Raw genomic sequence first — 115,343 nt, 5'->3', positions numbered from 1 at the left:
ATTGCCAAGGGGACGTTAATTGGAATTTATTTTTACGTGGTTTTTTTTGTGCCTGTAACCAAGCTAACCTAGCTTCAATATCATCATAACTAATTAATGTAGTTGTTTTAGTGTGATGATCAATAATGAGTGCCCATAAATAGATCCCGATGGCCATATCAGGAAATTGTAATTCTGTTTTGGCGAGGTTAGGGAGTTTTTCAATGCGACGACCTAAATCGTAGCTCCAAAGGCCCAATGCACCACCATTAAAGGGTAAATCTATGCATTCATTATTGTTCGACCTGTATTTATTGAGCAATTGTTTTAGCAAATCAAAGGGGTCTGAACCCGAAGTCGTTGAAGGTTGACCTTGCTCTGTGATGGTTGTTTCGCTGTGGTAGGTAGTCAGTGTCGCAATAGGGTCAGCGACAATAATATCAAATCGATTATGTGAATGTTTTGCATTTCCTGAATGTAATAACATTGCCCATGGCAGATGTGCAATAGGCGCAAAATAGTCGATTGCCGCAGTTGGGCGATAAGGTAACTGTTTTTTATTGATAGTCATGTCGATAAATATAATGTTCCGCAACAAGTGGATTTGAACAGGTTAACATATATTCTTATCTTAATAATCGAAGAGATGTTAAAATCTTAATTATTGATTTTAGTATTTTACTTATGAGGTTTAAACCATGCTTTCTGGAATACCAGCACTTAATCATGAAGAGCAACAAGAAGCGGTTGAAAGAATTCATCAGTTGATGGCGCAAGGGATGAGTAGTGGAGAGGCCATTGCAATAGTGGCTCAAGAAATTAGGGAAAGCCACCAAGGTAAAGAGCAAATTCACGTATTATTCGATGATGAAAATTAATAATTAGTAAACATACTATTAACATTTATGCGCAGACCTGATAGATTAATATTAGTTAAGTCATTTTATTCATTGATACTAGTTAGAAAATGACCAGTAAGTAACTGGTAAATTTAACATATTCTAATAGGTTTAAATGGGCAGCTAAACTAATCAAAAATCTTTACCTTATATGGGTATCGGAGGGTGCTATGGAAGCAAATCATAAAATTGCTGTTGTTCTGGGGACATGTGCATTGGTTTTTAGTTCGTTTGCTTTAAGCGCAAACGATGAAGAAGGTAAAGCGGAACCCTTTGTCAGTTGTGGTACATTAACTGAACCACAGATTGCGGCTCAGGTTAAAAGTGATTTTATGCATAATCGGTTACCGCGTTGGGCAGAAGAGAAGGCCACGTTAGGTAAAAAGGCAGTTGCATGGGTCAATGATAGTGAAGTGACTAAAACTGAAACAGGCTATACTGTTCCATTGGTGGTGAGAGGGGCAAAATCTGACCTACGTTATTCTGTTTCGGTCGATTGCCAAAATAATACGGTTACCTATAACGCAACTAAATAGGCAGTTAATATTAGTTAACAAAGAAAAGACCCATTTTCTTTCGTATTAATGTAACTAAAGGGGAGCCGAAAAAGGCTCCCTTTTTTAGTGTATGGATAATAAATTTACTTCGTGACCAAATAAAAATATTGGGTAGTAAACCGAGTAATCAATTTAGCGATTTCTGGGTTCATAAGGCATACGCGCAAAATTTTGTGAAAGTTGGCGGTAATAAACCAACCTTTCTCTGAAATACTCCCTTAGGTGCTCGGGCTGTTCCCGTTCGACGGCTTCGGCGATGACGGCGACGTTATAGCGTTCTTTGAATGCAACACCGGAGGCTAAAAGGTCAACGTTGATCTTATCCATTTCATCTTTAGGTAATAAAGCAAGGTTGTAGTTCATTTTGGTTCTCAAAAGTTAATTCTCACTGATTTATTATAATGGGTTAATGAGAAAAAATCTCAATAGAATATTAAAAAATGATGTCGAAAAAATAAAGACGAATGATTGTTATCGTGATAATTAAAATATAAACCAAGAAAAGATAATGAGATTGATTATTATTGTTTTTAACAAAAGTTATTAATAATCAGTAAATTGGATTTTTTTGTTTTAAGATTGTTTTAGGGTTTTAATTATTGTAATACTGTGCATAATATAAGAATGAACGATTAACTGATAAGGCATAAATATGTTAACTACAGACATGGTCAATAAACTAAATGAGCAATTAAATCTTGAATTTTATTCTGCTAATCTTTATTTGCAAATGAGTGCTTGGTGTAGCGATAAAGGCTACGAAGGTGCAGCTGCATTTCTAAAGTCGCACTCACAAGAAGAAATGGAGCACATGCAGCGTTTATTTGATTACCTTAGCGATACAGGTGCATTACCTTTATTAGGGCAAATTGCAGCGCCTCCTGTTGCTTTCAAATCGATTGCAGATGTTTTCACCCAAACATATGAGCACGAACAATTAATCACACGCGAAATTAACAAACTGGCTCATTTAGCCATGACAACCCAAGACTATTCAACATTTAACTTCTTACAATGGTATGTTGCTGAGCAACACGAAGAAGAAAAACTATTTAAATCAGTATTGGATAAACTTGATATGGTTGGTGAATCTGGCAAGGCGTTATTCTTGTTAGATAAAGACTTAAAAAGCTTATCTGCAGCAACACATATCTAATTTGAAGCACTATCGGTATTTATTAAGTTAATATATCTATTTGAAGTATAAAGACCTTGTCAGGCTTGTGGCTATGAAAGTTTATTTCAATGACCACAAGCCTTTTTCTTTTCATTTTGTGTGAAAACTCACAGGATAGAGGGTCAAAACCTATTTTTAAGCGGTAAAACTGGTTTTTTTCCGTATAATGATTGGTAATAATTCTAAATTCACCTGCAAATTAAGGGGTTACTATGCCAATCTACCATATTAAATCTTCATGGCGTAAACTTAGCGCTATTGCCGTTTTGTTTTTAGGTATGTCCTTCCAACAAGCTTTTGCTCATGCTCATCTTAAAGACCAACTACCAGCTGAAGGTGCCGCGGTAGAGCAAGCACCTGAATCAATTACATTAAGCTTTTCTGAGGGGATTGAAGTTAATTTCACTAAAGTCAATATTGTTGGCCCTGAAAAAAATATTGTCAAAACAGGCAAGGCAGCATTAGACCCAAGTAATGACACTAAAGTTATTGTTCCTGTTGAGGATAAACTCGTTGCCGGTAAGTATGATGTTAATTGGAGTGTGGTCTCTGTGGATGGGCACAAAACAAAAGGGACTTATAGCTTTACAGTGAAATGATATGTCACTAGAAGCTTTTTATACGTTAATTCGTTTTATCCATTTTATCGCTGCAATATTGATGTGTGGTATGTCAATATTTGCAGTGCTTCTCAGTCGTGGGAAGTTTCGCTATTTATTAGTCCGTTACCTTAATAAAGGTATCTTCTTTTGCGCTATTATCACTTCATTAACAACCTTTGGTTGGTTGCTTGCTCAAGCTGGTTTGATGGGGGATGGTTGGGAAGATAGTATCGATTGGGCTATATGGCAGGGGGTGCTTGGCACGTCATTTGGTCAAATATGGCGCTGGCAACTGCTGTTTGCTGTTATCCTCTTGCTGGTTTTATGTATAAAATCCATAAAGCTACGTCTAAACCTAGTATTACTTCTTTCTATTGTCCTGCTTGGTCTCCATGCATTTATTGGGCATGCAGCCATGACCGATGGCGTTATTGGGGCTTTTCATCGTATTAATCAGTTCATTCATCTCATTAGTGCAGCCTATTGGTTTGGTGGTTTATGGCCATTCTTAATTTGTATTCAGTTTTTACGTCATAAACAAGAGCTGGTGCAGGGGATGGATAAACAAATAATCAGTACTATGCGGTTGTTTTCAAAAATTGGGCATGTTGCAGTTGTGCTTGTCATCTTAACCGGGGTTATTAGTGCAATAACGATTTTGCCAGAATGGCCTTTGGCATTTTCGGGCTCTGAGTACCAATCATTGCTTTGGTTTAAAATTATTTTAGTTCTAGGAATGGTAATGTTAGCTTTGATTAATCGCTACTATATCGTTCCAGGCCTAAAACACAGAGGGCGTTTGAACTATTTGATCATTAATAGTTGGGTTGAATTGTTATTGGGTACTATGGCAATTCTAGCCGTTGCTATTTTTGCTACTTATCAACCGATATAGCCAAATGTTCGTATTTATTTGATAATACAGTGAAGATATTTTTAATATTTAACAAGGTCATTTTAATGAAATATAAACTCATTATTTGCTCATTATTACTTGTTGGAACAATGAGTGCAGCATACTCCGCACCATTGGCAACAGTCAGTAAAAAACAATTTGGTCAGGACTGGCCGTTTATTCGTGAGGAGGTGATGCTTGAGTGCCGTAACAATGGTGCATTGGTCGTCATTAACCCTGCAACATTGATGCAATATCCATTAAATGAGATAGCGACGGAATTAATGGAGAAAAAAGAGATTAAGGCTCAGCCGATTGATGTTTTATTAGCACCTATTGAAACAACTAAAAGTGTTAAAGAAAGAATACAGCCATTAAAAGAGGCCGCTGAAAAATTATGCCCCAGTAAGTAAGGTTACTGGAAATAGGGTTGGTTACGCAGAGGGAATGGTGTTTTCTATTATTTTATTTATATAAATCAGTGTGATATACAATTGAAAGGTTTTGTTGATTACTGGTATAGGTATAACCTATTGAACAAATAGTTCAATATTAGAAAATCAAACAATAAATTGTGTTAATAATATGTGAAATAATTGATAATAAATGTGGTAAGAACGTGAGTTGAAAGCTAGTATTAGGGTGTACTTTGTTACGTCTCAATGGCAATTTTAGCGCACGGCTCTGCCAGAGCCATTTCCCAAGGCCCGGTAATCGGAATCTACCAGGCCTCTTTTTTTGCCTATCGGTTTGTTTGTTAACACACTAGTAATCACCTTTCTATTTGTTCTTACCCATTTATATACCCGAGCTAATAGGCTGTATAACATGATTAACCTACTATGCTAATTTCATGACCCAATGATGATTTTCTTTATCATAGTGATGGCGATAGAGTAAAACAGGTTTTTCATCTAAGGTGGCAGGGATGCTGGTATGTTCGTCCCAACCATCTAATTGCATACAGAAATCGGTATCAGAATCACAAGGGATACTTACCGTATCACTTTTATGTGAAGCCATAACCGCATCATTAATTTCATAGGAAGATATTTTCAATTTCACAAAACACATAATAGCACCTCATTTATCGACGTTATCTATATATACTAAGCTCAACAGAATTAATCATAGTATAAATGGAATTGATTTCCAAAATAAATTTTCACCGATAAACAAGAGAGGGTGCATTATGTTACTTATATGCACCCTTGTAGTGTTTATTTTTTAGGTATTGATGTACCCCAGTTTAAGTAATCACTAGGGGCTTCTAATTTTAGAATGAAATGCTGTTCCGGCTTAGCTTTCGGCGCTAAAGGCACTGTTGGCGGGGTGGCGAGAGTGATACCACCTCGGACAAACTGCTTGAATGTACCGCTTTTCATAACTCCACCAGCCAAACCAAAGGAGAAATTAAAGCCGGATGATTGCCAAAATTCAGTGTTATCACGTACTAAATATTGATATTCCTTGCCAATACGTGTGGCAACATAAACGCGGTCGGAAAGCTCTCCCAAATATAAGCCTGTCACCACACCGACTTCCAGCCCTCTAAATAAAATCGGCGTACCCACCTGAACAGAACCAACATCAGTGGCATCAAGGTAAATGGTTAAACCATCTAAATAACGAGAGTCAGTTATATTGGCAGCTTGTAGTTCAAATTGATAACGGTTTTTATTACTACGTCCAGGCTCTGCACTAATATAAGGTTGTAATATACTGTCAAGGTTATTTAAGCCCGCGGGTGATAACTCAGGGGTTACAACAGCAAAGCGGCTCCCTAGTTTTGTGAATGTGCTGACATACTCTGGATAGAGAATAGCCCTCGCTTGTACCTCTCTTTTATCAGAGGACAGTTTTAATGACTCTATCTGACCAATGTTTATGCCTAAATAACGGATAGGCATGCCTTCAGAAAGTTTGGAGGCATCAAATGTTGTTAAGGTAACTACACTACCAATAGCCTTAGCAGATGTTTCATTAGGGTAAAGCATGTGTTGGCGTGCAGTATTCGCTGTGCCATTACCTATGTTGTCAAAGCTTATTGCTCCACTGATCGCACGGCTCAATGGGGCAGCTTGGACTGTTAAACCATTACTATTTAACTGAACTTTTGCTCCACCTTCAGCCCAAAAAACACTGTTATCAGTCAGTAAATGCCGATATTCACTTGAAATATATACATCAATGGAAAAACCGGATGTAGTGGGTTTAATGGTGGTAATTTTGCCTACTGCAAATTGACGATAAAGTACAACCGACCCGGCTTGTATATCTGGTAATGTCGCTGTATTAAGAGTAATTGTAGTTGGTGGAGATTCCCCTAAAATACCGGCTTTCGCATTGTCATCACTGCGGTATAAAGGGAATTTCTCTGGTAATTTCCCTTGGCTTTGCCCCGCAATTAAGTGTATGCCGCCATCTAACCATTCTTGCGGTGTCGCGCCTTGGAACTGTAGTCCACCAAGCCCCAATTGGACATCAACACGGCTATTGGCGACAAATTTACTGTCTTCACGAATGAGGTGCTTAAACTCATCATATATGGCTATTTTAAAATTGACATTATCGGCGGATAGGTGACGTTGTAACACCTCACCGATTTGAATACCTTTATAAACAACAGGTTGTCCTTTGCTTACGCCATAGGTGTCATTGGCCCATAAGGCAAGAGTTAAAGGGGATTTACCTTCTTGTTCAGCAGCTTTGACAACGGCACGGCTAGATTGTAACACAAAACGTTGGCCTTCTTCCGCTTGGGGGCTGCCTTGCGGTGAGTCAAAAGTAATAGCGCCATTTATGACAGCAGAAAGGCTTTCCATTTTGATATTAGCACCGGATTTAAGGTCAAAACTACCTTGTAAGCCAGATACATTCCAAAATTGGCTGTCTTTACGAACGAGTTTGGCATAGTGTTTTTTGACCACCGCAGATATAGATACCCCTTGGTTATCCGGTAAAATGGTATAATCCGAGATATAACCCACGGGGACTTTTCGGTAATAAATGGGTGAGTTTTCGTTTAATGAACCTAAATCAGGTGCGGTTAAGTGGATTAGAAGTTCACCTTCGTCAATATTTAGTTGTGGTGGCGTGTCTTGTGCCACAAACGAGAATTGCTCTGTCCCAGTGCTTGGCAGCATTCCAATATAGTTACCGCCAACCAATGCATCAAGGCCGGAAACGCCCGCCAATGAGGCTTTAGGTGTAACTAACCAAAATTTTGTGCCTGAAGTTAACGCAGAGCGCATGTCTTTGTTAACACTGGCAGTAACAATAATGGATTTCATATTTTTGCTAATAGCAATTGATTGAACTAATCCAACCTCAACGCCTTGGTAGCGAATAGGTGTTCGATTTGCGACGACACCTGGGGCAGAAGAGAACTCAATCGTAATATCAGTTCCACGCTCAACCCAATGTTGGAAAAGAAGCCAACCAGCTATAAAAATCGCTACCAGCGGTAATAACCAGAAAGGGGAGATACGCCCTCGTTTGCGTAGTGTGGCTTCTGTAGCTTCTTCAGAAGGCTCATTTTGCAGGTTTTGATTTTCCATATGAATCCCATATTAAGCGGCTATCTAACCATTCAACAGCCATGATTGTTAGAATAACTGCTGTACCAAAGTAAAATGCGGCAGGGCCCATAGTAAAAGACATTAATTGATCACGGTTAACTAATGTCATCATTAAGGCAATGACGAATAAATCTAACATTGACCAGCGGCCTATCCATGAAACAAATTTTAGTAGTTTCATACGAAGAACAGGGTCGGTATTGCTTTTTAACTGTATAGAAAATAGTAATAATATCATGATGATAATCTTGATGAAGGGCACTAATATGCTGGCAATGAAGACAATAATGGCAATAGGCCAGTTACCCGAGTCAATTAAGGCTACAACACCAGAATAAATTGTGTCCTCCAAACGCTGCCCATTCAGATAAAAAACTGAAATGGGTAGCAGGTTAGCGGGAAACAATAACACCATGGCGGCAATTAGCGCAGCCCATGTTTTTTGTAAACTATAGGGGTTGCGAGATTGTAATGGCCGATGACAGCGCTGACACTTCCCTTGGGCGTTAGAAGGCCCTGTAAAGTGGCAAGCGGTGCAGGCCAACGCATGTGGTTGTTCCCCTTGGTCATCAATAGGGTAAAACCGACGCCATAGTTCGTCTAAATTCATGTGGATGAGGATCAATAAACTTAAAATAGCCATCGTGATAAAAGCAACTAAACCATTACCTATAAACACGCTGGCGTAATCTTGCATTTTAATTGCCGCTATACCGAGAGCGATTAAGTAAACATCTAACATAACCCATTCTTTGATGTGTTTCAGAACCAGTAAAATAGGGCGAAGGTTTAAATTTATTCGCTGACCAATAAGTAACATTAAAATTAATATTGGCAATAATAGTGGAGCAGCTATCGCACAAAAAGCCACAATACTTGCTGTGAGCGGGTCACCTTGATGATTAATTAAGCGAACACCTTCTATTACATTGGCATTAATTTGACTTCCCAGCAGATGAATAGAAATTAGTGGTTGTAAAAAAGCGATCGGTGCTAGCATCAATAATGTGATAGACAATATGGATAACCGCTTGATTGACCATGACCGGCCATCATTGAGTTGACTAGAACAACGAGGGCAAATAACGACTTGTCGTAAGCTAAATCGCGGAGCGAGGATTTTTTGGTTGCAATGGCTACAACGCTGTAAAATCAAGTCAGTGTGGTTAATGTTGTTCATATTTACTCATTTTAGGGTTTCACTTAGATGTAATCTAGTGTAAAAAAATTTACCTCAAAGTGACAAATTGGTAACCTTAGAGTTACTCTTACAGATGTTTCATTAATCACTTGATTATTACTAAAAATAATTATGGATAAAAAGAAGTATTATCTTGAACTTTCAGATAATCTCTCTGCATTATTAGCAGGAGAATATGATTTAATTGCCACCTTAGCAAATACTTGTGCATTACTGTATGAGCGCTTAGAGGGAGTTAATTGGGCTGGATTTTACCTGAGTAATGGGCAAGAATTAGTATTAGGTCCGTTTCAAGGTAAAGTTGCATGTGTTCGAATACCCTTTGGTAAAGGGGTCTGTGGTACGGCTTTTAGTCACAACCAAATTCAGCGTATAGAAGATGTTCATGCATTCCCAGGTCATATCGCTTGTGATGCGGCAAGTAACGCTGAAATTGTGTTTCCTTTGGTGGTAAATGGGCAAATTATTGGGGTTTTAGATATCGACAGCCCAAATATTAGCCAATTCGACCAAGAGGATGAAAAAGGCTTAAAGCACCTTGTAAACCAGTTGTGTCAACATCTGGCAATGTGTTCTATGCCAAAATATTACTAAATATTGGTCAGTTAAATTAATAGTAACGTGGCAATTGTCAGCAACACGATTATAATGTCGGCTTGTTCATGCCCGTGAGGTTGGCAAAATCGTTGTTATCAGGAAATTTCATGGAAAATCAACCTAAGTTGAATAGTAGTAAAGAAGTTATCGCATTTCTAGCAGAGCGTTTTCCTCGCTGTTTTATCGCTGAAGGCGAAGCACGTCCGTTAAAAGTCGGAATTTTTCAAGATATCGTAGGGTGTTTAACTGAAGAAGACGGTATTAGCAAAACGCAATTACGTTCTGCGTTGCGTATGTATACCTCTAGCTGGCGTTATCTCTACGGTGTTAAAGAAGGCGCAAAACGCGTTGACCTAAATGGTGAAGACTGTGGTGAATTAGACGCAGAGCATATTGCTCATGCGCGTCAACAATTAGCTGAAGCTAAAGCTCGTGTTCAAGCGCAACGTGCTGAACAAAAAGCGCAAAAGCGCCCAGCAGCGAAAAAGCCGAGTGAAAAAAACACCCGTAGTCAAGATACCACTAAAGAGAAAGCGCCTCGCCGTCGCCCATCAGACAATAAAGAACGCTCGCAAACTACATCAGCTAAACCCCCCCGTCGTAATAACCCAGCCCCAGAACAGAATCTGAAATCAGTCACTGATATCAACACACTTCAAATTGGTCAATCATTGAAAGTGAAAGTGGGTACTAGTGTGATGGACGCCTCTGTGCTGGAAATTGCAAAAGACGGTGTTAGGGTTCAATTGCCAACTGGACTGGCAATGATTGTACGCGCGGAACATTTAAAGTTCTGATACGGAGGTCAATCAGGTCATGAACAAACTTCTTAAAATTGCACTTGTTGTCAGTTTGGCTACTTTCGGTAGTGCAATTGCTAATACTCAAGCAGTGGCTCCGGTCACTGCGGCTCAGTTACCTGTCTTAAAACAGAGCGCTCAGCACGGCACTGTGAGTGAAAGGGTCACATCAAGGTTCACTCGTTCACATTATCGTCAATTTGATTTAGACAAAGCGTTTTCTGGGAAAATATTTGACCGCTATCTCAATATGTTAGATTTCGGTCACAATGTTTTACTTCAATCCGACGTTGATCAGTATACCAAAGATAAAGGTAAAGTAGGTCAATGGCTTGAGGACGGCAAATTAGATACGTTTTATGACCTGTATAACCTATCGCAGGAACGGCGTTTTGAGCGTTTTAAATATGCATTAGCTCGCTTAGAACAACCTATTGATTTGAATGCGACGGATTCTATTGAAGTTGACCGCTCTAAGTCCCCTTGGCCTAAAGATAAACAAGAACTTGATCGTCTCTGGGACCAAAAAGTACGTTATGACTGGTTGAATTTAAAGCTTTCAGGTAAAGACGATAAAGAAATCAAAGAAAAACTGACCAAGCGATATAACTTTGCTTTGAGACGTCTAACGCAAGCACAAAGTGAAGACGTTTTCCAACTGATTATTAATTCATTTGCACGCGAAATTGATCCACATACGAGTTATCTTTCACCTCGTAATACTGAACAATTCAATTCTGAAATGAGTTTGTCATTGGAAGGAATTGGCGCGGTTTTACAGCAAGATGATGAAAATACGGTGATTAACTCCCTCGTGGCGGGTGGGCCTGCGGCGAAGAGCAAAGAGTTAAAAGTCGGTGATAAAATCATTGGTGTAGGGCAAACGGGCAAACCGATTGTGGATGTAGTTGGTTGGCGCCTTGATGACGTGGTTGCGTTAATTAAAGGGCCAAAAGGAAGTAAAGTTCGGTTAGAAGTTATTTCTGATACCAAAGGGGCGAAGCCTCATATCATCACCATCGTTCGGGAGCAAATCCGCCTTGAAGACCGTGCTGTAAAACTGACTATCAAACAGCAAGGCAAAGATAAAGTTGCTGTGTTAGATATTCCTGGTTTCTATGTTGGTTTAACTAATGATGTAAAAACACAACTGCAAAATATCGCGAAAGATAATGTTTCTGCGTTGGTCATTGATTTACGCGGAAATGGTGGTGGGGCATTAACTGAAGCTGTTGCTTTATCTGGTTTATTTATTCCAAAAGGCCCAGTGGTTCAAATTCGTGATAACAATGGTCAAGTTCGTCAAGATGTCGATGATGACGACGTTATTTACTATAAAGGCCCACTGGTTGTTTTAGTTGATCGTTTTAGTGCATCTGCATCTGAAATTTTTGCAGCAGCGATGCAGGATTATGGGCGTGCATTAATCGTGGGCGAACCAACTTTTGGTAAAGGCACGGTACAACAACATCGTAGTTTAAGTCGTGTGTACGACCAAATGTTAAAGCCAGAATGGCCTTCATTGGGTTCAGTACAATATACCATCCAGAAGTTTTACCGTGTTAATGGTGGGAGTACACAGCGTAAGGGTGTGACACCTGATGTCGTGATGCCAACAGGTCAAGACCCTGCTGAAACAGGTGAAAGTTTTGAAGACAATGCATTGCCATGGGATAGCATTCCTCCAGCAAACTATGCACGTGTCGGTGATATTTCATCAGACTTATCGCCAATCAAAACTCAGCATCTAGCGCGGATTAGCCAAGACCCTGAATTCAATTATATCGATGAAGATATTGCGCGCTATAAAGCGCATAAAGAGAGTAAGAATCTAATTTCGCTTAATTATGCTGAGCGTCAAAAAGAAGATAATGAAATCGAAGCAACTAAACTTAAACGTATAAATGAACGAAATGTACGTGAAGGTAAGCCATTACTAAAATCAATTGATGACTTACCAAAGGATTATGAAGGCCCTGATCCGTACTTAGATGAAACGGTTAAAATGGCGATTGACTTGGCAAGTCAAAATACCAAGATGCTATCAGGTAATAATCAATAACTAAGTAAAGTTAAAGCTCATTTTAAATAACAGACCCCATACTTATCTATGATTTGTATGGGGTTTTCTTTTATTTAAAGTCATCGATGATGACTTAATGTCTGAGAAAGAGTTAAAACAGATATTAGATAGTTTTTATCGTCTAAAATAATCGTGTCATTCTAGATTTCTTTACCTTTAATTAATTTATTCTAAACTTTTGATAAGGGTTCTTAATCAAAGAGGCAATACCATGGGTAAATTAGTTATAGGTTTAATCGCAGTTAGTATCATGATGGCTTCATCAATAAACACAGCGACAGCAAGAAACTACCCTTGTTCAGGGAGCAAAGGTGGGGTCGATCGCTGTGAAAGCGGTAAGTTCATTTGTAATGATGGCTCCACTAGCCGCTCAGAACAAGTGTGCACCACATCATTGAAAAATGATATTAACAGTAAAGCGGGTATTGCAGGAGCAACCATTGGCTCTGGTGTTGCCAAGCAATCAAGTAAGCCCTCTATTTCTGATCCAGTAAAGGCAACGGGAGATAGAGCAAATAAAACGGTAAATGAAAAGGTGGCTAAAAAGAGTGATAAGGCATCAGATCCAGCAAAAGCGATAAAAGAAAAAGCAACTAAAGCCACCAATAAAGATTCGGCAAAAGCGATAAAAGAAAAAGCAACTAAAGCCACCGATAAAGATTCGGCAAAAGCGGTAAAAGAAAAAGCAACTAAAGCCACCAATAAAGATTCGGCAAAAGCGATAAAAGAAAAAGCAACTAAAGCCACCGATAAAGATTCGGCAAAAGCAGCAAAAGAAAAAGCAACCAAAGCAGCAGATAAAACCTCAAGCAAAACAGTAAAAGAAAAAGTAATCAAAGCAGCAGATAAACAATCAGCGAAAACAACGAAAGAAAAATCAAATTAAACTGAAAGTGTTTGCAACTAACTGTATAATAATGGGTTAGTTAAAAAACAAAGCCATCTTAAGGTGGCTTTGTTTTTCTGAAATAGGCTAATAAAGACTGATATTTATCGATTTAGCGAATAAAGTTGCTGGAAATATAATTAAATGCACGAATAAATTTCCATACGTATAATAACCAGCATTATCATTTTAATATTGGAACAATTTAATGTGAGCTGGTTATAAATTGAGCCTTTAAAAACAATTGGTTAAATTTAATCATTCTTTATTGTGATTGAATAGAGAAAATAGTAACCCGTTTTAGTGGTTTCAATGTAAAGTTATGTTGTTTTTTAATATTTTGATGTTAATTGACTTGAAATAGTGTGAAAAAACCTTATTTATAAAGTAAATTCTACGTGATATTAGTTTTTACCAAGGAATACAAAAAAATGATGAGAATTGCTTTATTCTTACTCACAAACTTAGCCGTTATGTTTGTGTTTGGAATAATCTTAAGCTTAACCGGTATTAGAGGTAGTAGTGTCCAAGGCTTGATGATCATGGCGGGGTTATTTGGTTTTGGTGGTGCATTTATCTCACTGCTGATGTCTAAATGGATGGCTTTGAAATCAGTTGGTGGTGAGGTGATTGAAACTCCTCGCAACCAAACAGAGCAATGGTTAATGTCAACGGTAGAGCGCCAAGCACAACAAGTTGGTATCCAAATGCCACAGGTGGCTATTTACCATGCGCCCGATATCAATGCTTTCGCTACGGGAGCCCGTCGTGATGCTTCGTTAGTCGCAGTAAGTACTGGTTTATTAGAAAATATGAGCCGTGACGAAGCGGAAGCGGTTATTGCTCACGAAATTAGCCATATTGCGAACGGTGACATGGTAACAATGACCTTATTACAAGGGGTTGTGAATACTTTTGTTATCTTTATTTCACGTATTATCGCACAACTCGCGGCAGGCTTTATGTCAAACAGCGATAATGAAAGTGAAAGTAGTAACGGTAACCCTATGGTGTATTTCGCCGTTTCCATGGTGTTGGAAATTGTTTTTGGTATTTTAGCCAGCATTATCACTATGTGGTTCTCTCGTTATCGTGAATTCCATGCAGATGCCGGGTCGGCAAAACTAGTCGGGCGCGAAAAAATGATCGCCGCATTACAACGACTGAAAACGAGTTATGAGCCGCAAGAAGAAGGGCGCTTAATGGCATTTTGTATCAATGGCCGAGGAAAAGCATTTAGTGAATTGTTTTTATCTCACCCACCATTAGATAAACGAATCGAAGCGCTGCGTTCAGGTGAGTATTTAAAATAGTCTAACTTAACTGTTTAGTCGAAATCTAAAAACTAAGCCCAGTAATCATTTTATTACTGGGCTTTTTTTATGGACAAAAGTCCTCTCACTTGTACCAAGAAAGCTGTTAATCAGTAAGAAATTTTAAGCTTAAGATTTATTCACAATTTAACTGTATCGGTAATTAAAACATATTAATCACAAGTGAGCTTTCTCACAATCTTGCATCGTAAGTGGTAATTTTTTAAATTTTTGTTCGCTTTTATTTCATTTTTAATCTTTATTAAATTGATGGTGATTTGTTTAATAAATGTTAATTAAAAAATAAGAGTGATTAACTTGGGGGTAAGATGGAGCTAATAACTACGTGGTTAAGTGAACTCAACGGGATAGTATGGGGCGTACCTATGCTAGTTGGGATTTTAGGCGTTGGTATATACATGCAAATTAGGCTCGCGTTCTTGCCAATAAGGAAAATAGGAACAGGTTTTAGATTATTATTTCAAAAAAACGAGTCACGCGGTGAAGGGCAAATATCGCCATTTAATGCTTTGATGACAGCATTGTCTGCAACAATTGGGACTGGGAATATTGCAGGGGTGGCAACTGCTGTTGTGATGGGAGGACCTGGAGCACTCTTTTGGATGTGGATGACAGCGTTGGTTGGAATGGCAACTAAATACTCTGAAGCTGTACTTGCAGTTCGTTTTCGTGAAGTGGATAAATATGGGCAATATATTGGTGGCCCAATGTATTACATCAAAAATGGATTGGGGCCTAAATGGATTTGGTTAGGTACTCTATTTGCTTTTTTTGGTGCATGTGCAAGTTTTGGCATCGGTAATACTGTACAAGCTAACTCAGTGGCGGATGTACTAGAAAGTAACTTTGGAGTGCATAAGTGGTTAACAGCAGGGGTATTGGTTTTACTTGTTGGTGCAGTGTTGATTGGTGGATTACGCCGTATCTCTGATGTCGCTGGTAAGTTAGTACCATTTATGACTGTCGCTTATTTTGGTGCAGGGTTAATTGTACTTGGTATTTATTTTACGCAAATCCCTGCTGCAATTTCCTTAGTAGTGACGTCTGCGTTTAACCCTGTGGCGGCACAAGGTGGCTTTGCCGGTGCTGCTGTTTGGGCTGCGATTCGCTTTGGGGTTGCGAGAGGGGTTTTTTCCAATGAAGCAGGCTTAGGAAGTGCTCCTATTGCCCATGCTGCGGCGAAAACACAGAACCCTATTCGCCAAGGGCTAATTGCAATGCTTGGTACGTTTATTGATACTATTATTGTGTGTTCAGTCACTGGTTTGACGATCATTATCACTGGAGGGTGGTTGACTAGCCAGACAGGCGCAACGCTGACCGCTTTTTCATTTCAATCAGCAATACCGGGTGGGAATTATATTGTCGCTATTGCGTTAGCTGTTTTTGCATTTACCACCATTTTGGGGTGGAGTTTTTATGGTGAAAAATGTGTGCAGTATCTATTTGGATTAAGGGCTATCAAACCGTTTAGAGTGCTTTGGTTAATCGCTTTACCAATCGGTGCAACCCAATCACTTGATTTTGTCTGGTTATTGGCTGATACGCTAAATGCGATGATGGCAATCCCTAACTTAATTGCATTGTTGTTATTGAGCCCTGTAGTGTATCGATTAACTCGAGACCATATAAAAGATGTTAATGCGGATAGTATTGATATGGCTAAACAGTTATACGATAACAAATCATAAATACCCCCTGTAAAAAGCTTCACTTCGGTGAAGCTTCTTCATTAAATTAGTGTGTATCCTTACCCCTTTTTGGTTAATCATCTCTAAGTGCTTTCAATGGGTTTTATGTAAACCAAACTACGCAATAGGTTTAAATGCGCTATGCTAAGAATAGTTAATCAATTTTCACTTATGAAATATTATCTATTAACTTTTGACTTATTCACAAGGAGACCAAATGGATATTCTGGAAAAAACGTTGGTGTTTGGTAATGATTTTATGACAACGACAAATCCCGCACGACTAGTTGCATTTAAATTTGAAATCTACCGTTCTGAACAAGGTTTTTATCATAGGATCTATAAAGAGGTTGGGATGTCAGGAGCCAATCTTGGTCAATTGTTCAAAGTATGGGCCTTCGAAGAACAAAAATGTTGGGAAAAACAAACTTCAACTACAACACTCGATGAGTACGTGCAGTACTGCCAAGATATTTATAAGCGGAATAATGTTTAATTAATAAACTGTGTTGGTAGATAAAAAAAGCCCCCTTCATAGGGTCTGAAGGGGGAGCTAAATGAATAAAGAATGGTTTAATTCGAGAACTAAGATAGTTGATTTAAAAATTCAAAACTTAGTTATTTGTGCAGTTTAAACCACTCAATAGAATATATATCCTTAAAATAGCATTTATCGCTAAATAATCTATTGGCGATAGGCCGTTTTTATTTGTTCTAACGTGTTTTTATAGGTTTCTGCTTGTTTTTCATCTTCTATGAGTGCGATTTCACGTTGCATTTTGATTAAAATTTTACCTGCATCAGCTTGACCAATAGCTTTAAGCATATGAGTGAGTAAATTTTTTAAACAAGTTATCTCATCAGCTAAAGTATTCACGTCAGGATCAGTAGGGAAATGGTTTTTCATTAACAAGGTCCTTTAAAAATAAAAAATAATCGTGAGATTGTAGCATAAAAAGGAATGATATGTGCTTTCAGATAAATGAGCGTAATAGTTATTTGCTAAACAAGGGGAACCTAGATACGTTAAGGGGGATATAACAGGGAAACCTTCCTGTTTTTGTGCTTGCTGGCGGAAGCCTGACCTTTAAGCCCCACTGAAAGTTGTGATATAATTCACAAAAATGGGTTTTAGCTTAAATAAGAGCTGAATGGTTAATCAAACCCATATCGAATACTAATATCCTTTCGCGGCAACTTTCACAAGCTGTTAATCAGTTAGTGCATTTTACTTGTGGGAAATGAAGGCTAAGATGAATATGACTCAGGTTTCTAGAAGAACAGCGTGGATCCGCGTAGTCGCTCTTGCGGTTGCAGCGTTTGTTTTTAATACAACAGAATTTGTCCCAGTTGCACTACTTAGTGATATTGCACAAAGTTTTGACATGTCAGTCGCTCATACAGGGTTAATGATTACGATTTATGCTTGGGTCGTAGCATTGATGTCGTTACCCTTAATGTTATTAACCAGTAAAATTGAGCGTCGTAAATTATTAGCTTTTTTATTTGTCATTTTTATTGTTAGCCATATTATTTCAGGGTTTGCATGGAGCTTTGAAATACTAATTGGTGGGCGAATTGGCGTTGCTTTATCGCATGCGGTATTTTGGTCGATAACGGCTTCTTTAGCTATTCGTGTTGCACCTGCAGGCAAGAAGGCGCAAGCGTTGGGCTTATTAGCAACAGGTACCGCATTAGCAACTGTTTTAGGGCTACCAATTGGGCGTGTAATAGGGCAATTTTTAGGGTGGAGGGTCACCTTTTTATGTATTGGTGTTATTGCCTTATTTACCATGATAGTGTTAATACGTTTCCTACCCCGTTTACCGAGTGAACACTCCGGTTCGTTAAAAAGTGTCCCCGTCTTATTTAAACGTCCCGCACTGGTGGGGATGTTTGCGTTAACTGTTCTAGCTGTGACTGCTCATTTTACTGCTTACAGTTACATTGAACCTTTTGTCCGTGAAATCGCATTGCAAAGCCAAAATTTTGCGACATTATTGTTACTGATTTTTGGTGGGGCTGGCATTATCGGGAGTGTTATATTTAGTCGTTATAGTAGCAAGTTTTCGTTGTTTTTCTTACCAACAGCAATTGCCCTAATGACGGTGTGTTTATTATTGCTAATGCCTTTAGGCTCAGATGTCTGGTCGTTGATTATGCTATCCGTTTTCTGGGGTATCGCCATGATGTGTATCGGCTTAGGTCTACAGGTTAAAGTGATTGATTTATCTCCTGATGCAACTGACTTGGCAATGTCAATTTTCTCAGGGATTTTTAATATAGGTATTGGTGGCGGTGCGCTACTGGGGAACCTAGTTATTGTTCATATGGGGATGACTAATATTGGTTATATTGGCGGGTGTATTGGTATAATTACATTGATTTTGTGTATTTACTTATTTAAACGCTATAGTCAATCGCTGGAAGATAAAACTGCAGTTTCAACAAGCCATTAGTCAGTTTTGTAAGAAAATTTATAAAAATAACGCTCTGTCTTTCGTAAAGAAAGATGGGGCTTTTTATTGTTCATTATTTGTATAAATAAAAGGTATAGGGTAAATTTTACCGTTAATAATTTTAATAATAAGGAAAATGTATGAAAGGGCTGAGCTTTTTATTTATTTCTATTATCGCTGAGGTTATTGCTACGACAACGCTTAAGGCTTCAGATGGTTTTAGTCGTTTTTGGCCTTCTTTAGTGGTGGTGATTGGTTATGCGGTGTCTTTTTGGGGACTTTCGCAAGTAGTCAAAGTAATGCCATTAGGGATAGCTTATGCGATCTGGTCAGGGTTAGGGATTGTGTTAGTTTCTATTGCTGCAATTTATATTTACAACCAAAAGCTCGATTTACCTGCAATTATTGGTATGCTGTTTATTATAGTTGGTGTTTTAATCATCAATCTACTCTCAAAGAGTGGTACGCATTAATAAGTGCTACAAAATCATTATGTAGAGCGAGTGTTAGCGGAGAAAGAAATGAGACTTAGAATCAATTTGCGGTTACAAACGATAATGTCAATGGTTGCTGCTGGGGCATTCGTTTTCACTTTATCCGCCTGTAGCAGTTCTGGTGGAAATAAAACCGACCAAGCAGATACCGTAGCTGCAAATTATGCTCAACAAATTGTTAATTTGGGCCCAGGGGTACAAGAAGCTTGTGTTTCGGCTGGCGGTTTACCTGCACTTACTCTAGAGTTAAATGGAACTCAAACTGCGGTTTGTCAATTCGCCAATGGTAAACGTTGCGCTGCTGATATTATTCAATCCGGTGCTTGCATATAACTCATCTTTTTATGAAATGTATTAACCTCTTATTAATCGTTAATATGAGGTTGATTACTTATTAAATATTAAACATTAAATTCATAAAATAATTTTAATAATTATTTATTAGGTTTTATTTTTATTTTAAAACATTCATTTGTCCATCATCTAATTGCGAGCATCTATTTAAGTCCTTAATTTAATTATTGATATTTAATTTTTTAATTACTAGTATTAAATTGTAAAAGCAATTTAGATAATTATAAAAACACAGATAAATACATGTTCTATTTATTAAAGAGTAATGACAAATGAAAAAGAAAATTGAAGAATACACTGGACCTGCCGCCGGTTGGGGGGCAGTTAAAGCTGTTGCAGAAGCATTGCGTGAACAAATGAAAGTGGGTCATGATATTATTGCAATGTTTGATATGAATAAGGTTGACGGCTTTGACTGTCCGGGGTGTGCGTGGCCAGATCCAGTACATACCGCTTCTTTCGATATCTGCGAAAATGGAGCCAAAGCCATTGCTTGGGAGGCCACATCAAAACGTACTACCCCCCATTTTTTTGAAAAACATACAGTAACTGAATTACTTGATTGGGATGATTTTCATTTAGAGAATGAAGGACGTTTAACGCACCCAATGAAATATAATTCATTAACAGATAAATATGAACCGGTCGAATGGGATGATGCATTTCAACAAATAGGAGAGCGTCTGCGGAGTTATTCTGATCCAAATACTGTTGAATTTTATACGTCAGGTAGAACTTCGAATGAAGCGGCATTTTTATATCAATTACTGGCCCGAGAATACGGAACAAATAATTTTCCTGACTGTTCAAATATGTGTCATGAGCCCACAAGTGTTGGGCTAGCTGCTTCGATAGGGGTTGGTAAAGCAACGGTATTATTAGAGGATTTTGATAAAGCGGATTTAATTATTTGTATCGGCCATAACCCTGGGACTAACCATCCACGAATGCTTAGTTCGTTACGTGAAGTTTCTAAACGGGGAGCTAAAATTATAGCGATTAATCCGTTAAGAGAACGTGGTCTTGAACGTTTTACATATCCGCAAGACGTAATAGAAATGCTGACATTAGAATCAACCCCACTTGCTGGTCATTATTATAAAGTGCGGATTGGGGGAGATACAGCTTTAATCAAAGGGGTCATGAAGCGGCTGATTGAGCGACATCAGGCGGCCATTGACTCAGGCGAAAAAGCGCTCCTAGATACCGAGTTTATATCAGCCCATACCGATGGGTATGAAACATTAAAAAATGATTTACTGACGACCAGTTGGGACGATATTTTAAGGGTATCAGGCTTATCGCATGAGTCTATTGATGAAATCGCAGACCTTTATATTGAAGCGAAAAGCACCATAATTTGCTATGGCATGGGGATAACTCAGCATCAGCATGGAACTAAAAACGTACAGCAATTAGTCAACTTATTGTTGCTGAAAGGTAATATTGGGCGAGAAGGCGCAGGGATTTGCCCACTAAGGGGGCACTCTAACGTACAGGGCGACCGTACGGTCGGGATCACAGAAAAACCATCTAAAAGTTTTCTTGATAAAATTGAACAGCGTTTTGGTTTTCGTCCTCCGAGTGAGTTCGGTCATGCTGCAGTTGCCAGTATGCAAGCGATTTATAATGGGAGTGCAAACGCATTAATCTGTATGGGGGGCAACTTGGCGGTTGCCATGCCTGATAAAGATGCCTGCTTTGAAGGCATGAAAAAGCTTGATTTGGCTGTGCATACTGCGACTAAACTTAACCGTTCTCATCTATTAACAGCCAAAAATACATTCATACTACCAGTGCTGGGGCGAAGTGAAATCGACAGGCAAAGTAGTGGAGTGCAATGCGTGACAGTGGAAGACTCAATGTCAATGGTACATGCCTCAAAGGGGTTATTAAAACCTTGTAGCCCTTATTTGAAATCTGAATGTGCCATTGTTGCAGGGCTTGCCAAAGCGACAATACCGAATAGTAAAGTTGAATGGGATGCTTTCATTGGTAATTACGACCTGATCCGTGATGCAATGGAAGCAGTATTACCCGGTTTTGATAACTTTAACGCCCGCATCAAAATACCGGGAGGCTTTCACCTTACAAATGCGGCTTCTGAGCGGCGTTGGTTAACTAAATCAGGTAAAGCTAATTTCATTCCAACTGTTGGGGTGATTGAAGACCCTAATTCAGCGGTAAATAGTGAGCTAGTTCTTGCGACATTGCGCAGCCATGACCAGTATAATACGACCATATACGGGTTAAATGACCGCTATCGTGGGGTATTTGGGCAAAGGGATGTCGTTTTTATTAGCGGTGCTGAGGCGCAAAAACAGAAATTAAAAGCGGGGGATAAAGTTAACTTAATTGCGTTAGATAGCAACCAAAAACCGACTAAGCGCCGTTTAGATAATTTAACGGTGGTTATTTATGATATGGCTGACCGTTGCGTTGCGACTTATTTCCCTGAAGCCAATAATTTAATTTCATTGGATAGTTATGACCCGGAATGTGGGATACCTGCCTATAAAAATATCCCAATCAAATTAGAACACGTAATACAGTAATTATGTGTATTTATATTTATCAATCAGATTAAATGTAAGATATCCCCCCAGTTTGAAATTAAAGCTAGGGGGATACAATAAGAAGGTTTAAATCATTTTTTAGCAGGGAAGAATTGGCTAATGGCAACAATAATGGCGATAACAAAATAAACAGCAAAAATACCAATCAACCATTGAGGCATATCAAGCCCTAAAAATGCCCACTGCCTAACCGCGCAGTCACCCGTCGCTTCAAATACTGCTGGAACCCAAGTTTGCAATGGTAGCCAATCAGGGAAGTTCACAAAGAAATCACAAGATGCGAATGGAGAAGGATAGAGCTGGAGCATGGTATGTTCCCAAGAAAGCTCTAAGCCACGCCAAGCAGAATAAACCCAAATAATGATAGCAACCCAACGAATGATAATATTACGTGGTGCAATTGCGCCTATTAAGCCGGCAGCCATAACACCAAGTAATGCAACGCGTTCATAGATACACATTACACAGGGTTGTAGTTTCATCACATGTTGAAAATATAGAGCAGCACACTCGAGCATGAAGGCAGTAAAGGCCATCAATAGCCATGCACCTCTTCCTTGTGAGCAGTAGTTAAAAAATCTGAACATACTTAATATCCTAATTGAGTGATGCGCACATTTTGCCCTTATCAGACGGATAAAAAAAGCACTTAAAGTGAAATAATGCAATTTTAGATAGGGGGTTACGCAAAATTACAAATGAGCCGTATTTGCATACGGCTCATAGTTTATCAGTATAGTTATTGTGCAAATGTAATCAAACCAATACTTTCCATCCAATAGGTTATTGGTACTAGCCATAACTCAACGCCTAATAAGCCGACAATTGTCATGACAATGGTATAAGGCAAAGCCATCCATACCATCCGGCCATATGATAAACGGATCAAAGGTGATAGCGCTGAAGTCAGCAAAAATAAGAAAGCAGCTTGACCATTAGGGGTGGCAACAGAAGGTAAGTTTGTCCCTGTATTAATTGCAACCGCTAGAAATTGGTATTGTTCCATTGATACTAAGCCGTCATTTGCTGCTTTTAGGGCTTCGGTAATATACACAGTCCCAACAAATACGTTGTCTGAAACGGCAGATAATAGGCCATTGAACAGATAGAACAATGACAACTGCGACGATTCAGATGACTGTAATACAAATTGAATAAACGGAGTAAATAGCTGTTGGTCAATGATAACCGCTACAATACTAAAAAACACCGTAAGTAATGCGGTAAATGGTAGCGCCTCCTCGAAAGCTTTACCTAGAGCGTGTTCTTCTGTGATGCCGCAAAAAGCGGTTGCCATCACAATGACCGATAACCCAATTAAGCCAACTTCTGCTAAATGGAAGGCAAGAGCCACAATTAACCAGATACCGATTAAACCTTGAACAATCAGTTGTGCCAGCTCTTTTTTGGTGCGTTTTTCAGTTAGTTTTTTATCGTGCTCGGTTAATATTTGGCGCACGGAAGCAGGGAGTTCAGCTCCATAACCAAATAACTTAAACTTCTCGACAAGAAAGCACACTAATAACCCACAAATAAAGACAGGAATAGTGACGGGCGCCATACGGATATAAAAAGTGATAAAGTCCCAGTTAACATGTTTAGCGATGATCAGATTTTGTGGTTCCCCCACCATTGTCATCACCCCACCAAGGGCAGTACCAATACCCGCATGCATCATTATGCTGCGCAAAAAAGAACGGAACTGTTCAAGTGTTTGTTTTTTTTCTGTGCTATCAATAAAACCATCATTTTGTAAGTCGGTATCGCTGTGTTGGTTAGAAGCATATTGATGGTAAATAGAATAAAAACCAATTGAGACGCTAATGACTACGGCTATAACCGTTAAGGCATCTAAAAATGCAGATAAAAATGCACTCGCCATACAAAATGCAAGGGAAAGGATGCGTTTAGAACGCACGTTTATCAACAGTTTGGTAAAAACGAACAAAAGCAATTGCTTCATGAAGTAGATACCGGCGACCATAAAGATCAACAGTAAAATAACCTCAAGGTTATTGCTTATTTCATGTGAAATTTGTTTTGGTGTCGTCATACCGATGATCACGGCTTCGATTGCTAATAACCCCCCAGGTTGCAATGGATAACACTTAAGTGCCATTGCTAAGGTGAATATAAATTCAATTACCAATAACCAGCCTGCCACAAAAGGGCTGATAAAATAGAAAACAACAGGGTTTATTATTAGAAATATGATAATTGCTAATTTGTACCAATCTGGTGAATTTCCAAGAAAATTTTTCAAAAAAGCACTTTTTAAACTAAAATCCATTATGGTTCGTTATCCTCTTTATACGGATGTCGTGTAACGTTCTATTACATACTACTCTGATCTTTTATCGATTATAAGCCCATTTGCTAATTGATAATGTATGAATTATATGGGAATTCTATGATTCGTCTCACTCTTTATTTTGAGTCTAACTATATCAGGAGACGACAATCTGGTATGATTTCCCCAATATCCGTCTAAATGTTTGGAATAATAAAAATATGGTTATTAAAGCTCAAAGTCCGGCAGGTTTCGCGGAAGAGTACATTATTGAGAGCATATGGAACAACCGTTTTCCACCAGGTTCAATACTACCCGCTGAGCGTGAACTCTCCGAGTTAATCGGTGTAACACGCACAACTCTTCGCGAGGTGTTGCAACGTCTAGCGCGTGACGGTTGGTTAACTATTCAACATGGTAAACCAACAAAAGTGAATAATTATTGGGAAACATCAGGCCTCAATATTTTGGAAACACTGGCCAGATTGGATCACGATAGAGTGCCTCAGCTAATTGATAATTTATTAGCTGTGCGGACTAATATTGCTGCAATTTTTATTCGTACTGCATTTCGTAATAACCCTGAAAAGTCGTTAGAAGTGTTAGCTGGCCGAGAAAAAGTTGATGATAATTCAGATGCATTTAGTGATTTGGATTATAACGTCTTCCGTGGGCTTGCATTCGCATCAGGTAACCCTATCTACGGTTTGATTATTAATGGCTTAAGAGGGCTATATACGCGTGTTGGGCGTTATTATTTCTCTAATCCTGAAGCAAGACGCCTTGCATTAAGTTTTTACCAACAATTGAGTAATCTTTGCCGTGAGCAAGCATACGATCGCATTATGGATTGTGTCCGAAATTACGGGAAGGAAAGTGGCTTAATTTGGCATAGTATGCAGGGTAATATGCCTTCAGATTTAGCACACACTCGCTAAATTAGGTAATCGATAAGGCATAAAAGCCAGCCCGCATCTTATGTCGGCTGGCTTTTTTACAAGTGAATGATTGACTAGATTAGTAAATACAATATGTATTAACTAGAGTTTGCTAGGACATGTACAGTAGCGAGGGATAGCAATATCTTCGGAATAATCTACATCTTTATTTTCTAACCGAGTAATTATTTTGTTTAATTGCTCACTTTCGCTTAAAACCAAATGTTCACCCTTAGTTACACAATTGAATTGAACTGTAGTTTTAACATAAGAAACTGCCGTTGCTGGGGGGGTACATATAGGAAGGGGCCTTATAGAAAAGCATATATTTTTCCCTTTATCTTTTATCAAATTTCTTTTCATGGTGGGTTCGCAATACTCTTCTGCAATACTTGGGGCTATAGATAGAAAAATTACATTCAGGGCGCAAATAATAGGGATGATCTTTTTAGTCATATACTTTCCTTTAACATTTTTAATCGTTTTTTTCATAATGGATTATTATTTGGATAAATAAACTAGAAAAGAATATATTTTTAGTATAAAAATTTAAGTCACGTAATTTGTAAACCCACCCATAAAAGACAGTATTCATTAAATTAAAGTATAAAATATCGAACTTGGTTTCTTGAGATTAATTATTTTTATTTAAAATCAATTTGATATGTTCTTTTTTGTTTTTTGGCTCTAATTTCACTAGAACAATTAACTTTTTTGTAAATAAAAATCATCAAGTGTTGGTTTTATTATCTATTTTGTTAAAAGTGTTAATTCACCACATTGGCAAATAATTTCTAGAATATTATCCTAAATAATAATTGAATACTTTGCATCTGGGGTGCTTATGAAAGTTCTAGTGTTAGGGGCAGGAGTGATTGGTGTTACAACAGCATGGTATTTAGCTCAAGAAGGCCATGAAGTACTGGTTGTTGATAGGCAGCATGATGTAGCAGAAGAAACCAGCGCAGCTAATGCAGGGCAAATATCCCCTGGTTACGCAACGCCATGGGGGGCACCAGGCATACCACTAAAAGCAGTGAAGTGGATGTTTGAAAAACATGCTCCATTAGCTATTCGGCCTGATGGTACGTTATTTCAGTTGCGCTGGATGTGGCAGATGCTGAAAAACTGTGATATTCAACATTATGCGATGAATAAAAGCCGCATGGTAAGGATTGCGGAGTATAGCCGCGACTGTATTCGGCAACTTAGGGCTGATACGGGGATTGGCTATGAAGCCCGTCAAGGGGGCACATTACAGCTGTTCCGCACAGCTAAACAGTTTGATAATGCTGCTAATGATATTGCAGTGTTACAACAGGAAGGCGTGCCTTATGAGCTTTTAACATCCGACCAACTCATTAAAGCTGAACCTGCATTAGAATTTGTTAAACATAAGCTAACTGGTGGGTTGAGGTTGCCGAATGATGAAACCGGTGATTGCCAGCAATTTACTAAAAAACTCGCTAAAATGGCACAACTAGCTGGGGTTAAATTCCAATTTGGTCAACAGGTTGAACAAATTTTAACGGATGGTAAACGTATTAGTGGTATCCGTATTGATGGCCAAATCGTGCAAGCGGATCAGTATGTTGTTGCTATGGGGTCTTATTCAACATCAATACTACAGGGTCTTGTGCAAATTCCGGTTTATCCATTAAAAGGGTATTCATTAACAATGCCGATTATTGATGAGCAGCGTTCACCCGCTTCTACCATACTTGATGAAACTTATAAAATCGCGGTAACGCGTTTTGATGATCGCATTCGTGTCGGTGGAATGGCCGAAGTTGTCGGTTTTAATCTTGATGTCCTTAAAAAACGCTGCGAAACCTTAAAAATGGTGGTACAAGATTTATATCAAGGTGGTGGTGATATCGAAAAGGCTCAGTTTTGGACTGGGCTTCGACCTATGACGCCAGATGGCACACCAATAGTCGGGCCAACGGCATACAATAATCTATATCTAAACACGGGGCATGGCACTTTAGGTTGGACAATGGCATGTGGTTCTGGAAAACTGCTGGCGGATTTAATTTCAGGTAACACGCCTGATATTGCTTCGGATGATTTGTCTGTATTTAGGTATCTTGATGGTTTTAATACCAAGCTTGTAAGCAGCGGTCATTTGACGCCAGTGCGTTAAATGGGAGTACATGAAGTTGCAATTACAGTCTATCGCTGATTAAAAAATAATGTATTTAAGGAATTAAGATGCCACGCCCAATTAGTGCGGTTATTCATCTACAAAATTTGCAACATAACTTATCTATAGTACGGCAGCACACAGAAAAGTGTAAAATTTGGTCAGTCATGAAGGCGGACGGTTATGGTCATGGTATAAAGCATATTTGGCCAGCATTAAAAGAAACCGATGGTTTTGCTGTGTTAGATCTTCATGAGGCAATTTTATTGCGTGATGAGGGGTGGAAAGGGCCAATTTTGTTATTAGAGGGCTTTTTTCAACCACAAGACTTACAGCTGATTGACCAATACAATTTGACGACCAGTGTCCATAGTGACTGGCAATTAGCGGCTATTGAAAATGCACAGTTTTCTGCGCCAATTTCAGTATATATCAAGTTGAATAGTGGTATGAACCGGCTAGGTTTTTCTCATACTGACTATGAAACTGTAGTCGAACGGTTAGCAGCTATCCCCCATGTAAAAAGCTTAACCTTAATGAGTCATTTCGCAAATTCAGATACAAAAACAGGTGTAACAGTACCTTTTCAACTTATTCAACAGTTTCAACATTTATCATTAGAAACCTGCATTGCTAACTCAGGGGCTGCATTATGGCACCAATACACGCAGTATGATTGGATCCGAACGGGTATTTTATTGTATGGCGCTTCACCTAGTGGCAAATCGGCAGATATTATAGGGTTAGGCCTGAAAGCTGCGATGAGTTTACAATCAGAAGTGATTGCAATCCATGAAATTGAAGCCGGGCAGTCGATTGGTTATGGAAGCAGGTTTACCTCGACTAAACCAATGCGTATTGCAACCGTTGCATGTGGTTATGCCGATGGCTATCCCCGCCATGCGCCTAATGGAACGCCAGTATGGTGCCAAGGAATGCGTTGTGCACTGCTTGGGGCTGTTTCTATGGACATGCTAACAATTGACGTGAGTGATTGCCGCAATTTGCAATTAGGGGATAAGGTTGAACTGTGGGGGCAAAATTTACCTGTTGATGATGTTGCTCATGCAGCGGGGACTATTGGGTATGAATTACTGTGTGCATTAGCAAAAAGAGTTCCTGTATCTTACCAAAACAGCGTAGAATGAATGTTAACCAATTTTGCCGTTTAATTCACATATTTAGCTTTAAATGTGATTTAGGTTATGAGTATTGGGAATAGTTTCGGATTGATATAATATATCAGTGATCCATTTCTCATTTTTTTAGGTTTTTATATGTCTAAAACGATTAAGTTAACCACACTTGCAGTTGCATTGAGTGTGTTATCAAGTACTGTACTTGCCGGTACATGGTCAGTAGGTGCTTCAGTATTGGCGCAATCGACACCTTATAAAGGGATTAAATCCCGTGATTATCTAACTCCAGTTCCTATCGTGAATTATGATAGTGAAAATTTTTACTTTCATACATTAGCTGCAGGTTACTATTTGTGGAATGATCAGCAAGACCAATTATCATTGGATGCATATTATTACCCACAATTTTTCAAGCCTAAAGAAAATGATAACGATGCCATGCGTGAGCTAAACCGCCGTCGTGATACTGTCATGGCGGGTTTAACCTATCGACATAAAGCGGATTGGGGGACATTAAGGTTTAATGGCTCCGGTGATATCTTAGGGATCAGTAATGGCTTACGCGCTGAAGCAGCTTATTTATATGGCTTTGAAGGTGACAAATGGTCTCTGACTCCAGGTGTAGGTATTAAGTGGGATAGTAAAAATCAAACACGTTATGAGTATGGGGTTTCTTCCAAAGAGTCTCGTAATAGTGGGCTAAAACGTTATAAACCAAGTGACAGCTGGTCACCGTACTTAGAGTTGTCAGGTAATTACCGTTTTGATGAAAATTGGACGGCTTTCGCTATGGGACGTGTAGACTTCATGTCGAGTGAAGTTAAAGACAGCCCAATGGTAAATAAAGATGTTTCTGCGATCTTATGGACAGGGGTAACTTATACTTTCTAATTTTACCTTATAAGATTGCTATGAATAAAAAATACCCTCTGAAAGGTAATTTCTATCAGGGGGTATTTTTTTGAAATTAGATTATTAATCTTGTGGTTTATTCTCACGAGTAATCATCACAAGGGATAAACGGGCAGGGTGTTGTGCATCACTTTTCATTGGCACATTGATACAGGCAGTTTCAACGCATACCATTTGTTTATACCCATTATTTGGCATGTCTTGCATGCTACATGATAATTCAGCCCAAGGATTCCAGCAGACAACATCACTGTTATGATAATGGTGAATCTCAATAGTACGAGCCCAGCCGTCATCACGTAATAAACTGTATTCTTCGGGTTCAGAGTAAATGCGGTCAATATGCTTATTGAATTTAAGCGCTTCATTTTCATATACTTCTTTATCCGCGACTTTATCAAAATAGTGACCACCTAACCCATAGACGGTAGCCTTTTGAATATCGCTAATATTGAAGTAGGTGTGAAGTGCCGCTGTAGTTTCGAAGTCCCCATAACTTTCTAATTCGAGCTCACAGGTTTCACCAAGCTTCATTCTCAGGATTAAGGTAAATTCATGAGGCCATAATTTACGGGTATAATCGGTATCTGTGAGTGTAAAGGTTAAAATTACACCATCTTCATGTTCATTATGTGCGGTGAACTGCCAAGGTAAGAGACGAGCAAAGCCGTGGCTAGGTAGGGAAACCGGACCAAACCATGGCCAACAAATGGGGATACCACCACGGATCGCGACACCTTCTTTGAAGGCACTTTCGGAACTTAACCAAAGGCATGGTTTTTGCCCAGCAGGTTGCCAATCAATGAGCTGAGCACCTTGTAAACTGACAGCGCCACAAACTTTAGGATGTGAAACGACAATTAGGGGGAGATCGCCAAGTTGGCGTTGTGTGATATAAGCAGACAGCTGCTTAATAACAGGTAGAGCAAAAATTTTGTCGTGCATGGTATTAGACCTGTGTTAGTGGAACAGAGTTAATACTCGCCATACTTCAAACTGCGGTATTGTTGACTACGCTCATTCACATCTAGTCATAAACGTGTGTATGCGCTTAGCGACTTATTTGTTGTTTTGCTGCAATTTAGATTATTTAGAGTATCTATTCGCATACTTCAAGCGTAGTGAATAACATTCATTTTAAAACAAGTCATATTGATAGCGTATCGAATAATGGTATTAACGATAAGCGAAGAAGGCAAAATTATGAAGCGTTAATTTTATATTCAATACAGATACAAAAGAGCCGCCATATTGGCGGCTCAATCAGACTTGTTGCTTAACAGTGCTTATTTAGAGATATGAGCAATTAAGTCTAATACTTTGTTAGAGTAACCAGTTTCGTTGTCATACCAAGAAACTAACTTAACAAAGTTATCATTCAGAGCGATACCTGCTTTAGCATCGAATACTGAAGTCAGTTTTTCACCGTTGAAGTCAGTTGATACAACATCGTCTTCAGTATAACCCAGAACGCCTTTTAACTCACCTGCTGCTGCTTCTTTGATAGCATCACAGATTTGAGTATAAGTTGCTGGTTTTTCTAAGCGTACAGTTAAATCAACAACAGATACGTTAGGAGTAGGGACACGGAAAGACATACCAGTCAGTTTGCCATTCAGTTCAGGGATAACTTTACCTACTGCTTTAGCAGCACCAGTTGAAGATGGGATGATGTTTTGAGCAGCACCACGACCACCACGCCAGTCTTTATGTGAAGGGCCATCAACGGTTTTTTGAGTTGCAGTTGTTGCGTGAACAGTTGTCATTAGACCTTCAACGATACCAAATTTATCGTTGATAACTTTAGCCAGTGGAGCCAAGCAGTTAGTTGTACAAGAAGCGTTAGAAACGATTTCTTGACCTGCGTATGCTTTGTGGTTAACGCCCATAACAAACATTGGGGTGTCATCTTTAGAAGGACCAGTTAGAACAACTTTTTTAGCGCCTGCTTGGATGTGTTTACGCGCTGTTTCGTCAGTCAGGAAGATACCTGTTGCTTCAGCGACTACATCAACACCGACTTCGTTCCATTTCAGATTTGCAGGATCTTTTTCTGCAGTCACACGGATTTTTTTGCCGTTTACAACTAGGTGACCATCTTTAACTTCAACAGTACCGTTGAAACGACCATGAGTTGAGTCGTATTTCAGCATGTAAGCCATGTATTCTGCATCAAGCAAGTCGTTGATAGCAACGATTTCAATGTCAGAACGCTCTTGTGCAGCACGGAAAACGATACGGCCAATACGACCAAAACCATTAATACCTACTTTGATAGTCATAGTATTTCCACCAGCTATTTATTCGTGAATTAAGTTGTAGTTAAAGTTACCAAAACCTTGCCAGCCGTCAAGCGGAATCGTGTCAATTATTGAAAAAAATCAATTCTGATACCACTAACTGCTTATTTGTCAGCCACTTTAGTGACAAATACAGCCGCACGTATTATCGGGATTGTGCAGCATAATGAAACCATCTATCAGTGATATATGTGATAGGGTTCACAAATCAAAACGGAAAGTAAGATGCTTCTTAGTTTAGAATAGTTTTACAGAAAATGTTGTTAATTTTTTGTTGATTGAAATTGATGTATGATAGTAATTAAACTCTCTATTTATTTAAATACATGGGTAAATTATGTCAAGTAAAGAAAGACAAGGCATTGATATTTCAGAGCTAAATGAAATGCAGCGTTATGTCACGCAACAGGCGGGCACCGAGCCCCCATTTAGTGGGCAATTATTGCATAACCGTAAAGATGGTGTGTATGAATGTCTGTGCTGTGGTTCACCTTTATTTATGTCTGAGACTAAATTTGACGCGGGCTGCGGGTGGCCAAGTTTCTACCAACCCATCAATGATGACGCCATTAAATACATTGAGGATTTTTCTCACGGGATGCACCGTATTGAGGTACGTTGTCAGAACTGTAATGCGCATTTGGGGCATGTATTTCCTGATGGTCCAGAGCCGACGGGCCAACGATATTGTATTAATTCAGCATCATTAAGCTTTTTGGATGATGAGGGAGGCGAAAAGGTACGTGGTTAGTGAGCTGAAGCAAGCTGAAGTTGAAAAAAATACCATAGCAATAACGATTCAGCTATATGGGCAAAAATAATAATAACCAAATACGAATACATTATCTTTTTAAGGAGCATTACGGTGAGTGTTGAAGTAAACCCAGAACAACTTGAGCAACTACTAGCGGCGATGACCCCAGAGATTTATGAGCGTCTAGTGACAGCGGTTGAGTTAGGTAAATGGCCTGATGGCGTTGCATTGACTCGCGAGCAAAAAGAGCACAGTTTGCAAATGGTATTGTTGTGGCAATCACGGAACAACCATAACCCAGAGCATATGACTGTTGGGACTGATGGTGAAATTACGATGAAAAGCAAACAAGAACTGAAAGCCTTATTCCAAGGTGAAATGTTAGCAACATTGAAGCCACAAAATAATGATGAATAGGGTAGGTAAGAATTAGTCATCGAAAGAATAATAAAAATACCATTGCGCGAGTGACAGGGTCACAACAAGTTTTCTCAGCATTATCATTGTGATAAGTATTTGAGAAAACTTGTATATACACAAATATTGTCTTAATTTAGGTCGGCAAGGGTGATTAACTTCGCACCTTCCTTTTCCATACTTTGCAGTGCTTTTAAGCTATCATCAGCGGCTAAATTAACGCCTCGGCACCCATCGGTGAGGACATCAACCGTATAGCCTAATTTTAATGCATCTAATACTGTGAACTTCACACAATAGTCAGTGGCAATCCCCATGACTATTAGATGGGAAATATTCTGAGCCTGTAGCCACCCATGTAACTGGGTTTGGCTGACTCTATCGTTATCAAAAAAAGCACTGTAACTATCGACTTGCGGGTTTTCACCTTTGGTAAACACCTGTTCAATGGCTTGCTGGTTCAATCGTGGGTGAAAATTAGCGCCAAGCTCACCTTGCACACAATGTACTGGCCACCAAACTTGGTCAAGGCCATTGAGTTTGCCTATCTTACCGACTTTTGTGCCTGAATTAACAGCAAAGCTCAAGTGTGTGGCGGGGTGCCAATCTTGGCTGGCAATAATGGTGATGCGTTGTTGTGTACAGTGTGCAATGGCTTTATTAGCGACCTCAATGACATGTTCGCTTTCATTAACGGCTAATGCCCCGCCAGTACAAAAATCATTTTGTAAATCGACTAACAATAAAGCTGTTTTCATTGTGCCCCCAGTATTTAGTCATCAGCGTAACTCAGTTCACCGCGTAAGTTATTTTGCATTAATTCACGAATTAATGCAGGTGTGTAATTTTGGCTGAGTAAGTAATGCAATTTACTTAATGCTGCCTCAAATGTCATATCATAACCACTGATCACCCCGGCGTCTGCTAGTGCGTGACCTGTCGCATACCCTTCCATATTGACTCGGCCAGAAATACATTGTGTCAGGTTGACCACAATAATCCCTCTATTAGTTGCTTCGCGTAGTATTCGCAAGAGTTCGGGCTGTTGAGGGGCATTACCCACGCCATAAGAACGTAAAATAAGTGCTTTGACGGGTTGTTGAAGAATATTACGCACAATCTCAATGGATAAGCCAGGATAGAGAGTAACAACACCAATAGGTTGAGGGGTAATCCGGTGAGCTTTAAATTCGCCTATGCCAATGGGAGCTGGACATGTATTAAATGAGCGAATATTTATCCCTGCCTCCATTAAAGGGGAACAGTTTGGGGAACTAAAGGCATCAAAACCATCCGCATGTGCTTTGACGGTACGATTACCACGATACAACTTATTATTAAAAAATAACCCAACTTCATTTATTGGATAATTTGCGGCGAGATATAGGGCGTTTAATAAGTTAGTTTGCCCATCTGAACGCAGTGCCTCTAAGGGTATTTGTGACCCTGTCACTATCACCGGTTTTTTCAAGTTTTCAAACATAAATGATAATGCAGAAGCCGTAAATGCCATGGTATCCGTACCATGCAAAATCACAAAGCCATCATATAGGGGGTAATTCTCGGAAATATCATCGGCGATAAGTTGCCAGTCCTCTGGTGTAATATCCGAGGAGTCTATCAGAGGTTGATGTTCGCGAATGGTAAATTCAGGCATCTCAAGGCGGTGAAACTCGGGCATTTGTGCCAATTGCGCTTGTAGGTGACCAGAAACAGGAATATAGCCTTGTGGCGAATGGCGCATGCCGATGGTTCCACCTGTGTAGACGACATAAATTGATTTTTTTTGCATCTTATTACCTAAATTATCACTGCGCAGTGAAGAAAAATGATTATTAGGATTTTGACGTATTTATTGGTGTATTACTATCGTTAAGTTGCTAATTGCTAGGTTTAAATTAGGTAGTTAACTAGATTGTGAGATAAATCCCCTTCAAACAAGTTGAAGGGGAAAAGGGGCGATTAGTTGATTTCAGCACAGTTAAGGCAAAATGCATAGCGATTTTGCGGGTCATTCATTTTTAGGAAAAATTGTGCTTGCTGGCGAATATCCGTCGCGACTGCGGGAGGTAGGAATACTTGTAGTACATCCGGCATTGCGGCTTGAACATTGGTGGTTAATTCAAGTAGCAGTTGATCCATAAAAGTCAGCTCAGGTTTCATCCAATCTAGCTTAACATCAGTGAGTTTAGCTAGTTCTGCGGCTTTATCAACGGCATTATCAAAATCACCGAGTTGGTCAACTAGGCCATTTTTGAGCGCATCCTGACCTATCCATACACGGCCTTGAGCAATCTTGTCTATTTCAGCAGGGGTTTTGTGACGTGATTTAGCGACCAAACCGATAAATGTATCATAACCATTTTCAATAGTAATTTGCATCATATCGGCAAATTGTGGGCTAATCCCTTTGGTTAGTGAAATATCTGCAAGGGGAGATGTGGATACCCCATCGGTATAGACGCCAATAGAATCTAATGATTTTTCAAACGTATTGATAACACCGAAAATACCAATTGAACCCGTTAAAGTACTAGGGCTCGCAATAATATAATCAGCAGGCGTCGATACCCAATAGCCCCCAGATGCGGCCATGCCCCCCATTGAGACTACAACAGGTTTCCCTGCCGCATGAGCAGAAGCGAGTTCGCTACGGATCAGGTCAGATGCACTTACACTACCACCAGGACTATTAACGCGTAATACAATGGCTTTAATATTATCATCTAGACGAGCATCACGAATTTGAGCTGCAATGGTGTCTCCACCTGCAATACCCGCAGTTTGAGGGCCGTCCATAATCGCACCTTGAACAACGATTACAGCAATATTCCCCCCTTGGCTTGCAGTTGTATCGGCTATTTTCGCTGAGTAATCGTAAATACTGATATTATTAAACTGCTTATCTTCTTTATTCCAACCGAAATGCTTAGAGAGTAAATCTTCAACTTGTTCATTTGTATATAGTTTATCCACTAACCGTTGTTTTAACGCATACTGAGCGTTATCGCCCTTAACAGCACGTAATTGCGATAATATCGCATCTGCACCCGGGAAAATTTGAGCACTGGTCATTTTGCGATTTGTGGCAAGTTCAGATAAATAGTTGTTCCATAAGGCATCTAACCACTGTTGATTGGCTAAGCGTGCCTCTGGTGACATATCGTCACGCATGAGTGGCTCAACAGCAGATTTGTAAGTCCCCACACGGAATATATGACTACTAACCTTAAGCCTTTCTAACAGCGACTTATAGTACATGCTGTTAGTCGCAAAGCCATAAAGCCCTACAGTGCCTTGTGGTGTTAAATAAATATCATCAGCAAAACTTGCAAGATAGTATTGTGACTGGTTATAACTGTTGCCAACAGCATAGACAGATTTCCCAGCAGCTTTGAACTCGTTAATGGCTTTACCGATGTAAGCCAAAGAAGGCTGGTCAGCCCCCGTTAAGTTATCTAAACGTAATACCATCCCTGTAATGCGGTCATCGCTAGCTGCGGTACGAATGGTATCGACAATATCAAACAAGGAGTTTTCTTGCATACGGCTATTTGAGGTGCCTAATAACTCACGACTCATACGACCGAATGGATCAGGAGCGGAGACTTGGTCAACAATCACACCCTGTAAATCGACATACAATGCCCCGAAATAGTTTTTCTCGGGTTGAGAATCTGATTGATAAAGGGCAATTGAGCCAATCACAACAAAAAACAACACTAGGAAAATAGCATTGAAAACAAATTCTCGGATAAAATTTAACGCTCGCCAGCTAATTTTAAAAATGGTAGCGATGATGTCCCATAATTGACGCATTTTCTCTCCTATCCTGCCTATTTTGCTCCCCAAGGTGACATTAATTCACTGACTGCCAGTTTGGAGGACAAACTATTTGGATACTATTAAAAATTGTATTTAGTATAAATAAGGTGTAAGCCCTTTGTTAGATGAACGAAAAGCTATGGTCTTAAAGCCAACCCTCAACCCGATCATCATTTCTCACTTTCAGTCGGTTAGTATTAATTAATACAATTACTTGGCACTGAAAGCGGTTTTTATGCATAACAAAATTGTGTTACACAAGGTACAATATCTCAATTATATTTTTCACCAGTGACAAATGATACAATTCAATGAATTTATAACGTAATTTACTCAATAATTAATGGTTATATAGTGTAGGCGATTTTCTCTTAGGCTTAAACTAAATATAGTATTGGTATAATTATCTAATTGAATGATTATCATATCAGTTTACTCTTAATCGGAGACAACCATGGATGCTTTAACCCTTTTGTTGAACCGCCGTTCAGCTTCTAGACTCAAAACGCCAGCCCCACAAGGTGAACAGCTTGATAATATACTTGCAGCAGGGATGAGAGCACCTGATCACGGCGCATTGAAACCATGGCATTTTGTGATCATGAAAGATGATGGCATTAAACGCTTCAGTGAACTGCTTGAGAAAGCGGCAATTGAAGGGCAGTTAGGCGAGGATGTTGAAGAAAAAGCTCGCAATGCACCTTTTAGAGCGCCATTAATTATTACTGTGATTGCAAAGCTAAAACAGCATCCTAAAATTCCTGAGTGGGAACAATTGGTTGCAGCAAGTTGCACAGTACAAGCTATGCAAATGGCTGCAGTTGCACAGGGTTTTGGTGGAATTTGGCGTTCTGGTTCATGGACTGAAGATGCGGTCGTTCGTGCAGGTTTAGGTTGTGGCGAAAACGACCGAATTGTTGGTTTTCTTTATTTGGGGACACCTGAACTTAAAGCACCTGCAAAAGTACAAGCCCCTGATATGACAGGATTTGTAACTTATTTTTAAAGAGAACAATAATGACTGAGAAAATTAGACTAACACAATATAGCCATGGTGCAGGTTGCGGCTGCAAAATCGCACCAAAGGTTTTAGAACAAATTTTACATACAGAACAAGCTAAATTTCACGACCCCCATTTGTTAGTTGGTAATGAAACTAAAGATGACGCTGCTGTTTATGATTTAGGCAATGGCATTGGCATCATTAGTACCACTGACTTTTTTATGCCAATTGTTGATTCCCCGTTTGAATTTGGCCGTATTGCGGCGACTAATGCGATAAGTGATATTTTCGCTATGGGTGGTAAACCGATTATGGCGATTGCAATCTTAGGTTGGCCAATCGCTAAATTACCACCGGAAGTTGCACGTGAAGTTATCGAGGGGGGACGTGCCGCTTGTGCGGATGCTGGGATATCCCTAGCTGGAGGGCATTCAATTGATGCACCTGAACCTATCTTTGGTCTAGCAGTTACTGGCGTCGTTAATACCGAGTACGTGAAGAAAAATAGCGCAGCAATAGCAGGCTGTGAGCTATTTTTAACGAAACCTTTGGGGATTGGCGTATTAACTACTGCGGAGAAAAAAGGGGTTCTTGCTGAGGAGCACCAACATTTGGCAGCTGAAACTATGTGCCAGATGAATAAACTGGGTGCTGAGATTGCTCCACTTGATGGAGTAACCGCGATGACTGATGTGACGGGTTTTGGCTTGTTGGGGCATTTAAGTGAAATCTGTGAAGGTTCTGGTGTCCGCGCTGAGATTGCTTTTAGCAAAGTACCTAAATTAACGGATGTTGAGAAATATATCGAGGCAGGTTGTGTTCCTGGTGGGACATCACGGAATTTTGATAGTTATGGGCATCTTATTGGCCCAATGAGTGATATGCAACGTAACTTACTGTGTGATCCTCAAACATCTGGCGGTTTACTTATTGCCGTCAAACCTTCAGAAGTCTCTAAAATTAAAGAGATTGCACAGCAACAAGGTGTTTTGTTACAGTCTATCGGGAAATTATTACCCCATCAGGACAATGTTCCTTTAGTTGAAGTGATAGATTAATTCATGCGTTTGTTTATTGCGGAAAAACCGAGCCTTGCAAGGGCTATTGCTGATGTACTGCCGAAACCACATAAGCGTGGTGATGGTTTTATTCAATGTGGTGATGGTCAAACTGTTACTTGGTGCATAGGGCACCTTTTGGAGCAGGCAGAACCCGATGCCTATGAACCTAGGTATGCGCGTTGGAATTTGCAAGATTTGCCGATTATCCCCGATAAGTGGCAATTAAAGCCGCGCTCCGCGGTAACCAAACAATTAAAAACGATTGAAGCACTGCTTAAACAAGCAACTGTCGTTGTCCATGCAGGAGACCCCGATAGAGAAGGACAGTTGCTGGTTGATGAGGTACTCGACTTTTTAAAGCTTGATTCAGAAAAACGCAAAAGCGTAAAACGTTGCTTGATTAATGACCTTAATCCACAGGCTGTTGAGCGGGCCATTGACCGCTTAAGAGAAAATCGTGAGTTTATTCCTCTGTGTGTGTCAGCATTGGCACGAGCACGAGCTGATTGGCTCTACGGCATCAATATGACTCGAGCGTATACCTTATTGGGGCAACGGGGGGGCTATCAAGGTGTTCTCTCTGTTGGTCGGGTGCAAACACCAGTTTTAGGGCTGGTGGTCAGGCGCGATGAAGAAATAGAAAACTTTGTTCCGAAAGACTACTTTGAAGTTAAAGCACACATTGTGACTCCGCAAGATGAGCGTTTTGTTGCTGTATGGCAACCTAGTGAGTCGTGTGTCGATTTTCAGGATGAAGAAGGGCGCTTATTTCATCGGCCTTTAGCGGAGCATGTCGTTTCGCGTATTGAAGGTAAGCCGGCGATAGTCACGCAGTACCAAGATAAACGTGAAACTGAGATTGCTCCTTTACCTTTCTCTTTGTCAGCTCTGCAAATTGAAGCAGCCAAAAAATATGCACTCAGTGCACAGGAAGTCTTGGATATTTGCCAACGTTTATATGAAACGCATAAATTAATTACCTACCCGCGTTCAGATAGTCGTTATCTACCTGATGAACATTTCGCTGGTCGCCATAGTGTATTAAATGCAATAGCAGTGCATCAGCCGTTACTCACTGAATTTGAACTCCCAGAGTTAGATAAAAAAAACCGTTGTTGGGATGATAAAAAAGTCGATGCTCACCATGCGATTATTCCTACAGCAAAAGCCACTGCGGTAAAACTTACAGAGAATGAAAGTAATATTTATCAACTGATTGCGCGGCAGTATATTATTCAATTTATGGCTGATGCGGTTTATCGTAAATGTACAATTGATTTAGAAATTGAAAAGGGTAAGTTTATCGCTAAAGCGCGTTTTTTAGCTGAAGCAGGCTGGCGAGTTGTCTTAGGAAATAAAGAGCGGGACGCTGAAAATGATGGTATGCCTTTACCCATCGTGAGTAAAAATGACGAACTTCTGTGTGAAAAAGGGGAGGTTGTCGAAAGGCAAACACAACCACCAAGGCCTTTTACTGATGCTACTTTATTGTCTGCTATGACAGGAATTGCTCGTTTTGTACAAGATAAAGCATTAAAAAAAGTATTGCGAGAAACTGATGGCCTTGGTACTGAAGCGACGCGTGCTGGAATTATCGACCTATTATTTAAACGGCAATTTTTATATAAAAAAGGGCGTTATATTCATTCATCGCCTGCTGGGAGAGCATTAATTCATGTGTTGCCAGATATGGCGACTTTACCGGATATGACCGCACATTGGGAGTCTGTTCTGACTCAAATCAGTGAAAAACAATCACGTTATGATGATTTCATGCAGCCACTAAGCCAAACGCTGGTGCAATTAATTCATCATGCTCGCCAATTTACGAATTTGCGTACATTTAGAGAGTTACCTCCACCGCCTTCAAAAAGCGGGAAGAAAGCAACGAAAACAAGCAAGAAAACTAAAAAGAAAGTCGAGTAACTAATACAGTAAAAGGTGCTATATAGCACCTTTTACTTGCCGTGTACGGTGTTAAATAATTATTTGGTTAAGTTAAACTCAGACCATACAGGGGCGTGATCTGACGGTTTTTCCATTCCACGAATGTCATAATCAATCCCTGTTGCAATACAACGCTCAGCTAACTTGTTAGAGGCGAGTAATAAGTCTATCCGCAAGCCACGGTTATCATCGAAACCTTTTGAGCGGTAATCAAACCAGGAGTAGCAGTCATTGACATCCGGGTTCTTCGCGCGGTAAGTATCGACTAACCCCCAGCCCAGTAGGTTATCTAGCCATTCACGTTCTTCTGGTAAAAATGAACACTTACCTGTTTTTAACCAGCGCTTGCGATTAACATCTCCAATACCAATATCTAAATCGGTTGGACTGATGTTCATATCCCCCATAATTAATAATTGGGAGTCAGCTGTTTGTGTCGACGTTACATAGTGCTGTAAGTCTTGATAGAATTTTTCTTTGGCTGGGAATTTCGTTGGGTGGTCACGGCTCTCCCCTTGAGGGAAATAACCGTTAATTACCGTTAATGGCCCTCGCTCTGTGTGAATATCAGCCATAATAATACGGCGTTGGGCATCTTCATCATCAGTTGGAAAACCTTTTCGTACATCGATAGGTTCATTTTTAGTGAGTAGCGCAACACCGTAATGTGCTTTTTGACCGTGATAAAAAACATGATAGCCCAGTTGGCTCACTTCCTCATAAGGGAACATATCATCATGGACCTTGGTTTCTTGTAAACCAATGACTTCTGGTTGATGTTTTTCTATAATAGCGGCAAGTTGGTGAGGGCGAGCTCGCAGGCCATTAATGTTGAATGATATGAATTTCATGGTTTTTTTATCACCTATGCTTTAATGATTATTGCCTCAGATTCTAACAGATGATGACCACACTGTATAACCCTACATAGCGTACTTTAATTCAAAAATAAATTATGTAGACTACTGTAATAATAGCAGTAGGTAATACATTTGACTGATACTGTATATTATATAAATTAATATCAACGATTTTAATTATCTATTATTGTTAATTGGGTGAATTATGACTAATTTATTTTTTATTGAAAATTAAGGTATGTTAAATAATATCTTAATTAAGTATATTTAATTTCATTTAAAGTCAGTTGGTTATTTGTATTTTAATGTGATTTAATAGTCTAGCCATAAAAAATAATTAAGCTAAACAGTATAATATATTGCTTTGCTATGTTGGAAATTATAAAAATACCTTTATGAAATATTGTTACTCATTCAATAAAAAAATTAAGATTGTCTTTTTATTTGGTGAGTTGAATTATGGGCTAATCAACATTTTTTTACTTATATAATTACTCTTGTTGATTAACATTTTAATAATAGAATGGGGTCATAGATATGTTCTTTTCAAGAAAATTAGAGGCGTTTATGGCGGTTGTGGAAAATGGCTCGTTAAGCAAGGCTGCTAGGGTGATGAACCGTACGACACCTCCCATAGCGAAGTCAATCAAGGATTTCGAAACCAGTTTAGGTAAACGGCTTTTTAAGAGAGAAAAATTTGGAATGACATTAACTAAGGATGGCCAGGAACTTTATAATGATCTTAGGGATCTTTATTTACAGGAGAAAGAAATTACTAAAAAACATTTTTCAGGCTACATTGTTAATGAGGCTAATATTTATTATGACTGGGGAAAAGAAGGGCACTTAATCAATTTATATCAAGCAGTTCACCTCAATAATGTACAAGTTAATATATTGAGGTTTAATTATGATGAAGTGGATGAGATTGTTGATTATGATGGTAATACACTTATTCTCAGTTCTGAGGAAGTTGTTAGTGAGCGTTTCTCATTACAAAAAAAAATAGAGAACTCACCATTGGGTATATATTGTCGTAAAGAACTATATGAAAAATACCATTATAACCTTATTGAGCTATTACAAAAAAACACTTGGTTATGTGACCCTGCATTTTATAAAAGTTCGCTAATGAGTGGGTTATTAAAAAAAATTGAGACCACCGATAACAAGATTAGCGTAAGACAAATGGACAATATCGGTTGTTGTCAAAGTTTTATTCAAGATGGTGACTTTATTGGCATTACTGACCATTATCCTGAAGAAGAGTTAATTGATAAGTCATTGATATACGTATCAATAAATAATTTTCTAGGGCAAAGTGAATGTTATGTCTATAAGTCAAAATCACATTCTAGTGTGTTAAATCGCTTTATGGGCGTTGTTGATAAACTGGGAGGTGAGTATAACTGAATGGTGGTGGGAGAAGGATTCGAACCTTCGAAGTCTGTGACGGCAGATTTACAGTCTGCTCCCTTTGGCCGCTTGGGTATCCCACCTAATTTTGTATTGCTGTAATCGTTCACAGCGGGCGGCATCATATCAAATGACGCGCCGCTGTAAAGCATTAATTTACAATAAAATACTCGTTTGCTGTTTTTTTGTTCTTAACGCTTGTAATATCAACAATTTATTGTTGTTTAAGCCAGTTTTTGACTTATAAAATAATCGTTCGGTTACCATATACAAATACACGCTGAGCTAATACCCAATATAATGCATGGCTAAGTACATTTTTTTCAACATCTCGGCCAGCACGCATCATGTCATCAGCAGTGAATGTATGGTCTATATTAATCACGTTTTGTGTAATGATTGGTCCCTCATCAAGGTTATCATTTACAAAATGCGCTGTTGCCCCAATAATTTTTACCCCGCGCTCATAGGCTTGGTGGTAAGGTCTAGCACCAATAAACGCAGGTAAGAATGAGTGGTGAATATTGATAATTTGGTTTGGATAATGCTGAACAAATTCTGGTGTTAAAACACGCATATATTTGGCCAGAACCACATAATCAGGCTGATACTGGTCAATTTGAGCTGTCATTTTTTCATCATGTTGTTCACGGGTTAAACCTTCGTGACTAATATGGTGGAATGGAATGCCAAATTGCTCGACCAAGTTCTTCAAGGTGTCATGGTTACCTATAACAGCGGCAATCTCAACATCTAAGCCATCATAAGCACTCTTCATGAGTAAATCACCAAGGCAATGAGCTTCTTTGGTGACCATGATAACAATGCGACGACGCCCAGCTGCGTTTAATTCGCGTTTAGAACCCACAGGCAATGCATCGTCAAGGTCTGCTAATAGAGTTTCATCGTTAAAAATCCCTTCCAGTTCGGTCCTCATAAAGAAACGGCCTGTGCGGTGATCGACAAACTCATTATTCTGTACAATGTTGAGCTGGTGTTTATAGCAAATATTGGTGATTTTCGCGATAAGTCCTTTCGCGTCAGGGCAAATTGTCCTGAGAATTTTCTTTTGTACATTTTTGTGTTGCATGAAACTGTCTAATCCTTAACTAGCAAAGCTTATATAATAAAGCTAATGACAAACTGAGTGTTAAATTTGCGTTGATACAAGTAAATAAACGAGCGATAGCTAACTTGGATTACAGCACTTTTTATATTTTTTGCTAGAACCACAAGGGCATAAGTCATTACGACCCACTTTTGGTGTTATGCCATCTATATAATACCAACGCGAATTTATCCGAATAAAACGGGAACGTTCATGAATAAGTTGTTTATGATCAGCTTTTTCATCAATAAAGCAAGCCGAAAATTCGACATAGCCTTCATCAGGATTTTTAGCATAAGAAGAACTAATAACACAAAGTCCTAGCCATTGTGTCTGTATAAAACTATTGATTAGCTCTTTACGGTATTCTTCGGCATGGCAATCGGGGTGCCATGTCTCAATAAGGTAATCAACATTGTGATGTACATAGGCGCTGTAACGTGAGCGCATGAGTTGCTCAGGTGTCTGGGGAATTGACAAGCCTCGCAAAAAAGGTGAGCAACAATGTTCAAATTGTGCTTCATTACCGCAGCAACATCTATCTTTTGCTTGTGATGGCATAACACTCTCGATAAAAATAAGTATAAGATTGAAAAATCACTATACTTAAATTGTGGGTGAAAAATAATTTTATAGTATGAATAATAGTATTGTTAATTAAACCAGGTCATTGCAGTAGGTATCTTATGAAAAATAGAAAAATACTGATAGTAGAAGACGAAATCACCTTCTGTACAATCTTAAAAAACTACCTTGAGACATTAGGGATAGAGATCTATACCGCAAAAAATGGTCAATTAGCAATAGAAATGATCACAATAAGCCATATAGAACCTGATATCATTCTTTGTGATTTAAATATGCCAGTTATGGATGGCGAAGCATTTATGCGGGAGTTAGTTGCTAGAAATATTAACATTCCGGTGATAGTCATTACAGCAACCACTGATTTTACGCAATTAGACAGAATGTTCCGTTTAGGGGCGACAGATGCGTTATTAAAACCGATAAAAAATTTAGATGAAGTTAAAGTTACCATCCTTTCAGCGTTGTATCCTGAGCAAGACGACTTATCAGAACAAATAGGCGATAATATTTCTGCATTGATGGAAAACAATCCGCAAGACATGCTTACCGTCTTGAAGCAATTGCAGCCGCCAGTACACCAAATAATTAATGGTTATAGAATTAATTATCGCCAACTTAATGAAGCTAATCGGTTTGGTCTGTTGTTAGACTTAGCCGCTATTTCAGATAGCCAAATTGGTTTTTACTGTATAGATACGGAGCGGTCTCATCAAGAAGGCGTCATGGCTGCTTTTTTAATCCGGGTTGTATTTAATGATTTATTGAAAAGCGCCGTTAGCTATCCAGATAAAAAACTACCAAATATTGATAGGATTATTAATCAGATAAATCATTTATTGGAAGATTCCGGTTTTAATGGGCAATTTCCTTTACTGTTGGGGTATTTTAACACGCAAAATAATTCGATCATTATGGCTAGTGCTGGGTTAGAAGCCGATATAACGACAGAAAACTCTCATTTTAAATTGGCAAGAAACCTGCCTCTTGGGACACTCAAGTTTTATCAATCGAATCATTTGGAGATAAAAGGGGCTGTCTGGCAGTGTTTAATACGCAATAATAGCCAAAAAATAAAACTAATGTTTAATCCTGAAAATTAATTCATTCTTAAAAAGTGTTGATAACGCGTTTTAAATAGCCGCATTCGGACTCGTCACTATTTATTTGGGATAATTTCCTGATATACTTCCGCGCACTTGAAATGCATCGCTAACATATTTGAACTATGGGGCTAAGATGCGTAGATATTATCTGGAGTTATGACAAATGACACAACGCAAGGTGCGTAAAGCTGTAATACCTGTTGCGGGCTTAGGGACGCGGATGCTACCGGCAACAAAAGCTATTCCAAAAGAGATGCTACCGATTGTTGATAAGCCGCTCATTCAATATGTAGTCAATGAGTGTATTGCTGCTGGGATCAATGAGATAGTTTTGGTTACCCATTCATCAAAAAACTCAATTGAGAACCACTTTGATACTAGCTTCGAGTTAGAGGCCATATTGGAAGCGCGTGTTAAGCGCCAGTTATTGGATGAGGTGCAATCTATTTGCCCAAGTCATGTTACTATCATGCAAACACGTCAAGGGATTGCGAAAGGGTTAGGGCATGCTATTTTATGTGCAAAACCATTAGTGGGTGAAGAGCCATTTGCTGTCATTTTACCTGATGTGATTTTAGACCGTTATAGCACGGATTTAACAAAATTTAATCTACGTGAAATGCTAGAACAGTACGAATCTACGGGGGCGAGCCAAATTCTGGTTGAACCTGTGCCCGAGCAAGAAGTTTCCAATTACGGTATTGTTGATTGTAATGGCGCAGTTCTGCAACCGGGGGACAGCAAAAAAATTATTCGCATGGTAGAAAAACCAAGTCGTGAAGAAGCCCCCTCCAATTTGTCTATTGTTGGTCGTTACGTTTTATCTGAAAAAATATGGGACGCATTAGCAAAAACAGTCCCAGGTGCTGGTGATGAAATACAGCTAACTGATGCAATCGCATTAATGATGGAAAATAATGAACCTGTAGAGGCTTACCACTTATGTGGTAAAAGTCATGACTGTGGAAATAAACTAGGTTACATGAAAGCATTTGTTGAATATGGAATGCAACATGACACTTTAGGAGATGACTTTACCCAGTGGTTGACAGAATTGTCGGCTTCATTGAACGCGCCGAAATAGAAAACTTATTTCAGTAAATTAATTCAAGGCTAACTAGACAAGTTAGCCTTTTTTATAGATAGAGATGAACTATTAACTATAAAGACTAAGTATTAAGGAGTAGAAGCGACTTTTCTACTCGTTGTTAATTTTACCTCCATGCAGTGCGATAAAAATAGCACTCAGTCACATTAAACAATTGCTTTTGAATTTAATAATGTCTAATTAAAATTACAAATCTTTACCTTGGCGTTTTTATTTAATTGTAAATATTTGATGATTAGTGCAATACCTATTAGAGGCTATAAATTAAGCAAGAATTGCAGGGGGAGCTAGTGGTTATAATGGTTAAGAGACTTTGTAGCTAGAGACTAATATAAAATAATATATAAAGGTACAAACAAAAACACCCTTTTAAAAAGGGTGTTTGGAATAAAAGATTAGGCGATTAGATCAAGAAATCATCTAATGATTTGCCTTGTTCTTCAATGGCAACTTTGATTACAGCTGGAGTACGGCCTTGGCCTGTCCACGTTTTAGTTTCACCATTTTCATCAACATATTTATATTTAGCTGGACGAGCTGCACGTTTAGCACGAGTGCTTGTGCCTTTACCTGAATCCATTGTTTGCAGAAGGTCATTTAAATCTACGCCTTGCTCAAGAATCATTTCACGAACTTTTTCCAGTTTACGGTTACGTTCTTCTAATTCTGCACGAGCTTGGTTTTCTTCATCACGACGTTCTTCAACAACGACGGTTAATTTTTCCAGCATTTCTTCTAACGATTCTAAAGTTACTTCGCGAGCTTGAGCACGAAGAGTACGGATGTTATTTAACGCTTTTAATGATTCGCTCATTTTCCTGGTCTCAAATTATTTGTTGGCATGTGTACAGTAATAATAGAATGCTATTTTAAATTCTGCAATAGCTAAATTACTTCTTTAGTTTAAAAGTTATCTTTTACGAATGCAATTTTTTTACAAAAGAAAAATAAAACTTTCGTAGATATATATACCGCTATTATCAATAACTGAACTAATGAAAAAAATAGCAATAAGAAAAAAACTTTGTGATTTAATATTTCGCAGTGCTTGTCGAAAGTCGCATTCTACTTTTACTCAGAATGAATTGAAGGGGGATACTAACTTAAATTTTCTTTTTTTGATGATGAATTTTAGCTTAACATGCTTTAGCTGATACGGTTTATAGTTAATATCAAATTGGTTTTTATTGTATATAAGGTAAGCTTTATTAGCGATAAGAAGCAAAATAATTGTAAAAAGGGTTAAATTTTCAATAAGTAAAGTGAGATAGTGTCATTTTGTTAATCTAACGATATGTTTTATGGTAAAATTATTGCGTATATTAATTGTGAGGAAACAGCCAGATGGCTCAGCTTTATTTTTATTATTCAGCAATGAATGCAGGCAAATCAACGTCGTTATTGCAATCATCGTATAACTATAATGAAAGAGGGATGCGTACCGTTATTTTCACAGCAGAGATAGATAATCGCTTTGCTCAGGGGAAAGTATCCTCGCGTATTGGTTTATTTGCTGAAGCGTTGGTTTATTCAACAACGACGGATATGGCAGAGGTTATTAAGCGCGAAAATCAGTTACAGAAAGTGCATTGTGTCCTTATTGATGAATGTCAGTTTTTAACAAAAAAACAAGTTGAAGAATTATGTGACATCGTTGATAACGAGGATATCCCTGTTTTGTGCTATGGACTTCGCACTGATTTTGCTGGGCAACTATTTGCAGGCAGTCAATATTTACTCGCATGGGCAGATAAATTGGTTGAGCTAAAAACCGTATGCTACTGTGGGCGTAAGGCTAATAAGGTATTACGTATAGGAAGTGATGGTATTGCTGTATATGAGGGTGCTCAGGTCGATATAGGCGGTAATGAAAAGTATATATCTGTTTGTCGTAAACACTATTCAGAAGCAATAAAACAAGCGCAAATGATGAATGAAGGGATAATTCCTAAAAAACCAATTCATTTTAGGTAGTTTTATATAGTTACGTGTATGGAAATAAAATAATTATTATAATCTCGTTATGCGAGTAGAAGGTGATATAAAACTAGCTATTAGGAAAAATCATATATATCAACGTTAATATTTAGTACGCCGCAACTCATTTTAAGTCCTCAAAAAAGGCACTGTTTCTATAACAGTGCCTTTGCTAATTTAATAATCTATAAATAAATTATTTTTTAGTGGTTTTCTTTTCAGCTGTTTTTTTCTGAGGAACTTTCTTTTCTATATGTTCGGTAACAGGTGCTGTTGAATGCTCAACAAAATCACGACCATAATAGGAATCCAATAATAATTGTTTAATTTCAGAGATTAATGGATACCTTGGGTTAGCACCAGTACATTGGTCATCAAATGCATCTTCAGACAGTTTATCTACGCGAGCTAAGAAGTCTGCTTCAGGTACCCCTGTCTCACGAATAGATTTTGGAATGCCTAAATCTGCTTTTATTTCATCAAGCCATGCTAATAATTTTTCAATTTTAGCGCCTGTACGATCCCCTGAATCAGTTAAACCGAGATGATCAGCAATTTCAGCATACTGTCGACGTGCGTGAGGACGGTCATATTGGCTAAAGGCTGTTTGCTTAGTTGGATTGTCATTCGCATTGAAACGGATGACATTACAAATCAATAGGGCATTGGCGAGGCCATGTGGAATATGGAACTCTGAACCTAGTTTATGTGCCATTGAGTGACATACCCCTAAGAACGCATTCGCAAATGCAATACCTGCAAGGGTAGCCCCATTATGTACACGCTCCCTAGCGACAGGGTTTTTAGCACCTTCGTGATAGCTGGCAGGTAAATAATCTTTTAATAAACTTAATGCTTTAAGCGCTTGGCCATCGGTAAATTCGTTAGCTAGCACTGAAACATAAGCTTCTAATGCATGGGTCACTGCATCTAGACCGCCAAAGGCAGTTAAAGATTTAGGCATATTCATGACTAAGTTTGCATCAACGATAGCCATGTTCGGGGTGAGTGCGTAATCCGCTAATGGATATTTTTGACCTGTTTTATCATCAGTCACAACCGCAAACGGCGTAACTTCAGAGCCAGTACCCGAAGTAGTTGTAATCGCAACTAGTTTCGCTTTAACGCCCATTTTAGGGAAGCGGTGAATACGTTTGCGAATATCCATAAAGCGTAGCGCGAGCTCTTCAAAGTGTGTTTCAGGATGTTCGTACATGACCCACATAATTTTCGCTGCATCCATCGGTGAACCACCACCTAATGCAATAATAACATCAGGGTTGAATGCTTGCATTTGGGCAGCGCCTTTACGTACAACTGTTAATGTTGGGTCTGCTTCAACTTCAAAGAATACGTCTGTTTCAATGTGGTGTTTTTTGAGTACATTGACTACTTCATCAACATAACCATTATTGAATAAATAACCATCAGTGACGATAAAGGCACGTTTCGCACCGTCAGTTGCAATCTCTTCAAGGGCGATAGGTAGGCAACCACGACGGAAGTAGATTGAATTTGGTAGTTTATGCCATAACATGTTTTCAGCTCTCTTCGCCACAGTTTTAGTGTTGATCAAGTGTTTTGGCCCGACGTTTTCGGAAATAGAGTTACCCCCCCAAGAGCCACAACCCAATGTGAGAGAAGGAGCTAGTTTGAAGTTGTATAAGTCACCAATACCACCTTGCGAGGCCGGCGTATTAATTAAAATACGTGCTGTTTTCATTTTTTGGCCGAAGTAGTTCACTCGTTCATGTTGATTGTCTTGGTCGGTGTATAAGCAAGAAGTATGGCCAATCCCTCCCATTTCGACTAATTGTTCAGCTTTGGAGACGGCATCTTCAAAGTTTTTACCACGATACATGGCTAAGAGCGGGGACAGTTTTTCATGGGCAAAGGGTTCTGAATCATCAATAACTTTAACTTCACCTATCAAGATTTTAGTCGTGATAGGGACAGTGATGCCCGCCATTTCGGCAATTTTAACAGCAGGTTGGCCCACAATGGCAGCATTTAAATTACCATTTTTCAAAATGATTTCTTGAACCGCTTTAAGTTCTTTACCTTGCAGTAAATAGCCGCCATGGCTGGAAAAACGCTCACGAACTTGGTTGTAGATCTCATCCACAACAACAACGGATTGTTCTGAGGCGCAAATAACGCCGTTATCGAAGGTTTTTGACATGAGAATCGATGCAACAGCACGTTTGATATCTGCTGTTTCATCAATCACAACAGGGGTATTACCCGCACCGACACCAATCGCTGGCTTACCAGAGCTATAGGCTGCTTTAACCATACCTGGTCCACCTGTCGCTAAAATCAGGTTAATATCAGCGTGGTGCATCAATGCATTGGATAATTCAACGGAAGGGGAATCAATCCAGCCAATAATATCTTTTGGTGCACCTGCAGCAATAGCGGCATTAAGTACTATTTCAGCTGCACGATTGGTTGCATTTTTCGCACGTGGATGTGGAGAGAAGATAATGGCATTACGTGTTTTTAGACTAATTAATGATTTAAAAATTGCAGTTGAGGTTGGGTTAGTGGTTGGCACAATGCCACAAATAATACCGATAGGCTCTGCAATCGTTATTGTTCCAAATGTTGGGTCTTCAGATAAAGTCCCACAGGTCTTTTCGTCTTTATAGGCATTATAGATATACTCAGAAGCAAAATGATTTTTTATCACTTTATCTTCAATAATACCCATTCCAGATTCTTCAACAGCGAGTTTTGCTAGGGGGATACGTGCATCAGCGGCAGCGAGAGCAGCAGCACGAAATATTTCGTCAACTTTTTCTTGTGAGAAAGTCGCGAATTCGCGTTGAGCTTTTTTGACACGAGCAACGAGTTCATTGAGTTCGGTAACGTTAGTTACAGACATATAGATTACTCCTGATAAATGTTAAACTTTTTAAGCCAATGAGCAATGTATCGACAAACTGGGCGAAAAAGACTGCCTAAAAGTGAAAGTATAGATAATTCTAATAATAACGCTGCTCATCATCGCCTATTGGCTTAAAAATCTTATTAATCCTGTCTATCAGTTAAGAATAGATTAACAAAATAGGAATTAAATAAAGTGATCTAAATCACGAAAATGCCAAGCTGACACCTTTCAGCAGGCTTGTATTCATATACGTTATGTAAGTGTTATTGTTCTATGACTTAATTTAATATGACTAATACATTTGTGGGGAAAAATTCATTCATTACTCACTAAAATAACAAGGAAATTTAGTTTGTTATAGAAAAAATTATTTCGCGCAAGGAAATTAGCACCAGAGGTGATAAAATTAGAAAAGGTATCAATGCATCTCTTAAGAGAACTGTTTAAGGAAATGGCTGAGTGAGCATCGCATTACTCGATTTATCTGGTTACATTAAATTTTTTATTGGTCTTTTTGCACTTGTAAACCCAGTAGGCATTCTACCTGTGTTTATTAGTATGACTAACTATCAAAGTAATGCAGGGAGAAATAAAACTAATACTGTAGCGAATACTTCAGTCGCTATTATTTTATGTACTTCACTACTCATAGGTGACTCAATACTTCAGTTGTTTGGTATCTCCATCGATTCATTTCGCATCGCAGGGGGGATATTAATTGTGACAATCGCAATGTCGATGATTAGTGGAAAAATTGGTGAAGATAAACAGAATAAGCAAGAAAAAACAGAAACTGCAGTAAGAGATAGTATTGGTGTTGTCCCGTTAGCACTACCACTAATGGCCGGTCCGGGGGCAATTAGTTCTTGTATTGTGTGGTCATCTCGTTGGCATGGTTGGCAAAACTTTTTGGGTTTAGCGCTGACCAGCATTCTCTTTGCATTTTGTTGTTGGTTGCTATTTCGTTCAGCATCTTTACTTGTTCGTTACCTTGGCCAAACTGGGATTAACGTTGTAACTCGTATTATGGGGCTGTTGCTTATGTCGTTAGGGATTGAGTTTATCGTGACAGGGGTTAAGGCGTTATTTCCTGGGTTGTTATAATTTTTATTCTTTTGCCTATCTAGCTATCTTTGTTGGTTGCAGTGGTTTGTTGCAGCCAACATTCCCTCGAATTGTATTTTCTACTTCTGAATACTAACCATTCATATACAGACTACTTTTATTACCCTCAGATGTCCTCAAAATTAGAGTAATTAACAATTACGGATAACAAATATGTTAACTGTAATTATATGTCGCATTTTTTGCTAAAGCAGGGATAAAAAGTAAGAAATTGTGAGCTACGTAAATTTATTCACTATTCTAATTAGTGTTTGTTAATGATATGTTTGGAACCACAAAAAAGGCGATACTGCTTTTTGGGTGCGGTAATTTTTTTATCATAATGTTATTAAAGTATATTTTTTACTTTTGCATGATTATTTGAATATTCATATAAAGTTTTTATGCGCAAAAATGTTAAAAACTTGTTATTGATATTTATTGGGGAGAGCGCTATTTACTTTAATAAACAGCAAACTTGATAGTTATAACAATCAACTAATTTTGTAGAGAAGGCTGCTAATGCAGTGATAGCGCCATCAATTAATCATGAGGGATATGATGATCAAATCAAAAATGGGTTTTGGTGCACTCTCGATATTATTTATTACGCTTCAGGCTAATGCGACAGATACGGCAATTAAGTCACCGCAGGTGATCACGATAAACAATGGCTCAGAAGTCACATCACTTGACCCTCATAAAGTGGAAGGGGTACCAGAAAGCAATATTATTTTAAACTTACTTGAAGGGTTAGTGTACAGCGATATCGACGGAAAAGTAGCGCCTGGGGTCGCGGAAAGTTGGACAAATGACAATTATATAACGTGGGTTTTCACTTTACGGCAAGGGGCTAAATGGAGTGATGGTACGCCAGTTACTGCTGAAGATTTCGTTTATAGCTGGCAGCGGTTATCGGACCCAAGTACAGGGTCTCCTTATTCGAGTTATTTACAAAATGCGTATATTTTAAATGCCGATGCTATTTTAGCCGGTAAATTACCTCCGACGGCGTTGGGTGTTAAAGCGCTTGATCCTCAGCATTTACAAGTAACACTTAGCCATCCAGTTCCCTATTTTGTCGATATGCTTTCTCATACATCATTGAAACCTGTTAATAAGAAGGCAATAGAGCAGCACGGTGAAAAATGGACTCAACCACAAAATTTTGTAGGCAATGGGGCTTATTTACTTGATAAGTGGGTCGTTAATGAACGTATTGTAGTAAAACGTAACCCATATTATTGGAACAATGACAGTAGCCGTATAGATCAAGCTACATTTTTAGCGATTACCTCAGAGGTCAGTGATATTAACCGTTACCGTAGTGGTGAGATAGATATCAGCAATTCTGCAATCCCGCCTGTTCTGTATAAAAAAATGCAGCAAGAAAAGCCGGATGAACTGTATGTTCGCCCTTATTTATGTACATTCTATTATGAAATAAATAACCAGAAACCGCCATTCAATGACCCACGAGTACGTGAGGCAATTAAGCTAGGGTTAGATCGAGAGACAATAACCAATAAAGTTATGGCGCAAGGGCAAGTCGCAGCTTATGGGTTTACACCAACTTTTATCAATAATGGGAATTTTACGTTACCTGAATGGGCCGATTTAACCCAAGAACAGCGTTATAAGAAGGCCAAAGAGTTACTTTTAGAAGCCGGTTATAATAAAGCAAACCCGTTAAAATTTTCATTACTCTATAACACTTCTGATCAGAATAAACAGCAAGCTATCGTCGCAGCCTCTATGTGGAAAAAAAATATAGGGGCGCAGGTGACTTTACAAAACCAAGAATGGAAGACGTCATTACAAAGCCGTCATGAAGGCCATTATGACGTCGCTAGAGCGACTTGGTGTGCAGATTATAATGAGCCTACTGCTTTTCTAAACATGATGTTGTCACAAAATAGTAATAATACTGCATTTTATAGTAATCCTGCTTTTGATGCGTTACTTGCACAGGCTTTAACTGCTCCTGATGACCAATCTCGTCATGCTATATATCAGCAAGCTGAAGCCTTGTTGGACAAGGACTCGGCCATAGTTCCTGTTTATTATCGCGTTAGTGCGCGCATGATAAAACCTACGATTAATGGATTTAAAGGCAAAGACCCTCTTGATTATACGGATATTAAACGGTTATATATAAATGAACCTAATTAATAATATCTAAATAATTATAAAAAGTGTTCACTATTCTAGGTTTTAGTGAATATGAACAACACACAATCATAATAAATATGAACGGGAGTAACCGATAAGATGAGTAAATTAATCAATAAATCGATTATTGCACTTAGCGTGACCGCAGGGCTGGCTGTGGGGTCAATAGCGACGAGTTTTGCGGCAGTTGTTCCTGCGGGTGTGGAACTTGCAGAGAAGCAGGTGATGGTGCGTAATAATGGGTCGGAACCTCAATCGTTAGACCCGCATAAAATTGAAGGGGTACCTGAGTCAGCATTAGCGCGGGACCTTTTTGAGGGGATCACAATTGTCGGCCCTGACGGTGAGATTTTACCTGGCTCAGCAGTTAGCTGGGAAAATAAAGATTTTAAAGAGTGGACGTTTAAAATACGTGATGATGCAAAATGGTCCAATGGTGACCCTGTCACAGCAGAGGATTTTGTCTATAGTTGGCAACGTTTAGCAGACCCTGATACGGCATCACCTTACGCAAGTTACTTACAGTATGCACATATTCAAAATGTTGACGATATTATTGCAGGTAAGAAAAAGCCTCAAGAGCTTGGTGTTAAGGCTCTTGATGATAAGACATTAGTTATTTCACTTAGCGAAGCCGTACCTTATATTCCTAAGTTATTAGCTCACTCATCTATGTCGCCAGTGAATAAAAAAACCATCGAACAGCATGGCGCAAAATGGACTCAGCCACAAAATTTCGTGGGTAATGGCGCGTATAAATTAAAAGGTTGGACGGTGAATGAACGTATTGTGTTAGAGCGTAGCCCTAGTTATTGGGATAATGCGAATACTGTGATTGACCAAGTGACTTTCTTACCGATTTCTTCCGAAGTGACTGATGTTAACCGCTATCGTAGTGGTGAAATCGATATGACTTATAGTAATTTACCGATTGAGCAGTTTAAAAGCTTACAACAAAATATGCCAAATGAGTTAAAAGTGAGCCCATATCTGTGTACTTACTATTATGAAATCAATAATGAGAAACCACCGTTTAATGATCCGAAAGTCCGCGAAGCTCTAAAATTATCCATGGATAGAGATATCATTACTTATAAAGTGAAGGCGCAAGGAGATATCCCAGCGTATGGCTTTACTCCTCCATTTACCAGCGGAATGAAAGCTGAAAAGCCTGACTGGTATGCGAATATGACCCAAGAGCAACGCAATGAAAAAGCCAAACAGTTACTTGAAGAGGCCGGCTACAATAAAGGGAACCCATTAAAATTCAATTTACTGTACAACACTTCAGATTTACATAAACGTATCGCAATAGCCGCTTCTTCTATGTGGAAAAAGAATATAGGCGCGGAAGTTAAATTAGAAAACCAAGAATGGAAAACTTTTTTAGATAGCCGACATCAAGGTAATTATGATGTTGCTCGTGCTGGTTGGTGTGCTGATTATAATGAACCGTCATCTTTCCTCAATATGTTACTTTCCTACAGCAGTAATAATACCGTTCACTATAAAAATACAGATTTTGATGCCGTAATGAAAAAAACATTGCAAGTCAAAACAGATGAAGAGCGGGCGGCGCTCTATCAGCAGGCTGAAGAATTACTCGATAAAGACTCAGGTGTTGTTCCTCTTTACTACTACGTTAATACGCGTTTGGTAAAACCTTATGTTGGTGGTTACAGTGGCAAAGACCCGTTAGATAACCTGCATACTAAAGACTTATATATTATCAAACACTAATAAACTTGTTCTGGCTCCATTTAGTGTGGAGCCAGATATTAGCCTAATAGGCAATAGATGTAGGAAAGAGCAATGTTTAAATTCATTTTGCGTCGGTTGCTAGAAGCGATCCCGACGTTACTGATCCTTATTACAATCTCATTTTTTATGATGCGCTTGGCGCCAGGAAGCCCTTTTACAGGGGAACGTAAACTCCCGCCTGAAGTTATGGCCAACATTGAAGCGAAATATCATCTCAATGACCCAATGTATAAACAGTATTTCAATTATTTGATTCAGTTATCCAAAGGGGATTTTGGCCCATCATTTAAATACAAAGATTATAGTGTTAATGACCTCGTCGCTAAGGCTTTCCCAGTGTCAGCAAAGTTAGGTGCAACGGCATTTATTATTGCGGTTCTTTTTGGTGTTTCAGCCGGGGTTATTGCGGCGCTAAACCAAAATACTAAATGGGATTTTACAGTCATGGGGTTTGCCATGACGGGGGTTGTCATCCCCAGCTTTGTTGTAGCACCACTATTGGTGCTGATTTTTGCCATTCATTTGAAATGGCTCCCTGGTGGTGGCTGGGATGGCGGTAACCTTAAACACATGGTTTTACCCATGGTTGCATTGTCATTAGCTTATATTGCTAGTATTTCCCGTATAACTCGCGGGTCGATGATCGAGATTATGCACTCAAATTTTATTCGTACTGCACGCGCGAAAGGGTTACCCCTAAGAACTATTATTCTACGTCACGCATTGAAACCGGCTTTGCTTCCTGTGCTTTCTTATATGGGGCCTGCATTCGTTGGGATCATTACGGGGTCAATGGTCATTGAGACAATTTTTGGCTTACCGGGCATTGGCCAGCTTTTTGTTAATGGGGCACTTAACCGTGACTATTCATTAGTACTAAGTTTAACAATTTTAGTGGGTGTATTAACCATTGCATTTAATGCAATTGTTGATGTGTTGTATGCCGTTATTGACCCTAAAATTCGTTACTAAGCCGGAGAAACGCTATGATATCGAATCAGCAAAATAGTGAAGCTCTGGAGCATTTTTCGGAGCAGTTAGATATTGAAGGGCGCAGTTTATGGCAGGATGCAAGGCGTCGCTTTATCCATAATCGAGCCGCAATCGTCAGTTTGTTTGTGTTATTTTTAATCACAATGTTTGTGATTTTTGCCCCTATGCTATCCCCATTTTTATATGATGATACCGATTGGGAAATGATGTCCATGCCACCAGATATGGCGACGGGGCACTATTTTGGCACTGATGCATCAGGTCGAGATTTACTCGTCAGAGTTGCGATTGGTGGGCGAATTTCCTTAATGGTTGGGGTTGCAGCTGCGTTAGTTGCAGTTATTGTTGGTACTTTGTATGGTTCATTGGCAGGTTATATTGGCGGGAAGGTTGATTCCCTGATGATGCGCTTGCTAGAAATTTTAAACTCATTTCCGTTTATGTTTTTCGTCATTTTATTAGTGACCTTATTTGGTGCAAATATTTTATTGATATTTGTGGCGATTGGTATGGTCTCATGGCTCGATATGGCACGTATTGTGCGTGGGCAAACACTGGGATTAAAACGTAAAGAGTTTATCGAGGCAGCCCTTGTTTGTGGTGTCAGTACGCGGCAGATTATTTTACGCCATATTGTCCCTAATGTTTTGGGGGTTGTTGTGGTATATGCCTCATTATTAGTACCAAGTATGATTTTATTTGAATCTTTCTTAAGCTTTTTGGGGTTAGGAACGCAAGAACCACTAAGTAGTTGGGGGGCTTTGCTCAGTGATGGGGCTAATTCAATGGAGGTTACTCCATGGTTATTGCTGATCCCAGCGGGTTTCTTGGTCATTACACTATTTTGTTTTAACTTTATCGGGGATGGGCTGCGCGATGCTCTTGACCCGAAAGATCGCTAGAGGGAAACACATGTCAAATAATGCAATAAAAACCCCTCTGTTATCAGTAAAAGATCTCAGCGTTAATTTTGCCACTCAAGATGGCAGTGTAACGGCGGTTAATAAATTAAATTTTGAGTTAAGTGCAGGGGAAACACTCGGCATTGTCGGTGAATCGGGTTCTGGTAAATCACAAACTGCTTTTGCATTAATGGGTCTATTAGCTAAAAATGGCCGGATCAATGGGTCAGCGGTATTTAATGGACGTGAAATACTGAATTTAAGGGAGAAAGAATTAAACCGGATGCGGGCCGAAGAAATTTCAATGATATTTCAAGACCCAATGACATCGCTCAATCCTTATTTAAAAATTGGCACTCAATTATCTGAAGTTTTAATGCTTCACAAGGGTATGAGTAAAAATGAGGCTTTTGAAGAGTCTGTTAGGATGCTTGATGCAGTTAAAATGCCTGAAGCGCGTAAACGGATGAATATGTATCCTCATGAATTTTCAGGGGGAATGCGCCAGCGAGTGATGATTGCTATGGCATTATTATGTCAGCCTAAGTTGTTAATAGCAGATGAGCCTACAACGGCGCTTGATGTTACTGTGCAAGCACAAATCATGACGTTGCTTAATGAATTAAAACAAGAATTTGATACTGCGATTATTCTGATCACGCATGACCTTGGGGTAGTAGCTGGCGTTTGCGATAAAGTTCTTGTGATGTATGCTGGGCGAACGATGGAATATGGTACCGCTCGAGATATATTTTATCATCCTTCTCATCCGTATTCTCTTGGTTTATTAGCTGCGGTTCCCCGTCTTGACGGTGATGATGAGAGCCTAGCAACAATACCGGGTAATCCACCAAACTTATTAAGGTTACCCAAGGGTTGCCCATTTTCACCGCGTTGCCAATATGCCACACAGCAGTGTGTGGATAATGAACCCGTATTAACAACCTTTGAACAAACACGTTTACGCGCCTGCTTTAAGCCTATGGAGGAACTTGTATGAGCACTCATGAGAATAGGCCGGTTTTATTAGAGGTGAACGACTTAAAAGTCCATTTTGAGATTAGGGATAAAAAACAATGGTTTTGGCAACCTAATAAAAGCTTAAAGGCCGTTGATGGGGTAACATTGCGGCTGTATGAAGGCGAAACCTTAGGTGTTGTGGGTGAGTCGGGATGTGGTAAATCGACATTTGCTCGGGCATTGATTGGCTTAGTCAAAGCCACAGATGGCACGGTGAGTTGGTTAGGGCAAAACTTATTAGGTAAAAGCGATAAAGAATGGCGGCGTGTACGTAGTGATATCCAAATGATTTTTCAAGATCCATTAGCGTCGTTAAACCCGCGTATGACGATTGGGGATATTATTGCTGAGCCGTTGAAAACGTATCATCCTAAAATGTCACAGCTTGAAGTCACCGAAAAAGTGAAAAAAATGATGATGCGTGTAGGGCTGTTGCCAAATTTGATTAACCGCTATCCTCATGAATTTTCAGGTGGGCAATGTCAACGAATAGGTATTGCTAGGGCACTGATCTTAGAGCCTAAATTAGTGATTTGTGATGAACCCGTATCTGCATTGGATGTTTCCATTCAAGCACAAGTGGTTAATTTGTTGCAAGAATTACAACGGGAAATGAAGTTATCATTAATATTCATTGCTCACGATTTAGCTGTCGTTAAGCATATTTCTGACCGTGTATTGGTTATGTATCTGGGGCATGCGGTAGAGCTTGGTACATATGATGAGGTGTATAATAACCCCTTGCATCCTTATACTCGGGCTCTCATGTCTGCGGTGCCAGTTCCTGACCCCGATAAAGAAAAAAACAAAGAAATTGAGCTACTTGAAGGGGAGTTGCCATCCCCCATAAACCCACCTTCCGGGTGTGTGTTTAGAACCCGTTGCCCATTAGCAGATGAAGAGTGCGCAAAAACACGACCCTTGCTAGAAGGGAGCTTTAAACATGCGGTATCTTGTTTGAAAATTGACCCGCTTTAAGGGATAACATTAATTTTGTTGTAAATAAAACAGAGCGTTTTGCTCTGTTTTATTTGTTAGCCATAGCGGTTATTACGCTATTTTTTCCATAAAATGTGATGAAATGGTTTAGAAGGGTGACGGCTAATTAAAATACGGGCAAAAATATCATTCAGTTCTGCATCAGGGGTTTCAGCCAGCCCAATAACCACTTCACTTAATGCATTTAAATCAACTTGTTCCGTGATGATATTTTGCCAATTATCACTCAAAGGGGCTATTTCTGCCGCCCCTAGTTCTTCAAACTGTAACGCAAAAATGAGTTGATCTGCGGGTTCTAAATGGGTCATTGCACCTTCAAGAAACAGGTCATAAGCAATTTCAATGATGTCATCCTCATCAATTAACCGGGTAAATTGTTTTTCTGTCATGACCTTTCCTAATTAATTCAATTTATAACAATGGACTAAAGAAGTAACAAATACGTTCAACGACACGATTCCAGAAAGGGCGCTGTTCCCATTCTTCAATTTCTAACCGTGTTGAACGAGCGATGTAATCATACTGTACTAGTGTCAGATCGCTACCAAAACTTTTATCATCAATGACCACGGTAATTTCGAAGTTTAACCATAAACTACGCATATCTAAGTTAACCGAACCAACTAGACTGAGCTCCCCATCCACAAGGACGCTTTTAGTGTGCAGCAAACCATCTTCAAACTGGTAAATTTTAACACCTGCTTCTAATAATTCACTATAAAATGAACGGCTTGCCCAGCGTACAAGAAAAGAATCATTTTGACGCGGCATAATGATACTAACATCTACACCGCGCATTGCTGCAGTGCAAATCGCGTGGAGTAAATCATCACTTGGCACAAAATAAGGGGTCGTCATGATCAGTTGTTTCCGAGCGGAAAACATTGCTGTCATTAAGGACTGTTGGATCAGTTCATCGGGGAAACCAGGGCCTGATGCGATAATTTGGGTGGTATGACCGTTTGCTTGCTCAAATGGCATTATATTGCTGTCTGGTGGCGGTGGGAGAACACGTTGGCCTGTTTCCATTTCCCAGTCAAAGGCATAGACAATGCCGAGGGTTGTACTGACAGGACCTTCCATGCGAACGAGAATATCAACCCACTCACCGACGCCCGAATCTTGTTTAAAATAACGAGGATCAACCATATTCATACTTCCAGTATATGAAATATAGTTATCAATAACGATTATTTTACGATGCTGACGTAAGTCCATGCGGCGTAAGAAAAAACGCATTAAATTGACTTTAAGAGATTCAACAAACTCAATGCCAGCAGCTCGCATTTTTGCTGGGTAGTCGCTCCGGAAAAAATGCCAACTTCCTGCTGAGTCGACCATAATACGGCATTTAACGCCACGCTTTGCCGCATTCAATAAAGCTTCGGTAACACCATCGACTAAGCCACCCGGCTGCCAAATATAAAACACCATTTCGATAGAGTGCTGGGCGTTGTTGATATCATTGACAATCGCTTTCAGTGAATCTTCGCATGTAGTTAATAACTGGATTCGGTTGCCTTTAACACCAGCAACTCCTTGACGTTTTTCCACTAATTGAAAAAGTGGCTCAGCGACACGGCTATTTTCGGTTGCAAAGATGTGTTTTGAACTGCGTAAATTTTCCAGCCATGTAGCAACAGAAGGCCACATATGATGCGCTTTATCAACACGGCGTTTTCCGAGGTGGAGTTCACCAAAAGCCACATAAGCAATGATACCGACTAAAGGGAGAATATAGATAATCAGAAGCCATGTCATGGCAGAGGTGACAGGCCTTCTTTTGACTAAAATGCGGACAGTGACTGCTGCAATGATTAGCCAATAAAGGAAAAATAAAAGCCAACTCATAAGTGTATAGACGGTTGCCATAGTGGATCACATGCCTCACTGATAAGGGAATCGGGTTAAAGAAAGACGACCTAGTTAAAAAAACCGTTAGTAAAATATCAACTTAATAGAATTTAGCAAAATTTTGCAGTAAAAGCTTTGTGAAATAGGCAAAATCATTAGGAAATAATGATTGCATATATTGATAATATCAATGAGATATTAAATTGTAAGAGAAACTGTCTCAAAAAGTTCCCCTTGGTTCTTTTTTACAAAAGAATATAATATTTTTTTGACGTTATTTTTTGATGATAAAAGGACAAAATAAAATGAGACGTAGTAGGCATGAAGTGGGGCGCTGGCGGATGTTAAGGCAGACCCTTCGTCGCCGTAGACGCTGGCTGGAAGGGCATTCTAGGCGGAATATGCACATTTATACAATGCGCAAAATCGATGTGTACCGTCGTCGCCATTCGCTACTTTTTACTCAATGGATTGAATAAGGTTATTAAAGCGCACATTCACATTTTTCACTTTGTATGACAAAGCTTATTGAATATGATTGCTATTTGCATTTAAACTATTGGGCATATTATTATAGTTAGACTGGTGTAGGTAGAAATTGCATATGCGTTGGATCCGTTGGACTTTAATTATCGTCATTTCATTATCTATTCATGCAGGCCTTGCGATGGCATGGATTTTTAATCAACCTAATTTGGCCAGAGATCCTGAACCAATGACGATAGCAATGATTAGTTTTGCTGCCCCTGAACCTGCATCTGAGCCTGCTCAACCTGTTGAGACGCCAGTAGAGCCAGAGCCGGTTGTTGAACCAGAACCTGTTGTTGAGCCCGAACCGGAGCCTGTTGTTGAGCCAGTCATTGCATTACCAAAGAAAAAACCTGAGGTGAAAAAGAAACCTAAACCTAAACCTAAACAGGAAGAAAAGAAAAAAATTAAAGAAGAGGTCAAGCCAGTAGAAAAACAACTGGCGATGAGCAACTTAAAGTCCGATGCAGATGCGCCTAAAACTAATAATAATGCGGTTACTACAGCAAAAAATGCAGGAACAAGCAGCAAAACCTCGAATAAAAGTGGGCCAAAAGCATTACATAAACAGCCACCAATGTATCCGGACCGCGCCCGTCGTTTAGGTAAAGAAGGGTATGTTAAAGTACGTTATGATATCGACGACTCAGGCCGGGTTACCAATATTGAGTTTGTTGAAGTTTCACCGAAAGGTTTATTTGAACGCGAAGTTAAACGTGCCATGAACCGCTGGGCTTATGAAAAACAACCTGCTAAAGGGTATGTAACGGAGATTTACTTCAAATTGGATGGAACTGTGAGCCAAGTTTAGGCACTCGTTTTTCATAAAAAAAGCACCTTATGCCATTACTGCGCAAGGTGCTTTTTTATAAATAATATCAATTAATCAAACTGTTGTTCTGAACTTGCTAACTGAAAATGTTGTTTTTCTATGGGGAGTGCCCTAGTTGTATTGTCGTCATTGACAGCAACATAGGTGAATACCGCATCAGTGGCTTGATATCGTTGACCAACAGGTGCTGTAGCCACTTTTTTTACCCACACTTCGATATTAATAGTGATTGAGCTTTTGCCTGTTTTTAAGCAACGGGCGTAACAGCAAACGACATCCCCTACCGCAACAGGCTTTTGGAATTTAATACCATTTACAGCGACGGTGACCACACGGCCAAGTGCAATTTCTTTAGCTAAAATAGCACCACCAATATCCATTTGCGACATTAACCAGCCACCAAAAATATCACCATTTGCGTTAGTGTCTGCGGGCATGGCTAACGTTCGTAAAACCAATTCACCGTTTGGTAATTGCATATTTGACTCTTATTAAAAAGGATAAACATATTGATTTGGCATTTATAGCAAATTACATATGTAGTCGTAAACAATAACCATTAAGTTATCCATTGTTTACGCACCTATAATTGATTTAATGTAAAAATAAGAGGGGAAACCCGCCATGTTGCTTCTAAATTCACCAAAAAGATATAGTTATGCAAAGAATAAACAAGAAGTGTGTTTTACGTTTAGTCAACTGATTAGATTGTTTATACTATAATAAATTAATATTGGTAACTCACTGTGGGAGATAACATGAGACTGTTATTAGCAATATTATTACCTTGGTTACAGTTTTTCACGATAGGCCGTCCTTTTGCTGGCATTATTTGCTTGGTTCTTCAAATAACACTTATTGGCTGGCTACCGGCTGCAATTTGGTCAGTATATGCGTTATCGCAATACAATACAGATAAAAAAATTGAAAAAGCATTTGGTGAGAAGCGATATTAATATTTAACGAGTAAAAAAAACCTGCGAAATAATATTTGCAGGTTTTTTTTGTGTTTTATCACCAGTATTACTCTTCGTGTTTTTCTATCGGCTCTTTAGTCATATTTTTAAAAATATAGACAACGCTCAGTACAGTAAATATCAACGTACCAGCAGTAAGACCAAACACTTTAAAGTTTACCCAAATATCTTGTGCCATCCAAAATGCAACATAGATATTGAGAAGAGCACAGAAAATAAAGAAAATAGCCCAAGCGCTATTTAGTTTAGTCCAATAGCTGTCAGCAAGTTTAATTTCTTGATTACTACCTAACATTCTTTGAATTAATGGTTTTTCAGTAAACCATTGGCTAAACAATAATGCCCCTGCAAAGGCTGCATAAATGATGGTGACTTTCCACTTAATAAAGGCATCACTATGAAATATAAGGGTTAAAGCTGCAAACCCCATTACGATTGCACAGGTGATTTTCGCCACCTTTTCAACTTTTTTATAAATAAGGTATGTCGCTAACAAAGCAAGAGGTGTTGCTACCATTAGTGCGCCACTTGCGTAGAAAATGTCATATCTTTTATAGACGATGAAAAATATGATTAAAGGGATAAAATCAATAAGTTGTTTCATAACAGTGAATAAAGCGCCTCAACGTAAAGATAATGGAGTAGTTTAACTGATTTTGACCATAATTGTTAAAAGTTTGCACCTTTTTACCAATAAATACGCTTTGTTACCAAAGATATTTGCACTATTTTACTATTATTTGACTTACTTCTAGATAAACTTTATTAGTTCAGCTATATATAGTGTTAAAGCTAATTTAACTTACTAATTTATAGGTATTTTTCATCAATGATAAAGGCGAAGCTGTTTGCTTGGATGCCAGGGTTAGAAACGCTGTTTAATTACCAACTTTCAGATCTTGGCCCTGATGTAAAAGCAGGCTTGTCTGTTGCTGCTGTTGCTTTGCCTGTCGCAATTGCTTATGCCGAATTAATGGGGATGAATGCAATCGTTGGGCTTTACTCCTGTATTTTACCCATGTTTTTTTATGCATTATTTGGGACATCCAAACAATTGATTATCGGCCCCGATGCAGCAACCTGTGCGGTGATTGCAGCAGCAGTTGCACCGCTTGCGATGGGGGATGATGATGTCCGTTGGCAATTGGTCATGGTAATGAGCTTCATGACAGGGATTTGGTGTTTGATTGCAGCTAAATTTCGCTTGGGAACATTCGCTGACTTTTTGTCTCGCCCCATATTGCAAGGGTTATTAAATGGGGTTGCATTAACTATTATCGTTAGTCAAATTAGTAAGGTTTTTGGTATCAGTACATTACCAGCCGGTTTTATTGAACGTTTAGTCGCTTTACCTTTAGCATTAAAAGAGACACATATTCCGACATTATTAGTTGCGGTGACGACGTTAGCGATTACGCTTGCGATTAAGCGTGTTCGCAGTAAATGGCCTTCTTTACTCATTGCAATGATTTTAGCCACCGCGGCTAGTGTTGCATTTAATCTTGAGCAATATGGCGTGAGTACTGTTGGTGATTTAGGTGATGGGCTTCCGTATGTTCCGCTGCCTGATTTCCCTCCGGGGCTAATTCGTGATTTGGTTATCCCATCTTTAAACTTAGCGGTGATTAGCTTTGTGAGTTTTATGATGACTGCCCGCAGTTTTGCCAGTAAAAATGGCTACACGGTTGATGCAGACCAAGAACTTAGGGCATTAGGCGTAGCGAATATTGCATCCGCTTTGGCGCAAGGCTTTGCGGTAAGCGCAGCAAGCAGCCGTACTGCAGTGAATGATATGATGGGGGGGAAAACTCAGTTAGTCTCTATTGTCGCGGCTTTAACTATTTTAGCTGTCTTACTTTTTTCAATAAACTTATTAGAATATATTCCGATGCCTGCATTGGGTATGGTACTGATTATTTCGACATTTTCCTTATTGAGCTTCCGTAGTATTTTTTCGATGCGTAAACGCAATCGACAGGCATTTTTCTTATGCGTGTTTACGCTATGCGCTGTACTTGTTGTCGGGTTAATTAGTGGTGTGGGGTTGGCGGTATTATTGGGGTTGTTGCAGTTTATTCGGATAATATTTAGGCCTACAGACCAGTTATTAGGTGTCGATGAACAAGGAATGCTGCATTCTATGGCGCCTGAGAATGGTATTCAACAAATTGATGGGGTTTTAATTTATCGGTTTAATTCACCATTAACTTATTTTAACGTGAATTATTTTAAAGAACGATTAAACAAGCATATAGATAATCAATTAAAAAGGCCTGCTTGGGTAATTGTGGATGCGGCAGTTAGCTTCACGCATAATGATGTGAGCGTATTTTCAGCGCTAAATGATATTGTTACCTCATTGAAAGCCAAAGGGGTAACTCTTGTACTTGCAGGTCGTAGGACTTCGGTAAAACGGTGGTTGGAACAAAATAAAATCAGTCGCTCTGATGATGATTTATTGGTTGTGCCTGATATTTATTTTGCTATTCGACTTATTCAGAGTAAACAGCAAGTACAAATAAAAACAGTTGAAGATAGAAAGTCTGAAGCAGACAGAAAATCGTTAGAGACATTCGATGGTGAAAAAACTGAACCACTGAATTCAAAAATTGACCTAGAGCCAGAACAGCCCAAAGAAGTATGATTAATGTGTTGGTAGGGTGTTTTTAGGAATAAAATACTTGATGGGCCTTATTCGGTGTTTAATAACGCGAAGATAAATGGGGGATTAGCTCCCCCATTTACCCTTTAGATCAATTCTTAGCGACTAACATGTATAGGCGATAAAAATAAATTAAAGCAAAGGCTGCAACGAAATTATTAAGTAAGAAGGAAACCCCGTTAACAGCAATATGATTCATATTTAAGCTACCCAAGAGAACGCTAACCAGCATTTGTGCAGCCATCCAAATTAATACCATTGGCAATGCAATGCGCCAGTTTGCATAAGCCATTTTCCAACTTTTACCCATAGCACTAAACGGGTTTGTACGCTCACTCATTAAGATAGCAGGGGCTAAAGAGAAGCCAATAGCTAATACAATTCCAGGTAGCACCATGATGGTGATACCTAATTGGATAAGTAAAGAGCAAACAACTAATAGAAGAAACATTGATGGTGCTTTGTTTAAAGATGCGGTGAGCGCCTGAATACCCGATAGGTGTTCACCACGAGACAGACCAGCAATATAAGATAGAGTGCCGCAAATAAGGACTAAACTGCCCAGAGTAACCGAGAGAATTAACCCAAAAGAAACGCGTAAGATACTACTTTTATCTTCTTCTGAAAGGCCTAGTATCCAGTCTTGTAAGCCGGAGTTACCAGACTCAATCATTTTAGTCTGTGCTTGCGCTAGCACGCCTATCATTTGCTCGCTAGGGATCATCATTGCGTAAATCGCAAGGCTTACTACGGTTGCTGACAACACAATAGTAAACAGGCCACTCAATTGGTTTTTAAAAAAATTGACGCTATCACTGATGAGTGAGTTGGCCGAAATGGACATTTAACTGCTCCTATCTACAAACGGGTCAAGAGTTTCAGCCAATTGTAACCGAGTATCAGGGCTAGAGGTAGAGAAAGATAAGAAAATTCGGAATGTTAACAACTCTAATCAGTAAGATATTTGGAGCAATATAAGTAAGTTAATGCGCGAAATCTAAAGATAATTACTTATGTTGTATATTTAATGCACGTTTAAAATGCAGGATTAATATAAATAAATTATAATCAATTTTATATTTTATTGGTTATTTCCTAAAAATTGATTTAAATCAAAATTAAAAAAAATGTAAATGAAATAATAAACTCATATTTATCGGGTTGCCTATAAATAAGCAAAAGATGTGATCTTGATTTGAACATCAATTTAAATAATACGGTATATTTTCCTAAAATAAAAACACAGGAATGGGATTGATAATGAAAAAACTCACTGCGCTTGTATTAGCAGCTGCAACTTTAGCTCCAGCAGTTTCTATTGCACATGAAGCTGGCGATTTTCTTTTCCGCGCTGGTACTGCAACAGTCAGACCAAATGTTGGAGGAGATGATGTAAAAATTAATGGTCTAGGTAACCTAGGTACATTTGGTGCTAATAATAATACTCAATTAGGTTTAACTTTTGGGTATATGATCACCGATAATATTGGTGTGGAATTATTAGCTGCAACTCCATTTGAACATAAAGTAGGAACCGGCCCAACGGGTAATATTGCAACAGTAAAACATTTACCACCAACTTTAATGGCTCAATATTATTTTGGTAGTAAAGAAGATAAATTACGTCCTTATTTAGGTGCAGGTGTTAACTATACCTTTTTCTTTGATGAGAAATTCAATTCTACCGGAAAAAATGCAGGTTTATCTGATCTAGACATGTCAAGCTCTTGGGGCTTTGCAGCACAAGCTGGTATGGATTATATGCTGACTGACAACTGGATGTTAAACGCATCACTGTGGTGGATGAATATTGAATCAGACGTGAAATTTAAAGCGGGTGGTGAGAAGTATAAAGTTGACACTCGTTTAGACCCATTTGTATTTATGTTCGGAGCAGGTTATCGCTTCTAAGTTTTTGATAGGATGCAATGCAGGGTAGTACCTGAATTCTAATGGATTAGATTGCAGTAGGAAATCCGAGAATATTTATATTCTCGGATTTTTTGTTTTTAATGACGTCTTATATTTAATAAAATTACATGAAAGCAAAAATAAACAATAATTAACACGTAGATGAAGGAGGCTAAGTTATAATCAGTATAATATTTTTAGTGATAGCAAAGGGGGACTTTTTCAATATGTGATTATTTTGGTGCTGTTGAATTTTTTAAAATACAAGATGAAAACGAATAAATTAAATAGTAGGGCATAAAATAAAAAAGGCTGAAAGTAGTGATTTACAGTCAACCTTAAATATTAAATTAATTTTACCAGAACCATTGAACATTTAAACCAGCATTGACACTATTGGTTTCATATTCATCAGGTTTATACAGTGGGACGCCTAAAAATAGGTCATAACTGAATATCTTGATATTTCCTCTAACCCCTAAAGCCGTCCCTAATAGTTGGTCATCAGAGTATAAGCCTAAAGGATAAACACCGCCCAATATACGGCCATAATCAATCGCATAATAAGGGTAGAAAGAAAAACCAGGTACGTAGAAATTAAACTCATTACGCAAATAGAAGCCTTTATCACCAATTAATGAGAATTCTTCATCAAACCCACGTACAGTCCAGCGGTTACCTAATGAAAACTGGTCTTGAATAGTTAGGCGATCCGGTGAATATTGTACAAATAATTGCGGGTTATAGCTCATAATGAAATCATCAAAAACAATAGGGATCATACCTGAAATATCAGCGGATAAGACACGTCCCATTGTACTTACATCACCATAACGCATATCCCAGCTTTCTTCCGCACCAAACCAAGGAACATTGCGTTGATAATATATTGAAGCATCAACAGTCGCATTATCAATATTTTGTCTATGGTTAACACCGAGTTTAATACTAGTTAGATCCCGTTGTTGTGAGAGTAGGCTAACATCTTCTAATTTATATTTAGACTTACGCTTTATAAGCTGAAGTGATGCGGTATCTTTAAAAGTTTGCCCCCTAAGAAATACATTACTTGCTGTAGCATTAAAGTATTTGCTATCACCATAATATTTATAGCTGGCCATAGTATCATTAATTGTCTGTTTATACTCACTTTTACTTGCATAAAGTGAGTATAGCCAATAATTGTAAGGGACAGCATAATAGATAGCCGCGTTACTTGTGCTATTGCGAGCTTGGTTTTTTAGGTTTTTACCCGCGCTGACATAGAGGGTATCGTTTAAACTGGTTAAGTTATTGCCATATACCGTTACACCAACCTGATCTTTACCAGTTTGGCGGCTTCCTGAGTTATTATAATAACCACCGACATTGATGTGGGGCGATTTTTCTCGTTGGATAACAATATCCGTTGTGGAAAACTCTTTGCCTGGTCTTAGTTCAATATTAGCTTTGGCGCCAGGGATCCGCTCAAGGTTTTCTAGTCCTTGTTCTATATCGCGAATATTGAGAAGGTCACCTTCTTTTGCGGGCATAATCGCACCTAAGGTAATATAGCTATCACTGTCTTTCGCCAGTTGTACGTTTGAGACTTTACCCGGAATTATTTGTAAGGTTAAAGTCCCATTACTAATATTTTGTTCAGGAATAGTCACACGGGTAGTGACATAACCTGATCTTATAATCTTATCTTGTAAGCCTTTAGCTAAGGTTTCGACGCCATTGATACCTAGACAAATTCCTACCACTTGATTAGCATAAGTTTCTAAAGGTCGCATGGAAGGGAGTTTAGGTTCAGAAAGCAAAATGACCTGCTTCATGTCAAAGCAATCTTTTTCATCGTCAAAAACTAGAATATTATTATCTCGTTCTCTTGTTTTGCTTAATGCGTCTTTTGTTTCTAGTTGAACTTGTTGTTGCCGAGACCTATCTTGGCTATTTTGATTATTGATTTGTTGGTCTAACACCTGAGAGGCATTTCCTGATGCGTATAAAGGAAAAGACAACAAGGTTGCCGATAAAAAAAGAAATCGAAAATTCATGAGCACCACATTTTTTAAATTGAAACAATAAAATTGTTCTTATGATTAAATATTGTTAATTAGAAAGGTATGAAAAGTATTTCATTATTTCATATCGGAGTAATCTTGTGTTTTTTTATTTTTAATATTATTTCCATATATATATCCCTATAATAAATTTATTGTTGAGTATTAATCGAATTTACGTATGGTTTCATTTGCTATAAATTATGCGATAAAATTTTAATAATTAATAATTAATTATACTAACTGAGAACGGAGGAAATAAAAAAGTAGTTAGTTCCGATATTTCACTCAATATGCAATAAATCTATTGTGAAACTCATTAATTTTAAATGAATCAATCGGTTGCATTTACACTAAATCAGCTTAAATAAGTTTTTTTACTTAATGTAAGAGAGGGGGGGATTTAGTTGGAATAATATTAATTATCAGATTGCCTTAAGATTATTGTGTTGGTATAAGAAATAATGACTAGATGGTCAACTAGGTATTTTTAATTTAAACCACACTCTAATTTGGAGTTAATATTAGGGGGGCTTATGCCCCCCTTGTTAATTTAATTAATAATAGTTATAAGTGTTTAAAACAACCATTGAACCTAAGATTGTTCCATTAGAGCTATTACTAATAACTGGACTAGTGATAGTCGTTGTACCCAATGAAGTTAAACGACCACCGGAGTAATTATCAACACGAGAAAATGCATCAATAGTAAGGTCTTTACCCGCTTGAACTAGACCTGAATTAGAATTGTCTAATTTATTCACGTCTAATTTAATAGTATTTGCACCTTGAATTGTACCATAACGGTTATCAAGATCGTTTCTTAAGGTAATATTAACATCACCACCATTTGATAGAGCATCTTTATTGTGAGCTATGATAATACCGCTATAGTTATTTGCGCTATTAGCTTTGATAGTGACAGAGCCATCTTTAGCATAGATTCCGCCAGAATGTCCTGCTACTCCAAACTTGCTTGCATAACTATTAAATCCGGTAGATCTAGAGTTATTTAAGCTAGTAGTATTAATAACAACATTAGAGTCCGCAGCAATTAATCCTTCATTATTTGATAAGTTTGTAGTTTTAATATCTAAATTATTTCCTTTAATATATCCATTTTGGTTATTTAGGGTATAAGCATTAAATTTAGATTTTCCAGCACTAGCAGATAGAGAACCTTTGTTATTAATGATATTAGCATCAATATTTAAAGCTCTACCACTCGAAATTGCAGCATAGCTATCATTTGTCAAAGTGTCAGAAAGGTTAATATTAGTTAGACCATTCGTTGATTTGATCAGAGAATTGTAATTTTGCAGCGAAGCTGCATCAAGGGTAACTTTTCTTTTAGCAATGATCTGGCTATCACTAGAATTATAGATAGAATCGCGAGCATTAATGGTGACATCGCGACCAGATACAGTAGAGTTATTATTATAGAGTTTCGAGGTGTTTATTGTTAAATCATTACCTGCTCTAATTCCACGCTCATCAACATTTATGACGTTGTTGCGTAGATTATAGATATTATCTATTGTACCAGAAGCCTTAATATTAAGATCGCCGTTATTCGTTCTAATTGAACCATTACTATTATTGATATTACCTGATGTTACAATACTCATTGCTTGTCGTGCGTTGATAATACCACTTCTATTATCTACTCTTGAAGCAGTTAATTTAATGTTTCCTGTATTTGATTTGATTTGACCATTAACATTATTCAGATCTGAATTATTAGTAATAATGTCAATATCCCCATTAGCAAGGATAGTCGATGAGTTAGACAAACCATTTGCTTTAATATTAATACCACCAGATGAATTCATTCTAGAACTTTGGTTGTATACTAAACCAGTAGAATCAATATTAACTCCGCCAGCGCCTGCAACTAAACTACCTTTATTAGAAACACCTGTACCACTTTCAGTTGAAACTAAGGTAATTTTATTTGCGTACATACCACCCATAGCGGCAATATCAACACCTACGCTAGTTGGGTAACCAACACCTTGTACTTTAGTGACTTGTTTGCCACTCGCATCTACAAAGTTATTACCAGCAACAACATTAACTTCTTCAGCGTGGATATCTCCACGGATTACTGCTGAACGGGCAATAATGTCAGTTGGTGAATCAGATTGTAGACGGCTATTAATAATGATTTGGCCTTTTTCTACGTTATAACCGAGGAGATCACCACCTGCAACGATTGGCTTACCTGTTGTTAAAGTCACACGGTCAGTATTAATAAAGCCGCAATTATCACATGTGATACCTGATGCATTAGCAACGATGACTTGTGCTTTATTAGTTCCAGCCACTTCAATTACACCGCCAAGTACACTGGCTTTATTTGAATTGACTTCATTTAAGATAACTTTAGCAGGTCCATTACCATTATTTAAGTTTAGGTTACCATTGATTTGACCACCTAGAGTGGTATTTGTATTGGCAGCACTGTTATTTAGAATTACACCTTTTTGGTCAACATCGAATTGACTATAAATGTTATGGGAAACGCCCTTATCACTTGCTCCTTTAATATGAACAATTGTTGGGCCGTTAACTTGGTTTAATACACCTGCGCCATTAGTATTTACAACAGCAGCTTGAGCAACGGAAATAGAGCCTAAAATAACAGATACACTTAAAAAGAGTGGTTTGATTTTTAGTATCGGTTGTCCGATTGATTTATCAGAATGTTTTTTCATAAAATATTCCTAAATATAGACTATAGATAAAATAAAATAGCTAAAATTATTGCTATTAAAGCGTGAAAATTATGCGTTATATTGGTTTTTATTAAAATTTAATTGTGCTTAAGTCTAATTGTTCAGGAGGTGGGAGATTTAAATGCCATAATGAAAGAAAGTGTAGTCTTTTATAATAAATAAAACATAATAACAAATAAAAACAACAAATAACGTTTACTCTGCTACAGATTATTAAGTGAATATACTAAAGTGGTAATACCTAGCTTTAAATTTCCGTAACTAATTGATTGGTGAAAGTTATTTATGCGTATTAAAACGAGGTTAATATTTAATCTAATCATTCCTAATTTTAAAGAAATATATTTTTAATTAGAGTAGGGGGGATTTATAAATAGTAGATATGTATTATAAGTATCATTAAAGTTAATTTTCATTTTTAAATAAGAGACCGTTATTTTTAATAACGGTCTCTTAAAAGATAGTTAAAGTTATTTCTGTGTTGCCGATTTCATTTTAAATACAAATTCTGTTAATGTTTTTAGCAGAACATCAGGTGTATTTAGGTTATTTTCAATGATTTTTACTATAGCTGAGCCAGAAATAGCGCCGGCCGCACCATTTTTAATCGCTTCTCTAACTTGTTCCGGTTCTGAAATACCGAAGCCTTGTAATGCAGGCGCTGCTTGATACTGATTTAACTTATCAATCAAGTGAGTTAACGGCATTTCCGCACGTTTCTCTGTACCTGTTACACCTGCACGAGATAATAAATAAGTGTATCCACGGCTATATTGCCCAATTTGTTGTAACAATGCATCATCACCATTTGGCGGGCAAATAAAAATTGGGGCGATATTGTGCGCTAAAGCTGCTTCACGGAAAGCCTTTGACTCATTCATTGGAACATCTGCAACTAATACGGAATCAACACCTGCTTTCTCACAACGGATATAAAAGTTTTCAATCCCATTAGTAAACACCAAATTCGCATATACCAATAAGCCGATTGGTATAGTAGGGTGCTTTTCCCTTATACGGCCCAATAACTCAAAACAGATAGTCGGAGTAATTTCGCTTTTAAATGCGCGTAAATTGGCATTTTGGATCGTAGGGCCATCAGCGAGAGGATCAGAAAAAGGAATGCCTATTTCCAAAGCATCTGCGCCACCTGAAATTAATGCATCGATAATTTTTAACGATAACTCAGCATCAGGGTCGCCTAATGTAACAAATGGAACAAATGCACCTTGATTGTTATGGCTTAAACGCTCAAAAAGTTGGGTATAACGTTCCATTAAATTTCTCCTTTGCTGGCCAGAATATCATGCACTGTAAAAATGTCCTTATCTCCACGGCCTGATAAATTTACGATGAGTAATTGTTCTTTATTTGGTTGTTGCTCTGCCATTTTTAATGCATAAGCGAGTGCATGCGATGATTCTAATGCAGGAATAATACCTTCTTTACGAGATAATAACTTGAAGGCATTAAGTGCTTCATCATCGGTAATGGAAACATACTCGGCTCGACCAATACTATTTAAGTGTGCGTGTTGAGGGCCAACAGAAGGAAAGTCTAACCCCGCAGAAATGGAGTAGGACTCTTCAATCTGCCCTTCGTTGGTTTGCATCATTGGGGACTTCATACCAAAATATATACCTACACGACCGTGTTTTAATGGTGCCCCGTGTTGGCCTGATTCAATTCCCAACCCTGCGGGTTCCACACCAATTAATTTGACGTTTTCTTCTGGTATAAATGAGGCAAATAAACCAATCGCATTGGAGCCACCACCAATACAGGCAATAACGGCATCAGGTAAACGACCTTCTTTTTCAAGAACTTGTTGTTTTGCTTCGTCGCCTATCATGCGTTGAAATTCACGTACAATGGTTGGGTAAGGGTGAGGCCCTGCGGCTGTCCCTAATAGATAATGGGCATTATCATAGCTACCAGACCAGTCCCTCAATGCTTCATTACATGCATCTTTGAGTGTGGCGGAGCCACTGTACACAGGGATAACTTCAGCTCCCATTAATTTCATACGAAATACGTTAGGCGATTGGCGTTCAACGTCTTTAGCCCCCATATAAATACGGCATTTCATATTTAATAATGCGCAAGCTAAAGCAGTTGCCACGCCGTGCTGTCCTGCGCCTGTTTCCGCAATAATTTCAGTTTTGCCCATTCGTTTGGCGAGTAAAGCTTGGCCTAATACTTGGTTGGTTTTGTGGGCACCACCATGTAATAAGTCCTCACGCTTTAAGTATAATTTGGTCTTTGTACCAGCGGTTAAGTTTTGACAAAGTGTCAGGGCCGTAGGGCGACCTGCGTAGTTTTTAAGAAGGTCGTGAAACTCTTGCAAAAAACTAGCATCATTTTGCGCTTCAATAAAAGCATCTTCTAATTGGTTTAAAGCGGGAATAAGAATTTCTGGGACATATTGTCCACCAAACTCGCCGAAATACGGATCTAATTTGCTCATTGTTTGTTATCCATCTCGTCAATTAAATTGGGTCTAAATATTGTTTATTACTACTAAGGCTATCGTTATCTAGTGGTTAGCTATGTGTTGATTCCGCGAATAAAGTTGATAGCACTAAGTTTATTTTTTGTTCACTTTTAATTCCGGGCTCAATTTCCACCCCTGAATTAAAATCAAGTCCATTACAAAGTAATTTCGATGCTTCAAGGCAATTTTGGGCATTTAGCCCACCTGCGATCATAAAACGTTGATTAACAGATTGCGGGATGGTGCTCCAGTCGAAAGTTTTCCCTGTACCGCCATGGCCATTATCTAGCAACAAAACATCGACACCTTGGGTGTCATAGTGAGACAAATCCACTTGTGACATATCGACTGCTTTCCAGATTTCACAATAACTGGGGAGCAGGTTTCTCAGCGTTGCTATATACTCTTGATTTTCTTGTCCATGTAATTGAACCGCGGATAACGCAAGGCGCTGAGCAATATGAGCAACAAAATCAGCTGACTGATTGCGAAAAACCCCAACGTATTTTAAGGGGGCAGCATGAATAATGTTTTGTGCTTGTGACAGCGTCACTTTACGTGGGGAACCTTCAGCAAAAATTAATCCCCCAAAGCAAGCACCCGCATCTAATACTGCTTTTGCGTCTTGTTCACGAGTTAAACCACAAACTTTATGTTCACCAACTAATAAACGTTGTAGCGCTTTATCAAGATCAGTTTGTTCCATCAACGCACTGCCAATTAAAAAACCATTAGCAAATTGGTTAAGCGATTGAATATGTTGGTGTTGATGAATGCCTGATTCGCTGATAACAATTGTGCCTTGCGCTAATCGAGGGGCAAGCTCACGTGTCCGGTTTAAATCAATGGAAAGGTCACGTAAATCACGGTTATTGATACCCACGACTTTAGATTTTAAAGCAATCGCTCTTTCTAATTCTTCTTCATTACTGACTTCTGTTAACACGCCCATATTGAGTTGATGAGCAACTTGAGCTAAAGCGATATATTCATCATCACTTAGGACTGATAACATCAATAAGATAGCGTCTGCTTGGTAATATCTAGCTAGATAAATTTGATATGAATCAATGATAAAGTCTTTACATAATACAGGTTGCTTTACTGCCTGACTAACAATAGTCAGGTAATCCATATTACCTTGAAAATATTTTTCATCAGTAAGTACGGAAATCGCAGATGCATAAGGTGCATAGGTTTTGGCGATCACTTCTGGGTCAAAATCTTCTCTGATTAGGCCTTTAGATGGAGACGCTTTTTTGCACTCCAAGATAAAAACAGGGCGTTTTGCACTGAGCGCATTATAGAAGCTACGTTGACTAGGCTGAACCTCATCGATAAAGGCACTTAAAGGTTGTTTCGCTTTACGTTCAATGAGGTAGCTGGCTTTATCATCAACAATTTTTTGTAATACGGTTGCTTTCATGTTATTGGTTCCTTGCCGCTAGTGCAGTGACGCGGTCAAATGCTTTACCGCTACGGATAATTGCGAGTGCATGTTCACTATTTTGTTTTAGATTTTCATGGCCATTAATGCGCATTAACATCGCGACATTAGCCGCAACAGCGGCTTCATGAGCAGCTTTACCGTGCCCCTGAAGCAAGTTGCTTAGCAATACGCGGTTCTCATCTGGGGTTCCCCCTTCTAAATCAGTTAACGCATAGGGCGTTAAGCCAAAATCCTCAGCGGTTAACTGATAATAGTGTAAAGCACCATCTTTTAATTCAGCCACTTGTGTGGGCGCGTGTAGTGATACTTCATCCATCCCTCCACTGTGTACCACAGCTGCGCGTGTAAAACCAAGCATCTGTAATGTTTCAGCAACAGGTTTGACTAGTGTTTCTTGATAGACGCCAATAAGTGCGATTGGTGGGCGAGCTGGGTTAATCAACGGACCGAGTACATTAAATAAAGTGCGTGTTTTAAGTTGTGTACGTACCGGGGCCGCATGGCGAAAACCGCTGTGATATTGTGGTGCAAATAAAAAACAGACGCCAAGCTCATCTAGTGCATCGCGCGCACTTTGAGCACTTAGATCAAGAGCAATACCAAATGCGGCGAGTAGGTCAGAAGAACCGGAGCGGCTTGATACGCTACGATTACCATGCTTAGCGACTTTAATACCACATTCTGCGGCGACAAAGGCACTGGCCGTCGAAATATTGATACTATTAGCCCCATCACCACCAGTACCAACAATATCACTGAATGTATAATTAGGGCGAGGGAATGGCTGTGCATTTTCTAAGCAAGCCAGTGCAGCACCTGCAATTTCTTGAGGCTGCTCACCACGCATTTTCATACTGATCAACACCGCAGCTAATTGGGGCTCAGTTAACTCACCTTGGATAATAGCGTTAAATAAAAACTGGCTTTCTTGTTGAGTCAGTGGTTGTGCTTTAAATAATTTGTCATAAATATTTTGCATAATTGGCTCTTTAGTATCCCGTTAGTGCGAATGAGTGGTGGTATTTTCATTGGGTGTAGAAAGAGCCCATGCCACGGTATTTTCTAACAACTGTTTGCCTGTGGTTGTTAAAATAGATTCAGGGTGGAATTGGAACCCACAGACTCGGTCACTATCATTGCGGACTGCCATAACCATGCCATTTGATTGCGCACAAATTGTCAGGCTGCTAGGGATTTGGCTACCAACTAATGAATGGTAACGGGCTACAGAAATTGGGTTTTCAAGATTAGCAAACATGGCGAGTTCATCGTGAGTTGCGATAGAGGATTTACCATGTAATATTTCACCAGCAGCAGAAACAGTCCCACCATAAGCTTCAACAATAGCTTGGTGTCCTAAACAAATACCAATAACTGGAATTTTGCCTTTTACCTGCTGTAAGACTTCTGGCATTGAGCCCGCCGCGCTTGGTTTCCCAGGCCCAGGAGACAGAACTAAAATAGGGGAATCCATATTGTTTAATACTGACAGAATATGCGATGCGCTGACGGTATTACGGTAAATAACCACTTGATGTCCGCCAGAGCGTAGCTGGTCTACCAAGTTATAAGTAAAGGAATCTACATTATCGAGCAGTAAAATATTCGCCATTAAAATAACTCCTTTACTTGGTGTGCTTGGGCAATTGCGCGGATCACCGCTCGTGCTTTATTACGGGTTTCATCTGCTTCAGCTTGTGGTGAAGAATCCAATACGACGCCTCCGCCAGCTTGTACCGTTGCAATTCCATTTTCGACATAGGCGGAGCGAATAACAATGCAAGTATCAAAATCACCATTTCCTTGGAAATAACCAACGGCACCGCCGTATGAGCCGCGTCGTTCCTGTTCATTTTGGGCAATTAACTGCATGGCTTTTACTTTTGGTGCCCCAGTAAGGGTGCCCATATTCATACAAGCTTGATAAGCATGAAAAATATCTAAGTCTTGGCGTAATGTTCCTACAACGTGAGAAACCAAATGCATAACAAAGGAATAGCGGTCAACTTTAGTTAAATTAGCTACATAACGGCTGCCAGCTTCACAAATACGCGCTAAATCGTTACGAGCAAGGTCTACTAGCATGATGTGCTCTGCTAATTCTTTTTCATCTGAGCGCATTGAGAGTTCAATACGGCTATCTAAATCGAGGTCTAAATCTCCCTGCGCATTACGCCCACGAGGACGCGTTCCAGCGATTGGGTAAATTTCCACTTTGCGGGTTTGGGTGGCATATTTCAGTGCGCTTTCTGGTGAAGCACCAAATAGGGTGAAATCTTGATCTTGCATGTAAAACATATATGGGCTTGGGTTTTGCAACTTCAGTTTTTGATATGAAATCAATGGGTGTGCACAAGGCATGGTAAATTTACGTGAGGGGACAACCTGGAAAATATCACCACGGTAAATAGCTTCTTTTAAAGACGTAACGATTGCACCATACTCTTGGTCGCTTTTATTTACTGTCACGGTAAAATTGGGCGCCGACTCAAGGGGAAGCTCAGGTAAAAAAGGGCGGCATGAAACGATAATTTGTTCATGTCTTTGTTTTACGGTTTCTATATTCTGTTGATTATCAGAAAAAATACAGCTTTTGATCCGTGCAGCCTGATTTTGATGGTCGATCACTAAATAATGTTCGGCGACAAAAAAACAATAGTCGGGGCATTGATTAACGCTCTTAACCTCAGGTAAATCTTCAAATACTGCAACTAAATCGTATGCGAACAGACCACCAACAAATAGTGTTTCAGGTTTAGTCGAATAAGTTTGAGCAATTGTCGGTAGCGCTCTTAAAACATCCAAGCTAGAAGGGGCTTTAAGGCGATTATCTTCATCCAGATCTTGTTTCGGTTGGTTAAATGATACCGTTAATAGATTGTCACTAAGGTCGTGATGAGCTATTCGTCCATTAAGCTCAGCTAATAGCTTTGGTAATAGGGATTGACCATTAGGAGTTAAAGCTTCTATTTCAACACGCTGAGCAAATGCGCGTATACGTAGCGCACTATTAACAATCAGCAAACTTTGTAAATTCGCTTTGTTATTAACCTCGGCAGATTCCAATAACATCGTGGATGGAACCTGCTGACACAGGTGATTAAATAATAATGTTGGGTCTGGCTGATAGTTAATTGGGCTATCCAGATACTTAAAATGTGCTAATGTGGTGTTTTGTTTGTTCATTTTGTTGCCTTACGCTAATTTTAGACATTAAAAAACCCGCCGTAGAAAGGCGGGTTCGGCACTGAGACATACAATAACTATGCGCGTGCGGCTTCCGCCCAATTTGGGAAGTCACGCCACCAACGATTTGTTAGGTTAAATAAAGTCATGATATGCCTCACTGGATAAACTGATTAATTATTGGCGCTAAGCCATCTTGCGTACTAGTTAACTGGATCGTGCCTTTAGTGTCAAGCACTTTGTTAATTTATTAGGAAAATAGTTGTTAATGGAAATTGGAGAAGATACCACCATGCCGCAAGCAGCAACGTCATTATTGACTCGTTATGATTTACATAGTCATACGATTGCTTCGGATGGGGAGCTAACCCCTGAAGCGTTAATTGAACGTGCGATAACCATGGGCGTAAATATTTTGGCTATCACAGACCATGATACTTGCGATGGTGTATTGCAAGCGAGACGTTATTTGGCTGAAAATGATAGGCCAATTGAACTTATCAACGGCGTAGAAATATCCACTCTTTGGGAAAATATAGAAATACATATTGTGGGGCTAAACTTTTCTACGGAGCACCCCGCAATGATTAAATTGCTGGAAGAACAATCAGCTCGTCGATTAGAACGTGGAATAGAGATAGGGCGTCGTTTGCAAAAAGCTGGCATTGACGATGCATGGGAAAATGCACGAAATATTTCTGCCGGTGGGCAAGTGACTCGTGCGCATTTTGCACAATATATTGTTAAAATTGGTAAAGAAAAAACGATTAACAATGTATTTAAACGTTATTTATCAAAAGGCAAAACAGGGTATGTTCCTGCAAAGTGGTGCTCTATTCACGAATCTATCGAAGCCATTCACGCCGCAGGTGGGGTCGCTGTTTTAGCGCACCCATCTAAATATCAACTATCAAATAAGTGGTTGAAACGCCTTATTGCTTATTTTAAGCAATGTAATGGTGATGCTATGGAAGTTTCCCATTGCCAACAACCTCCAAATGAAAAGCAGTATTTAGCTGAGCTTGCAAAAGTTGCTGAGCTACGAACCTCAGTTGGTTCCGATTTTCATCGACCATGTTCTTGGATAGAACTGGGGCGCAATTTATGGTTACCTGATGATGAACAGGCCGTTTGGGCGCAGTGGGCTGAAGTAAAAAACACCTAATACTTTGATGTATTAACAATGCGGTGTAAAATAACCAGTATGGATAATGATTTATTTCACATAAATCATTTAATTGAATAAATAGATAGTACCATTTATAGGTATTTTGCCGGGTGATGCTGTCGATACTACGAAAAGTAGAGGTATGTATGAGCCAGTTTTTTTATATCCATCCGGACAACCCTCAGACGCGGTTAATTAGCCAAAGCGTTGAAATCCTAAATAAAGGTGGTGTTGTTGTTTATCCGACAGACTCAGGTTATGCAATAGGTTGTCGTTTAGAAGAAAAAGATGCATTGCAACGCATTTGCCGTATCCGCCAACTCGATACCAATCATAATTTCACACTAATGTGCCGTGACCTTTCTGAATTATCCAATTATGCCCATGTTGATAATACGGTATTTCGTTTAATTAAAAATAATACACCCGGTAATTATACGTTTATTTTACGTGCAACCAAAGAAGTCCCGCGCCGTTTAATGAATGAAAAACGTAAAACAATTGGTTTACGAGTGCCTTCTAATCCTATTGCAAGGGATCTACTTGAAGCGGTGGGAGAGCCGTTAATGTCGACCAGTTTAATCATGCCTGGTGATGATTTTACTCAATCTGATCCTGAGGAAATTAGGGATTTATTGGATAAACAGGTCGATTTAGTGATCCACGGTGGTTACATCGGGCAAAAACCAACAACAGTCATTGATTTTACGGATGACACGCCAGTAGTTGCTCGGGTCGGTACTGGAGACCCATCGCCTTTTGAGTAATGTTTAGCTAATAAAACACTGTGTTTATATAGCTAATTATATGAAAATGTATTGAAAGTGCGATATTCTGATAAGTAATAGGGCTTCAAGATAAACCTGTGTATAATACGCGGGTTTACAAATTCAATACTTTTTGGAGAGGGTAAACATATCACTCCCAAAAGTCATTTGACGCCTGTGAAGGCGACAGTAGAGGGTTACATGAGCGCTAAACCGCAAAAAACTGAAAAATTACAAAAAATCCTTGCCCGTTCTGGGCATGGTTCCCGTCGTGAAATCGAAACATTCCTGCTGGCAGGTCGTATTAGTGTTGATGGTAAAATTGCAACATTAGGTGACCGAGTAGAAGTTACAGCAGCAACAAAAATCCGTTTAGATGGCCGTTTATTAGCGATTAAAGAGCCTGAGAAAGAGATTTGCCGTGTTATGGCGTATTATAAGCCAGAAGGTGAATTATGTACTCGCCATGATCCTGAAGGCCGTCCTACTGTTTTTAATCGTTTACCGAAGTTAACAGGGGCTAGGTGGATTGCCGTTGGCCGTTTGGACGTCAATACGAGTGGGTTATTATTATTTACGACAGATGGTGAATTAGCGAATCGGTTAATGCACCCAAGCCGTGAAGTCGAACGTGAGTACGCGGTACGTGTTTTTGGTGAAATTAACGATGCTAAAATTCGCCAATTAACCACTGGCGTGCAATTAGAAGATGGTCCTGCTTCTTTTAAAACGGTTTCATATCGCGGTGGTGAAGGGATGAACCAATGGTATAACGTGACGTTAACAGAAGGGCGTAACCGTGAAGTTCGACGTCTTTGGGAATCAGTCGGTGTTCAAGTTAGCCGTTTGATCCGTGTTCGTTATGGCGACATTGATTTACCAAAAGGGCTTCCTCGTGGCGGGTGGACAGAGCTTGGTTTACAACAAACCAATTATCTTCGCGAATTGGTTGAACTAGCACCTGAAACAGAAAGTAAGGTTGCTGTTGAACGAGACCAACGCCGAATTAAAGCGAACCAAATTCGTCGTGCGGTGAAACGCCATACACAAGTTACAGCACGCCCTGCAGCTAAGCGTCAATCATCAAGGCCGACAGCGAAGCGTCGTACACGTATCTAATTTCGTAATAATCATTATTTCATTATTAAAGGAAAGCGCTAAGGGATACCGATGCGCTTTTTTATTCGCAAAAATAATTATGTTAAGTGTGTAGAAGGTTACAGTTAGCACTACTTTAAAGAAATATTAAGTTTTATCACTTATTGAACTAACTTCGTCATAAGACCATCAATTATTAAATTAATGGTCTAGCTCACATTATTATTAAACCCATCAAGAATAGATAACATTTATGAGATATGTGTCTCATTTTAATGTAACTAAAAAACTTAGTATTACCTCCCATGTGAGATGTCCCTCACATAATTTCTGCATTATTTATTGATAGTAATAGAAAAATAAGCAGTTAAACATTTTACTTACACGTTAGCTAGACAGTTTATCCAGATGAATAAAGAATGGTTTTTAAGCGGATAAACCTTGAATAAGGATAAGAAATGAAAAAAATAACACTAACTCTGAGCGCGGTTGCTTTGGCATTAAGTTTTACTGCAACTTCTCAGGCAAAAATACCAATGCCAGAAACAGTCAGCCCTGGTGTGACAGTCGTTGAATTAGCGCAACAGCAGCCTATTCATTGGGTTTCCATTGAGCAAATCAAACAAAGCTTAGAAGGCAAAGCCCCAATGGCGGTTGGTTTTGATATTGATGATACAGTGTTATTTTCGAGCCCTGGTTTTTATCGTGGTAAATTAGAGTTTTCACCAAATGATTTTAGCTATCTAAAAAACCAACAGTTTTGGGAAAAAATGAACAATGAATGGGATAAGTTTAGTATGCCAAAACAGGTGGGTATTGACTTAGTCAAAATGCACTTAGACCGTGGAGATACTGTTTATTTCATTACTGGCCGTACTAAAACAAAAACTGAAACCGTCACTCAATATGTTCAAGAAGGTTTAGCTATTCCTGAAGATAAAATGCAGAAAGTTATTTTTGCAGGTGATGAACCTGGTCAAAATAATAAAGTAAGCTGGATGCATGACCATAAGCTGACTATTTATTATGGTGATGCAGATGCAGATATTGCAGCAGCTCATGAATTAGGTATTCGTGGTATCCGTATTTTAAGAGCGGCAAATTCCTCTTATCAGCCATTGCCGAAAGCAGGGCGTTTTGGTGAGGAAGTGGTGATTAACTCAGAATATTAATTCTGAACGACAATTAATGAAAAAGGAGACGTTTATCGTCTCCTTTCTTATAACTTAAGTAAATTAGTTGGTTACAATAGAATCGATAATGACTCGATTGCCTGTGATGGTACCTGTTGTGCTATTAGTAACGATAGGGCTTGTGACCTTAGTTGTATTTGAAGAACGCAAAGTACCATATTGATTGTTGACCCGATTTTTTGAATCAATTGTCAGGTTTCTACCTGCATCAATGCTTCCTGAGTAATTTTCTAATAAACCCACATCAAGTTTTTGGTTATTAGCGCCTAAGATCTTCCCATAATTATTGTTAAGTGTTGATTTAAGCTTAACATCAACATCATTACGTGAAGCTGAAATATTATTCACGTTTGCAGCAATAGAACCATTAATATTGTAGAGAGTATCCCCTTGAATTTTTACAGTACCATTATTGGTTTGCAGACCACCGTTCTGATCCACCAAGCCAAACTTAGCATTAGCCTGTTTAAAGTCAGCACTATTGTTATTATTCAGATGACTGGTTTCGATGTTTAAATTGTTTTCTGAATGAATTAATCCAGCTTGGTTATCAATATTAAATGCCTTAATGGCTAGATTATTTCCTTTAATATAACCTGAGCGATTATTTAATATATTCGAATTGATAGCCATTTGACCATTATTTGAAATAATAGTGCCAGAGTTATTGATTTGGTTAGCATTGATATTCATTAACCGACCACTGTCTATTTTTGATGATGCATCATTGTTTAATGATACCGATGCATCAATATCCATACGACCATTAGCTGTCTTTATCTCAGAGTTAGTTTGAGTCAAAGACATGGTACTGATCTCCGCACGGCGTTGGGCGATGATTTTGCTATCTGCTAAGTTTTCAATTGATGATTGTGAACTGATAACGGCATCTCTACCTGCAGTGATATTGGAGTTTTGATTTACAACATGCACTGCACTGATATTGATATCACGAGCAGAATTGAACCCTTTAGATGGGTCATTAGGGTTACCTTGATTATCTCGATTATAGATAATATTCATGGAATGGATATTCATATCGCCTTTTGAGGTATTGAATGAGCCATTATCGTTAATCAAAGTATCAGACGTTGAATTTATATTTTGTAATGCGGTGATTGTTCCTCCATTATTGCTTAATTGCCCCAATGTCGTTAAATTAATATCATTGTTGTAAGATGTGATTTCACCCTGATCATTATTGATGGTACCCGTACCTGCAACGGTGATATTGACGTTTTTATTACCAACCAGATGGCCGTTATTCGTTATAGCTGTTGCTTTAATGTTTAAATCTTTAGCGGCATTGACCCTTGCGTTAGTATTATTGACGCTACCTGCGCTATCAATCGTGATGGCACCATTATGAGTAATGATATCCCCCGCATTAGCAACACCCACTCCGCTTTCAGTGGCAATTAATGAGATTTTATTTGCATACATGCCACCCATAGCAGAAATATCGATGCCGACACTAGGTTTAGTGCCAATAGCTGTCGTTGAACCAATAACTTCACCAGAGGCATTGACTTGATTATTACCAGCAACAACGTTGAGACGCTGGGCATCAACAATACCATTAATCGCTACGGAACGAGCAATGATATCAGTTGGAGAATTAGCGTTAAAACTGCCGTTAATTGCGATTTTTCCTTGCTGTACATTATAGTTAGCAATAGAACCATCATTGGCTAGGTTGACTTTGCCTGTCGTCAGAGTCGCGTGATTGGTATTGATAAAGCCACAGTTATTGCAGGTGATACCTGAAGCGTTAGCAACGATAACTTGTGCTTTCCCTCCGGCTACTTCAATCATTCCGTTTAGGGTGGTTGCTGTATTAGAATTTACTTCATTTAAAATCACTTTAGCTCTATTACCACCAGCAACATTACCATTACTACCGATTTTGCCACCAAGAATGGTATTAGAGTTTCCTCCATTGTTATTTAAAATAACGCCTTTTTGGTCAACATCAAATTTACTATACACATTATGAGAGACCCCGCCTTGACTTGGTTTATTAATATAAACAACAGTAGGGCCATTACCTTGATTTAATATACCTGCACCATTCGTTGAGACAATCTCAGCTTGGGCTACTGTTGTTGAACCGACGATCATGGAAACGCATAAAAAGAGTGGTTTAAATTTCAATGTGGGAATATTGAAATTATGGTTTAAAATATTCTGCATATATATCCCTTAAAATAGGTAAGTTTTAATTAAACTAATAATCCTTTCTGGCTGTTTAATTATGCAGGTATATTGATTTTAATAAAATTAATAATATTAACGTGAATATATTATTTATTGGTTTTCAATAAATAACTAAAAATGCATAAATATAGATAATAATCTGTTTTGTACGACTAAAATGTTTATTTTTTAATTAGTTGCAATTACTCGGTTTCTGTAATGTACGGTGTTTTTACTCATGTAATTATACTTAACTAATTAGATTCTATAGTTTAAATTAAGTCAGCCATATTAATAATTTTTATATTCTTAAATTACGCTATAAAAACATTATTATTTAATGACAAAGCTGAAATGTAATTATTCGAGGAAAAACAACAATGCAAGTTAACAATAAATGGAAAACTTTATAAGTTTATTATTATTTTGCACTCTTATTTTGAGTGTCAATAAGGGCTGGCTAGATTGCAGGGGTCATAGCCCAAAAAATGATTGGACTATGACCATTTAAATATTACAAATTACCAGTCAATTCCTTTTTGTGCTTTAATCCCTGCATCAAACGCATGTTTGATAGGCCGCATTTCAGTTACTGTATCAGCCAATTCTAACAAAAAGCGATGACAAGCCCTACCAGTGATAATAACTGATTGGTTTTCTGGGCGGCTTTGTAGTGCTTGGGTGACTTCATTTAGATCAAGGTAGTGGTAGCTCACCATATAAGTTAGCTCGTCTAGAACCACCAAATCGTATTGTGGGTCACTGAGTAATTGTTTGGCATGTTGCCATGTCTCAAGGCAGGCAAGGGTGTCTGTTTCTTTATTTTGGGTTTCCCATGTAAACCCAGTGGACATCACGTAAAAAGGTACGCCTTGTGGTTCTAATAGCTCGCGTTCGCCATTATCCCAACTACCTTTGATAAATTGTATGACACCCGCTTTTTTACCATGCCCAATTGCGCGGCAAACAGTACCAAAAGCAGCGGTCGTTTTACCTTTACCGTTCCCTGTGAAAATAATTAATATTCCACGTTCAATTTGCGCCGCTTCAATGCGCGCATCCACCTTGTCTTTCAAACGTTGTTGACGTTCTTCGTGTCGGCTTTGAGACATAAATTATTACTCCGCTGCACCAGCCTTACGACCTGGTTGTGCATCATAACTTTCCCCTGTTTTACGGAGGCTATCATCACCCATTAAATAAATATAAATAGGCATAATATCAGCAGGGGTTTTCAGTTTAAGAGGGTTTTCTTCTGGGAAAGCACTTGCACGCATGCTAGTTCTTGTTCCTCCAGGATTAATACAGTTTACACGAAGATTACTTTGTTTATATTCTTCTGCTAAAACTTGCATTAAACCTTCAGTCGCAAATTTTGATACGGCATAAGCACCCCAGCCAGCACGCCCTTGTTTACCAACACTTGAGCTAGTAAAGACTAATGAGGCATTAGGTGCGCGAAGTAGCAGAGGAAGTAATGCTTGGGTTAACATAAAGGTAGCATTGACATTAATTTGCATGACATCATGCCAAAGGTCAGTCGGCTGCTCAGTGATTGGGGCAACCACACCGAGCATCCCTGCGTTATGTAAAACACCATCTAAATAGGGTTTTGTATCAGAAATTTTTGCAGCCAATGCATGGCAGTCATCGATAGTAGCAGTGAGTAAATCTAATACATAGCAAGGGGATTTCTTCCCAGATAAAGCGGCGATTTCGTCGCTAACGGTTTCTAACTTGTGCTGTGTTCTACCAACTAGGATTAAGGATGCACCAAAACGTGCGTAAGTGAGAGCGGCTTCGCGACCAATACCATCACCGGCACCGGTTACGAGTATGGTTTTTCCTTTCAGTAGGTCTTGTCGAGGTTGATATAGGAGCATATTCTTTCCTATCATTATGTTTAACATGTATTCTTATCATCGCATTGATTACGATTATTGGCTAATCTAACACAGATATCTACTAATTATATTGTGTTAATGACTGTTTTTTTCTGGTTGTTTACTGACAATCGTGAGATTATTTTTGTATTGAAGATAAATATCAGAAGGATCAAGTTGTGGAGTATTTCTCTTTGTATGGGTTATTTTTAGCAAAAGTCATAACAATCCTTGTGGCTGTTGTTTTGCTAGCTGTTTTTGTGTTTGGTGTTGGTATGCGCCGTCAAGGTACAAAAGGGGCATTAAAAATCACTGATTTAGGTGAAAGCTATCGTGAACGCCAGCGCCAAATGCAGCAAGTAAAAATGAATGAATCAGAACATAAGGTCTGGCTGAAAGCATTTAAAAAACAGCAGAAAGTTAAATCAAAAAGTGAGAAAACTGGGGCAAAACTGGGGCAAACCGGCGTTAAAAAACCGTGTTTATATGTCTTAGACTTTAAAGGTAGTATGGATGCGAGAGAAGTTTCTTCTTTACGAGAAGAAATCAGTGCAATCCTTGCCGTTGCTGACCAGCAAGATGAAGTTTTGTTAAGGTTAGAAAGCCCTGGTGGGATGGTGCATGGTTATGGTTTAGCTGCCTCGCAATTATTAAGGCTAAAAGAAAAAAATATTTCACTGACCATTGCTGTTGATAAGGTTGCTGCAAGTGGTGGCTATATGATGGCCTGTATTGCTGACAAAATTATTGCTGCACCATTTTCTATCATTGGGTCAATTGGTGTTGTTGCACAAATACCTAATATTCACCGTTTACTCAAAAAACACGATGTAGATGTTGAGTTGCACACTGCTGGTGAATATAAACGAACGCTAACCATGCTTGGTGAAAATACGGAGCAGGGGCGTAAGAAATTTGTGGAAGACTTAAATTCAACTCATGAATTATTTAAGCAGTTTGTACATCAAAATCGTCCTACCTTAGACATAACATCTGTGGCTACTGGTGAGTATTGGTATGGTTCACAAGCCATAGATAAGGGCTTGGTTGATAAAATCGGTGTGAGTGATGATGTCATTATTAACGCTATAGACACCAAAGAAGTGGTGAGTATTCGTTATGTATTAAACAAAAAAATGATGGATAAATTTATGGGGAGTGCGGCAAATAGTGTTGATAAATTGTTACTCCGCTGGTGGCAACGAGGCCAAAAGCCATTATTATAATTTTAACTGTAACCTCGTAAATAAATCATTTTAGTCCTAAAATTAATTACCGGCCTTAATCGCCGGTAATTTTTATTAAATAGCTTAATAGTTAACTAATTGTTATTACTTAGTTGGTATTGTTCAGATAGAACATGAGCTAGGTGTTTGTACATATTAAAAGCAGCCGTACTTTTTAATGTGGGAATATTATTTTCATCTAGAAAAAATTCCCCTTTAAACACAAAAGTACCCCGATGTTGCTCAACAGCGTTGACAAACATGCCATGAATATAGTCATCATGTTTCTTTATGATATCATTAGCTTTTTCAAGTAACTCTTCTTTTGTAATGATTGGTAGATTATCTTGCATAACATGGCTTCCTTGAAAAAATAATTGGTTGCTTCTAGCATTTTATCAGGTAGAGTGTGTGTTTTTCAATGACAGCTAAACACATTTATTTGGTTAAAATCAGTGAACTAGAAGACTTTGTGTTCTTTTAGAATAACGTGACTGAGTTTATAAGTTTTGTTTCAGCACAAATAATTGTTTAAAAAATTATTGATATATTGTGATTGTGTCGCAATATAAAAAAGAGATTCTCATTTTGCGCATTTTAATGTAGAAATGCGCCATTGTTGATATTTAGGTAAAGGTAAATATGGGTAAAGCTCTTGTTATAGTGGAGTCCCCGGCAAAGGCCAAAACGATCAATAAGTATCTTGGCAGTGGCTACGTTGTGAAAAGCAGCGTTGGCCACATTCGTGATCTGCCGAAAAGCGGCTCTGGTTCACAAACCGGCTCACAAAAGAGTACAGGCTCATCTACCGACAAAACAAAGAAAGTTAAAAAAGATCCTCGTGATGCGTTAGTCAAGCGTATGGGGATTGATCCTTACCATGGTTGGGAAGCGAATTATCAAATTCTGCCAGGCAAGGAAAAAGTTGTTTCTGAACTGAAATCACTGGCAGAAGATGCTGATCATATCTACCTAGCAACGGACTTGGACCGTGAAGGGGAAGCTATCGCATGGCATCTGCGTGAGGTGATAGGTGGTGATGAATCTCGTTTTAGTCGAGTTGTGTTTAATGAAATTACAAAGAATGCCATCACACAAGCTTTTGATAGCCCTGGTGAATTAAATATTGATAGGGTTAATGCGCAGCAGGCTCGTCGTTTCATGGACCGTGTTGTGGGTTATATGGTCTCACCACTTTTGTGGAAAAAAGTGGCTCGTGGCTTATCTGCCGGTCGTGTTCAATCAGTCGCAGTGAAACTGATTGTTGAGCGTGAAAGGGAAATTAAAGCGTTTGTTCCTGAAGAATATTGGGAATTACACGCTGATTTAGCGGATAAAGACATTGCAAATTTACGCATGGAAGTTACGTCGCAATCTGGTAAATCGTTCAAGCCTGTTAATAAAGCGCAAACTACAGCGGCGGTAAAATTGCTTGAAAAAGCACGCTTTGAGGTTATTGACCGCGAAGACCGTCCAACCTCGAGTAAACCAAGTGCGCCTTATATTACTTCAACCTTGCAGCAAGCAGCGAGTACGCGCTTAGGCTTTGGGGTGAAGAAAACCATGATGATGGCACAGCGCCTGTATGAAGCTGGTTACATCACCTATATGCGTACCGACTCAACTAACTTGAGTCAAGATGCATTAGATATGGTTCGTGGCTATATTAATGACAACTTTGGCGCGAAATACCTGCCTAAAGATGCCAACGTATATAGCAGCAAAGATAATTCTCAAGAAGCGCACGAAGCTGTCCGTCCTTCTAGTGTTGATGTGTTACCTGATTCACTAAAAGATATGGAAAATGACGCCAAAAGATTGTACCAATTAATTTGGAACCAATTTATTGCATGTCAAATGACGCCTGCGAAATATGACTCTACAACCTTAACAGTGAAAGCGGGAGAGTTTGAACTGAAAGCCAAAGGGCGTACGTTACGTTTTGATGGTTGGACGAAAGTGATGCCTGCGCTGCGCAAAAACGATGAAGATAAAACGTTGCCACCTATCCAAGTAGGCACGGAACTATCATTAATCGAATTATTGCCTAGCCAGCACTTCACCAAGCCACCAGCGCGTTTTAGTGAGGCATCATTAGTTAAAGAATTAGAAAAACGGGGAATTGGTCGTCCTTCTACCTATGCAGCCATAATCTCGACTATTCAAGATAGGGGTTATGTTAAAGTAGAAAATCGCCGTTTTTACGCGGAAAAAATGGGTGAAATTGTTACTGATCGTTTAGAAGAAAACTTCAACGATTTGATGAACTACGATTTTACCGCACGTATGGAAAATCAGCTCGACCATGTTGCTAATCATGAGGCGGAATGGAAAGCGGTTCTCGATGAGTTTTTCTCTGACTTTAGTACGCAACTCGATGTTGCTGAAAAAGATCCAGAAGAAGGGGGAATGCGCACTAATCCGATGGTTATTACATCAATAACCTGTCCTGATTGTGAGCGGCATATGGGCATCCGCACAGCGTCAACAGGGGTATTCCTTGGTTGTAGCGGTTATGCATTACCACCGAAAGAGCGTTGTAAGAAAACGATCAATTTAATCCCTGAAGATGAAGTTCTTAACGTGCTTGAAGGGGATGATGCGGAAACTAACGCGCTAAGAGCTAAGCGTCGTTGCCCGAAATGTGGCACTGCGATGGATAGCTATTTGATTGATAACCAGCGTAAATTACATGTGTGCGGTAATAACCCTGCGTGTGAAGGTTATGAAATCGAAGAAGGTGAGTTCCGTATTAAAGGCTATGATGGCCCAGTTATTGAGTGTGACAAATGTGGTTCTGAAATGCACCTGAAAATGGGGCGTTTTGGTAAATACATGGGCTGCACCAATGAAGAGTGTAAAAACACACGTAAAATTTTAAGAAGTGGTGAAGTTGCACCGCCGAAAGAAGATCCAGTGCCACTACCGGAATTGCCGTGTGAAAAATCAGATGCTTACTTTGTATTGCGTGATGGCGCAGCTGGGGTATTCCTTGCCGCGAATACTTTCCCTAAATCTAGGGAAACTCGTGCGCCTCTAGTGGCTGAGCTACAACGCTTTAAAGACCGTCTGCCTGAAAAATTAGCCTATTTAGCAGAAGCGCCTGCTGAAGATGGTGAAGGTAATCCAACTGTTGTGCGTTTTAGTCGTAAGACTAAACAGCAGTATGTTTCTTCCGAAAAGAACGGAAAAGCAACGGGTTGGAGTGCTTTTTATGTTGATGGTAAATGGGTCGTCAAAGAAAAGTAACAGGTTACTTTTACGTTAAAAAATCAAAGCCAGTCAGAAATGACTGGCTTTGTTATTTAGAGGTGAATACCGATCTTTGGCCTTATTGAATGGCACTATTGTGATATAACCACCAATTATTAACTAAACTCAAATACAGCACCAAAGCGATAACAGATTTGTGCTAACTTAGATATTGTCATTAATAATGATGATTAAAACAGTACAATTCTTATCTTATGAATGTATTAAGGTAAGTCGATGGAATGATAGATAAACGTTATCCACCGGAGGCAAAATGAAGTTAAAAATGTGTTTACTGGCTGCATTATTTACTGCGGGCACTGCGTATGCGGCTCAATCTACCGTAGTATTAAAAGAGGCAACGCCGACTGGCGATGGTAAAGCAATAGGTGAGGTTGTTATCACAGAAACAGAATACGGATTACTGTTTACTCCTAAATTAGCTGGCTTGCAAGCGGGAGTTCATGGCTTCCACGTCCATGAAAACCCAAGTTGTGAACCCGCAGACAAAGATGGCAAATCTGTCCCTGCATTAAAAGCTGGTGGTCATCTAGACCCTGCAAAAACCGGGGTTCATAAAGGCCCATACGATAATAGCGGCCACTTAGGTGACTTACCCGGTTTAGTTGCTGATAGCCAAGGCAATGCAAACTATGCGGTATTAGCACCACGCTTAAAATCACTGAAAGATGTCCAAGAAAGAGCTCTCATGGTGCATGTTGGTGGTGATAACTATTCTGACAACCCTGAAGCTTTAGGTGGCGGCGGGGCGAGGATGGCTTGCGGCGTTATTAAATAATATTCGTTATATTTCGAGCTGTGGCGTTGTTGGCTACGGTTGTTAACCCTAGTCACATACTTTTGTTATGCTCTTAGGGCTTACAGCATTTGCTCGCTAGTCACAACTCGAATTATTTAGCGTATTTTAGTGAAAAGATAGAACCTTGTTTTCGGTTTCGATGAAGGTTAGAAAAATAAGGCTCGGGTAGTATCCCGAACCTTATTTTTGTATTACCAAATACGAATACGTTGTTCTGGCGCTAAATACAGCGCACTATCTTTATCAACACCGAAAGTTTGGTACCAATCATCAATATTTCGTACCACGCCATTTGCACGGAACTGGTTAGGGCTATGTGGGTCGGTCATAATTTTGTTACGTTCAGACTCTTTATTTGACAGTTCTTGCCATGTGCGCGCCCAAGCAATAAAGAAACGTTGTAACCCTGTTGTTCCATCAATAATAGGGGCTTCTCCATTCGGGTAATTTTCTTTAACGAATTGTTTATAAGCACTTAAGGCAATATTGAGTCCGCCAAGGTCGCCAATATTTTCGCCTAATGTGAGTTGCCCATTAACATTCAAATCGTCAACAGCAAAACCATTATATTGTTCAACAAGCTTCTCAGTTTTTTGTTTAAAATGCTCTTTTGCGCTATCGCTCCACCAATTGCGTAACTGGCCAGTACCATCATATAAGCTGCCTTGGTCATCAAAGCCATGGCCCATCTCATGACCAATAACTGCCCCGATGGCACCATAGTTATAAGCAGGGTCAACATTTGGGTCAAAGAATGGCGCTTGTAAAATTGCAGCAGGGAACACTATCTCATTTTGTACAGGGTTAAAATAGGCATTAACCGTTTGCGGTGTCATGCCCCATTCCCATTTACGCACTGGTTGGCCAATTTTGCTGATCATGTCATCGTATGACCATGCTAGAACCTGTTTGTAATTATCTAAGAGGGTATTTGGGTTTAAGTTGATTGTACTAAAGTCATTCCATTGGTCAGGGTAGCCGACTTTTACTGTGAATTGTTCTAGTTTTTTTAATGCTTCTTGGCGAGTGGTGTCATCCATCCAGTCATTATCCTTCAGGCGCTCATTAAATGTTCCCCTGACATAACTGACGAGATCTTTAATTTTTTCTTTGGACTGTGGATCAAAGTATTTTTCGACATAAATTTGACCCAATGGCTCACCTTGTAGGGAATTGACTGTTTGTAGTGCGCGTTCTTGGCGAGTTCTTTGTTTCTCTACGCCATTGAGTTTTTTTGAGTAAAAATCAAACTGGGCATCAGCAACGGTTTTATTTAAATAGCGAGCATGCTCACTAATATATTGAAAAGTTAAATAGTCTTTTAATGTTGAAATAGGCGTATCTGCGAAAATTTTTGCTGTTTGTTCAACAGCGCTGTCTGTTTCCACAATGACTTTTTCAAGTTGTTTATCCGTTAATTTTCTACTGCTAATAAATGCACCCCAATCAAAGCCTTGGGTATATTTTTTCATTTCATCAAGGGACATCGCATGGTAATTTTTTAGAGTATCACGGCGTGCCTCAGGGCTCCAATGAACGGTGGCAAGAGACTTTTCTAAGTCAAAAATCTTCTGTGCTTTTTGCTCAACACCTGTTTCACCTGCTAACTTCAACATTGTCCCGATATAAGCAATATAACTTTGGCGAATATCTTTCATTTGAGGGGTATCTTCAAGGTAATAATTTCGATTTGGCAACCCTAACCCGCCTTGACCAAGATATAACACGTAAGTATCAGGAGCCTTTGCATCTAAATCGACCCAATAGGAAATCAGTGATTTATAGTCAGGCTGAGTCATTAACGCACTTATTTCATTATGATCTTTAGCTTTTTTGATGGCGTCTAAGTCATGTTGTATTGGGCTGAGACCTGATTTTTCGATGGCTTCCTCATTAAGGTAGCTGAGATATAAATTACGAATATTACGTTGATTATGACTCAATGAGTTTTCTGGTATTTTTTGTAACTCATCAATAATAGATTGGGTCTGTTTTTCGGTGTTCAAATACAAGTCAACAAAAGAGTTTATACGTGGCATACCTGTTGGAATTTTGGCTTTGCTTATCCAATCCTCATTTACATAGCGGTAAAAGTCATTCCCTGGGTTGATTGAATCAGATAGGACAATTTTTTGTTGCCCATAAGAGACTTCTTTTGCCAGCAATTGGGGGGCAAAAGAAATAGTAGACATACCAATAATTAAAGCCAAAATATTTATACGCATGTAGCAACCTCTCTTCGTTGAGAATATTGATTTTCACTATTACTCATTAATATTGGTAATGCAGTGGAAATCTTTCCAGTTTGATTTTATCTATTGAATCACATTATGAAATTAAATTAACCCGTCTTTGCAATTTCTTACGACCCTAATGATAGAAGTAAGGTATAGATGAAATTTTATCATCATACTGTTTATTCTTGTTTGAATAATGTTATATTAGTTATATCAAATTGGTTATATATATCTTTTGGTTATAACTAATATTATTTAGCTATAGTGAAAGCCACATAATTAAGCAAGAGGTAGACTGAAATATGAAATTGCAGCAATTACGTTATATTGTTGAGGTCGTTAACCATGACTTAAATGTCTCCTCGACTGCGGAGGGGCTTTTTACTTCACAGCCAGGGATCAGTAAGCAAGTAAGGATGCTTGAAGATGAGTTAGGGATTCAAATTTTTGCCCGCAGTGGTAAACACTTAACTCACGTAACCCCAGCAGGGGAAGAAGTTATACGTATTTCTCGTGAGGTATTGTCTAAGATAGAGGCAATCCGGTCGGTGGCAGGGGAACATACCTATCCTGATAGAGGGAGTTTGAGTATTGCAACCACACATACTCAAGCACGTTATGCATTACCGCCGGTAATCAAAGGTTTTATAGAGCGTTATCCCCATGTTTCTTTGCATATGCAACAAGGCTCACCGACACAAATTGCAGAGGAAGTTTGTAAGGGGAATAGTGATTTTGCTATCGCGACGGAAGCATTGCATTTGTATAGTGACTTAATAATGTTGCCGTGTTACCACTGGAACCGTTGTGTTGTGGTACAAAAAGACCATCCATTAGCCGCGAAAAAAAATGTCACTATTGAGGATATAGCCCAATACCAAATTGTGACTTACACCCATGGCTTTACAGGGCGTTCAGAGCTCGATGTTGCATTTCAAAAAGTCGGCATAGAACCAAAAATTATTTTTACTGCTACGGATGCAGACGTTATTAAAACTTATGTAAGGTTAGGTCTAGGGATCGGAATTATTGCCAGTATGGCTGTTGACCCAATTAGTGACAGTGATTTAGTTGTTATTGATATGCGCGATAAATTTAGCTATAGCACAACAAAAATTGGTTTTAAACGAACCACATTTCTTCGTAGCTATATGTATGATTTTATTTGGCGTTTTGCACCTCACTTAACGCGTGATGTCGTCGATAAAGCAGTCGCATTAAGGCATAATGAGGATATCGAAGAATTCTTTAAAGATATGAAGTTGCCGATTATTTAATTCTTTACTGTAGCTAGGGGGATGGTTACTAATAGCGCTATCTACCTAGCTACAATTTGCTATTCAAGAAGGCTAGTCACTTTATTTTACCTACGCAACTGTTCACTGACCATATATTTTCAATGTATCAATTTCCCTTCTTAACTTAAATTTCCTATGATAAATAGATAGGAATTCAAAATTTGGCACAAAATCTATAAATCAAATTTCTAAAGCAACTATGATTACAATTGGTTAACAAAAAAATAAGGGCGGTAGCTAATACCTATCGTTATAGTTATAAAAACCAAGGAGGAGTTATGTCGTTGAGCCTAAAATCAGACAGTGCTTCCATGCTCACTGTTGGAAACAAGCAGTATCATTACTTCAGCTTAGCACGTGCTGCTAAAAAACTTGGTGACGGTTCTAAGTTACCTAAATCTTTAAAAGTCCTACTTGAGAATCTACTGCGTCATATTGATGGAACCTCGGTGGTAGAACAAGACTTACAAGCGATTATTGATTGGCAAAAAAAGGGGCACGCAGACAGGGAAATTGCTTACCGACCTGCTCGTGTACTCATGCAAGACTTTACGGGTGTTCCCGCAGTTGTTGACCTTGCGGCGATGCGTGAAGCCGTTAAGTCTCTTGGGGGGAATGTTGAACAAGTAAATCCATTATCTCCGGTAGATTTAGTCATTGACCACTCTGTTATGGTGGATGAATTTGCCACACAATCTGCATTTGGTGAAAACGTCGAAATTGAAATGAAACGTAATCATGAACGTTATCTATTTTTGCGTTGGGGCCAAAAGGCTTTTAATCGATTCCGAGTGGTTCCACCAGGTACGGGGATCTGCCACCAAGTTAACTTAGAATATTTAGGTAAAGCGGTTTGGTACGAACAAATTGACGGTCAGTTATACGCTTATCCTGATACCTTAGTAGGAACTGACTCCCATACTACGATGATCAACGGGCTAGGTGTACTTGGCTGGGGTGTGGGTGGGATTGAAGCAGAAGCTGCTATGTTAGGTCAGCCAGTTTCGATGCTGATCCCTGATGTCGTGGGCTTTAAATTAACAGGGAAATTATCCGAAGGGATCACTGCGACAGACCTAGTGCTGACGGTAACACAAATGCTACGTAAACATGGTGTTGTCGGTAAATTTGTTGAATTTTATGGTGATGGGTTAGCCGATTTGCCGTTAGCGGATAGAGCGACCATTGCGAATATGTCACCGGAGTACGGGGCAACATGTGGTTTTTTCCCTATTGATGACATTACATTGTCATATATGCGGTTAACCGGCCGTAGCGATGATGAAGTCGCGCTGGTGGAAGCATATAGTAAAGAGCAAGGCTTATGGCGTCACGTTGGTGATGAACCAATTTTCACCAGTACGCTAGAACTTGATATGTCGACAGTTGAATCTAGCCTTGCTGGGCCTAAACGTCCACAAGACAGAGTTGAGCTAAGCCAAGTCCCTAAAGCTTTTCGCGGTGCAGTTGAATTAGAAGTTAATAAGAAAGAAAAAAATGCACAACCGACAGTGAAATATCAAAATAAAACTTTTGAACTCACAGATGGGGCGGTTGTGATTGCCGCAATCACATCATGTACTAATACATCTAATCCAAGCGTATTAATGGCCGCAGGGTTACTAGCGAAAAAAGCGGTTGAAAAAGGGTTAATGCGCCAGCCTTGGGTGAAAACCTCATTAGCACCAGGTTCTAAAGTTGTTACTGACTATCTGGCCGTCGCGGGCTTAACCCCTTATCTTGATAAATTAGGTTTTAACCTTGTCGGTTATGGTTGTACGACTTGTATTGGTAATTCAGGGCCATTACCAGAACCGATAGAAGATGCGATTAAGCAAACAGACTTAACTGTTGGGGCGGTGCTGTCAGGTAACCGTAACTTTGAGGGGCGTATTCATCCATTAGTGAAAACTAACTGGCTAGCATCACCGCCTTTGGTAGTCGCGTATGCATTAGCGGGGAATATGAATATTAACTTGAAGAATGAGCCACTAGGTGTAGATAAGCAGGGCAATGATGTCTATCTGAAAGATATTTGGCCTTCTAGTGTTGAAATTGCTCAGGCAGTGCAGCAAGTTAAAACGGATATGTTCCGTAAAGAATACAATGCGGTATTTGACGGTGATGAGGCTTGGCGTGCATTAGAAGTTGAAAGTTCATCAACCTACCATTGGCAGGCAGATTCAACCTATATTCGCCATCCACCCTTTTTTGAAGGGATGTCAGTTCAACCCGCACCAATCAAAGATATTCATGGTGCAAATATTTTAGCTATCCTTGGCGATTCAGTTACAACAGATCATATTTCACCTGCGGGTAACATCAAAAAAGAGAGCCCTGCAGGACGTTATTTGCAAGAGCATGGTGTTGCGGTTGCGGATTTTAACTCTTACGGGTCACGTCGTGGTAACCATGAGGTGATGATGAGAGGGACATTTGCAAACATTCGTATTCGTAATGAAATGGTGCCAGGGGTTGAGGGTGGCTACACATTGCATATCCCAACAGGGCAGCAAATGGCGATTTATGATGCAGCGATGTTATATCAACAAGACAAACGTCCATTGGCTATCATTGCGGGTAAAGAGTATGGTTCGGGTTCTAGCCGTGACTGGGCAGCTAAAGGGACCAATTTGTTAGGTGTTAGGGTTGTGATTGCTGAGTCGTATGAGCGTATTCATCGCTCTAACTTAATTGGAATGGGGGTTGTTCCTTTAGAGTTTAAAGATGGCGAGTCCCGTAAAACACTAGGGTTAAAAGGTGATGAGCGTATTGATGTTAATGGTCTACAGTCACTTGTGCCAGGGCAAGACATTGTCGTTAAAATTACTTACGGCAATGGTGAGGTAAAGGACGTTACCATGCGCTGTCGTATTGATACCTCGACAGAAATGGATTATTACCGTCATGGCGGTATTTTACATTATGTAATAAGACAAATGTTACACTAACTTTTACTGCAATAACGTCTGCATGGTTCGCCCAGCAGACGTTTTTTTTAAATATATTATCTTGTTTATTAATCTTGTTCTTTCTCAATTTTTTCGTTTCGATTCTGGGCTATGGTAATAAATAGATGACCAATTAAAGGGGAACACGATTATCATTATTGCTTAAGAATAGGGTGTAGTTCGCTATAAATCAGTTTCTTTGTTGAAAATAATATAAATGTAATCGCTTCTGCATCAACCATACAGTGATTGAACTTATCGAAAACACTATAAAGGAAATAAATATGGCAGATATCAATGAAACCGATTTCTATAAAGGGGCATTGTGGGCAGCAGACATTTTATTGACGACTTCTCATTTTGATGGGGCAAATGAAGAGGTTCGTGACATTTTAGAGCATATCCCTAATTTATATTCTATCGTTATGAGAACACCTGAAACGGAAGTGCATGACTTACGTTTGTACGCGGATAAAGAATTTCCACTCGGTTTAAATGCAGATTATACCGCTATCACCATTGCTCCATTAAAAGATTATTTTGATATTTTACCAATGCCTGATCAAGACCCTAAGAGTATTAGCTTTGAGGTCGAGTATTGGGGAGTGGTCGCAGAAACGTCCTCAGGGAAACAGGATTTATTGATTGCGGGCTTGTTAACACCAGAAGAAGCGCAGAGATATGCACAAGGGTTATCGAAACAGCTAGAGTTACAGCTTGAAAAATAATCGATTGAAAGTGTTTTGGACTTTTTCTGTTTATTTATTCTTCTAAAATGACCAAAAACGGCAATACTGTGTTTATATACAGTGTTGCTGTATGTGGCATTATAAGAGGCTTCCATATTGTCATTCTGATATATTCCGAAGAAATAATAATTTTTCAAAATAAGTGAATTGTCTCATGTTTGTTAGGTAAATATTCTTGAGGGTGCAATGCATCTGTAAAAATATCATTTACTTAATAAAGGAACATAATATTATGGCAACGATAAGCCAACCCCAGCGTTTTATTAACGCACTCAATAAATTAGAGGTGTCAAGTAAGGTATCAAAAAAACCGCTCAATGAACTGAATAAGTTAGTCGGTAATATTGCAAAGATCACTAATAGTACTGATAGCTCCGAATTTAATAGACTGATGAGTGGCGGGACGGAGGTGTTTGAATCCCGCATAGATAAACTTATCACGAAACTTAATTCACAAAACTCAGGCATGCTTCAAGAGAAGAGTACAAAATTAAATTTTGTCAAAACAACGCTTTTAGCATCAATAGGTGCAAAAGAGAAATGCACATTAGAAACAAAAAAATCGAATTTGATAGAAAAATATAATAATACAAAGAATGAACTTAACAGACTTAAAAATGACATTATCAAGACTGAAGAAAAAATAAATAAGAAGAAATTAGAAATTAAATTTCTCAAAACGCCTGATGCTGTTTCTTTACTGGCTGAGGATCATCAAGGGCTAGTTACTGAAAAAATAGCAGCGGCAATTGAAAACTATAATAAAGGCATTAAGCAACTTGATACGGGTATTGAAAATAACAAAAATAAATCACTAACTAAAAGAAACGAGCTGGTTAAAAAAATTCCTGATATAGGAGATTCATTAGATAAGGCGATAAAGGGAGAAATGTTTAAGGTAGAGAATAGTCGTTTTGTCGGGGAGATAAAGACTACATGGAAAAGCTATCTAACCAGTGATTCCTTTGCGATGAAAAAATTTGGTTTCGAGTTAAAGGACGGACACAAAGAGTTTTCAGGAAAAACCAAGGTTCCAAATCTCGAGGGTCGCAATTTTATGGAAAACGTACAACAATATTTTGTAGCATTAGATAAAATCCAAGAATTACAAAACAAAAAGAATGAACTCAGTACAGAACATGAAAATAAAATTCAGAATTATAGTAAAGAATTGAATGTTTCAGTGCAAAATTACGTACAGGAAAAAATGAATTCATGTACAACTAGCTTAAATAAATTGCAAACTGAGTTAGATAAGCAGAATAAAACAAAAGATATGTATCAAAATCAGCTTGCTGGATTAGGAACAAGCATTACAAGTAATTAAGAGCAACAAAAGGGACTACAACAGTATTCTCGTTAGTCATTAATTGGGTAGGACCTAAATATAAATAGGGTATAGATGGCAACAAATAACCTTGTTGCCATCTATAGACTGATGAAAATTATAACGCCTTGTCTTCGGCTAATTGCAGGGCGAAGTAACTAAAAATTAAGTCAGCTCCTGCACGTTTAATAGAACCTAACGTTTCGAGTGCCACGCGAGTTTCATCAATTGCTCCTGCTTGAGCTGCAAATTTAATTTGAGCGTATTCCCCACTCACTTGGTAAGCCCCAATCGGTAATTGGGTATGTTCACGCAAGTCACGGATGATATCTAAATACGCTCCTGCAGGCTTAATCATTAATGCATCAGCACCTTCACGCTCATCAATTAATGACTCATGTAACGCTTCACGGCGATTCATTGGGTTCATTTGGTAGGTTTTTCTATCACCTTTTAAGCAAGAACCCGCGGCGTCACGAAAAGGGCCATATAATGCGGAAGCAAACTTTGTTGAGTAAGACATAATTGCTGTATCCGTAAAGCCGGCGGCATCAAGAGCTTGACGAATAGCAGCTACCTGACCATCCATTGCTGCGGATGGAGCTATAAAATCAGCACCAGCCCGTGCAGCTGCAACAGCTTGTAACCCTAAGTTATGGATAGTTGCATCATTATCAACAATATGGCCATGCATCACACCACAGTGACCATGTGAGGTATATTCACAGAAACAGGTGTCTGACATAACAATCATCTCAGGTACCGTTTCTTTACAAATTCGGGACATTCGCGCAACAAGGCCATTTTCTTGCCATGCATCGCTACCATTATCATCAAGGTGATGAGAAACACCAAAAGTCATCACAGATTTAATACCTGCATTGGCAATCCGCTCAATTTCATAAGCAAGACGTTTTTCAGGAATACGCATCACGCCGGGCATACTGGCAATCGGCATATAATCATCAAGTTCTTCTTCAACGAAAATAGGTAGACATAAGTCATTAATAGTTAACTGAGTTTCTTGGAATAAAGTGCGGAGCTTTTCTGTTTTACGCAGTCTTCTCATGCGTTGAATGGTTGGCAGGTTGTTCACAATATCTCCTTGTTGTTTGAAAAACAAACTTAAATGATTAAGCGTATTTATCAAGGTAATAATATTGCTAACAGTATAAACCTTATAGAAAGAAAGTGAATATAGCAGTTAATAAATGCAACCATCAGGGTTGTTATATTCGGTGAAAATTTAAAAAGGTATAAGGAAGAGCGTGACGCTCTTCCTGTGAGGGGGGCTATTGGTGCTTAAACAACATATGACCCATTTTTTGTGCTTTTACATCCAAGTAATGCTCATTACTAGGGTTGCGCCCAACAATAAGTGGTACACGTTCAATAACGTTAATACCCGCGTCACGCATCTTTTCGATTTTTTGTGGGTTGTTGGTCAATAAACGGACTTCGTTAATACCGAGTAATTTATACATATCAGAACATAAGGTAAAATCACGTTCGTCAGCTTTAAAGCCTAATTTGATATTTGCCTCAACGGTATCAAGACCTTGATCTTGTAAAGCATAAGCACGGATTTTATTTAGTAAGCCAATATTTCGTCCTTCTTGACGATGGTAAAGTAATACCCCTCGGCCTTCTTTACTAATCTGAGAAAGCGCGGCTTCTAATTGAAAACCACAATCGCAGCGTAGACTAAATAGCGCATCTCCTGTTAAACATTCGGAATGGATCCGGCTAAGTACCGGCTCATTTCCAGAGATATCGCCAAAAATTAACGCTACATGATCACGACCAGTTGCTATTTCTTCAAAACCTACCATTAAGAATTCACCGAAAGGTGTGGGTAGCTTTGCCTCGGCAACACGTTTTAGCTGCATATTTTCATTCATTAGTTAAAGTAACTCTTGCTTAATTAATAACGTTTATCGATATAAAGTACAGTGAGTATAATGTATCGACGATATATGACGTTTAGCATATAGAGGTTGGTTTTCTTTGCACACTACCAATGGTGTATTACTATAACAGAGTTAATAATGGGTGAATGTAATATTTATTGATTTAGTTAGATTTATATTTATGGAATGCATTAAATGAGAAAAACTATTTTGGTCGTTTGTGCTTTTGCGCTGTTGTTGATTATTCCACCCATGTTAATGATTATGGCGGGCTGGCATTGGTCACCAGAAAACCAATCAGGTGTCGGTAAATGGTTACTATGGTTAACTAATTCTGCTGGCGCTCCATACAGCATTTTGACTTCTTTATTATTTATCGGGGCTGTCATTTTCGCGTTTCGTACAGAGAAAACGCATCTGCTAAAAGTTTTACTGGTTGTTATTAGTGTGATCTTACTTCAACAAGGGGTAAAAACCCTGCTAAAAAATTCGTTTAAAGAGCCACGGCCTTATGTGGCTTGGTTAGCAACTGAACATCATATTCCAACAACCGAATTTTATGATTTAAAAAGGTCTGAGCGGGCAGCATTAGTTAAAAATACCGTTAAGCAGGATAACTCTGTTGCTAAATGGCAACGTAAGCATTGGCAAGCTGAAACAGGGTATTCATTTCCATCAGGGCACATGTTATTTGCTGCTGGTTGGGCTTTATTGCTGATTGCTCTTTTTTGGCAGCAACGTCTGTATATATTAGCGATAGGCCTCGCTGTTTGGGCGGAAGGTATCGCATTTAGTCGTATGCTATTAGGAATGCACTGGCCAATTGACATTATTGCTTCAGTAGTCATCAGCGCTAGCTTTGCAATATTAGGGTACGGGGTATTGCAATTTCGTTGGTTTAGAAGCAAAGCAGACTAATCTTTCAGCAAGCAGTGGGAGATAGGGTATTTTTAGGTTGAATTAAGCGTTGTATAAAATAAATTACTTTGTCTGAATGCGCTGGAAATGCTACCTTATCAGGTAGATATTATTGAATGAATAAGAACTGATAACGGGAAAAAATGTGAAATACTTTCTGATTTTATTACTAGCTGTCGCATTTTTTATTATTTCGATTACGCTAGGTTCAAGCAATGATCAGGTTATTACATTTAACTACCTGATTGCAAAAGGGGATTTCTCATTATCGACCCTGCTTGCATCACTTTTTGGTGTCGGTTTTGTGCTAGGCTGGTTGGTGTGTGCGGTATTCTATCTGCGCATGGTGGTTAGTCTAAAAAATGCACGTCGTAAAATTAGACGTTTAGAATCACAATTAGGTGCTGGAGAAAGTAATATTTCTGACTCAACCTCATTAGTGACGGCTCAGAACAAGGAATAATCCTGTATGTTCGAGTTGCTGTTTCTGCTGCTACCAGTCGCTGCTGCTTATGGTTGGTACATGGGGCGCAGAAGTGCTCAACAAGATAAGCAACAACATGCGAATCGCTTGTCACGTGATTATGTGACAGGCGTGAACTTTCTATTATCTAATCAACAAGATAAAGCTGTCGATTTATTCCTCGATATGCTAAAAAATGAAGATAGCTCCGCTTTTGAAGCCCACCTTACTCTCGGTAATTTATTTCGTTCACGCGGGGAAGTTGAACGCGCCATTCGTATTCACCAATCGCTGGTGGAAAGTGCGGCGTTATCTTTTGAACAGCGTCTTTTGGCAACTCAGCAACTTGGTCGTGATTATATGGCGGCGGGGGTTTATGACCGTGCTGAAAGCATGTTCCAACAACTCACTGATGAGGTGGATTTCAAACTCAGTGCATTACAATCGCTTTTAAATATTTATCAATTAACGAGTGATTGGACAAATGCCATTGAGGCCGCCGGTAAATTGGTAAAGTTAGGTCATAATGAATTACGTGAACAGATTGCACATTTTTACTGTGAGTTAGCGACTCAACAATTAGCCAGTGATGACCTTGACGATGCCCTTACATTATTAAATAAAGCAGAACAAGCGGATAAAAACTGTGCTCGTGTCTCAATAATGAAAGGGCGGTTATTTATTGAGCAAGGTAATTATGATAAAGCAATTAATGTGCTAAAACAGGTCTATGAACAAGATAGAGAACTTGTTGCAGATACTCTTCCTTTACTTTATGACTGTTATCAACACACAGGGCAATCTAATGAATGGGAGAATTACCTTCGTCAATGTGTTGCGGGTAATTCAGGTGCAATTGCCGAACTCTATCTTGCAGATATTATCGTTGAACAACAAAATCATGAAGCTGCGGCGAGTTACATTAATGACCAAATTCAACGTCACCCAACCATGCGCTTATTCTATCGCTTAATGGACTACCATTTACAAGAAGCTGAAGAAGGTCGAGCAAAAGAAAGCTTGATCTTATTACGTAAAATGGTCGGGGAACAAATTCGCACAAAACCGGATTATCGCTGCCATAAATGCGGTTTCACTTCGCACTCATTATATTGGCATTGCCCATCTTGTCGCTCTTGGGACACAATAAAACCAATTCGCGGGTTAGATGGGCAGTGACAGCGTCACTTTTTTCAAATAAATATGACTTTTTAAAGGCTAAGAAATGATTTCCTCAACTGAGAACCAGACATATTCGCCAATCATTGTGGCACTTGATTATGAAGATGTTAACGCAGCTTTGGCGTTTGTTGAGCGCTTAGATCCTCGTGATTGCCGCTTAAAAGTAGGCAAAGAAATGTTCACTTTTAATGGTCCTCAATTTGTTAAATCGCTCCATGAGCGTGGTTTTGATGTTTTTTTAGATTTAAAATTCCATGATATTCCGAATACCGTTGCTCGTGCTGTAGCTGCTGCTGCAGAAATGGGGGTATGGATGGTAAATGTTCATGCTGGTGGCGGTGCTCGAATGATGGAAGCTGCCCGCCAAGCACTTGAGGTCTATGGGAAAGAGGCACCGTTGTTGACGGCTGTGACCGTGTTAACCAGTATGGATGAGTCTGACTTAGTGGGTGTGGGTATTAACGTATCTCCTGCTATACATGCAGAACGATTGGCTGTGCTCACTAAAGAATGTGGTCTTGATGGGGTGGTTTGTTCCGCCCATGAAGCACAACGACTGAAAACATTATGCGGCTCTGACTTTAAATTAGTCACCCCAGGTATCCGTCCTGCTGGGAGTGAGGTTGGTGATCAGCGTCGTATTATGACGCCGCAAGATGCAATAAAAGCAGGGGTAGATTATATGGTTATTGGCCGGCCTATAACGCGTAGTGAAAACCCCGCATTGACCTTACAGCAAATCAATCAATCTATTAAAGGTTTAGTATGAGTGAACACAACAGCCGATTGGTCTACAGTACAGATGTAGGGCGTATAGCAGAAGAAAAACCACAAATCGAAAGGCCCAAAGGTGATGGAGTGGTAAGGATACGCCGTGAGACTTCTGGACGTAAAGGGAAAGGGGTTTGTGTGATCACTGGAACTGATCTTGACGATACTGAACTAAATAAACTGGCTGCAGAACTTAAAAAAAAATGCGGCTGTGGTGGTGCAGTAAAAGAGGGTAATATCGAAATTCAAGGTGATAAGCGCGATGTGATAAAACAACACCTCGAAGCCAAAGGTTTTCAAGTTAAATTAGCGGGTGGCTAAAGCCATAAAATAGCGCTCGTAAAGAGCGCTATTTAAAAACTAAGGAGCGTGAATGAAAGCGCGGGCAAAGTGTAGTTAGTAGTGCCTTATTTGCCAACCTGATGACCGATAATCCCACCAATAGCAGCACCACCTACGGTACCTAATGAACTTCCTCCCGTTAGGACAGCACCACCAACAGCACCTACACCTGCACCAATTGCTGTGTTTTTATCACGCTTAGACATGTTGGAACACGCACTGACACTAATAGCGACAGTGGCGATCACCATGAATGATAAAATACGTTTGCTGACTATTTTCATTTTTATAACCCTTAGTGCGTATTAGACAAATCATAAAATACCATGACACGTACAATTACGAATAAGAATAATCAGGAAAATGTTTTGCAAGGACAGCGAAATTTAACGTTTAATGCGAACTTTAACCAAATGACGGATTGTTAGACAAAGAAAAGACCATAAGCATTAACTTATGGTCTTTAAATATTAGCACAAGAATAGTTATTCTGCTGGGCGTGCAACAATATTACGTGTTTCCATACGAACTTCTGCGATAGTAACGTTAATAATATCGTTCAATTGATAGGCTTGTTCACCTTTAATGAGTACAGCCCCGGTTTCTTGGCTACATTGGATTTCATCACGTACACTATGAATAAACGGTGCAGGAACAAATGCGACTGCGCCATTATCCACTAACCGAACTCGTATACCGCCACGGGTGATATCAATGATTTCTGCTGGGAACTTTGTGTCAGTCCCTGCAAATGGTTTTAAGTATCGAGAATATAACCAGTCCCCAACATCACGTTCCGCCATGCGGTTGGCACGACGGCGTTCGGCTAGTTTTATTGATAGTTCCTCTGAGGGTTTATCAGGTGAAGGTTTGCCTGCAATGATGGACTTTAATAGCCGATGGTTAACAATATCGGTATATTTCCGGATTGGGGAAGTCCATGTGGCATATGCATCAAAACCTAAACCAAAGTGTGGACCGGGGTCCGCTTTAACCTCTGCAAAGGTTTGGTAACGACGGATGCGGCTATCAAGGAATTGGGTTGGTTGTGCATCTAACTGACGACGTAGTTGGCGGAAACCTTCTAGGGATAGCAAAGACTCAGCAGTTGTTTCAATACCATGGTCTTTGAGTGTTTGGACAACCTGTTCAATTTGCAGAGGTTCAAACCCCATATGCACGTTGAATACGCCAAAACCTAATTTTTCTTTTAATACAGCAGCTGCGCAGAGGTTAGCGGTGATCATTGCTTCTTCAACAATACGATTTGAGCTGCGACGACGTTCAGAAACGATATCTACTACATTTCCTTTATCATCTAGCACGAAACGATAATCTGGGCGGTCTTTAAAGACTAAAGCATTATTTTCACGCCATTGTAACCGTTTATCAGCCATTTCTTTGAGTAGTTCGATTTGCTGTTTATCTGTATCATTTGCTGGTTGCCAAGTACCTACATTTTCAAGCCAATCAGAGACTTCCTCATAAACCAGTTTTGTTTTTGATTCAACCCAAGCACTGAAAAACTCAATATTATTATCGATACTACCATCTGATTTAATTAACGTTGTACAAACTAAAGCAGGGCGACGTAAATTTGGGCGTAAGGAGCACAGGTCATCAGATAATTTACGCGGCAGCATCGGGATATTGAAACCGGGCAAATAGTTGGTATAAGAGCGCGCTAATGCCAGTTTATCAAGTTCACTCCCTTCGTGGATATAGCTTGTAGGGTCGGCAATGGCGATGAAAAGTTTTAAATCGCCATCTGCTGTTTTTTCAACATACAGGGCGTCATCCATATCCTCAGTGCTTGCGCTATCAATAGTAACGAAATGCAAATGGGTTAAGTCAGTCCGTTCAATGCCTTGATCGTCACGTTCACTATCAACCATTTGCGGTTCGTCACGGTCTAATTGGTGACGCCGTAACGTTACCCACCAAGGTGCAAAATGGTCATCACCCTCAGTAATGTATTCGGTAATTTCTGCATAAAAGCCTTTATCACCTTTTAAAGGGTGACGGCGCATGTGGGCAACAACCCAATCATCTTGCTTAAATTCGTGGGTAAGGCCGTTAATGGGACGGCAGGAAATCATATCTTTGAGTGAAGGATGGTCGGGAATGACAAATAAGCGATTATCATTTTCTTTTTTCTGAATTTTCCCAACAAACCTATCTAAAAAAGGCTCAACAAGCTCTTCTGGTTCAGCAAATTCACGGTCTTTATCTGTATGAACACTGGCAATTACACGGTCACCGTGCATTACTTTTTTCATTTGTGGAGGTGGAATAAAGTAACTTTTTTGGCCATCAACTTCGAGAAAGCCAAAACCTTTTTCTGTGCTTTTTACCAGCCCTTCAACGCGTGGGGTCTGGGCATGTAACGTCTGTTTAAGTTGCGCGAGCAGTGGGTTGTTTTGAAACATACTTACCGTTTAATTGAGGTTGAGTTTGGCTCTATTGTTACGTAAGACAAAGTCTTAGAGCAAGGAAAAAATGCGTTACAAACAAGATTAGTCGCTAACAGACTGTTTTTCCTATAACCAAATAGAGCCATAACTAAGTTAATCTTCAGGGTATATTTTTTCTTTAAATTCACATAAATCTTCAATAATACAGGAGCCGCAACGAGGTTTGCGTGCAATACAGGTATAACGGCCATGTAAAATAAACCAATGATGGCAATCGACTTTAAACTCTGCAGGAACAACCTTGAGTAGTTTCTCTTCGACTTCAACGACATTTTTCCCCGGTGCAAAATTAGTGCGATTACATACCCGAAAAATATGAGTATCAACCGCAATAGTTGGCCAACCGAACGCGGTGTTAAGCACAACATTTGCTGTTTTACGGCCTACGCCGGGCAAGGCTTCGAGTGCATCTCTATCTTCGGGTACTTGGCTGTGGTGCTTTTCGACTAAAATCTTACAGGTTTTATATACGCTTTCTGCTTTGGTATTAAATAACCCGATAGTTTTAATATATTCTTTAATACCATCGACGCCGAGAGCCATTATGGCTTCGGGGGTATTCGCGACGGGGTATAGTTTTGCCGTTGCTTTATTGACGCTCACATCAGTCGCTTGAGCGGAAAGCAAAACAGCTATCAGTAACTCAAACGGGGAGTTAAATTGTAACTCTGTCGTAGGATGTGGGTTGTTATCGCGTAGACGAGTTAGTATTTCAATACGTTTTGATTTATTCATTGCTCACAATAATATCATTATTAAGAAATATGGCTGCCACAACCTTGTTGTTTTTCATACTCACGAGTGGGTTGTTGGCCCAATTGTAAAGCAGCTCTTTTCTTCATTTTTTCATCAATTAGGTATTTTGCCGCTAATAGCAAGGCTAGGCCAATAAAGGCGCCCGGAGGTAGCATAGCGAGTAAAAAAGGAGAATCAAGGTGTAATACCTCAATACGAAGAGATGTTGCCCAAGAACCTAATAAAAGGTCAGCGCCATCAAATAAAGTTCCATTGCCTAAAATTTCACGAATAGAGCCAAGCACAAATAAGGTCGCTGTTGCTCCTAATCCCATGGCGAACCCATCTAACGCTGATAATGGAACAGGGTTACGCGATGCATATGCCTCTGCACGGCCAATGACAATACAGTTAGTGACGATCAGCGGGATAAAAATACCAAGAGACTCATATAGCCCAAATGCATACGCATTAATTAACATTTGTACTGCACTCACCACCGAAGCAATAATCATGACATAGATTGGAATACGGATCTCTGATGGTACCCAACGTCGTAGCGCAGACACCGCAATATTAGTGCAAACTAAAACTAATGTAGTCGCTAAACCGAGGCCTAGGGCATTTGTTGCTGTTGATGAAACAGCAAGGAGAGGGCAAAGCCCTAATAATTGGACCAAAGCTGAGTTATTTTTCCATAACCCTTGCAGTAACAGGTCTTTAGTTTCACTCATTATTCTTCTCCACAGCTCGGATAATTCGACAGTTGTTGCGGAACATGTTGCATAAAAACGGCGGTGCGTTTAGTGGCGTTGACCACCGCACGAGGGGTTATGGTTGCCCCTGTAAATTGGTCAAACTCGCCGCCGTCTTTTTTAACTGCCCATTTGGGGTCATTATCTGAATTAATCTTTTTACCACTAAAATAGGTGATCCAATCTGAAATGCGTGTCTCAATTTTATCACCTAGACCAGGCGTTTCATGGTGTTCAGTGACTCGAACACCAAGGACTGTCCCGTTGAAATCGGTACCTACTAATAGATGAATTGCACCTGAATAACCATCTAAAGCCGTTGTTTCTAAAGCAGCAGCAACAGGTTCACCATTTTTACGGGCAATATAGAGGTGCCTTGGTTGCGTATTGCCCAGTATGGCTTCATTTTTGACTAAATAACATTCTTTGGTTAAATCATTATCATATAAATTGCTAGGTATAACTTGGTCGAGTAACTTTTTCTGCATAATAGCAGCTTGTTTAGCAATGGTATCTTTAGTTAACGTATAGACAACTGCACTCAGAGCGGTAGTTCCTGCTGCAAAGATAGCTAAGATGACACCATGGCGTCGCATTGTATTTAACATCGGTGGCCCTTATTTATGTCCATGACCGTACGCACGTGGCTGCGTATAGTAATCAATTAACGGTACGGTTATATTCGCCAATAACACTGCAAATGCGACAGCATCTGGATAGCCGCCAAATACACGGATCACCCAAACCAAGAAACCAATTATTACACCAAAAATAATTCGGCCTTTAGGGGTTGTTGAGGCAGTCACTGGGTCTGTCGCAATGAAAAATGCGCCTAACATCGTGGCACCTGAAAGTAATTGAACCAGTGGTGGTGCAAAGCGGCTGTCATCAATTAAATAGCTAACTACGGATAAAATTGCCAATGTCCCTAAGAACGAAAGCGGTATGTGCCAGCTAATTATCCGGCGGTTGATCATAATTAAACCACCAATCAGGTAAGCAACGTTGACCCATTGCCAACCAATCCCTGCTAGTGACCCTTGTAAAATAGGTTGCTGTAGTACTTCGGTGACTGAATGGGTCAGCAAACCGGTTTTAAAACTGTCCAGAGGGGTTGCTTGGCTCATTCCGTCAACTCCTGTTCGAAGCTGTTCAAGAGAGATACCCGTTAAGGTATGACTATTAAAAATGACGGACAAACTATCTAAGGGGGAGATAGAAAGGTTCTGTAACTCATGTGGTGGAAGCCAATTTGTCATGTGGACAGGGAAAGAGATTAATAACACCACATAACCCACCATCGCTGGGTTAAAAGGGTTCTGACCTAAACCACCGTAACATTGTTTAGCAATAGTAATCGCAAAGAAAGTCCCTAAGACGATAAGCCACCAAGGGGCTAAGGGGGGAAGACTAACCCCTAATAATAAGGCAGTGACAATCGCTGAATTATCTTTCAATACAGGAACAATGGGCTTTTCACGTAGCCTAATAGAAACAGCTTCCGTTAATACGGCTGTTAACATGGCTAACAATATTTGGAACAGAGTACCAACCCCAAAAAAATAAATTTGAACTGCGATACCGGGTATTGCAGCTAAAAGTACCCAAAGCATGACTAAACTCGTGCTTTGTTTGTTATGAGTAAATGGTGCACTCGCAATTTTTAAACGGCGATTTTTTGCGTCAATAGGCCTAAATTTCATCTGGTTATCACTTACTCTGTCGTCATTTGTTCATTTTGTTTTTGAGCCTGCTTCGCTTTTACTCGAGCTATAGCAGCAGCAACCGCAATTTTCCGCGGGTCAGTTTCTTCTTCAATAGGTTGTTTTGCGGCTGGAGTTAACTCTTCTTGGGCAACTTGCTCTGCTTGAGCCGCTTTTTTGGCCTTAACACGCGCAATAGCAGCGGCTACCGCTGCTTTGCGTGGGTCGACATCTGTATCGGGAGTTGTTTCTGCCACCGATTCAGCCGCAGTAGGTTGCTGAGCCGCTTTCTTCGCCTTAGCACGGGCAATGGCAGCCGCTACCGCTGCTTTGCGTGGGTCGACATC

At 39.2% G+C, this 115,343-nt stretch carries 101 protein-coding genes, 1 tRNA gene, 2 pseudogenes and 1 other annotated feature (1 of these 105 running past the window's edge); of the genes and pseudogenes, 58 read left to right on the top strand and 46 right to left on the bottom strand.

Annotated features, from left to right (window positions below; translation table 11 throughout):
* A protein-coding gene (pabB, locus tag ACIPUA_RS08845; RefSeq protein WP_042843586.1) for an aminodeoxychorismate synthase component 1 crosses the window boundary here: on the bottom strand, positions 1-550 show its 5' portion. 821 nt of this gene lie to the left of the window's left edge; the window shows 550 of its 1,371 coding nt (coding positions 1-550); it begins with the start codon at positions 548-550; its stop codon lies beyond the left edge, outside the window.
* 127 nt (positions 551-677) lie between these two features.
* Here pabB and ACIPUA_RS08840 point away from each other — a divergent pair, with 127 nt between their 5' ends.
* Both ACIPUA_RS08840 and yebF read left to right on the top strand, forming a co-directional pair.
* Positions 678-857, top strand: coding sequence for a YoaH family protein (locus tag ACIPUA_RS08840; protein ID WP_042843587.1), 180 nt, complete (start codon positions 678-680; stop codon positions 855-857).
* A gap of 191 nt (positions 858-1,048) precedes the next feature.
* Positions 1,049-1,414: a protein YebF gene (yebF, locus tag ACIPUA_RS08835; RefSeq protein ID WP_048607312.1), complete on the top strand. Its 366-nt coding sequence runs from the start codon at positions 1,049-1,051 to the stop codon at positions 1,412-1,414.
* Positions 1,415-1,567: 153 nt separating this feature from the next.
* Here yebF and ACIPUA_RS08830 read toward each other — a convergent pair whose 3' ends face one another.
* On the bottom strand, positions 1,568-1,798 hold the full coding sequence (locus ACIPUA_RS08830) for a DNA polymerase III subunit theta (RefSeq protein ID WP_042843589.1): 231 nt from the start codon (positions 1,796-1,798) through the stop codon (positions 1,568-1,570).
* A gap of 289 nt (positions 1,799-2,087) precedes the next feature.
* Here ACIPUA_RS08830 and ftnA point away from each other — a divergent pair, with 289 nt between their 5' ends.
* The 4 genes from ftnA (at position 2,088) to ACIPUA_RS08810 (ending at position 4,522) form a co-directional block, all read left to right on the top strand.
* Positions 2,088-2,591 carry a non-heme ferritin gene (gene ftnA, locus ACIPUA_RS08825; RefSeq protein ID WP_042843590.1) on the top strand — a complete coding sequence of 168 codons (504 nt, stop codon included), beginning with the start codon at positions 2,088-2,090 and terminating at the stop codon, positions 2,589-2,591.
* A 233-nt stretch (positions 2,592-2,824) separates the two neighbouring features.
* Positions 2,825-3,211 (top strand): copper homeostasis periplasmic binding protein CopC, encoded by a 387-nt coding sequence (gene copC / locus ACIPUA_RS08820; protein ID WP_042843591.1) that lies wholly within the window; start codon positions 2,825-2,827, stop codon positions 3,209-3,211.
* A gap of 1 nt (position 3,212) precedes the next feature.
* Complete coding sequence (gene copD, locus ACIPUA_RS08815; RefSeq protein WP_129465968.1) at positions 3,213-4,109, top strand: copper homeostasis membrane protein CopD; 897 nt, start codon at positions 3,213-3,215, stop codon at positions 4,107-4,109.
* A 65-nt stretch (positions 4,110-4,174) separates the two neighbouring features.
* On the top strand, positions 4,175-4,522 hold the full coding sequence (locus ACIPUA_RS08810; RefSeq protein ID WP_042843595.1) for a YebY family protein: 348 nt from the start codon (positions 4,175-4,177) through the stop codon (positions 4,520-4,522).
* Between the two features lie 427 nt (positions 4,523-4,949).
* On the opposite strand, the gene ACIPUA_RS08805 is transcribed toward ACIPUA_RS08810, so the two are convergent.
* From ACIPUA_RS08805 to yebS, 3 genes are all read right to left on the bottom strand, one after another.
* Positions 4,950-5,183 carry a DUF1480 family protein gene (locus ACIPUA_RS08805; RefSeq protein ID WP_042843596.1) on the bottom strand — a complete coding sequence of 78 codons (234 nt, stop codon included), beginning with the start codon at positions 5,181-5,183 and terminating at the stop codon, positions 4,950-4,952.
* Between the two features lie 146 nt (positions 5,184-5,329).
* Positions 5,330-7,669 carry an MlaD family protein gene (locus ACIPUA_RS08800; protein WP_449059567.1) on the bottom strand — a complete coding sequence of 780 codons (2,340 nt, stop codon included), beginning with the start codon at positions 7,667-7,669 and terminating at the stop codon, positions 5,330-5,332.
* Positions 7,644-8,870 (bottom strand): membrane integrity lipid transport subunit YebS, encoded by a 1,227-nt coding sequence (gene yebS, locus ACIPUA_RS08795; RefSeq protein WP_042843598.1) that lies wholly within the window; start codon positions 8,868-8,870, stop codon positions 7,644-7,646. Before yebS ends, ACIPUA_RS08800 begins: the two co-directional genes overlap by 26 nt.
* Positions 8,871-9,002: 132 nt before the next feature.
* On the opposite strand from yebS, the gene ACIPUA_RS08790 reads away from it, so the two are divergent.
* From ACIPUA_RS08790 to ACIPUA_RS08760, 7 genes are all read left to right on the top strand, one after another.
* Complete coding sequence (locus ACIPUA_RS08790) at positions 9,003-9,485, top strand: GAF domain-containing protein (protein ID WP_042843599.1); 483 nt, start codon at positions 9,003-9,005, stop codon at positions 9,483-9,485.
* A gap of 110 nt (positions 9,486-9,595) precedes the next feature.
* A complete protein-coding gene (proQ, locus tag ACIPUA_RS08785) occupies positions 9,596-10,285 on the top strand; it encodes an RNA chaperone ProQ (protein ID WP_042843600.1) in 690 nt (229 codons plus the stop codon).
* 19 nt (positions 10,286-10,304) lie between these two features.
* Positions 10,305-12,350 (top strand): carboxy terminal-processing peptidase, encoded by a 2,046-nt coding sequence (prc, locus tag ACIPUA_RS08780; protein ID WP_129465964.1) that lies wholly within the window; start codon positions 10,305-10,307, stop codon positions 12,348-12,350.
* A 232-nt stretch (positions 12,351-12,582) separates the two neighbouring features.
* A complete protein-coding gene (locus ACIPUA_RS08775; protein WP_449059566.1) occupies positions 12,583-13,257 on the top strand; it encodes a cell envelope biogenesis protein TolA in 675 nt (224 codons plus the stop codon).
* Positions 13,258-13,688: 431 nt separating this feature from the next.
* Positions 13,689-14,570, top strand: a complete 882-nt coding sequence (htpX, locus tag ACIPUA_RS08770; RefSeq protein ID WP_042843603.1) for a protease HtpX — start codon at positions 13,689-13,691, stop codon at positions 14,568-14,570.
* A 329-nt stretch (positions 14,571-14,899) separates the two neighbouring features.
* Positions 14,900-16,282, top strand: coding sequence for an alanine/glycine:cation symporter family protein (locus tag ACIPUA_RS08765; RefSeq protein ID WP_042843604.1), 1,383 nt, complete (start codon positions 14,900-14,902; stop codon positions 16,280-16,282).
* 217 nt (positions 16,283-16,499) lie between these two features.
* Positions 16,500-16,778, top strand: coding sequence for a hypothetical protein (locus ACIPUA_RS08760; protein WP_042843605.1), 279 nt, complete (start codon positions 16,500-16,502; stop codon positions 16,776-16,778).
* Between the two features lie 189 nt (positions 16,779-16,967).
* Here the strand turns inward: ACIPUA_RS08760 and ACIPUA_RS08755 are convergent, their stop codons facing one another.
* Complete coding sequence (locus ACIPUA_RS08755) at positions 16,968-17,189, bottom strand: DUF2594 family protein (RefSeq protein WP_042843606.1); 222 nt, start codon at positions 17,187-17,189, stop codon at positions 16,968-16,970.
* Positions 17,190-17,541: 352 nt separating this feature from the next.
* On the opposite strand from ACIPUA_RS08755, the gene ACIPUA_RS08750 reads away from it, so the two are divergent.
* The 4 genes from ACIPUA_RS08750 (at position 17,542) to ACIPUA_RS08735 (ending at position 22,144) form a co-directional block, all read left to right on the top strand.
* Positions 17,542-18,741, top strand: coding sequence for a sugar transporter (locus ACIPUA_RS08750; protein ID WP_405127784.1), 1,200 nt, complete (start codon positions 17,542-17,544; stop codon positions 18,739-18,741).
* Positions 18,742-18,881: 140 nt separating this feature from the next.
* Entirely contained in the window at positions 18,882-19,214 is a 333-nt protein-coding gene (locus tag ACIPUA_RS08745) for a DMT family transporter (RefSeq protein ID WP_042843608.1), read from the top strand.
* 48 nt (positions 19,215-19,262) lie between these two features.
* Positions 19,263-19,568 carry a DUF333 domain-containing protein gene (locus ACIPUA_RS08740; protein WP_042843609.1) on the top strand — a complete coding sequence of 102 codons (306 nt, stop codon included), beginning with the start codon at positions 19,263-19,265 and terminating at the stop codon, positions 19,566-19,568.
* A gap of 293 nt (positions 19,569-19,861) precedes the next feature.
* Entirely contained in the window at positions 19,862-22,144 is a 2,283-nt protein-coding gene (locus tag ACIPUA_RS08735) for an FdhF/YdeP family oxidoreductase (RefSeq protein WP_048607300.1), read from the top strand.
* A 92-nt stretch (positions 22,145-22,236) separates the two neighbouring features.
* On the opposite strand, the gene dsbB is transcribed toward ACIPUA_RS08735, so the two are convergent.
* Together dsbB and nhaB are read right to left on the bottom strand one after the other, a co-directional pair.
* Entirely contained in the window at positions 22,237-22,752 is a 516-nt protein-coding gene (gene dsbB / locus ACIPUA_RS08730; RefSeq protein ID WP_048607298.1) for a disulfide bond formation protein DsbB, read from the bottom strand.
* A gap of 152 nt (positions 22,753-22,904) precedes the next feature.
* Positions 22,905-24,455, bottom strand: a complete 1,551-nt coding sequence (gene nhaB, locus ACIPUA_RS08725; RefSeq protein WP_042843612.1) for a sodium/proton antiporter NhaB — start codon at positions 24,453-24,455, stop codon at positions 22,905-22,907.
* A 221-nt stretch (positions 24,456-24,676) separates the two neighbouring features.
* Between nhaB and fadR the strand changes: the two genes are divergently transcribed.
* Positions 24,677-25,393: a fatty acid metabolism transcriptional regulator FadR gene (gene fadR / locus ACIPUA_RS08720; RefSeq protein WP_042843613.1), complete on the top strand. Its 717-nt coding sequence runs from the start codon at positions 24,677-24,679 to the stop codon at positions 25,391-25,393.
* A 102-nt stretch (positions 25,394-25,495) separates the two neighbouring features.
* Here fadR and ACIPUA_RS08715 read toward each other — a convergent pair whose 3' ends face one another.
* On the bottom strand, positions 25,496-25,849 hold the full coding sequence (locus tag ACIPUA_RS08715) for a hypothetical protein (protein ID WP_048607296.1): 354 nt from the start codon (positions 25,847-25,849) through the stop codon (positions 25,496-25,498).
* 388 nt (positions 25,850-26,237) lie between these two features.
* Between ACIPUA_RS08715 and ACIPUA_RS08710 the strand changes: the two genes are divergently transcribed.
* The 3 genes from ACIPUA_RS08710 (at position 26,238) to ACIPUA_RS08700 (ending at position 29,569) form a co-directional block, all read left to right on the top strand.
* Positions 26,238-27,539 (top strand): D-amino acid dehydrogenase, encoded by a 1,302-nt coding sequence (locus ACIPUA_RS08710; RefSeq protein ID WP_048607295.1) that lies wholly within the window; start codon positions 26,238-26,240, stop codon positions 27,537-27,539.
* Between the two features lie 68 nt (positions 27,540-27,607).
* Positions 27,608-28,687 (top strand): alanine racemase, encoded by a 1,080-nt coding sequence (gene alr, locus ACIPUA_RS08705; RefSeq protein WP_042843617.1) that lies wholly within the window; start codon positions 27,608-27,610, stop codon positions 28,685-28,687.
* 129 nt (positions 28,688-28,816) lie between these two features.
* The gene (locus ACIPUA_RS08700) at positions 28,817-29,569 is read left to right on the top strand and encodes a MipA/OmpV family protein (RefSeq protein ID WP_042843619.1); all 753 of its coding nucleotides are present in this window, start codon (positions 28,817-28,819) and stop codon (positions 29,567-29,569) included.
* 84 nt (positions 29,570-29,653) lie between these two features.
* On the opposite strand, the gene ACIPUA_RS08695 is transcribed toward ACIPUA_RS08700, so the two are convergent.
* Positions 29,654-30,535 carry a D-hexose-6-phosphate mutarotase gene (locus ACIPUA_RS08695; RefSeq protein WP_449059565.1) on the bottom strand — a complete coding sequence of 294 codons (882 nt, stop codon included), beginning with the start codon at positions 30,533-30,535 and terminating at the stop codon, positions 29,654-29,656.
* Positions 30,536-30,876: 341 nt separating this feature from the next.
* Complete coding sequence (gene gapA / locus ACIPUA_RS08690; protein ID WP_004911198.1) at positions 30,877-31,872, bottom strand: glyceraldehyde-3-phosphate dehydrogenase; 996 nt, start codon at positions 31,870-31,872, stop codon at positions 30,877-30,879.
* A 355-nt stretch (positions 31,873-32,227) separates the two neighbouring features.
* Here gapA and msrB point away from each other — a divergent pair, with 355 nt between their 5' ends.
* Both msrB and ACIPUA_RS08680 read left to right on the top strand, forming a co-directional pair.
* The gene (msrB, locus tag ACIPUA_RS08685) at positions 32,228-32,641 is read left to right on the top strand and encodes a peptide-methionine (R)-S-oxide reductase MsrB (RefSeq protein WP_042843621.1); all 414 of its coding nucleotides are present in this window, start codon (positions 32,228-32,230) and stop codon (positions 32,639-32,641) included.
* Positions 32,642-32,755: 114 nt separating this feature from the next.
* Positions 32,756-33,061 (top strand): YeaC family protein, encoded by a 306-nt coding sequence (locus tag ACIPUA_RS08680; RefSeq protein WP_042843623.1) that lies wholly within the window; start codon positions 32,756-32,758, stop codon positions 33,059-33,061.
* A 131-nt stretch (positions 33,062-33,192) separates the two neighbouring features.
* On the opposite strand, the gene pncA is transcribed toward ACIPUA_RS08680, so the two are convergent.
* The 3 genes from pncA to sppA all read right to left on the bottom strand — a co-directional run bounded on the left by pncA (position 33,193) and on the right by sppA (position 36,880).
* On the bottom strand, positions 33,193-33,819 hold the full coding sequence (gene pncA, locus ACIPUA_RS08675) for a bifunctional nicotinamidase/pyrazinamidase (RefSeq protein WP_048607284.1): 627 nt from the start codon (positions 33,817-33,819) through the stop codon (positions 33,193-33,195).
* Positions 33,820-33,833: 14 nt separating this feature from the next.
* Complete coding sequence (gene ansA / locus ACIPUA_RS08670) at positions 33,834-34,853, bottom strand: asparaginase (RefSeq protein WP_042843625.1); 1,020 nt, start codon at positions 34,851-34,853, stop codon at positions 33,834-33,836.
* Between the two features lie 170 nt (positions 34,854-35,023).
* Positions 35,024-36,880, bottom strand: coding sequence for a signal peptide peptidase SppA (gene sppA / locus ACIPUA_RS08665; protein WP_042843626.1), 1,857 nt, complete (start codon positions 36,878-36,880; stop codon positions 35,024-35,026).
* A gap of 460 nt (positions 36,881-37,340) precedes the next feature.
* On the opposite strand from sppA, the gene ACIPUA_RS08660 reads away from it, so the two are divergent.
* From ACIPUA_RS08660 to ACIPUA_RS08650, 3 genes are read left to right on the top strand one after another with little or no spacing between them, the layout of a single operon-like run.
* Positions 37,341-37,892, top strand: a complete 552-nt coding sequence (locus ACIPUA_RS08660) for an NAD(P)H nitroreductase (RefSeq protein WP_042843627.1) — start codon at positions 37,341-37,343, stop codon at positions 37,890-37,892.
* 11 nt (positions 37,893-37,903) lie between these two features.
* Positions 37,904-38,947, top strand: coding sequence for a selenide, water dikinase SelD (gene selD / locus ACIPUA_RS08655; RefSeq protein WP_042843629.1), 1,044 nt, complete (start codon positions 37,904-37,906; stop codon positions 38,945-38,947).
* 3 nt (positions 38,948-38,950) lie between these two features.
* Positions 38,951-40,876, top strand: a complete 1,926-nt coding sequence (locus tag ACIPUA_RS08650; RefSeq protein ID WP_042843630.1) for a DNA topoisomerase III — start codon at positions 38,951-38,953, stop codon at positions 40,874-40,876.
* Positions 40,877-40,935: 59 nt separating this feature from the next.
* Here the strand turns inward: ACIPUA_RS08650 and xthA are convergent, their stop codons facing one another.
* On the bottom strand, positions 40,936-41,748 hold the full coding sequence (xthA, locus tag ACIPUA_RS08645; RefSeq protein WP_042843631.1) for an exodeoxyribonuclease III: 813 nt from the start codon (positions 41,746-41,748) through the stop codon (positions 40,936-40,938).
* Positions 41,749-42,294: 546 nt separating this feature from the next.
* On the opposite strand from xthA, the gene ACIPUA_RS08640 reads away from it, so the two are divergent.
* The gene (locus ACIPUA_RS08640; protein WP_449059564.1) at positions 42,295-43,170 is read left to right on the top strand and encodes a LysR family transcriptional regulator; all 876 of its coding nucleotides are present in this window, start codon (positions 42,295-42,297) and stop codon (positions 43,168-43,170) included.
* Between the two features lies 1 nt (position 43,171).
* Here ACIPUA_RS08640 and ACIPUA_RS08635 read toward each other — a convergent pair.
* The 3 genes from ACIPUA_RS08635 to ACIPUA_RS08625 all read right to left on the bottom strand — a co-directional run bounded on the left by ACIPUA_RS08635 (position 43,172) and on the right by ACIPUA_RS08625 (position 44,842).
* Positions 43,172-43,256 (bottom strand) — tRNA-Tyr (locus ACIPUA_RS08635).
* Positions 43,257-43,414: 158 nt separating this feature from the next.
* Entirely contained in the window at positions 43,415-44,263 is an 849-nt protein-coding gene (gene purU / locus ACIPUA_RS08630) for a formyltetrahydrofolate deformylase (RefSeq protein ID WP_042843633.1), read from the bottom strand.
* Positions 44,264-44,362: 99 nt separating this feature from the next.
* Positions 44,363-44,842 carry a YchJ family protein gene (locus tag ACIPUA_RS08625; RefSeq protein ID WP_042843634.1) on the bottom strand — a complete coding sequence of 160 codons (480 nt, stop codon included), beginning with the start codon at positions 44,840-44,842 and terminating at the stop codon, positions 44,363-44,365.
* Positions 44,843-44,967: 125 nt separating this feature from the next.
* On the opposite strand from ACIPUA_RS08625, the gene rssB reads away from it, so the two are divergent.
* Both rssB and galU read left to right on the top strand, forming a co-directional pair.
* Positions 44,968-45,969 (top strand): two-component system response regulator RssB, encoded by a 1,002-nt coding sequence (gene rssB, locus ACIPUA_RS08620; protein ID WP_042843635.1) that lies wholly within the window; start codon positions 44,968-44,970, stop codon positions 45,967-45,969.
* A 166-nt stretch (positions 45,970-46,135) separates the two neighbouring features.
* On the top strand, positions 46,136-47,056 hold the full coding sequence (galU, locus tag ACIPUA_RS08615; protein ID WP_042843637.1) for a UTP--glucose-1-phosphate uridylyltransferase GalU: 921 nt from the start codon (positions 46,136-46,138) through the stop codon (positions 47,054-47,056).
* Between the two features lie 427 nt (positions 47,057-47,483).
* Here the strand turns inward: galU and hns are convergent, their stop codons facing one another.
* Positions 47,484-47,894, bottom strand: a complete 411-nt coding sequence (hns, locus tag ACIPUA_RS08610) for a histone-like nucleoid-structuring protein H-NS (RefSeq protein WP_042843638.1) — start codon at positions 47,892-47,894, stop codon at positions 47,484-47,486.
* A gap of 530 nt (positions 47,895-48,424) precedes the next feature.
* Here hns and ACIPUA_RS08605 point away from each other — a divergent pair.
* Positions 48,425-49,054, top strand: coding sequence for a thymidine kinase (locus ACIPUA_RS08605; protein ID WP_449059563.1), 630 nt, complete (start codon positions 48,425-48,427; stop codon positions 49,052-49,054).
* A 199-nt stretch (positions 49,055-49,253) separates the two neighbouring features.
* Here the strand turns inward: ACIPUA_RS08605 and adhE are convergent, their stop codons facing one another.
* Complete coding sequence (gene adhE / locus ACIPUA_RS08600) at positions 49,254-51,944, bottom strand: bifunctional acetaldehyde-CoA/alcohol dehydrogenase (RefSeq protein ID WP_042843639.1); 2,691 nt, start codon at positions 51,942-51,944, stop codon at positions 49,254-49,256.
* A gap of 465 nt (positions 51,945-52,409) precedes the next feature.
* Between adhE and ACIPUA_RS08595 the strand changes: the two genes are divergently transcribed.
* From ACIPUA_RS08595 to oppF, 7 genes are all read left to right on the top strand, one after another.
* Positions 52,410-53,054, top strand: coding sequence for a YchE family NAAT transporter (locus ACIPUA_RS08595; RefSeq protein ID WP_042843640.1), 645 nt, complete (start codon positions 52,410-52,412; stop codon positions 53,052-53,054).
* Between the two features lie 558 nt (positions 53,055-53,612).
* Positions 53,613-55,226, top strand: a complete 1,614-nt coding sequence (locus ACIPUA_RS08590; RefSeq protein ID WP_080972717.1) for an ABC transporter substrate-binding protein — start codon at positions 53,613-53,615, stop codon at positions 55,224-55,226.
* Between the two features lie 99 nt (positions 55,227-55,325).
* Entirely contained in the window at positions 55,326-56,966 is a 1,641-nt protein-coding gene (gene oppA, locus ACIPUA_RS08585; protein ID WP_042843642.1) for an oligopeptide ABC transporter substrate-binding protein OppA, read from the top strand.
* A gap of 72 nt (positions 56,967-57,038) precedes the next feature.
* Complete coding sequence (gene oppB / locus ACIPUA_RS08580; RefSeq protein WP_042843644.1) at positions 57,039-57,959, top strand: oligopeptide ABC transporter permease OppB; 921 nt, start codon at positions 57,039-57,041, stop codon at positions 57,957-57,959.
* Between the two features lie 14 nt (positions 57,960-57,973).
* Positions 57,974-58,882, top strand: coding sequence for an oligopeptide ABC transporter permease OppC (gene oppC, locus ACIPUA_RS08575; RefSeq protein WP_042843645.1), 909 nt, complete (start codon positions 57,974-57,976; stop codon positions 58,880-58,882).
* Positions 58,883-58,892: 10 nt separating this feature from the next.
* A complete protein-coding gene (gene oppD, locus ACIPUA_RS08570; protein ID WP_042843646.1) occupies positions 58,893-59,882 on the top strand; it encodes an ABC transporter ATP-binding protein in 990 nt (329 codons plus the stop codon).
* Positions 59,879-60,880 (top strand): murein tripeptide/oligopeptide ABC transporter ATP binding protein OppF, encoded by a 1,002-nt coding sequence (oppF, locus tag ACIPUA_RS08565; protein WP_042843647.1) that lies wholly within the window; start codon positions 59,879-59,881, stop codon positions 60,878-60,880. The genes oppD and oppF overlap by 4 nt, the downstream gene beginning before the upstream one ends.
* Before the next feature lie 77 nt (positions 60,881-60,957).
* Here oppF and ACIPUA_RS08560 read toward each other — a convergent pair whose 3' ends face one another.
* Both ACIPUA_RS08560 and cls read right to left on the bottom strand, forming a co-directional pair.
* Positions 60,958-61,290 carry an HI1450 family dsDNA-mimic protein gene (locus ACIPUA_RS08560; RefSeq protein ID WP_042843648.1) on the bottom strand — a complete coding sequence of 111 codons (333 nt, stop codon included), beginning with the start codon at positions 61,288-61,290 and terminating at the stop codon, positions 60,958-60,960.
* A gap of 22 nt (positions 61,291-61,312) precedes the next feature.
* Positions 61,313-62,773: a cardiolipin synthase gene (cls, locus tag ACIPUA_RS08555; RefSeq protein WP_048607274.1), complete on the bottom strand. Its 1,461-nt coding sequence runs from the start codon at positions 62,771-62,773 to the stop codon at positions 61,313-61,315.
* 287 nt (positions 62,774-63,060) lie between these two features.
* Here cls and ACIPUA_RS08550 point away from each other — a divergent pair, with 287 nt between their 5' ends.
* Together ACIPUA_RS08550 and ACIPUA_RS08545 are read left to right on the top strand one after the other, a co-directional pair.
* Entirely contained in the window at positions 63,061-63,234 is a 174-nt protein-coding gene (locus ACIPUA_RS08550) for a YciY family protein (protein ID WP_129465958.1), read from the top strand.
* A 125-nt stretch (positions 63,235-63,359) separates the two neighbouring features.
* Positions 63,360-64,094, top strand: coding sequence for a TonB family protein (locus ACIPUA_RS08545; protein WP_042843650.1), 735 nt, complete (start codon positions 63,360-63,362; stop codon positions 64,092-64,094).
* Between the two features lie 71 nt (positions 64,095-64,165).
* Here the strand turns inward: ACIPUA_RS08545 and yciA are convergent, their stop codons facing one another.
* Positions 64,166-64,594 carry an acyl-CoA thioester hydrolase YciA gene (gene yciA, locus ACIPUA_RS08540; RefSeq protein ID WP_042843651.1) on the bottom strand — a complete coding sequence of 143 codons (429 nt, stop codon included), beginning with the start codon at positions 64,592-64,594 and terminating at the stop codon, positions 64,166-64,168.
* 279 nt (positions 64,595-64,873) lie between these two features.
* On the opposite strand from yciA, the gene ACIPUA_RS08535 reads away from it, so the two are divergent.
* On the top strand, positions 64,874-65,071 hold the full coding sequence (locus ACIPUA_RS08535) for a YqaE/Pmp3 family membrane protein (RefSeq protein WP_042843652.1): 198 nt from the start codon (positions 64,874-64,876) through the stop codon (positions 65,069-65,071).
* A 67-nt stretch (positions 65,072-65,138) separates the two neighbouring features.
* Here ACIPUA_RS08535 and ACIPUA_RS08530 read toward each other — a convergent pair whose 3' ends face one another.
* Entirely contained in the window at positions 65,139-65,696 is a 558-nt protein-coding gene (locus ACIPUA_RS08530; protein WP_042843653.1) for a septation protein A, read from the bottom strand.
* A gap of 225 nt (positions 65,697-65,921) precedes the next feature.
* Here ACIPUA_RS08530 and ACIPUA_RS08525 point away from each other — a divergent pair, with 225 nt between their 5' ends.
* On the top strand, positions 65,922-67,736 hold the full coding sequence (locus ACIPUA_RS08525; protein ID WP_080750848.1) for a SulP family inorganic anion transporter: 1,815 nt from the start codon (positions 65,922-65,924) through the stop codon (positions 67,734-67,736).
* Between the two features lie 109 nt (positions 67,737-67,845).
* Here the strand turns inward: ACIPUA_RS08525 and ACIPUA_RS08520 are convergent, their stop codons facing one another.
* On the bottom strand, positions 67,846-68,598 hold the full coding sequence (locus tag ACIPUA_RS08520; protein ID WP_042843654.1) for a YciC family protein: 753 nt from the start codon (positions 68,596-68,598) through the stop codon (positions 67,846-67,848).
* Positions 68,599-69,014: 416 nt separating this feature from the next.
* On the opposite strand from ACIPUA_RS08520, the gene ompW reads away from it, so the two are divergent.
* Complete coding sequence (ompW, locus tag ACIPUA_RS08515; protein ID WP_042843655.1) at positions 69,015-69,665, top strand: outer membrane protein OmpW; 651 nt, start codon at positions 69,015-69,017, stop codon at positions 69,663-69,665.
* Between the two features lie 356 nt (positions 69,666-70,021).
* On the opposite strand, the gene ACIPUA_RS08510 is transcribed toward ompW, so the two are convergent.
* The 7 genes and pseudogenes from ACIPUA_RS08510 to ACIPUA_RS08480 form a co-directional block, all read right to left on the bottom strand.
* A complete protein-coding gene (locus ACIPUA_RS08510) occupies positions 70,022-71,704 on the bottom strand; it encodes a ShlB/FhaC/HecB family hemolysin secretion/activation protein (protein ID WP_071548129.1) in 1,683 nt (560 codons plus the stop codon).
* A 563-nt stretch (positions 71,705-72,267) separates the two neighbouring features.
* Positions 72,268-74,427 carry a two-partner secretion domain-containing protein gene (locus ACIPUA_RS08505; RefSeq protein ID WP_449059562.1) on the bottom strand — a complete coding sequence of 720 codons (2,160 nt, stop codon included), beginning with the start codon at positions 74,425-74,427 and terminating at the stop codon, positions 72,268-72,270.
* A 491-nt stretch (positions 74,428-74,918) separates the two neighbouring features.
* Positions 74,919-75,725: a tryptophan synthase subunit alpha gene (gene trpA / locus ACIPUA_RS08500; protein ID WP_449059561.1), complete on the bottom strand. Its 807-nt coding sequence runs from the start codon at positions 75,723-75,725 to the stop codon at positions 74,919-74,921.
* Positions 75,725-76,915: a tryptophan synthase subunit beta gene (trpB, locus tag ACIPUA_RS08495; RefSeq protein WP_042843659.1), complete on the bottom strand. Its 1,191-nt coding sequence runs from the start codon at positions 76,913-76,915 to the stop codon at positions 75,725-75,727. The genes trpA and trpB overlap by 1 nt, the downstream gene beginning before the upstream one ends.
* Before the next feature lie 76 nt (positions 76,916-76,991).
* The gene (gene trpCF / locus ACIPUA_RS08490; protein ID WP_048607264.1) at positions 76,992-78,368 is read right to left on the bottom strand and encodes a bifunctional indole-3-glycerol-phosphate synthase TrpC/phosphoribosylanthranilate isomerase TrpF; all 1,377 of its coding nucleotides are present in this window, start codon (positions 78,366-78,368) and stop codon (positions 76,992-76,994) included.
* 1 nt (position 78,369) lies between these two features.
* A pseudogene (gene trpD / locus ACIPUA_RS08485) lies at positions 78,370-80,004 on the bottom strand (bifunctional anthranilate synthase glutamate amidotransferase component TrpG/anthranilate phosphoribosyltransferase TrpD).
* A complete protein-coding gene (locus ACIPUA_RS08480) occupies positions 80,004-81,578 on the bottom strand; it encodes an anthranilate synthase component 1 (protein ID WP_449059560.1) in 1,575 nt (524 codons plus the stop codon). The pseudogene trpD and the gene ACIPUA_RS08480 overlap by 1 nt, the downstream one beginning before the upstream one ends.
* A gap of 26 nt (positions 81,579-81,604) precedes the next feature.
* Positions 81,605-81,706, bottom strand: a sequence feature (Trp leader region).
* A gap of 164 nt (positions 81,707-81,870) precedes the next feature.
* Here ACIPUA_RS08480 and rnm point away from each other — a divergent pair.
* From rnm to aphA, 4 genes are all read left to right on the top strand, one after another.
* The gene (rnm, locus tag ACIPUA_RS08475; protein WP_449059658.1) at positions 81,871-82,743 is read left to right on the top strand and encodes an RNase RNM; all 873 of its coding nucleotides are present in this window, start codon (positions 81,871-81,873) and stop codon (positions 82,741-82,743) included.
* Between the two features lie 149 nt (positions 82,744-82,892).
* Positions 82,893-83,513, top strand: a complete 621-nt coding sequence (locus ACIPUA_RS08470; RefSeq protein ID WP_042843664.1) for an L-threonylcarbamoyladenylate synthase — start codon at positions 82,893-82,895, stop codon at positions 83,511-83,513.
* A 201-nt stretch (positions 83,514-83,714) separates the two neighbouring features.
* On the top strand, positions 83,715-84,632 hold the full coding sequence (gene rluB / locus ACIPUA_RS08465; RefSeq protein ID WP_449059559.1) for a 23S rRNA pseudouridine(2605) synthase RluB: 918 nt from the start codon (positions 83,715-83,717) through the stop codon (positions 84,630-84,632).
* Between the two features lie 437 nt (positions 84,633-85,069).
* A complete protein-coding gene (aphA, locus tag ACIPUA_RS08460) occupies positions 85,070-85,783 on the top strand; it encodes an acid phosphatase AphA (protein WP_042843666.1) in 714 nt (237 codons plus the stop codon).
* 63 nt (positions 85,784-85,846) lie between these two features.
* On the opposite strand, the gene ACIPUA_RS08455 is transcribed toward aphA, so the two are convergent.
* From ACIPUA_RS08455 to ACIPUA_RS08445, 3 genes are all read right to left on the bottom strand, one after another.
* Positions 85,847-87,997 carry a two-partner secretion domain-containing protein gene (locus tag ACIPUA_RS08455; RefSeq protein ID WP_449059558.1) on the bottom strand — a complete coding sequence of 717 codons (2,151 nt, stop codon included), beginning with the start codon at positions 87,995-87,997 and terminating at the stop codon, positions 85,847-85,849.
* 524 nt (positions 87,998-88,521) lie between these two features.
* Positions 88,522-89,112 (bottom strand): cob(I)yrinic acid a,c-diamide adenosyltransferase, encoded by a 591-nt coding sequence (cobO, locus tag ACIPUA_RS08450; protein WP_042843668.1) that lies wholly within the window; start codon positions 89,110-89,112, stop codon positions 88,522-88,524.
* 6 nt (positions 89,113-89,118) lie between these two features.
* Positions 89,119-89,883: a YciK family oxidoreductase gene (locus tag ACIPUA_RS08445; protein WP_042843669.1), complete on the bottom strand. Its 765-nt coding sequence runs from the start codon at positions 89,881-89,883 to the stop codon at positions 89,119-89,121.
* Positions 89,884-90,062: 179 nt separating this feature from the next.
* Here ACIPUA_RS08445 and sohB point away from each other — a divergent pair, with 179 nt between their 5' ends.
* Positions 90,063-91,109 (top strand): protease SohB, encoded by a 1,047-nt coding sequence (sohB, locus tag ACIPUA_RS08440; protein ID WP_131680776.1) that lies wholly within the window; start codon positions 90,063-90,065, stop codon positions 91,107-91,109.
* Positions 91,110-91,204: 95 nt separating this feature from the next.
* Here sohB and ACIPUA_RS08435 read toward each other — a convergent pair whose 3' ends face one another.
* Positions 91,205-91,462, bottom strand: a complete 258-nt coding sequence (locus ACIPUA_RS08435; RefSeq protein ID WP_042843671.1) for a DUF2498 family protein — start codon at positions 91,460-91,462, stop codon at positions 91,205-91,207.
* A gap of 289 nt (positions 91,463-91,751) precedes the next feature.
* Here ACIPUA_RS08435 and topA point away from each other — a divergent pair, with 289 nt between their 5' ends.
* Positions 91,752-94,358, top strand: coding sequence for a type I DNA topoisomerase (gene topA / locus ACIPUA_RS08430; RefSeq protein WP_449059557.1), 2,607 nt, complete (start codon positions 91,752-91,754; stop codon positions 94,356-94,358).
* A 277-nt stretch (positions 94,359-94,635) separates the two neighbouring features.
* A complete protein-coding gene (gene sodC, locus ACIPUA_RS08425; protein WP_042843675.1) occupies positions 94,636-95,160 on the top strand; it encodes a superoxide dismutase family protein in 525 nt (174 codons plus the stop codon).
* Between the two features lie 212 nt (positions 95,161-95,372).
* On the opposite strand, the gene ACIPUA_RS08420 is transcribed toward sodC, so the two are convergent.
* Positions 95,373-97,406, bottom strand: a complete 2,034-nt coding sequence (locus ACIPUA_RS08420) for a M13 family metallopeptidase (protein ID WP_166686552.1) — start codon at positions 97,404-97,406, stop codon at positions 95,373-95,375.
* A gap of 314 nt (positions 97,407-97,720) precedes the next feature.
* Between ACIPUA_RS08420 and cysB the strand changes: the two genes are divergently transcribed.
* From cysB to ACIPUA_RS08400, 4 genes are all read left to right on the top strand, one after another.
* A complete protein-coding gene (gene cysB / locus ACIPUA_RS08415; protein WP_042843677.1) occupies positions 97,721-98,695 on the top strand; it encodes an HTH-type transcriptional regulator CysB in 975 nt (324 codons plus the stop codon).
* Between the two features lie 299 nt (positions 98,696-98,994).
* On the top strand, positions 98,995-101,667 hold the full coding sequence (gene acnA / locus ACIPUA_RS08410; RefSeq protein WP_129465951.1) for an aconitate hydratase AcnA: 2,673 nt from the start codon (positions 98,995-98,997) through the stop codon (positions 101,665-101,667).
* 284 nt (positions 101,668-101,951) lie between these two features.
* Positions 101,952-102,395: a hypothetical protein gene (locus ACIPUA_RS08405; RefSeq protein ID WP_042843679.1), complete on the top strand. Its 444-nt coding sequence runs from the start codon at positions 101,952-101,954 to the stop codon at positions 102,393-102,395.
* A 253-nt stretch (positions 102,396-102,648) separates the two neighbouring features.
* Positions 102,649-103,743 carry a hypothetical protein gene (locus tag ACIPUA_RS08400; protein WP_042843680.1) on the top strand — a complete coding sequence of 365 codons (1,095 nt, stop codon included), beginning with the start codon at positions 102,649-102,651 and terminating at the stop codon, positions 103,741-103,743.
* Between the two features lie 118 nt (positions 103,744-103,861).
* On the opposite strand, the gene hemB is transcribed toward ACIPUA_RS08400, so the two are convergent.
* Together hemB and ribA are read right to left on the bottom strand one after the other, a co-directional pair.
* Entirely contained in the window at positions 103,862-104,839 is a 978-nt protein-coding gene (hemB, locus tag ACIPUA_RS08395) for a porphobilinogen synthase (protein ID WP_048607246.1), read from the bottom strand.
* A 196-nt stretch (positions 104,840-105,035) separates the two neighbouring features.
* Positions 105,036-105,632 (bottom strand): GTP cyclohydrolase II, encoded by a 597-nt coding sequence (gene ribA, locus ACIPUA_RS08390; RefSeq protein ID WP_042844326.1) that lies wholly within the window; start codon positions 105,630-105,632, stop codon positions 105,036-105,038.
* A gap of 216 nt (positions 105,633-105,848) precedes the next feature.
* Here ribA and ACIPUA_RS08385 point away from each other — a divergent pair, with 216 nt between their 5' ends.
* The 5 genes from ACIPUA_RS08385 (at position 105,849) to yciH (ending at position 109,308) form a co-directional block, all read left to right on the top strand.
* Positions 105,849-106,571: a phosphatase PAP2 family protein gene (locus ACIPUA_RS08385; RefSeq protein WP_181468499.1), complete on the top strand. Its 723-nt coding sequence runs from the start codon at positions 105,849-105,851 to the stop codon at positions 106,569-106,571.
* Between the two features lie 145 nt (positions 106,572-106,716).
* Entirely contained in the window at positions 106,717-107,034 is a 318-nt protein-coding gene (locus tag ACIPUA_RS08380) for a LapA family protein (RefSeq protein WP_042843684.1), read from the top strand.
* Between the two features lie 6 nt (positions 107,035-107,040).
* Positions 107,041-108,213, top strand: coding sequence for a lipopolysaccharide assembly protein LapB (gene lapB, locus ACIPUA_RS08375; protein ID WP_042843685.1), 1,173 nt, complete (start codon positions 107,041-107,043; stop codon positions 108,211-108,213).
* Between the two features lie 46 nt (positions 108,214-108,259).
* The gene (gene pyrF / locus ACIPUA_RS08370; RefSeq protein ID WP_449059556.1) at positions 108,260-108,985 is read left to right on the top strand and encodes an orotidine-5'-phosphate decarboxylase; all 726 of its coding nucleotides are present in this window, start codon (positions 108,260-108,262) and stop codon (positions 108,983-108,985) included.
* Complete coding sequence (yciH, locus tag ACIPUA_RS08365; RefSeq protein ID WP_042843687.1) at positions 108,982-109,308, top strand: stress response translation initiation inhibitor YciH; 327 nt, start codon at positions 108,982-108,984, stop codon at positions 109,306-109,308. The genes pyrF and yciH overlap by 4 nt, the downstream gene beginning before the upstream one ends.
* An 86-nt stretch (positions 109,309-109,394) precedes the next feature.
* Here the strand turns inward: yciH and osmB are convergent, their stop codons facing one another.
* From osmB to ACIPUA_RS08330, 7 genes and pseudogenes are all read right to left on the bottom strand, one after another.
* Positions 109,395-109,613: an osmotically-inducible lipoprotein OsmB gene (gene osmB, locus ACIPUA_RS08360; protein WP_042843689.1), complete on the bottom strand. Its 219-nt coding sequence runs from the start codon at positions 109,611-109,613 to the stop codon at positions 109,395-109,397.
* A 201-nt stretch (positions 109,614-109,814) separates the two neighbouring features.
* Complete coding sequence (locus tag ACIPUA_RS08355; protein WP_071548123.1) at positions 109,815-111,758, bottom strand: exoribonuclease II; 1,944 nt, start codon at positions 111,756-111,758, stop codon at positions 109,815-109,817.
* 138 nt (positions 111,759-111,896) lie between these two features.
* Positions 111,897-112,538: an endonuclease III gene (gene nth / locus ACIPUA_RS08350; protein ID WP_042843692.1), complete on the bottom strand. Its 642-nt coding sequence runs from the start codon at positions 112,536-112,538 to the stop codon at positions 111,897-111,899.
* 20 nt (positions 112,539-112,558) lie between these two features.
* Positions 112,559-113,272: an electron transport complex subunit E gene (locus ACIPUA_RS08345; RefSeq protein WP_048607238.1), complete on the bottom strand. Its 714-nt coding sequence runs from the start codon at positions 113,270-113,272 to the stop codon at positions 112,559-112,561.
* Entirely contained in the window at positions 113,272-113,901 is a 630-nt protein-coding gene (gene rsxG, locus ACIPUA_RS08340; RefSeq protein ID WP_042843694.1) for an electron transport complex subunit RsxG, read from the bottom strand. The genes ACIPUA_RS08345 and rsxG overlap by 1 nt, the downstream gene beginning before the upstream one ends.
* Before the next feature lie 9 nt (positions 113,902-113,910).
* Positions 113,911-114,996, bottom strand: a complete 1,086-nt coding sequence (rsxD, locus tag ACIPUA_RS08335; protein WP_449059555.1) for an electron transport complex subunit RsxD — start codon at positions 114,994-114,996, stop codon at positions 113,911-113,913.
* Positions 114,997-115,007: 11 nt separating this feature from the next.
* Positions 115,008-115,343, bottom strand: a pseudogene (locus tag ACIPUA_RS08330) (electron transport complex subunit RsxC); the annotation flags it as partial.

The organism is Providencia sp. AGC89 (assembly GCF_053543535.1).
Note: the sequence above shows the minus strand (reverse complement) of the source record. Positions and strands in the feature narration are given on the sequence as shown.

What these genes read in the sequence shown, in the direction of transcription:
- ACIPUA_RS08840 (WP_042843587.1), top strand. Translation starts at nt 678, where the DNA reads ATGCTTTCTGGAATACCAGCACTTAATCATGAAGAGCAACAAGAAGCG.
- yebF (WP_048607312.1), top strand. Translation starts at nt 1,049, where the DNA reads ATGGAAGCAAATCATAAAATTGCTGTTGTTCTGGGGACATGTGCATTG.
- ACIPUA_RS08830 (WP_042843589.1), bottom strand. Translation starts at nt 1,798, where the DNA reads ATGAACTACAACCTTGCTTTATTACCTAAAGATGAAATGGATAAGATC.
- ftnA (WP_042843590.1), top strand. Translation starts at nt 2,088, where the DNA reads ATGTTAACTACAGACATGGTCAATAAACTAAATGAGCAATTAAATCTT.
- copC (WP_042843591.1), top strand. Translation starts at nt 2,825, where the DNA reads ATGCCAATCTACCATATTAAATCTTCATGGCGTAAACTTAGCGCTATT.
- copD (WP_129465968.1), top strand. Translation starts at nt 3,213, where the DNA reads ATGTCACTAGAAGCTTTTTATACGTTAATTCGTTTTATCCATTTTATC.
- ACIPUA_RS08810 (WP_042843595.1), top strand. Translation starts at nt 4,175, where the DNA reads ATGAAATATAAACTCATTATTTGCTCATTATTACTTGTTGGAACAATG.
- ACIPUA_RS08805 (WP_042843596.1), bottom strand. Translation starts at nt 5,183, where the DNA reads ATGTGTTTTGTGAAATTGAAAATATCTTCCTATGAAATTAATGATGCG.
- ACIPUA_RS08800 (WP_449059567.1), bottom strand. Translation starts at nt 7,669, where the DNA reads ATGGAAAATCAAAACCTGCAAAATGAGCCTTCTGAAGAAGCTACAGAA.
- yebS (WP_042843598.1), bottom strand. Translation starts at nt 8,870, where the DNA reads ATGAACAACATTAACCACACTGACTTGATTTTACAGCGTTGTAGCCAT.
- ACIPUA_RS08790 (WP_042843599.1), top strand. Translation starts at nt 9,003, where the DNA reads ATGGATAAAAAGAAGTATTATCTTGAACTTTCAGATAATCTCTCTGCA.
- proQ (WP_042843600.1), top strand. Translation starts at nt 9,596, where the DNA reads ATGGAAAATCAACCTAAGTTGAATAGTAGTAAAGAAGTTATCGCATTT.
- prc (WP_129465964.1), top strand. Translation starts at nt 10,305, where the DNA reads ATGAACAAACTTCTTAAAATTGCACTTGTTGTCAGTTTGGCTACTTTC.
- ACIPUA_RS08775 (WP_449059566.1), top strand. Translation starts at nt 12,583, where the DNA reads ATGGGTAAATTAGTTATAGGTTTAATCGCAGTTAGTATCATGATGGCT.
- htpX (WP_042843603.1), top strand. Translation starts at nt 13,689, where the DNA reads ATGATGAGAATTGCTTTATTCTTACTCACAAACTTAGCCGTTATGTTT.
- ACIPUA_RS08765 (WP_042843604.1), top strand. Translation starts at nt 14,900, where the DNA reads ATGGAGCTAATAACTACGTGGTTAAGTGAACTCAACGGGATAGTATGG.
- ACIPUA_RS08760 (WP_042843605.1), top strand. Translation starts at nt 16,500, where the DNA reads ATGGATATTCTGGAAAAAACGTTGGTGTTTGGTAATGATTTTATGACA.
- ACIPUA_RS08755 (WP_042843606.1), bottom strand. Translation starts at nt 17,189, where the DNA reads ATGAAAAACCATTTCCCTACTGATCCTGACGTGAATACTTTAGCTGAT.
- ACIPUA_RS08750 (WP_405127784.1), top strand. Translation starts at nt 17,542, where the DNA reads ATGACTCAGGTTTCTAGAAGAACAGCGTGGATCCGCGTAGTCGCTCTT.
- ACIPUA_RS08745 (WP_042843608.1), top strand. Translation starts at nt 18,882, where the DNA reads ATGAAAGGGCTGAGCTTTTTATTTATTTCTATTATCGCTGAGGTTATT.
- ACIPUA_RS08740 (WP_042843609.1), top strand. Translation starts at nt 19,263, where the DNA reads ATGAGACTTAGAATCAATTTGCGGTTACAAACGATAATGTCAATGGTT.
- ACIPUA_RS08735 (WP_048607300.1), top strand. Translation starts at nt 19,862, where the DNA reads ATGAAAAAGAAAATTGAAGAATACACTGGACCTGCCGCCGGTTGGGGG.
- dsbB (WP_048607298.1), bottom strand. Translation starts at nt 22,752, where the DNA reads ATGTTCAGATTTTTTAACTACTGCTCACAAGGAAGAGGTGCATGGCTA.
- nhaB (WP_042843612.1), bottom strand. Translation starts at nt 24,455, where the DNA reads ATGGATTTTAGTTTAAAAAGTGCTTTTTTGAAAAATTTTCTTGGAAAT.
- fadR (WP_042843613.1), top strand. Translation starts at nt 24,677, where the DNA reads ATGGTTATTAAAGCTCAAAGTCCGGCAGGTTTCGCGGAAGAGTACATT.
- ACIPUA_RS08715 (WP_048607296.1), bottom strand. Translation starts at nt 25,849, where the DNA reads ATGACTAAAAAGATCATCCCTATTATTTGCGCCCTGAATGTAATTTTT.
- ACIPUA_RS08710 (WP_048607295.1), top strand. Translation starts at nt 26,238, where the DNA reads ATGAAAGTTCTAGTGTTAGGGGCAGGAGTGATTGGTGTTACAACAGCA.
- alr (WP_042843617.1), top strand. Translation starts at nt 27,608, where the DNA reads ATGCCACGCCCAATTAGTGCGGTTATTCATCTACAAAATTTGCAACAT.
- ACIPUA_RS08700 (WP_042843619.1), top strand. Translation starts at nt 28,817, where the DNA reads ATGTCTAAAACGATTAAGTTAACCACACTTGCAGTTGCATTGAGTGTG.
- ACIPUA_RS08695 (WP_449059565.1), bottom strand. Translation starts at nt 30,535, where the DNA reads ATGCACGACAAAATTTTTGCTCTACCTGTTATTAAGCAGCTGTCTGCT.
- gapA (WP_004911198.1), bottom strand. Translation starts at nt 31,872, where the DNA reads ATGACTATCAAAGTAGGTATTAATGGTTTTGGTCGTATTGGCCGTATC.
- msrB (WP_042843621.1), top strand. Translation starts at nt 32,228, where the DNA reads ATGTCAAGTAAAGAAAGACAAGGCATTGATATTTCAGAGCTAAATGAA.
- pncA (WP_048607284.1), bottom strand. Translation starts at nt 33,819, where the DNA reads ATGAAAACAGCTTTATTGTTAGTCGATTTACAAAATGATTTTTGTACT.
- ansA (WP_042843625.1), bottom strand. Translation starts at nt 34,853, where the DNA reads ATGCAAAAAAAATCAATTTATGTCGTCTACACAGGTGGAACCATCGGC.
- sppA (WP_042843626.1), bottom strand. Translation starts at nt 36,880, where the DNA reads ATGCGTCAATTATGGGACATCATCGCTACCATTTTTAAAATTAGCTGG.
- ACIPUA_RS08660 (WP_042843627.1), top strand. Translation starts at nt 37,341, where the DNA reads ATGGATGCTTTAACCCTTTTGTTGAACCGCCGTTCAGCTTCTAGACTC.
- selD (WP_042843629.1), top strand. Translation starts at nt 37,904, where the DNA reads ATGACTGAGAAAATTAGACTAACACAATATAGCCATGGTGCAGGTTGC.
- ACIPUA_RS08650 (WP_042843630.1), top strand. Translation starts at nt 38,951, where the DNA reads ATGCGTTTGTTTATTGCGGAAAAACCGAGCCTTGCAAGGGCTATTGCT.
- xthA (WP_042843631.1), bottom strand. Translation starts at nt 41,748, where the DNA reads ATGAAATTCATATCATTCAACATTAATGGCCTGCGAGCTCGCCCTCAC.
- ACIPUA_RS08640 (WP_449059564.1), top strand. Translation starts at nt 42,295, where the DNA reads ATGTTCTTTTCAAGAAAATTAGAGGCGTTTATGGCGGTTGTGGAAAAT.
- purU (WP_042843633.1), bottom strand. Translation starts at nt 44,263, where the DNA reads ATGCAACACAAAAATGTACAAAAGAAAATTCTCAGGACAATTTGCCCT.
- ACIPUA_RS08625 (WP_042843634.1), bottom strand. Translation starts at nt 44,842, where the DNA reads ATGCCATCACAAGCAAAAGATAGATGTTGCTGCGGTAATGAAGCACAA.
- rssB (WP_042843635.1), top strand. Translation starts at nt 44,968, where the DNA reads ATGAAAAATAGAAAAATACTGATAGTAGAAGACGAAATCACCTTCTGT.
- galU (WP_042843637.1), top strand. Translation starts at nt 46,136, where the DNA reads ATGACACAACGCAAGGTGCGTAAAGCTGTAATACCTGTTGCGGGCTTA.
- hns (WP_042843638.1), bottom strand. Translation starts at nt 47,894, where the DNA reads ATGAGCGAATCATTAAAAGCGTTAAATAACATCCGTACTCTTCGTGCT.
- ACIPUA_RS08605 (WP_449059563.1), top strand. Translation starts at nt 48,425, where the DNA reads ATGGCTCAGCTTTATTTTTATTATTCAGCAATGAATGCAGGCAAATCA.
- adhE (WP_042843639.1), bottom strand. Translation starts at nt 51,944, where the DNA reads ATGTCTGTAACTAACGTTACCGAACTCAATGAACTCGTTGCTCGTGTC.
- ACIPUA_RS08590 (WP_080972717.1), top strand. Translation starts at nt 53,613, where the DNA reads ATGATGATCAAATCAAAAATGGGTTTTGGTGCACTCTCGATATTATTT.
- oppA (WP_042843642.1), top strand. Translation starts at nt 55,326, where the DNA reads ATGAGTAAATTAATCAATAAATCGATTATTGCACTTAGCGTGACCGCA.
- oppB (WP_042843644.1), top strand. Translation starts at nt 57,039, where the DNA reads ATGTTTAAATTCATTTTGCGTCGGTTGCTAGAAGCGATCCCGACGTTA.
- oppC (WP_042843645.1), top strand. Translation starts at nt 57,974, where the DNA reads ATGATATCGAATCAGCAAAATAGTGAAGCTCTGGAGCATTTTTCGGAG.
- oppD (WP_042843646.1), top strand. Translation starts at nt 58,893, where the DNA reads ATGTCAAATAATGCAATAAAAACCCCTCTGTTATCAGTAAAAGATCTC.
- oppF (WP_042843647.1), top strand. Translation starts at nt 59,879, where the DNA reads ATGAGCACTCATGAGAATAGGCCGGTTTTATTAGAGGTGAACGACTTA.
- ACIPUA_RS08560 (WP_042843648.1), bottom strand. Translation starts at nt 61,290, where the DNA reads ATGACAGAAAAACAATTTACCCGGTTAATTGATGAGGATGACATCATT.
- cls (WP_048607274.1), bottom strand. Translation starts at nt 62,773, where the DNA reads ATGGCAACCGTCTATACACTTATGAGTTGGCTTTTATTTTTCCTTTAT.
- ACIPUA_RS08550 (WP_129465958.1), top strand. Translation starts at nt 63,061, where the DNA reads ATGAGACGTAGTAGGCATGAAGTGGGGCGCTGGCGGATGTTAAGGCAG.
- ACIPUA_RS08545 (WP_042843650.1), top strand. Translation starts at nt 63,360, where the DNA reads ATGCGTTGGATCCGTTGGACTTTAATTATCGTCATTTCATTATCTATT.
- yciA (WP_042843651.1), bottom strand. Translation starts at nt 64,594, where the DNA reads ATGCAATTACCAAACGGTGAATTGGTTTTACGAACGTTAGCCATGCCC.
- ACIPUA_RS08535 (WP_042843652.1), top strand. Translation starts at nt 64,874, where the DNA reads ATGAGACTGTTATTAGCAATATTATTACCTTGGTTACAGTTTTTCACG.
- ACIPUA_RS08530 (WP_042843653.1), bottom strand. Translation starts at nt 65,696, where the DNA reads ATGAAACAACTTATTGATTTTATCCCTTTAATCATATTTTTCATCGTC.
- ACIPUA_RS08525 (WP_080750848.1), top strand. Translation starts at nt 65,922, where the DNA reads ATGATAAAGGCGAAGCTGTTTGCTTGGATGCCAGGGTTAGAAACGCTG.
- ACIPUA_RS08520 (WP_042843654.1), bottom strand. Translation starts at nt 68,598, where the DNA reads ATGTCCATTTCGGCCAACTCACTCATCAGTGATAGCGTCAATTTTTTT.
- ompW (WP_042843655.1), top strand. Translation starts at nt 69,015, where the DNA reads ATGAAAAAACTCACTGCGCTTGTATTAGCAGCTGCAACTTTAGCTCCA.
- ACIPUA_RS08510 (WP_071548129.1), bottom strand. Translation starts at nt 71,704, where the DNA reads ATGAATTTTCGATTTCTTTTTTTATCGGCAACCTTGTTGTCTTTTCCT.
- ACIPUA_RS08505 (WP_449059562.1), bottom strand. Translation starts at nt 74,427, where the DNA reads ATGAAAAAACATTCTGATAAATCAATCGGACAACCGATACTAAAAATC.
- trpA (WP_449059561.1), bottom strand. Translation starts at nt 75,725, where the DNA reads ATGGAACGTTATACCCAACTTTTTGAGCGTTTAAGCCATAACAATCAA.
- trpB (WP_042843659.1), bottom strand. Translation starts at nt 76,915, where the DNA reads ATGAGCAAATTAGATCCGTATTTCGGCGAGTTTGGTGGACAATATGTC.
- trpCF (WP_048607264.1), bottom strand. Translation starts at nt 78,368, where the DNA reads ATGAAAGCAACCGTATTACAAAAAATTGTTGATGATAAAGCCAGCTAC.
- ACIPUA_RS08480 (WP_449059560.1), bottom strand. Translation starts at nt 81,578, where the DNA reads ATGAACAAACAAAACACCACATTAGCACATTTTAAGTATCTGGATAGC.
- rnm (WP_449059658.1), top strand. Translation starts at nt 81,871, where the DNA reads ATGCCGCAAGCAGCAACGTCATTATTGACTCGTTATGATTTACATAGT.
- ACIPUA_RS08470 (WP_042843664.1), top strand. Translation starts at nt 82,893, where the DNA reads ATGAGCCAGTTTTTTTATATCCATCCGGACAACCCTCAGACGCGGTTA.
- rluB (WP_449059559.1), top strand. Translation starts at nt 83,715, where the DNA reads ATGAGCGCTAAACCGCAAAAAACTGAAAAATTACAAAAAATCCTTGCC.
- aphA (WP_042843666.1), top strand. Translation starts at nt 85,070, where the DNA reads ATGAAAAAAATAACACTAACTCTGAGCGCGGTTGCTTTGGCATTAAGT.
- ACIPUA_RS08455 (WP_449059558.1), bottom strand. Translation starts at nt 87,997, where the DNA reads ATGCAGAATATTTTAAACCATAATTTCAATATTCCCACATTGAAATTT.
- cobO (WP_042843668.1), bottom strand. Translation starts at nt 89,112, where the DNA reads ATGTCTCAAAGCCGACACGAAGAACGTCAACAACGTTTGAAAGACAAG.
- ACIPUA_RS08445 (WP_042843669.1), bottom strand. Translation starts at nt 89,883, where the DNA reads ATGCTCCTATATCAACCTCGACAAGACCTACTGAAAGGAAAAACCATA.
- ACIPUA_RS08435 (WP_042843671.1), bottom strand. Translation starts at nt 91,462, where the DNA reads ATGCAAGATAATCTACCAATCATTACAAAAGAAGAGTTACTTGAAAAA.
- topA (WP_449059557.1), top strand. Translation starts at nt 91,752, where the DNA reads ATGGGTAAAGCTCTTGTTATAGTGGAGTCCCCGGCAAAGGCCAAAACG.
- sodC (WP_042843675.1), top strand. Translation starts at nt 94,636, where the DNA reads ATGAAGTTAAAAATGTGTTTACTGGCTGCATTATTTACTGCGGGCACT.
- ACIPUA_RS08420 (WP_166686552.1), bottom strand. Translation starts at nt 97,406, where the DNA reads ATGCGTATAAATATTTTGGCTTTAATTATTGGTATGTCTACTATTTCT.
- cysB (WP_042843677.1), top strand. Translation starts at nt 97,721, where the DNA reads ATGAAATTGCAGCAATTACGTTATATTGTTGAGGTCGTTAACCATGAC.
- acnA (WP_129465951.1), top strand. Translation starts at nt 98,995, where the DNA reads ATGTCGTTGAGCCTAAAATCAGACAGTGCTTCCATGCTCACTGTTGGA.
- ACIPUA_RS08405 (WP_042843679.1), top strand. Translation starts at nt 101,952, where the DNA reads ATGGCAGATATCAATGAAACCGATTTCTATAAAGGGGCATTGTGGGCA.
- ACIPUA_RS08400 (WP_042843680.1), top strand. Translation starts at nt 102,649, where the DNA reads ATGGCAACGATAAGCCAACCCCAGCGTTTTATTAACGCACTCAATAAA.
- ribA (WP_042844326.1), bottom strand. Translation starts at nt 105,632, where the DNA reads ATGCAGCTAAAACGTGTTGCCGAGGCAAAGCTACCCACACCTTTCGGT.
- ACIPUA_RS08385 (WP_181468499.1), top strand. Translation starts at nt 105,849, where the DNA reads ATGAGAAAAACTATTTTGGTCGTTTGTGCTTTTGCGCTGTTGTTGATT.
- lapB (WP_042843685.1), top strand. Translation starts at nt 107,041, where the DNA reads ATGTTCGAGTTGCTGTTTCTGCTGCTACCAGTCGCTGCTGCTTATGGT.
- pyrF (WP_449059556.1), top strand. Translation starts at nt 108,260, where the DNA reads ATGATTTCCTCAACTGAGAACCAGACATATTCGCCAATCATTGTGGCA.
- yciH (WP_042843687.1), top strand. Translation starts at nt 108,982, where the DNA reads ATGAGTGAACACAACAGCCGATTGGTCTACAGTACAGATGTAGGGCGT.
- osmB (WP_042843689.1), bottom strand. Translation starts at nt 109,613, where the DNA reads ATGAAAATAGTCAGCAAACGTATTTTATCATTCATGGTGATCGCCACT.
- ACIPUA_RS08355 (WP_071548123.1), bottom strand. Translation starts at nt 111,758, where the DNA reads ATGTTTCAAAACAACCCACTGCTCGCGCAACTTAAACAGACGTTACAT.
- nth (WP_042843692.1), bottom strand. Translation starts at nt 112,538, where the DNA reads ATGAATAAATCAAAACGTATTGAAATACTAACTCGTCTACGCGATAAC.
- ACIPUA_RS08345 (WP_048607238.1), bottom strand. Translation starts at nt 113,272, where the DNA reads ATGAGTGAAACTAAAGACCTGTTACTGCAAGGGTTATGGAAAAATAAC.
- rsxG (WP_042843694.1), bottom strand. Translation starts at nt 113,901, where the DNA reads ATGTTAAATACAATGCGACGCCATGGTGTCATCTTAGCTATCTTTGCA.
- rsxD (WP_449059555.1), bottom strand. Translation starts at nt 114,996, where the DNA reads ATGAAATTTAGGCCTATTGACGCAAAAAATCGCCGTTTAAAAATTGCG.